The organism is Fibrobacter sp. UWH6, assembly GCF_900142465.1.
GTDB lineage: Bacteria > Fibrobacterota > Fibrobacteria > Fibrobacterales > Fibrobacteraceae > Fibrobacter.
Genome location: NZ_FRAX01000006.1, coordinates 1 through 115,343 on the forward strand (window position 1 = coordinate 1; position 115,343 = coordinate 115,343).

Genomic DNA, 115,343 nt, shown 5'->3' on the forward strand with positions numbered 1-115,343 from the left:
AGCTGGTCCATCATCTTGCGGAACAGGTCGCGGTCTTCAGCGATATCGATGGAATCGATGCTGGTACCGAGAATCTTCACGCCTTCGTCGCTGAGTGCGCGGGCGATGTTCAGCGGAGTCTGGCCACCGAACTGCACGATAACGCCAGCGGGCTGTTCCTTCTTGTAAATCTGGAGAACGTCTTCGAGGGTAACCGGTTCGAAGTACAGCTTGTCGCTGGTATCGTAGTCGGTAGAAACGGTTTCCGGGTTGCAGTTCACCATGATGGTTTCGTAACCCATTTCGCGGAGAGCCATTGCAGCGTGGCAGCAGCAATAGTCGAATTCGATACCCTGGCCGATTCTGTTCGGGCCACCGCCGAGGATCATGATCTTCTTCGGGTTGTTGGTGGCGGTAGATTCGTCCTTGCAGTTGTAGGTAGAATAGTAGTAGTACTGGTCCTTCACGCCGCTAACAGGCACTGCGCACCAGCCTTCAACCATGCCAAGTTCGATACGCTTTGCACGAACGTCCTTTTCACGGATGCCGAGGATCTTTGCGATGTACTTGTCGCCGAAGCCGTCCTTCTTGGCCTGGATCAGGAGTTCGTCAGAAGGCATGCGACCCGGAGTCTTGAGCATCTTTTCTTCAAGTTCAACCAGTTCGCGCATCTGCTGCACGAAGTAAGCCTTTTCGTAAGTAGCTGCGAAAACTTCTTCGTCGGTTGCACCCTTACGGATGGCTTCGTACATCTGGAAGTGACGTTCAGAGGAAGCGGTCTTCATCATGTCGAGAAGTTCTTCCTTGGTCTTCTTGTTAAAGTCCTTAGCAAAGCCAAGACCTGCACGGCCATTTTCCAGACCGCGGATTGCCTTCTGGAGGGTTTCCTTATAGGTCTTACCGATTGCCATGACTTCGCCCACAGCCTTCATCTGGGTGCCGAGGCAATCGTCAACGCCGCGGAACTTTTCGAATGCCCAGCGAGCAAACTTCAGCACCACATAGTCGCCACTCGGGGTGTACTTTTCGAGGGTGCCGTCGCGCCAGTAGTCCATCTGGTCCAGAGTCATGCCAGCAGCCAGCTTTGCAGAAACGAGAGCGATGGGGAAACCGGTTGCCTTGGAAGCAAGAGCGGAGGAGCGAGAGGTACGGGGGTTGATTTCGATGATCACCACGCGGCCAGTCTTCGGGTCGTGTGCGAACTGAACGTTGGTACCGCCGATCACGCCGATAGCTTCAACAATCTTGAAAGCGTCGGTCTTCAGCTTTTCTTCAAGCTTCTTGTCGATGGTGAGGAACGGGGCTGCGCAGAAGGAGTCGCCAGTATGAACGCCCACCGGGTCAATGTTTTCGATGAAGCAGATAGCGATCATCTGGTTCTTGGAGTCGCGAACCACTTCCACTTCCAGTTCTTCCCAGCCGAGAATGGATTCTTCGATGAGGCACTGGTGAGTCATGGAAAGTTCAAGACCGTTACCGCAAATGGTACGGAGTTCTTCGACGTTGTAGCAGAAGCCGCCACCTGCACCACCCATGGTGTATGCCGGACGAACTACAACAGGGTAGCCGATTTCAGCAACGATCTTTTCGGCTTCTTCAACAGAGTGGCAAATGCCGGAGCGCGGGGTGTCGATGCCCAGCTGCTGCATGGTAGCCTTGAAGATTTCACGGTCTTCGCCGCGTTCGATAGCGTCCAGGTTCACGCCGATCACCTTCACGCCGTACTTGTCCAGAATGCCGGCCTTGTTCAGGGCAGAAGACAGATTCAAGCCAGTCTGACCGCCGAGGTTCGGGAGCAATGCCTGGGGACGTTCCTTGGCAATGATCTGTTCCAAGCGTTCGAGATTCAGCGGTTCGATGTAAGTGGCGTCGGCCATGACCGGGTCGGTCATGATGGTTGCCGGGTTAGAGTTCACCAGCACGATCTTGTAACCCTGTTCGCGCAGAGCCTTACAGGCCTGGGTGCCAGAGTAGTCGAATTCGCAAGCCTGGCCAATGACGATAGGACCAGAGCCGATGATGAGAACCTTATCGATACCTTCGATCTTCATTTTTTATCTCCGTTTGATTTAACTAATAAATGCCGGATCCTTCGCTCCGCTCAGGATGACGCGGTGGGAGCCGATCAAGATGACACGGGGCGGGGATAAATAAAACGCCGAACTAACAAGTCCGGCACTAATAAAATCAACAGTCTTGGAAATAATGGAAATAGCAACGGCGGAACAATGAATGGCGGAAGCAGCACCGTGGGTGCCAGTTCGCTTCATCATCTTTACATTTTTTGCCATTTTAGCCAATCGTTTATTTCACAAGGGTTAAACTTGTATAAATATAGCTTTAATTACAAAAAATGAAAGGCCTTTTTGGAATATGGGGACATCAAAAAGGTACCGCAGACTTGGGGGGTAAACCTGCGGTATTTTTACGTTATTGGCGTAACTTATTGAATGTCAGTGTGTTACGTGCGTTCGTCCGCGGCCTTCAGCAAGTTCAGGAACAGCGGGGCCGGATGAATCAGGGAAGACTTCAGTTCAGGGTGGCACTGGCAAGCCATGAAGTAGGGGTGGTCTGTCAGTTCCATGATCTGCATGATGTCTTCGCCGGAAGCCTTTCCTGAGAAGATAAGCTTCTGCGGGTTTGCGCCAGTGGGGTCGCCCTGTTCAATCTGCTGAACATACTGCGGGTTCACTTCGTAGCGGTGGCGGAAACGTTCGCGGGCGACGTTGGAACCATAAATTTCTTGAGCCTTGCTGCCTTCCTTGATCAGGATGTCGTGACCGCCCAGACGCATGGTGGCTCCCATATCCTTGATATGTTCCTGGCCGGGCAGGTAGGCGATAACCGGATGTTCCACGTGGTAGGTGTCGCTTTCCATTTCCACGGTGCCGGCTCCCTTCATGCCGCAGACGTGGCGTGCAAATTCCACCACGGAAAGCTGCATGCCGTAGCAAATGCCCAGGAAGGGAATCTTGTTTTCGCGGACATATTGGATGACCATGATCTTGCCTTCGATACCGCGGCTGCCGAAGCCACCGGGAACGATAACGGCGTCGACGCCTTTCAATGCGGATTCTACGGAAACGGCACCTGTTTCAATCTTTTCTGTGTCCACCCAGCGGATGTCTGCGCGCAGGTCCAGGTGAGCGGAAGCGTGACGGATGGATTCCACCACAGAAGCGTAGGAATCTTCCAGAGCCATGTACTTACCGCAGATGGCGACCGTCAAAGTCTTGCGGGGCGTTACGGAATTGCGCTTCAGGGATTCCACCAGCTTGCTCCACTGATCCAGTTTGGGCGGGGCGTAAATGTTCAGGCGCTTGGCGAGAATTTCGGGAATGCCTTCGGCGTCATAAACCAGCGGACATTCGTAAACGTGCTGTACGTCCACACCAGAAATCACGTGGTCTGCAGGCAGGTTGCAGAACAGACCGATCTTTTCTTTCAGATGGGGCTTGATATATTCTTCGCAACGGCCGATAACGATTTCCGGATAGATACCCAGGCGGTTCAAGTCATGGACGGACATCTGGGTGGGCTTGGACTTCTGTTCGTTAACGCCAGAAGGAATAGGCACGTAAGTCAGGTGTACGAACATGGCGTTGGTGCGGCCCACGTCGTGGCTCAGCTGACGGGCGGCTTCGATGTAGAACTGATTTTCCAAGTCACCGACGGTACCGCCGATTTCAATCAAGAGAACGTCTGCCTTTTCCTGGTCGGCGATGCGGTAGAACTGTTCCTTGATCAGATCGGTAACGTGGGGGATGAACTGGACGGTATGTCCCAGGTAATCGCCGCGACGTTCCTTGTCGAGAATCATCTTGAAGATGCGGCCCATGGTGAGGCTCCAGTCCTTCTTGGCGGTCACGTTCAAAAAGCGTTCGTAGTGGCCGAAGTCCATATCGCACTCGCCACCGTCGTCCAACACGAAAACTTCGCCGTGTTCGGTGGGGTTCATGGTACCCGGGTCTGTATTCAGGTAGCCGTCACATTTTACGGGAACCACCTTCATTCTAGCAGAAAGCAGCGCCCCGATGGACGCTGCCGCTACCCCTTTGCCAAGTCCGGAGATGACACCCCCGGTCACGATAATGAATTTCGTCTTTCCGTTGTAATTGTACTGCAATGCCATAATAAAACCTTTTTCGTGTGCTGTTCTAGGCCCAGCATCACGTCCCTTGTGTTTACACTTTGTGTAATTTCAACGCCTATATACGCAATAAGTGTGCCAAGGAAGAGTAACTGCATATTTTGGGGTTTAAAGCAGGAATTGTAAAAGCTTGACTTTACAAAAAATGAAAAATTAAGTCTGTGTTTTACAGTTTTTGTATAATAATGACTGGTGGTATAATCCCCCGTTTGCAAGTCAAAACGGTCCTGTTTTGGAAAGCTGGTTTTCGAGGGTGTTGAGAATTGGTGTTGTGCTCGTACTGCGTGTATATGGCACTTGTTTATACGTCTGCTATACCTTAGTGAGCGGTAATTTTTCCGTAATGATTTTGTAATGCAAATTATTTTTGAAATCTTACGTTATATGTTTAATTTTTGATAAATTACCTTTCTGCGCTAGTTTGTATAAGCGCAGGAGATGTTAATGATGAACAATAAGATGATTACGGCTTTGGTCCTGGCAGGTGGTGTTGCCTCCTGGGCCCAGCTGCTTTACGAAAAACCTGTTGACGAAAAGGTTGATCGCGTTTCTTTGGAACGTCCTTCCCGCATGGGAGAGAGCGTGAAGAAATTCGTGGATACCCAGAAGGCTTCTAAAAAGGTTAAGAAGGTTTCTGTGAAATCTGACCTTTTGGGCCGCAGCCGCAATAGCACGCTCACTTATGAAGTCGACGTGGCTTCTCAGCAGAAAATGAAGGTTTTGGTCAACGATGTCATGGTTGAACATGCCAGCCTTGAAACTGAATCGGGTTCTTTTGATTACAGCGCCTCTGCCGATTCCAAGAACTACGAACTGAACGGCGTAAAAATGTCCGAATCGCAGTTCCAGAAAAAGGCTGACAACAGTCGCAAGAAACTTCGCAAGAACAGAAGGAAGTTTAAGGCCCCTCGTGTAGAGTACATGACTGCAAGTGAAATTGAACAGGAAATTTCTTCGAACGAGAACGTTTATGTTTCCGAATATAAAGGCGTGAAGTATGATGGTCTCGATTTTGGCGAAGACACCTATCTGGAAGACTTCTATATCCGCACTAAGTCTGGTATTGATACTTACGCCTGGAATAAGGGCTACTATGGCCAGGGTGTGGGTATTTACTATAGCGAAGGTGGTTGCGTTCCCGATAACTATGTAAACCACAATTACTTTACGCAGATGAATAACTGCCCCAACGGCGTTTCTAGCCATGCAATTGGTGTGGCCCGTGTTCTGCAGTCTTCTACCGGCGAATCTCACATTTATGGATCTGCTGAGGTTATTTATCCCGAGGATCCCGATAAGTATCCTGTACCTATTTATATCGGTTCCCAGTCTTGGGGCTATGTGTACGATTACCCCTATTATTGCTCCGCTGACGCCATCATGGATAACTACATCTATGAATATGGTGTAGCCCAGTTCGTTGCTGCAGGAAACGATTACCGCTATTCCTATGTGTCGACTCCTGCAAGATCTATGAATGCTGTGGCTGTTGGAGCCGTTTCTCCCATCGATTACAAGTACATGGTCTATTCTTCCTCTAGAAATGGATATGCCCATAATGATAAGCCTGAAGTGGCCAACTTTACCAACTTCTATTTCCGCAGGGATCTTCATTACAGTGACGAGAATGGATCTTACAATGGCCGATTCAATGGAACCAGTGCTGCAACCCCTTATACGGCAGGCATGGCTGCACTCCTGTTGTCTAAGTACCCGTCTTTGAAATGGCATCCTGAAATGCTGAAGGCGGTAATGTTGGTGGGAAGTACTCGTGATGTGGGCAATACGGACTATGATTATGATGGCATCGGAACATTCAAGGCTGGCATTCCCATGCTTGACAGGCTGACTACTTCTCCCTTGTTCAAGAATCGGTACTGGTATGGTGCGAACAACACCAATTTTGACAAAAATGGAAGAATCAGTTTTACTGAATCTAATATTCAGAAGGGCAAGCGTTACCGTGCCGCTATTTCATGGCTGTCTTCGGGTGAGTACGTGATGAATAATCAGAGACTCCCTCAGGATATTGACCTGGTGATCAGGCAGAATGGGACAATCATCGCTTCGTCTGCTTCGTCGTACAATCCCTTTGAGTTGGTTGATTTTGTTGCTCCCAACTCTGGCGAAATCGAGGTGGTCATTACCCGCTATAGAAACAGCTCTGCATCCGAAAACGTGAAGCTTGGCTTTAGCATTCTGCAGGTGGACTAAACCCCCTCCTAAAACCACCATCTGCTGATGCGAAAAATCCTCAGTCCGAAAGGGCTGAGGATTACTTTTTTTTGAAAGATTTCTGAGTTGTATGGACCCGAAAATGTTAGGGCTCGTCTGCGAATGGGTCGGGAATGTCGAAGTACTGATCGGTTTCCTTGCTTTCGACGCAGCGTACGGGTGTCCAGATTTCTCGATCCTGACTGATGATGCTTGCCTTGTCGGAATCGTTTTGCAGAAGGAGAACAGTTAACTCGTGGTTGTCTTCGTAATCGCTAGAAAGAATGACTCCCTTTATTCCCTGGTCGTAATAACGTGTGCGGAATTCCTTGGCGTCGTGGTCGTAATGGTAGGGGTCTGCCAAACCTGTGGCGAACATGGAAAATCCCAGGAGGTCTGTGGCGGGGGAGGCATTGTCGTCGGGTGTCCAGCTGGTTGTTGCCTTCAGGTTCATTCCGGCCTGATTTGCGCCGCCGGCGATTTCAATCAATTCGGCGAAGTCGTTCTTGTTGGGCAAACGCCAACCTTTGGGGCAGATGCCGCGAATGGCACCCTGGGCCTCGCAGTAGTTGTCGGTGCCGCATCTTCTTCCGTTGGAACTGAAGACGGCCGAAGAGTCCATGGCCGTGCCCAGAGAGTAGAAACGTCCGAATTTAGCGCAATTCTCTTCGTCATTGTTGGGACAGGAGTTGCCGTAATTGTCGTTGAAATTGTAATTCAGGTTCTGGGCCATCCAGTTGGTGGTCCCGATTTTAACCGTCTTGTACGTCTGATTATCGCGGGTATCGATCAAGACGCCTGTTTCAAAAGGCTGTTCGCTGGAAGAGCTGATGTCTTCGCTGGAAGAAGAAATTTCTTCGCTAGAAGATGAAATGTCTTCGCTGGAGGAAGATTCCGGTTCGTCAGAGGAACTGGAAGTTTCTTCGGAAGAACTGGAAACCTTTTCTGAAGAACTGGATTTTTCTTTAGAAGAACTGGAAGTGTCCTTGGAAGAGCTGGACGAGGGCTGATCTTTGCTTGTGGAGGACTGAATTTCGCTGGTGCTGGAGGCGGGATCGTCTTCCGGGCTGGTGGAATCGTTACCGCAGGCGCATAACGTGAGCGCGATTGCCGAAGCAACCAATTTGAAGATTTTCTTGTTCATTTTAACTCCTAATAAGTTCAAAATAAATATAACAAGAGTTTATATGTTGATTGCTTTTGGGGATGTTAAAAAAAGAAAACGCGAATCTTTCGATCCGCGCCTTCATTATGAGGTTCGATTTTTAATGGTGCGTGCAGTTTCGCTCGCGCTGTTCATTAGTAAATAAAGTGACATTGGGCCACCCACCTTCGACGGGTGGCCATGCTTTTTATCTTAATAGATAAAAAGCATTTCACGATACTTGGGCAGCGGCCACTGTTCATCGGAGATGATGCCTTCCAGCTTGTCCACAACCTTGCGGAGGGAGACCATAGCTTCCAGCTTCAGCTGATGCTTGCCGGCGATAGCCTTTTCCATGACGGCGATTTCTTCGACGAGAGCCTTGTAGCCTTCGGCCAGTTCCTTAGCGTAGGAATCGACGGAAACCAGACCCTGGTTGATTGCCATTTCGTTCACCTTCAGGGCTTCGGAGTAAGCCTTCACGACCTGCGGGAGGACGATGCTCTTGGCCATGTCGTAAGCGACCTTGGCTTCGATGTCGACGCGCTTGTGGTAGTCTTCCAGGTTGACTTCGTAGCGGGATTCAAGTTCCACCTTGTTGAACACGCCGTACTTCTTGAAGAGAGCAACGTTTTCCTTCTTGGTGAGAGCGGAAAGTGCTTCCATGGTGGTACGGATGTTGGGGAGACCGCGCTTTTCTGCTTCAGCAACCCATTCGTCGGTGTAGCCGTTACCGTTGAAGATAACGCGCTTGTGTTCCTTGATGATGGACTGCAGGAGCTTCTGGAGTTCCTTGTGGAAGTTGGCCTTGGAGACCTTTTCCATCTTGTCGGCGATCATGTCGAATGCTTCGGCAACGATGGTGTTCAGGATAACGTTGGGTTCAGAGCAGGACTGGCTAGAACCCGGTGCACGGAATTCGAACTTGTTGCCAGTGAATGCGAACGGGGAAGTACGGTTACGGTCGGTAGCGTCGCGGGGGAGCGGCGGCAGGATGTCGGAACCGAGCTTCATGGCACCGCCCTGCTTGCTGGACTTGGGTTCACCCTTTTCCAGCTGTTCGACGACGTCAGCAAGCTGGTCGCCGAGGTACATGGAGATGATTGCCGGAGGAGCTTCGTTAGCACCGAGACGATGGTCGTTGCCTGCGCCAGAAACGGACATTCTCAGCAAGTCGGCGTGGGTGTCAACTGCATAGACAACAGCGCAGAGGGTGGTGAGGAAGATTGCGTTCTGGTGAGGATCCTTACCCGGGTTCAAGAGGTTGGTCTTACCGTAGTTCACGGACCAGTTGTTGTGCTTACCGGAACCGTTGATGCCTGCAAACGGCTTTTCGTGGAGGAGGCAAACAAGGCCGTTGCGATCAGCGACGTTACGGAGCACTTCCATAATCTGCATGTTGTGGTCGCAAGCCAGGTTCACTTCTTCGAACATGGGTGCAAGTTCGAACTGGGCAGGAGCCACTTCGTTATGACGGGTCTTAGCCGGAATGCCAAGCTTCCACAGTTCGTCTTCAACTTCGTTCATGAAGTTCAAGATGCGAGCCGGGATAGAACCGAAGTAGTGGTCTTCCATCTGCTGGTGCTTAGCGGAAGCAGCACCGAAGAGGGTGCGGCCAGCCTGGTAAAGGTCCGGGCGCTGGAGGTAGAACTTCTTGTCTACCAGGAAGTATTCCTGTTCTGCACCGAGAGTAACGGTGACCTTCTGCTTTTCAACGCCGAAGAGACCCATGAGACGGTCGGCAGACTTCTGGAGGGCCTGGATAGAGCGGAGAAGCGGAGTCTTCTTATCGAGAGCTTCGCCAGTGTAAGAGCAGAATGCGGTAGGAATGCAAAGAGTTGCACCGTTACCGTGACGCTTGATGAAAGCGGGAGAAGTCGGATCCCAAGCGGTGTAGCCACGAGCTTCGAAAGTGGAACGGATGCCGCCGGAGGGGAAGGAGGATGCGTCCGGTTCACCAACGATCAGGTTCTTGCCGGAGAAAGCCATGATAGCCTTGTCGCCTTCCGGTTCCAGGAAGGAGTCGTGCTTTTCTGCGGTAGAGCCGGTGAGGGGCTGGAACCAGTGAGTAAAGTGAGTTGCGCCGCGGTCCATTGCCCACTTCTTCATGGCGTGAGCCACTTCGCCAGCGATGCTGGGGTCAAGTGCTACGCCATTTTCGATGGTAGCGAAAAGCTTCTTGCAAACATCCTTGGGGAGGTATGCCTTCATGGCTTCGGAGTTGAATACGTCCTCGCCGTAAAAGTCAACGTTTGCCGGGCTTGCAGCCATGATGCCTGCTGCCGGTGCTTCTGCAATTTCGGTAATTGCATTCATTCTATACTGGTTGCTCATAATGAACTCCTATTTGTTTTGTTTTCGGCGTCCATTATGCAAAAGCCGTGCCAACTTTTACGGATTTGGAAAAAGTGGCGGAAATAGCTTGTTTTTAGGATATATAAGATAGTACGGGTACTTTATGAACTAAGGAATCGTTTAGAGCTTTTGATTCGTGTCTTTACAGAAAATGAAATAAACTGTGCCGTGAAAGGGGGTGCTCTAGGTTCTCTGGTATGGGGCGGGACTTTCGACCCGCTCTTTTTCTTGTTGGTCGTTTTGCGTTTACTGCCGTTTTTGATCAAATTTAGAAGATTTTTACATTCTACGTAAAATTAAATCGTGTTTTTACAAAATGCGTAATCGCTTTTGGGGTGGAATTAAAGCGAAAAGGACTGCAAACCTTTTTATTTCATTAAAAAATTAAAGGTTTTTCCAAAAATGTAAAGATTTTCAATTTTTGTTCGTTTCTTGTGTGGGATTTAAAAATTTTGGCACGCATTTTGCAATAAAGCCGCGGAAAAAATAAAACACAAGGAATAATACAATGAAAGCTCAAGCTCTTTATAATCCGGCTAACGAACATGACGCCTGCGGCGTGGGTCTCGTAGCCAATATCAACAATGTGGCATCGCACCAGATTGTGCTTCAGGGCATTACTGTTCTGAAGCGTTTGATGCATCGTGGTGCGGCTGGTGGCGACCCGGAAACGGGTGATGGCGCTGGCCTTTTGCTTTCTATGCCCCACAAGTTCTTCAAGAAGATCTACAGCGACCTTCCTGAAAAGTACGGTGTGGCCATGGTTTTTGTAGACAACTCCGTTGCCGCTGATTCCTACGACGAAAAGATTAAGGAACTTGCTGCAGCCGAAGGTTGCCCTGTCCTCCATGTTCGTGAAGTTCCGGTAGACCCCAACGCTATTGGTCGTACCGCTCGCGAAACTCTTCCCCATATCCGTCAGTACATTTTCGATGCTTCCAAGCCGGAAAATGCTGAAATCAAGCTCTTTGTGCTGCGCCGTCAGATTGAAAAGGCCTGCGAAAGCCTGTACATCTGCTCCTGCTCCAGCAAGACTATCGTTTATAAGGGTCTTCTCCTTGCTATTCAGATCGAAGCCTTCTATAAGGATCTGAATGACGTTGATTTCGAAAGCCCCATCGCTCTCGTTCATCAGCGCTACTCCACCAATACTTTCCCCACCTGGCCTCTGGCTCATCCGTTCCGCTACCTGGCTCACAACGGTGAAATCAATACCCTCCGCGGTAACTTGAACAGCCTGAAGGCTCGTGAACCCCACCTGAAGAGCGAACGCATTGGCGACGATCTCCAGAAGTGCTTGCCGCTGATTGCCGGCGGCCAGAGTGACTCCGCTAGCCTCGATAACATGTTTGAATTGCTGGTGGCTGCAGGCCGTAGCCTCCCGCATGCCATCCTCATGATGATGCCGCAGGCTTGGGGTGCTAAGCATTATATGGGCCGCGACGTCCGTGGCTTCTTCGAATATGAATCCATGCTCATGGAACCGTGGGATGGTCCTGCTGCAGTCGCATTCTCTGACGGTGTAAACGCAGGTGCAATCCTGGACCGTAACGGTCTTCGTCCCGCACGTTATACCCTCTGCAAGGATGGCCTCTTCGTGATGGCTTCTGAAACTGGCGTTCTCGATATTAACGATGACGAAGTAGAAGAAAAGGGCCGTCTGAAACCCGGTGAAATTATCTACCTGGATATCGAAAACCATCGTATCTTGAAGAATGCCGAAATGAAGGCCTTTGTTGCTCGTAGCAAGCCCTACCGTCGTTGGGTTGCTGAAAACAAGATGAGCGTCCGTGGCCTCTTCAGCGAAATTAATCCGTCTGACGTACCTGATGATTTGCTGATCCAGCAGAAGCGTTTCGGCTACTCTGCCGAAGATCTGAGTGTCATTTTGCAGCCCATGGCCAAGAATGGTCAGGAACCTATCGGTTCTATGGGTAACGACGCTGCTCTGGCTGTCCTTTCCGATAAGCCCCAGCCCCTGTTCAACTACTTCAAGCAGCTCTTCGCTCAGGTCACCAATCCGCCTATCGACCCGATCCGTGAAGAACTGGTCATGAGTCTTACCACTTACATCGGTAACCATGGTAACATTCTGGAAGAAACTCCGGAACAGGCTCACCTCATTAAGATTCCTCGTCCCATTGTTACTGAAGACGAAATCAAGCACTTCGAAAACATTGGCGATAAGAGCTTCAAGGCCAAGGTGCTCAAGATGCAGTTCCCCATGGGTGGTAACGGCGAAGTTCTTGAAGCAGCCTTGCAGAACCTGGCTGGCGACGCTGTCCGCGCTGTTCAGGAAGGTTTCAACATTATCGTTCTTTCTGATAAGAACGTGGATTGGGGCTATGTTCCCATGCCGTCTCTCCTGGCAACCGCAGCTGTAAACCGTACCTTGGTTGAAGCAGGTGTCCGTCCGGAAATCGGTTTGATCGTCCAGTCCGGTGAAGTTCGCGAAGTCATGCATTTCGCTTTGCTCCTGGGTTACGGCGCAACCGTCATCAACCCGTATCTGGCATTCCAGAGCATCACCAACATGTGCCACACCGGCGAACTGGATGTGGGTCCTGTCACCGCCGCTGCCAACTACGTGAAGGCTGTGGACAAGGGTCTTCTGAAGATCATGTCCAAGATGGGTATCTCAACTCTCCGTAGCTACCGTAGCGCACAGATCTTCGAAGCTGTTGGTCTGAACCACGAAATTATCGAAAAATTCCTCCCGGGTACTGCAAGCCGCATCGAAGGTATCGGTCTTGCTGAAATCGCCCAGGAAGTGGAACAGCGCAACAACATTTCCCTGAAGGACGCTAGCCCGATCCTGAAGGAAGGTGGTCAGTACAAGTTCCGCAAGGATGGCGAAATGCACTTGTGGACCCCCCAGTCTCTGGGCGCATTCCGTCAGGCTGTTCAGCTGGGTGACTACTCCAAGTTCAAGACTTACTCCAAGCTCGTTGACGATCAGTCACAGCGCTTGGCAACTCTCCGCGGTCTCTTCAAGTTCAAGGAAACTACTCCCATCGATATCTCCGAAGTGGAATCCCGCGAATCCATCATCAAGCACTTTGTTGCTGGCGCAATGAGCCTTGGTTCCTTGAGCCCGGAAGCTCATGAAGCTATCGCTATTGCTATGAACCGTAACGGTGCCATGAGCAACTGCGGTGAAGGTGGTGAAGATCCGGATCGCGATACTCCGGCTCCCAACGGCGATATCCGTAGCAGCGCTATCCGTCAGATCGCTTCTGGTCGTTTCGGTGTGACCATCGATTACCTCCGCAAGGCAAAGGATTTGCAGATCAAGATGGCTCAGGGTGCAAAGCCCGGTGAAGGTGGCCAGCTGCCTGCTCACAAGGTGAACGAATTTGTGGCTCGCATCCGTCACTCCATCCCGAATGTGTCCCTCATTTCTCCTCCGCCGCATCACGATATTTACTCTATCGAAGACTTGGCTCAGTTGATCTATGACCTCCGTAACTCCAACCCCAAGGCTCGCGTTTCCGTGAAGTTGGTTTCTGAAGTGGGTGTGGGTACGGTTGCTGCAGGTGTTGCCAAGGCTCATGCTGACGTGGTCCTTATCTCCGGCCACGATGGCGGTACCGGTGCATCTCCGCTGACTTCTATCAAGCATGCCGGTCTTCCCTGGGAATTGGGTATTGCCGAAGCAGAACAGACTCTCGTTCTTAACGACCTCCGCGGCCGCGTGAAGCTCCAGGTGGATGGTCAGTTGAAGACTGGTCGTGACGTTGTGATCGCAGCCCTCCTCGGTGCAGAAGAATTCGGTTTCGCTACCAACCTGTTGGCAAGCCTTGGCTGTATTATGGACCGTAAGTGCCATACCAACCAGTGCCCCATGGGTCTCGCAACTCAGGATCCGGAACTCCGTAAGCACTTCAAGGGCAAGCCGGAATACGTTGAAAACTTCCTGTTCTTCATCGCTGACGAAGTTCGTGAAATTCTCGCAAGCCTTGGCCTCAAGAGCTTGGATGAAGCCTGCGGTCGTAACGATCTCCTTGACATGAATTCTGCAATCGAATTCTACAAGGCAAAGAAGCTGGACTTCAGCAAGATCTTCGCTTCTGTGGATGCCGGTAACGGTAAGGAACAGATCAAGAAGCATGACCCGAACTTCGTTCCTGAAGAACTGGTGAACTTCGACCGTCGCGAACTCCTGCCTTTCGTACAGGATACCCTGAAGACCGGCAAGCCGGTAGAAATTTCCGCCATGATCCACAACGTGGACCGTACCGTGGGTACTGAACTTTCTGGTGAAGTGGCTGAACACTTTGGTGCAAAGGGCCTGCCGGAAGATACCATCAAGGTTCACCTGCAGGGTGTGGCTGGCCAGAGCTTTGGCGCCTTCCTCGCACCGGGTGTAACCCTCGATATCGAAGGTGAAGTCAACGACTTTATGGGCAAGGGCCTTAGCGGTGGTAAGATCATCGTTCGCCCGTCCAAGAACGCAACCTTCAAGGCTGAAGACAACGTTATCGCCGGTAACGTGATCGGCTACGGTGGTACTAGCGGTAAGGTGTTCATCAATGGTCTTGCTGGCGAACGCTTTGGTATCCGTAACTCCGGTATGCTTCTCGTTACCGAAGGCGTGGGTGACCATGGTTGCGAATACATGACTGGTGGCCGCGTGGTTGTGCTGGGTCGTGTAGGCGTGAACTTCGCAGCAGGTATGACTGGTGGCTTCGCTTACGTCTATGACGAAACCGGTCACTTCGACTTGAGCTGCAACGTGGATTCCGTTGACTTGGAAAGCGTTCTCCCGGGTACCGAAAGCGAAACCGAATTGCTGGACATCATCCGTCAGCATGTGGAAGCTACCGGCTCTGAAAAGGGTAAGCGCATTCTCGAAGACTGGAACAACTCTCGTCCGAAGTTCGTGAAGGTCTTCCCGGTGGAATACCGCAACGCTCTGGCCAAGTTGTAGTTTAAAGCTTATAGGATAAAGTTTAAAGGTTGAAGGAGTTTCTTTAACCTTTAAACTTTCCGCTTTACGCTAAATAGAACTTTCCGCTTTACACTACTTTAACCTTTAACCTTTCCGCTTTACGCTAAATAAGGAACATTATATGGCATTAGTACAGAGAATCCAGGACGTGTACCGCCCCGTAGAAGAACGCGTTAAGGACTTGAAGGAAGTTGAACGCCTCTTCACAGAAGAAGAAATTAAGGCACAGGCAGGCCGCTGTGCTGATTGCGGCATCCCTTTCTGCCATGGTGCAGGCTGCCCTCTGGGTAACCTGATTCCCGAATTTAATACCGCCGTAGCTGCAGGCGACATCCGCAAGGGCTACGACATTATCAGCAAGACTGCTTTCTTCCCGGAATTCACGGGCCGTGTTTGCCCCGCCCTCTGCGAAGCTAGCTGCACCCGCCAATTGAACGATGACGCCGTCATGGTTCGCCAGGTGGAAAAGTTTATGATCGAAACCGCCTTCAAGGAAGGCTGGGTGGAACTGCCCGAAGCTGCTCCCAACGGCAAGACGGTGGCTGTGATCGGTTCTGGTCCTGCAGGCCTCTTTGCTGCAGAAAGCCTCCGCCGCAAGGGTTACGCAGTAACCGTCTACGAAAAGAAGCCCAAGGTTGGCGGCCTCCTCCGTTACGGCATTCCTAACTGGAAGCTGGAAAAGGAAGTCATCGACCGTCGCGTTTCCCTCATGGAAAAGGCTGGCATCAAGTTTGTCTGCAATTGCGAAATCGGCAAGGACATTTCTGCTGAATACATCCGCAAGAATTTCGATTACCTGTTCCTGGCTATCGGTACTCCCAACGCTCGCGATTTGAACATTCCTGGACGCGATGCAGAAGGTATCTACCTGGCTCTGGACTTCCTTCATGGTGAAGGTGAAAAGTATAATGCCAAGGGCAAGAAGGTCTTGATCATTGGCGGTGGCGACACCGGTAACGACTGCGTGGGCAAATCCCTCCGTGAAGGCTGCAAGAGCGTTCTCCAGGTGGAATTCATGCCCAAGCCTCCTGAAGAACGTTCCCCGTCTACTCCGTGGCCGGATTGGCCGTACATGCTGCGCACCAGCTATGCTCACCACGAAGGTGGCGAACGTCGCTGGAATGTGTCTTCCAAGCAGTTCATTGTGAAGGACGGCAAGGTGGCTGGCGTGGAAGCTGTGAAGGTTGAATGGGAAATGGCTCCCAACGGTCGTCCCATCAAGCCTAATGAAGTTCCCAATTCTACAGAAATCATTGACGCTGATTTGGTGGTTCTGGCTATGGGCTTTACCGGCGTTCCGGCTGAAGGTATTGTGAAGGACCTGGGCCTTGAATTGACTCCGCGTACTGCAATCATTCAGGATCCGTCCCGCAACATCTACGCTGTAGGTGACTGCGCTAACGGAGCTAGCCTGGTTGTAAGAGCCATGGCCGACGCAAAGGCAAAGGTCAAGAGCTTATAGGATAAAGGTTAAAGGATAAAGGGTAATGTCTTTACGCTTTAAACTTTCCGCTTTACGCTAAAAGAGTTCCTTGTGTAACAACACGGGTCGCTGGTGGGTAAAACTGCCGGCGGCCCATTTTTTATAGTCCGGCGTGGAATGTTTTTTTTGGGATTAAACGTTCCATTTTGATTAAAAAAAAGGGTCTAGAATATATCACTTAACACACTTTTAATAGTTTGATTTTTTGTTATCTGACTCACCCACCAAAAAGTTTGTATCTTATTTCCTGTAAAGATGAATATCGCTGAAAAAGCGAATCAAAGGATCCTCCTAACCCCCAAAAAAATCCAGTCTCCTTCGGGAGGCTGGATTTTGTTTTTTAGAAATCTTTTGGATGTCTGGCGTTTTATGCCTTGCCCAACTTCTTTTTCTGCTGGGTGCCGGCCACCTTAGAGGCGACGTAGCGGGGGAGGAGTTTTCCTGCTATGGTGGCAAGTTTCATGAAGAGGCTGGGAACGATGATGGTCTTCTTCTTGAACATCTGCTTGAGGGCGTAACTGGCGCAGAACTTGGGGGAGATTCCCGGCAGGGCGAACTGTACGTTGGCCACGTCGTTGAATTCCGTCTTTACGGGGCCCGGGCAGAGAACGCTGGCGGATACGTTAGACCTTGATTCCTGAAGTTCCATGGCGATGGCCTGGGTGAGGCTGACCACGTAGGCCTTGGTGGCGTAGTAGGTGGCCATGTAGGGGCCGGAAGGCATCAGGCCTGCGCTGGAGCCTACGTTCAAGAGGTGGCCGCCGTTCTTGGCCAGAATGCGGACCGCCAATTTCGAAAGCAGATGCAGCGCAATCACGTTCACGTTGATCATGCGCAGTTCCTTGTTCAGGTCTGTTTCGGCGAAGGCGCCGCAGTCGCCGAAGCCTGCGTTGTTGATGAACACGCCCACGTCGAACTTCTCCAGGAATTCTCCCAGGCGTTCGCATTCGCTTTGGCTGGAAAGGTCTGCAGTGAAAACTTCTGCGGGGGTACCTAATTCCTTGGCCAAGGCCTGCAGTCGATCTTCACGACGTGCAACCAGAATAAGGCCATAACCGCGGGCAGACAAATCCTTTGCGAATTCGGCGCCGATGCCCGAGCTGGCGCCTGTAATCACTGCGTATCTCATAAAAGAAAGTATAGATAATTTTAGATGGGGTATGTTTTCAATTTTTTCTTTACTTGATTTTTTTTTACATTAGCTGACGCGAAATGGTGTTATCTTTTTTTTGTTCGAAAAGGTTAGGAGTTTATATGAATCGTCTTGCTACATTAGGCTTTGGTCTTGCCTTGTGCGGAGTATTTTCTGCTTGCGGCAGTGATGGCGGTACCTCGTCCAGCGAAGATAATAATCCCGAATTTGAAAGCAGTTCCTCTGCTGGTGAAAACTTGAGTTCTTCGCAGAACCTGATTACGAGTTCCGCGACGGAAACTTTGTCCTCTGCGGAGGTTGTGAACTTGTCAAGTTCTGCGGTTGACGGATCCGGTAGCTCGGCGGAATCGGTAGGATCAAGTTCTTCTGTTTTCAATAAATCCAGCAGCTCCGTTTCTTCAGGATCAAACCCAGCGGGCGGTCTCAATTCTGACGGCACGTTTACGGATTCCCGCGACGGTCGTGTCTATAAGACGGTGAAGGTTGGTAACCAGGTCTGGATGGCCGAAAATTTGCAATATGAGATTGCGGATGGAAGCGCCTGCTATAACGATGACTCTGGTTATTGCGAAGTTTTTGGTCGCCTGTATTCCTGGGATGCCGCAACGGATGCTTGTCCTGAAGGCTGGACTCTGCCCAGTGAATTGGACTGGTATGCCCTGGTTGATGAAGTGGGTGATGCAGACTTAAGATTCTCCCAGGGATGGGCTGGGGGCATGCCTCCTAAAAATGATTATGACTTTGCTGTGTTGGCTGCTGGTTATGGATCTTATGGATTTTTCTCTTCCAATGGCAGCTCCGCTATTTTCTGGACTGCCACGGAAAATTGCACGGTGGGAGGGGCTTCCTGTGAAGAAAGTATTGGCTTCGTTTTTGGCTACGAGAGCCCGAAACCGTCGAGAAGTTCTTTGGAAAAGGAAATTGTTGTCTCGGTTCGTTGTATAATGGAATCTAGTGGGACTCAGGACAATTCTTCCTCTTCCGCTTCGCTTGTTGATCCCTCGACCGTTGTGAAGGGGTCCATGACGGATGCCCGTGACGGCAAGACTTACAAGACGGTGACTATCGGAACGCAGACCTGGATGGCTGAAAATCTGAACTATGCCTACAATCTTCCGACGGCGACTTTGGATTCTTCCAGCATCTGTTTCGAAAATAATCCGGAATCCTGCGCTCAGTTTGGTCGCCTGTATTTGTGGAGTGCCGCCATGGATTCTGCTGCTGTATTTGGAACGGCGGGCAAGCATTGCGGTTATGCCGAAGGCAACTGGGATCATGTCTGCGAAAGGCCTAATTTGAAAACCCGTGGTGTTTGTCCGGAAGGCTGGCATATTCCCAGCAAAGACGCGTGGAATACCTTGTTTAGTGCGGTGGGAGGTAGGCTTACTGCTGCTCCGAAGTTGAAGGCTACAGATGGTTGGGCAGAAAATGGAAACGGAACGGATGATTACGGTTTTTCTGCAGTGCCTACGGGCTTTTGGGAAGATCCTGATCGTTTTGGCGGTGCAGGCGAACGCACGGAATTCTGGGCCAGCACTGAAGATAATGGATATAACGCCTGGGAAGCACGATTTGGCTATTATTCTGGTGAGGTTGATTTCTGGCCTGGCAGTAAAAAGTATGGTGCATCTGTCCGTTGCATAAAAGACTGATTTTACCGAAAAAGTAAACTTTACAAATAATGTAAAATACAAAAGCTGTTTTTTCAAAATATGTAAACGCTTTCAAATCGTGAAATTGACGTCATCCTTATAAATTCCCTTTTTTAGCGAAAATTTCAACTTTTACTGAAAATGTAAAAATGGCATGCTTTTTGCTATTTGAGGGCGAAAATAAGGATTACAATTTATGTCAATGAAATTCTCCAAGTGGACCGGCCTCGGAAACGACTTCGTTCTGGTGGAACCGGGTGAAGCTTTTGATATGACTCCGGGTGCAGCCCTGGACCAGCGCGTGATTGAACTGTGCGACCGTCGTTTTGGCATTGGTGCCGATGGCGTGGTGGTGGTGACTCCGCTTTCTAGCTCCGAAGAATATGTGGTGGGCGAGAAGGATGTCCGTGCCGGCTACGACTGGAACAAGAAAGGCAATGGTGTAGATTTCGAAATGCGCATTTTTAATGCTGACGGTTCCGAAGCCGCCATGTGCGGAAACGCCACCCGTTGCGTTGCAAAGTTTATTGTGTCTCGTGGCCTGGGCAACGGGACCTCTTTTGTTCTGCACACCAAGAGCGGTCTGATCAAGCCGAGTATTTTGGGTTCCGCAGCAAGTGCCGCAGACCTAGAAAAAATGCAGGTTTGCGTAGACATGGGTGCTCCCCGTGATTTCCTGGGCACCATCAAGCTCTCTGCAGGCTCCTTTGATTTTACCGGTGAAACGGTCTCTATGGGCAATCCCCATACCGTGATTTTTGTAGACGATATCGAAAAGATCCAGCTTGAAAACTGGGGCGTTGTCCTGGAACACGATAAGCAGTTCCCGGACCGCTGCAACATTGAATTTGCTCAGGTGGTGGCTCCCGGCAAGATCCGTATGCGCGTGTGGGAACGCGGCTGTGGCGTGACCATGGCTTGCGGTACCGGCAGTTGCGCCACTCTGGTGGCTGCCCAGCGCACCGGTCGCGTTGGCCTGGAATCCGACGTGGTCCTGGATGGCGGAACCCTCCACATCAAGCACGAAGAAGGTGGCCCGGTTTTGATGACCGGCCCCGCGAAGGAATGCTTTAGAGGTGAGCTTTAGCTTGCCGCAATGCGTCAAAAAGGTGAAATTTAAACAAAGTAAACAGTGGTTAGTTGACAGTTCTTTTTTAGAGTGGCGAGCTGGTGCTCGCAAAAAAGATAAGGGCTTCGCCCGTTCACTAACCACTAACCACTAATCACTAACCACTTTTATTATGAACGAATCTATCATTAATCCATTTTACGATCGTCTTCCTGGCAGCTACCTTTTCTCTACTATCGCCAAGAAGATCAAGGAATACCAGGGCACCCACGCCAATGCCGACATTATCCGTCTGGGTATCGGCGACGTGACCACTCCCATTATCCCTGCCGCTATTGAAGCCATGCACAAGGCCGTAGACGAAATGGCATGCAAGAACACCTTCCGCGGTTACGGTCCGGAACAGGGTTATGACTTTTTGCGCGAAGCCATCATTCGCGGCGAATATACTCCCCGCGGTGTCGAAATGGATCCGGACGATGTGTTCGTCAGTGACGGTTCCAAGTGCGACGTGGCCAACATCCAGGAACTTTTTGCTGCCGACGTGAAGATCGCCATTCCCGATCCGGTTTATCCTGTTTACCTGGATTCCAACGTGATGGCTGGCCGTACCGGCTTTATGCAGGAAGATGGCCACTTCTCCGAAGTGACTTACCTGGCTTCTACCGCCGAAAACAACTTCCAGCCGGACCTTCCCAAGAACCCGGTGCAGCTGATTTACCTGTGCAGCCCCAACAACCCGACGGGCACCGTGCTTAGTCGCGAAACCCTCCAGAAGTTCGTGGATTACGCCAACGAAACCGGTGCCATCATCCTCTTCGATGGTGCTTACAACTGCTACATCCAGGATGAATCCCTGCCTCACTCCATTTATGAAATTCCGGGTGCCCGCACCTGCGCCATTGAATTCCGCAGCTTCAGTAAGACTGCTGGCTTTACCGGCGTCCGTTGCGCCTACACCATCGTTCCTCACGAACTGGGCAAGCTCCGCGCCATGTGGAATCGCCGCCAGTGCACCAAGTTTAACGGTGTGAACTACGTTGTGCAGCGCGCTGCCGAATCCATCTACAGCCCCGTAGGTTGGGAACAGACCAAGGCTGTGATCAAGGGCTACATGGATACCGCTTTCATGATCCGCTCTGAATTGACTGCTGCCGGCTACACCGTCTTTGGTGGCGAACATGCTCCCTACATCTGGTGGAAACTTGAAAACGGCGAAAAGTCCTTCGACTTCTTCGATCGCCTCCTTGGCACTTGCGAAGTGGTGGGTACTCCGGGTAGTGGCTTTGGCCCCTGCGGCGAAGGTTATTTCCGCTTGACCGCCTTCGGTGACCACGAACAGACCAAGGTTGCCCTGAAGCGTATTAAGGAAAAATTGTAAAAATTAGCACGGAATTTGCAAAATCCTATGTAGAATTTGTGAAAATTTTACATTTCATGCAAAATCGAATGTATTTTGTAAAGGATTCTTATAAGGATTGCTGACAGGCCCCGCAATTTTTATAAAAACAAGAGTGCCTGAAAAAGACCCGAACCTAGAGACTATTATGAAACAGCCCATCGGTCCAGAAATATCGGTCATTCAAAAGATTAGCGCCGCCATCATTCATGAACGTGATGCGGAAAAGTTGCTGAGCAACGTCCTTGCCATTCTAGATACGGAACTTGGCATGCTTCGAGGTACCTTCACCTTGCGTTTTGGCGATACCCTGAAGATTGAAGCCTCCCATGGCATGACTGAAGCTGAAAAGCAGCTGGGCCAGTACCACATTGGTGAGGGTATTACTGGACATGTGGCAGAAACTCGCCGTAGCCATGTCATTCCCGACCTGCGCAAGGATTCCAGGTTCCTGAACCGCACTGGCTCTCGTAATTACGATAGCCAGGTGGCCTTTATTTGCGTGCCCCTGATTCATGACGAGGAGCTGATTGGAACCCTTTCTGTGGACCGTCCGGTGGATGTGAACACGGACTTGGACCACGATGTGGCCTTGCTGGAAATTATCGCCAACATTACGGGTGATGCAGCCAACGAATGCCAGGAAGTCCATTCTGAACATGCCGCCTTGCTGGAAGAAAACCAGAAGCTCCGTGACATGTTGTCTGGCAATCCCACGGAACTGGTGGGTAACTGCCGCGAAATGCAGATTGTGTACGAACAGGTTCGCCAGGTGGCTCCTTCCGATGCTACCGTTTTGATTCGTGGTGGTAGCGGTACCGGTAAGGAAATGATCGCCCGCGCTATCGTGAACCTGTCTGCCCGTAAGGACAAGCCGTTCATTACCCTGAACTGTGCCGCCCTTCCCGAAAACCTTGTAGAAAGCGAACTCTTCGGTCACGAAAAGGGTGCCTTTACTGGCGCCGTGAACCGCCGTATCGGTCGTGCAGAAGCAGCCAATGGCGGCACTCTGTTCCTGGACGAAATTGGCGATCTCACCATGCAGACCCAGGTGAAGCTGCTCCGCTTCCTGCAGGAAAAGACTTTCAGCCGCGTGGGTAGTAACGAAGAGCTTCATTCCGATGTCCGCTTCCTGGCTGCAACTAGCCGCAACCTGGAAGAACTGATGGAAAAGAAGCTGTTCCGCGAAGACTTGTTCTACCGTCTGAACATTTTCCCGATTTCTATGCCGGATCTGGCCAAGCGCCAGAGCGATATCATCTTGCTGGCAGAACACTTCATCGAAAAGATGAACCTGCGCTACAACAAGAAGGTCGCTCGTTTGTCTACAACGGCCATCAACTTGCTCATGAGCTACCACTGGCCGGGTAACGTCCGTGAACTTGAAAACTGCATGGAGCGTGCTGTTCTCACTGCCGCTGACGATTGCATCCACAGCTACAACCTGCCGCCTTCGCTGCAGACCAGCCTTAGCACCGGCTCCATCATTTCTGCCGAAATGAAGAGCGCCCCGCTGGATGTGATGATGAATAACTACGAACGCGAATTGATTACCGAAGCCATCAAGCGCCACAACGGAAACATTTCTGCCGCTGGCCGCGAACTGGGCGTAAGCCCCCGCATGATGAACTACCGCATGAACAAGCTGGGGCTGAATTCTAAATAATCAGCTTGGCAAGTTCGCGGAACTAGATGTTATTTGAGTGAAGAAGGGTCTCCCTGCGGGGAGACCTTTTTTATATTTAAACTATGTTCGGATTTTATCGATTTGCTTCTGTCTGCCCCAACCTGAAGGTTGCGGACACTGCTTTTAATACTACTGAAATTATCCGTTGCGGTAAGCTTGCCCAGGCTGAGGGGGCTGCGGTAACGGTGTTCCCGGAACTTTGCATTACGGGTTATACTTGCAGTGACTTGTTCCACCAGGAACTGTTGCTGAAGAACGCTTATGCCAGCTTGCAGAAGATTGCAGAAGCATTTGCCGATACCGATATGATTGTGGCGGTGGGTTTGCCCTTGCGCATGTTTGGCCGCCTCTATAACTGTGCTGCCTTTGTTCAGCGCGGAAACCTGATTGCGGTGACTCCGAAAATTCATTTGCCCAACCAGCGTGAATTCTACGAAAAGCGCCACTTTAATAGCGGACGCGACTTGCTGAATTCTGCAGATCGTATTTCCTGGGATTTCCCCGGCTTTGGAGAAGTACCGGTAACCAACTTTATCCGCACGGGTTGTCTGGACGGTTCCGAGGTTTGCTTTGGCGTAGAACTCTGCGAAGACTTGTGGACTCCTATGCCTCCCAGCGGTGAACTGGCCTTGGCCGGTGCAAATGTAATCCTGAATCTTTCTGCCAGCGACGCCTTGGTGGGGAAGGGCGATTACCGCCGTAACCTGGTCATGAACCAGTCTGCCCGTTGCATGGCTGCCTATGTCTATTCTTCTGCCGGCGTTCAGGAATCGACCACCGACATGGTTTTCAGCGGTCACTTGATGATTGCCGAAAACGGTAGCATGCTGGCCGAAAGCAAGACCTATGGCCGCGACTCCGAAATCATTTATGCGGATGTTGATGTGCAGCGCCTGAATATGCAACGTTTGAGCGAAGGCTCCTTCCAGGACTTTGACGCAACGCCTTATTTCGCTACTGCGGCTGAGTTTGGACCGTTGCCGGAAATTGCCGTGGGTGAAAACGTGGACGCTCTCAAGTATCGCTATGTTTGTCCCACGCCTTTTGTTCCGGGTAACATCGAAACTCGTGATGCCAACTGCAAGGAAATCTTTAACATTCAGTGTGCGGGCTTGGCCAAGCGTATCGAGGCTTCCCGCTCCAAGCGTGTTGTTGTTGGCCTGAGCGGTGGCCTGGATTCCACCTTGGCTTTGCTGGTCATTGCCGAAACTTTCAAACTGTTGAAGCGCCCCGCCTCTGAAATCCTGGTACTGACCATGCCTGGCTTTGGTACGACCAACCGCACCAAGAACAATGCGGTGGAAATGGCAAACCTTTTGGGCGTTGAACTGCGCACCGTGTCCATCAAGGATGCCTGCATGCAGCACTTCAGCGACATCGGTCATGATCCTGCCGTGCTGAACGTGACTTACGAAAACGTCCAGGCCCGCGAACGAACCCAGATCCTTATGGATGTGGCCAACAAGGAAGGCGGTATCGTGGTTGGTACCGGCGACCTTTCTGAAATCGCTCTGGGTTGGAGCACCTATAACGCTGACCATATGTCCATGTACGCCGTGAACTGCGACATTCCCAAGACTTTGGTGCGTCATGTGGTGGCCTGGTATGCTGATCGCGCCCGCAATTTCTTTGCCGCAGATGTAGCCGCTGGCTCCGCCGACGAGACTGCTGCTTTCAAGTCCGCCGATGCGCTTTCCGCAGTGCTTCGCGACATTTTGGATACTCCCGTTTCTCCGGAACTTCTGCCTGCCGACGCCAACGGCCAGATTGCCCAGAAGACCGAATCCATCCTTGGCGCCTACGAAATTCACGATTTCTATCTGTACCATTTTGCAAAGTACGGTGCAGAACCTGCAAAGATGCTGTTCCTGGCAAAGCATGCCTTCGCCGGTCTTTATCCCGACGAAGAACTGGAACGCTGCCTTACTTTGTTTGTACGCCGCTTCTTTACCCAGCAGTTCAAGCGCAGCTGCATTCCCGACGGCCCCAAGGTGGGTACCATCTCCCTGTCGCCTCGTGCCGACTGGAGAATGCCCAGCGACGCAAGCTTTGCTGATTGGCTCACCAATTCCCTGAACGCAAGCTTTAGGGAATAACGGGAAACCTGCGCAAGTTGCAAGGAGGTGTTTTCAATGAACAAGAAATTTTTTGGAAAGAAAGTGGTAAAGTTTGGCTTTGTAGCCTTTGCTCTGGCTTTGGGCCTTGCCGCATGTGGTGATGGCGGCTCTTCAAACGGACCGGCTAATAACCATGAGGACACAAACATTTCTTCTGTTGAGTCTGAAGAAAATTTGCCCAGCTGTACAGAAAGCGGGGAAGGTTTCGTTAACTTTATTAATGGGACAAAGGAAGGTTTCATTTGCAAGGATCGTAAGTGGGTCCATTACGATATGATTGCGGACGTTGAAGAAAATCTGCCTGGCTGCACGGGGTCAAGAGAAGGCCTGTCAGCTTACCTTTATGAAGAAGACCGCGAGTTGAATTGCGTGGAAGGCTCCTGGGATGTTGTTGGCGAGGTCGCAAGTAGTTCTTCCACCAGTGTTCCTGGCACATCTTCCAGTGTCATTCCGGGCACTGACCCGGAATCTTCATCCGACGAAGCCGTTGATCTTTCTTACGCTACAAAATGCCCTGTGGGCCATACATGCACTTACGCACCTACCGAATACTTGAATCCGAAGGTCACCTATGGCGAACTTCTGGATGAGCGTGACTACCAGATGTACAAGACGGTAGAAATCTGCGACGATAAGAATGAAAATTGCCAGACCTGGATGGCCCAGAACCTGAACTATGCTTACACCGGAGTGGCTTTTGACAACGGCTATTATACCTCCGACTCCACCAGCTGGTGCTATGACGATGATCCAAGTTATTGCGCAGCCTATGGTCGCCTATATACCTGGGCAGCCGCGGTTGACTCTGTTGCTATTTACAAGAACTACGGTGAGGAATGTGGCTATGGCAAGTTTTGTACCCGTTTCAGTGCCTCTGCATTGGCTACGGCGCCTGTTCGTGGCGTTTGCCCCAGCGGCTGGCACCTGCCGAGCAATGCTGAATGGGGTGCTCTCTATACGAATGTGGGCGGGGCCAGCTATGCCGGTCAGAAGCTGAAGGCGAACACCAGCCTGTGGACCTCTTATAGTGGAGTGACTAATGATGATTCTTTTGGATTCTCGGTTCTCCCTGCCGGTGGCCGCAACTACTACGGTTATTTCTACGGTCAAGGCGACTGCGCCTACTTCTGGAGTTCTACTGATTACGAGTACAGCAGCAGCTATGCGTGGTACCAGAGCTTCCACTACATCGACGGCTACGCGTCCCAGGACTACTACGGCAACTACGGCAAGTACAACGCGTTCTCCGTCCGTTGCCTTAAGGACTCTTTCTAACCAAGGTGCCGTAGGCGCCTCAAAAAAAAGGCGGCGCGAGCCGTCCTCCCCCTAAAAAAAAGGAGCCACCAGGGCGTAAGCCCCAAGGCTCCTTTTTTGTTGCAAGACAAAGGAAACCAAATGGAAGAAAAACAAGCTGCACTCTACACAAATTCTAGAGTGCTAGAAAATGAAACAGGCAACACCAGCACCATACACATGTACCTTCGCAGGGCCCACTACCACGTCTTTGAACGGAGCGCAAGCCTGTTTCAAAAGCACATAGCCAAGTACAAGGTGGTGCTCACCGTTCCAAAGAATGTGGGCCGCGAAGTGGACCATGCAGGAGTTTAATAAGAGGGTAGCATTGAACTGACCCCCAAAAGGAAAAACAATGGCAAAAATCAACTACAACTCCGAGACCAGGGAACTGGAGAAACTCTTGAAGAAACTTGTTTGTTTTCGGCGTTAGGCAGAAGCTTAACGGAAATAAGAGATAGTGCATGAAAATGCAAAAAAAATCCCGGCGTTCACACTGAAACGTCGGGATTTTTTGTTTAAAGTGGATCTCGGGATTGTCGCGGAACTGGTCCGCGATGTTCCTAGTTACTTGAACAGGTCGTTGTCGCCGTCGTCCTCGCCTTCGGAATCCGAAGTGCCGTCATCGAAAGTGTCCGGCGGAGAAATGCGGCTGGCGCGCTTGACCTTCTTGGCGGTAAACTTGCTGCCCAGAGCCTTGTAGCCCTTGACTTCTGCAATTTCCGTCAGATCCAGTTCTTCCTTCTGGACTTCGCGGCCCACCTGATATTCCATCAGTTCGCGGGCGTCGTCGGTGGCGAAGAATTCGATCATCTGGGTGTCCTTATGATCGCTGACCAGGCTGAATTCCGTAGTCATGGGGCAGCCTTCAAGATTGAAGCGCTTGACCATGTAGTTGAAGTTTCCACCTTCGAAGTACAGCACCGTAAAGACCTGTGCAGGATCGTACTTGTGAATGTACTTGATGCCTGTACCCACGAGAATGGGATCTGCCATGTCGTGGACGCGGGCGGTTCCGTTTTCCTTGACGATAAGGACCTTGTCCTTTTCGCCGAATTCGCCGATACGGTCACCCTTCTTCTGGGTGCTGATGATACCGCTGGGGGCGTCAAAGTACAGCACGCGGGCGCCCAAGGTACTTACACCCTTGCGCAGGCGCTTGATGCTCTTGACCGGGTACTTGGTAACGATATTGCCCATGGCGCCACGGCCCTTCACTTCGATGGTGCTGAAATCCACTTCGAAGTTCAGCTTGGTACGGGGGCGGGGCTTCAGGGTGACTTCTACCACTTCGGCTTCGCCGTTCAGGTTGCTGGACATGTAGAGAATCTTGCTGCCCGGCTTACCCTTGCCCATGAAGTAGTCCTTGTCGCGGGTGACGCCACCCACGTTAAAGCGCTTGATGTAGTAAGCTCCGTCCTTGCCATCCAAATGGATGACGTTATAAATATGACGGTCATCATCCTTCTTGAACTTTTCGACTAGGATAATATCCTTACCTACGAAGTCCTTGTCGCTGACCTTGACCACCTTGAAGCTACCGTCGGCCTTGAATACGATCAGGTCGTCGTATTCAGAAACGTCGAAGAGGTATTCTTCCTTCTTCATACTGGTGCCCAGGAAGCCTTCCTTGCGGTTGACATACAGCTTCTGGTTGGCGATGGCCACATGTACAGCGTTCACCTTGCCGAATTCTGCAATCTGGGACTTACGTTCCTTGCCTTCGCCATACTTCTTGAGGATATTCTTGAAGTGGTTGATGGTGTAGTCGGTAATATGTTCCTGGTTGAACTTGTTTTCGGCAATCTTTGCATCCAGTTCTGCCAACAGTTCGTCGGCCTTCTTGCGGTCGAAACGGCTGATGCGGCGGATAGGAATTTCCGCAAGCTTCAGGATTTCTTCTTCGGTGACCTCGCGGCGGAGCATCTTCTTGACGTAGGGCTTCAGGCCTTCATCAATGAGCTGGACCATTTCTTCGCGGCTCTTGGCATTCTCGATAACCTGGTAGACCTTCTTTTCTATGAAGATCTTTTCGAGGCTGGTCATGTGCCACTTGTCTTCAAGGTGCTTCAGTTCGTTCTGAAGTTCCCACTGCAGCAGGTGAACCGTATGTTCGGTGTTCATACGCAGGATTTCGGACACGCCCAGGAATTTGGGGTGCTTGTCTACAATGACGCAAGTGCAGGGGGACAGGCTCTTTTCGCAGTCGGTAAAGGCGTAGAGGGCGTCCATGGCCACCTGGGGATCGGTACCGGCCTGCAGGTGGATCAGAATTTCCACATCGCGGCTGGTGTTGTCGTCCACATGCTTGATCTTGATCTTGCCCTTGTCGTTGGCCTTGACGATGCTGTCGATCAAACTTGAAGTTGTGGTGCCGTAGGGGATTTCGCGGATGGCCAAAGTCTTGTTGTCGACCTTTTCGATCTTGGCGCGCACACGCACGCGACCGCCACGCTGACCGTCGTTATATTCGCTAACATCGATAATGCCGCCGGTAAAGAAGTCGGGATAGAGTTCGAACTTCTTGCCCCTGAGGATGGCGATACTGCATTCGCAAAGTTCGCGGAAGTTGTGGGGGAGAATGGAGGTGCTGAGACCCACGGCAATGCCGTCGACGCCCTGAGCCAAAAGCAGGGGGAACTTGACAGGCAAGGTTACCGGTTCTTCGCTACGTCCGTCGTAGCTGGGCACCCATTCGGTGGTTTCGCCGTTAAAGACCACGTCTACGGCAAAAGGTGTCAGACGTCCTTCGATGTAACGGGGGGCTGCAGCGCGGTCGCCGGTCAGCGGGTTACCCCAGTTACCCTGGGTATCGATGAGCAGGCCCTTCTGGCCCAGGCCCACCAGGGCATCACCGATGGATGCGTCACCGTGGGGGTGGTAAGCCATGGTACGACCGACGATGGTTGCCACCTTCTGGTAACGGCCGTCGTGATTTTCGAACAGGGAGTGCAAGATACGACGTTGCACCGGCTTCAAGCCGTCTTCGTAATACGGAACGGCGCGGTCCAGAATTACATAGCTGGCGTAATCAAGGAACCAGCCGTCATACAGTTTTTCTAGGTGGTGTACATTGGACAGGCCCAGAGTAGTATCCTGGTGCTCACCCACCTTAACATCGTTAAAAGATTCTTTGGAAGTTTCTACTTCGTTTTCGTTATCGTTGTTCATGTCGCTCATAAGTCGTGTAGAAATAGAATAATGTCGTACGTTCAAAAATCAGTTTTGGGGCTTAATGTAGAAAAAATTTCTGACAGTAAAGTGACATTGCTACACCTACGGTGTTCCCCAGTTCCTGCTACAGCGACTGACATGTGTTGTGCAGCCATCTGTAACCCGACTCGATAATGTTCTGCAATGGTGTAGCCCAAATTAAGGGTGTATCCGACAGTTGACGCGGAAATCCACTCATCACTGGTTGTAGATCGGCCATTCAATTCCACTTCTGCGCTCATTATGGAACCGCCCACAAAAAAGTGAGAAAGGCTTTCGCTTTCGTTCGCCCAAATCATTAATTGTCCGCACACATCTATTTGACTGGATTTCAGATAAGTGCGACTTGCTAACGAACTGGTATTTGTCCCTTTTTCAACACGAACATTAAATGTGTCAATGGTGATTATAAAGGGTTCCCCAGGGTCGATGCTGTAAAGGATTTCATCTTTCAATCGGGCGTTCAGCGAACTTTCATAAACATCGTTTTTCGATCCCGAAAGAACGTAGTTCCAATTCGATTCTCCAACACCATACATATCAACGAGATCTGGCCTGATCAAACCGAAAGCTTCATACAAGGAGTCAAGACCTGCAAAGTAAGGCCTGGGGCGTAAACCGCTTCGTTGAAGCCGATTTCGCCGCACCCCAAAAAAAATAATGAAATTAGAACGATTTGCAAAAATGCAATCTTCATAACCTCAACACCTAACAATTATAGGACGGTAATATAGCATCTTTTTATGGTATTATAGTTCTTGAAGGCATTCAAATTTTATATATTCCGTTTAGTAATTGGAGGTTTTTTATGAAATTTTCCCGTGTGATTTCCCTGGCCGCTCTGTTTGCTGCATCTTTCGGCTTTGTCGCCTGTGATGATTCCTCTTCTGCTTCTAGCGACGAAAAGGCTGGCTACGACTGCTCCGTTAAAGGCGGCGTAAAGGTCGTCTACCCGGCCGGTGGCGAAAAGTTCAAGATGGGCGAAACCATTACCGTTATTTACGGCTCCGACATTCAGGGAACGGGTTTCCGTTTCGTGTACAAGGTCGACAAGGATGACCTGGGCGACGATATGTTCGAAGAATCCATGGGCCCGGAACATCCGGATGGCAAGACTTGCTACGAACAGAAGGTCGTTCTCGATAGCAATTATTCTGAACCTTCCGATGAAGCTATCATCCGCGTGATTCCTTACGAAAATACCAGTAAGGCCGGTAATTCCGGTACTTTCAAGGTTTCTAAGTAATCCTTGAGAATCCCGCACTTAAATCCTAAAGACAATTCGATCACCGTGGCCATTGTCGGCTGCGGTGGTTTTATTGGTAGTCACCTGCTTAAAGCTGTGCTGCAGCGTACCTGCTGGCGGGTGTTTGCCGTAGACCTTGAATCTTACAGGATCCAGCAGCACTTGGCTGACCCGCGGGTGGAATTCTACTGCGGCGATCTGGCGAACCCTTCCGTGGTGCAGCGCATTGCACAGTTCCCCGTGGTGGTGAACTTGGCTGCCATTTGCGTGCCTAGCCGTTATATGTCCGAGGCGGCAACCGTCATTCGCAGCAATTACGATCACCCGGCCCGCCTGGCCGATGCCTGCGCCAAGAGCGGCTCCTGGCTAATCCATTTTTCTACCTCCGAAATTTATGGAAAGACCGCGGCGGATTCCGGCCTGCTGGAAGAAGATTCTGCAGACCTTGTCTTTGGGTCGGTGGCTGCAAGTCGCTGGAGCTACGCTACCGCAAAACTTCTGGCGGAACGCTATATGGCAGGGCTTACGAACCTGCAATGGACCGTGGTGCGCCCCTTCAACTTTGTGGGCCCCTACATGGATTTTATGCCCGGCGTCGATGGGGAAGGAATCCCCCGAGTGCTGGCGAATTTTTCTACGGCCCTGGTGCGGGGCGAACCCATTAAGCTTGTGAATGGCGGACTTGCCCGACGGACCTTTACCTCGGTTCATGACGCCATTGATTTTATCTTCTGCCTCTTTGAAAATCCTGCGGCTGCAAAGGGCCAGGCCTTTAACGTTGGAAATCCTGACAACGAAATTTCCATTGCGGAACTGGCACGGATCATGACCGAAATCTATGCCGATGTAAAGCACATTCCCGTAGAAGAAATCCCTGGGGCACAGATTGTGGACGGCGTTGAATACTATGGCGTTGGCTACGAAGATTCCCTCCGCCGCATGCCCAGTGTCGAAAAGGCGGAACGGCTGGTAGGCTTTAAGGCTTCGACACCCTTGCGTGAAGTCTTGCGGGAATCGCTGACCTGGTTTGCGGAACATTACAGCACTTCGGATTGCCTTGAAAAGTTGGCGGAATAATGCCCGCGGAATTCAACACCTTTATTTTTGTGCCGGCCTACAATGTGGAAAAGACCTTGGCCGGTGTGCTGGATAAAATTCCCCAAAGCGTGTGGCGCAAATCCAAGATTCTTGTGATAGATGATGGATCGCAGGACGGGACCCGCAAACAGTTTGATAAATATGTAGAAGGTTTTCGGGAAGGTCCCGCTGAAAAATCGCAGGAAGGGACTGTTGAAAAATCTCGGAACGGTTCCGCCCCCCGCCTCGAATATTTTCGTTTTGAAAAGAACAGCGGCTATGGCGCTGTCGTCAAAAAGGGCTTAAGCGAAGGACTCTCCTCGGGCGCCAAGTTCATCGTCTGCCTTCACGGCGACGGACAGTACCCCGCTGATTTGCTGGACCAGTTTCTAGACCATCTGGAAAATTTCAGAACCGTAGATGGCCACGGTAACGAGTCTGCGCTCGCTCTATTGCAGGGCTCTCGCCACGCAGTGACCGGTGGCGCCAAGGCAGGGAACATGCCCCTGCACAAGAGAATTGGCGGAGCCTTCTTGACCGCCCTAGAAAATCTGGTGTTCCGTCAGAAGCTGACTGATCGCCACAGCGGATTCATTCTTTACTCCGCCGACTTCTTGCGCACCGTGGAACTATCTCGCCTGAGCCCCTCCTTTGACATCGACCTGGAGCTGATTTCCATTGCGGATGCCCGTGGCTTTGCCATAGGTGAACTTCCCATTCCCACTGTTTACGCCGAAGAAAAATCCAACCTGAACGTAGTGACCTACGGCCTTCGCTGTTTAAGACAAATTGCTAGAAGATTTTGCTTTACGTTAAAAGTGAAATAAAAATTCTATACCCATTGCGTTAATAAAAAATCTTTTTTTGCATTTTCCTCATACCTCATACCTCATAGCTCATACCTCATATCTCATACCTCATACCACATACCACATACCACATACCTCATAACTGGTATCTGATTCTCGCGCATGAATTCTCATTTATTTTTCCCCTGGTTAGCGCTTTTCTCTCTGACTTACATATATTTAAAGTATGATTAAGTCTTTGATTTCTGCTTTAAATGGGGTGTTGCTGGGGAAGTCCGATACGGTGGAACTTCTAGTGATGGCATTGCTGGCCGATGGCCATGTGCTGATTGAAGATGTGCCGGGTACGGGTAAGACGACTTTGAGTAAGGCCCTGGCGGCGGCTGTGGGGGCGGAATTTTCCCGAATCCAGTTTACGCCGGACTTGTTGCCTGCCGATGTGACGGGTGGCGCGGTTTATAATGCCAAGACCGGTGAATTCGATATTAAGAAGGGTCCGGTTTTTACCCAGGTTTTGCTGGCCGACGAAATTAACCGTGCGTCGCCACGAACTCAGTCTTCGCTTTTGGAAGCCATGGAAGAACGTCAGGTTTCGCTGGAAGGTGAACGCCACAAGTTGCCGGAATTATTCATGGTTCTGGCCACCGAAAATCCGGTGGAATTCCACGGGGTGTTCCCTTTGCCCGAGGCTCAGATGGATCGTTTTATGGTTCGCATTTCTGTAGGTTACCCCACCGAAGAAACGGAGCTTGATATTCTGCGCAGCCATCGTGAAGGTCGGCCTGTAGACAAGGTGGTGGCGGTGACTTCGCCGGTGGATATTCTCGAAGCCCGCAAACAGGTTTTCAAGATTCATATTGATGAGGCGTTGGAACGTTATATCGTTTCTCTTGTGCAGGCGACTCGTAGTGACGGGGGCGTACGTCTGGCGGCAAGTCCTCGCGCTGGTTTGAACTTGGTCCGAATGGCTCAGGCCTGTGCCTTTGTGGCTGGTCGCGATTTCGTGAATCCCGATGATATTCAGCGGGTGTTCTTCCCGGTCATGGAACATCGCGTGTTTGCCAAGGACAGCGCCAATCCAGAAGCCAGCAAGAACATCCTGCAAAGCATCCTGAAAAAAGTTAAAGTACCGAAGTGAGGTTAGTAATGAGTGATGAACTGCGAGTGATGAGCAGTGAGCTAAAAGTAAGGCGCCTTTGGCGCGACTATAAAAAACTCATAGCTCACAACTGAAAACTCACCGCTGGTAAGGGCGCTCTTGGCCCAACAATGATAACTCATAACTCATATTTGGTTTCTGATATCTTGATTTGCTAGATCCTTCGACTTCGTCGCTTTGCGACTACGCTCAGGATGACACTCTCCCCTTCCTACCACCTACCACCTACCGTCTACTTCCTACTTCCTACTCCCATGTCTTTCTTCTCCTGGTTTGTTCGTAGTGTTCCTCGTGCGCCTCGGCGGGCGGGTGTTCTGATGCACGCGTTCTACCTGTGGCAGGAATATTTTACTCCGGCGGGGAAGGCGGCTGCCGCATTGATGCCCTTGTCTATGGCGGTGGGCATGGTCCCTGGATTCTGGGCGGCCTGGGTGTTTTGCGGTCTGGATTTCTTGCTGTTCCTGGGAATGATTCTTTCCCTGTTCTGTTCCAGCAAGCTGAATTACGTTTCTATGGAAAATGTGGTGGTGACTCCCGCTTACGAGGGGGAGGTGGCTACCATCTGGGCCGATGTGGGCGTTGGGGGCGAAGATGCCATAAATGCCATCGGTCGTAAGCGTTCTTCTAATCTGCTGTTGCGATTGTTTGGTCGCGGAGGCGGATCTGCTGATCGTCTGGATTCGGTGCAGTTGGCATCTTACCGTATGGACCCGAGCTTGACTTGGCTTGAATCCGAGATGGTTCAGATTAATGCCGCTGACGGTTTTAAGAAACTGGAATGCAAAATTCAGACGAAGAACCGCGGCGCTTTTCCGCTGAATAAGATTGCGGCCAACGTTCCCGAAATCATGGGACTTTTGCAGTGGCCTTTTGAATATCGCGGTTCTGCGGAATTGCTGGTTTATCCGAATCCTATAAAGGTGGGTGAATTCCCGTTCTTAACCTCGGGGGCTAGCGGCATGGTGTTTGCCCCGCTGTTGATGCCTAGCCTAAATCGCGGAATGAATTTTGTGGGCGTCCGCGAGTACCGGGAAGGAGATGCTCTTCGAGACTTGCACCACAAGGCTTTTGCCCGCTACGGCAAGCCCTTTACCAAGGAATTTGAAACGGAACGCGGGGCCGGTGCCATTCTGGTTCTGGATACGGCAGCTCCCTCCTTTGGAGAACGTCAGCATCTGGAATTTGCCATCCGCTTGACGGCGGGAATTGGCCTGTGGCTTCTGGAACGGAACATCCTTGGGCGATTCTTTATTGACGATGAAGAAATTCCGCTGGCTGGTAGTGGTGCCGCCCAAGGGGAACGTCGCAAGAACTTGATGGACGCGCTGGCCCGAATTCCTGCGGCGAACTTGATTTCGGCGAGAAAGCCAGGACCTTGGTCTCCTGCGGCACGGCCCATGGATCCGGTGCTTCGGGTAGGACTGTACGCCAAGGAAGAACCTCTGGTCCACAAGCATATTGTGGTGGGCCGTGATCCATCTTCGGATAAGTGCCTGTTCGTGGAGCCCGCTTCCATAAAGTCGGGGGTGTCGCTGTGAAAAAAGAAATAGTAGACATCCGTTATGTAGCCAAATGCCTGTTCTTGATGACAGCCTCCTTTAACTTGGGGCATACTTTCGAGGCGACTTGGCTGGGCCTGCTTTTTGCGATTTACTTTGCCGTGACGGGATTCTTGAACGCCACCAGCCGCAAGGAATTTTCCAAGCGCCCCAAGTACAACAAGATTCCTGCCTATGGGGCCATTGTGCCGCTGGCCTTGTATTGGGTGGTGACTCCCGGTGTGGAGAACGGTGTGAACCCCATGATGATTTTCTTGCCGGGATTGTATTTGCTGTTCTTGGCGGCGTTGCAGGAACGCAGTCGCGGTAATGGCGGCTTTGAAGCTTTCGTGGCTTTTGACGGTGTGGCGGCCTTGCTGTTTGGCATGTTCATGGTGCCTAAGGGTTGGGCTGTTGCTGGTATTGTAGGGTTGCTGCTTTGCCTGTTTGCCTACAGCCGACGGGGAACGGCCTGGTACAAGTATCTTTTGTTTGTGCTGCTGGTGGTTGCCTTGGGCGGAATCGCTTTTGGCGGGTGGCGTTATTGGCGGGCGCATCGCTACGAAAAAGGGGCGCGGTGGGCCGAGGATTATTACCAGCGTGAACGGGTCATGGGCTTTGACCAGGTGGCGGCACTGGGAAGTTTTGGCAGCAATTACAACGGCAAGTATAATAGTCAGGTGGTGCTCCGCGTGTGGGATTCGTTGCCTTCCAATTATCTGAAGGCGGCCAGTTACGAAAAGTACGTGGCGGGAATCTGGAAACTTCCTACGGAACAAGTAAAGACTTTGACGCCGGCCTATTACCAGGTGGACTACGCGGTGATGGAAGTGATGGATTCTGTTACTTCGATGGGGGAGACTCCGGCAGGTTCCGCTAACCATGGAGTACGACAGGTTTGGGTACAGTCCTCCGTAAAGAATTTTGGTTTTGTATTTGCTCCCTATGGTGCGGTGGGCTATGCCGCAAAGGACGTGGATTCATTACAGTATTTTGCCGGGGGCATGGTCCGCGGGCTAGATCAGAACGGCAAACGTTCGGACTGGTACTACTTCGTTTGCGATGCTCAGGAGAATGGCGATGCTCAAGGCGTTGGTGGCTCCCAGAGAAATTGCGTCATCCCGGATTCCCTGCTGGCGTACAGCGAAGGGGACCTGCATGTTGGTGCCCGCTATGAAGCGCTTATGGATTCCGTAGTGGCCGAGATGGGACTGGTCCGTAGCGACAGCATTTCCGGTGAAAATTCCGATGCAGAAAATCTTCAGCGTGTTCTGGCTTATTTCAAGAATCATTTTACTTATTCTTTGCAGATTCCGGGACTGGAACGTTGGCGCAGTGGCGGGAATGTGACCCGGGATCCTCTGTCTGTTTTCTGGCATGCCAAGCAGGGCTTCTGTGAATACTACGCTACCTTGGCGGCTCTCGCTTTGCGCCGCGTTGGAATTCCTGCCCGCTATGCTACCGGCTTTGCTCACCCCGAAGTGGTGGAGGGCCGCCCCTATGCGGTGTTCCGTCGTAAGCATGCCCATTCCTGGGTCGAAGTTTTTGTGGATGGTCATTGGGCTATTTTTGACCCCACGCCTCCTATGTTTTCTCCCTTGGGCACCGAGCCTAGCTGGTTCAGCGTAAAGTGGGAAGGAATCCGCGGTCGCGCCGCCCGCATCATGCATTTCTTAAAGGAAGGTGAATGGAGACGTTCCGTAGACAGCTGGCAGAACTACACCCAGAGCTTTATAGATAGCGGAATCCCTTACCTGCTTCTCGTTTTGTTGTCTGCGTTCCTTGTTGCGATCAAAACCCGTGGAGCCCTTAGGGCTCGTCAAAAGCGAATCGTGTCTACGTCGGCCAAGGCGATTCTCTGGGCAAAAAAGTTGGATGCAGCCGAAAAGGAACTGGCTCGTGCAGGCTTCCACCGAGAACCTGGTGAAACGGTGGGCGACTTTTTGAGGCGTGTAGAAGGGCACGAACCTGCCGATGCTGTGGAAATATTGCGGGAATACGAAAGGAATCGCTGGTGTTCGTAGACCCTTTCCTAAAATTTACTTGTCATTTTGGCCCTTTTTGTTAGATTAGAGTCTATGAAAAAACAATTCCTGATTTTGCCTGTCCTGTGCTCATCCCTGTTCTGGGCTTGTGGCGACAGTAGTTCTGCAACAGAACCTTCTAACGATCCTAATCCTCCTGCATCAGAAATCCTTTCTTCCGATTCCGGCATGTCTCCTGAACCGGGTGCGCAGTCTTCGGCCTCTGCCGATCCGTCTGATCCGACTGTTGACCCCACAGTGGATCCGTCTAATCCTACTTTGGATCCGTCTCAGCCTGAATCTTCTAGCGGTGTTGAAGGTCCGACGGAGAATCCCAATGCGGACCCCTATGCTGTTGGAACCGATATCGATGAACCCTCTTATGTACCCGAGGGCTGCGAAGTCAAACCTCTTGACAATGGCATGGGTAACGGCGTCTATTGCCTGGATTCTCTTGGAACGCCCCCTTTTAAGGGAACGATCTTTGCTGATCCCGATGCCGACGTGGCATACGATCCGGCCAATCCGGACCTGACGACTTTCACTAGTGTAGAAAAGGTGTTCAAGGCCCTGCAGCCCGATGAAAAGGTGGTCTTTGTTCTGCGCCATGCCGAACGTAATTCCAGTTCTGGAAAAACTTCTCACCTGACGGAATTCGGTATTTTCTCTGCTCAGTCCGTGGGCCAGAAAATCGCAAGCGAAGATCCGGCCTACTACGCTCATTCTGAATATGTCCGTACCCGCGAAACGTTGGAGAATATCGCCAAGGGTCGTGGTGAAACTGGATTCAACCACGATGCTTATGGCGTGTTGAATGGTGGCTGGTTCATCAAGAATGACTCCGCTTTCAATGCTTATGCAGCCTTGTCTACCGATGGAAACTATGTGGCTACAACGGACTGGGCTTTCAATGGCGGTTATGAAGATGCCTTCTATGACCTGGACTCTCGTGCCAAGCAGTTCATTGATGAATTCCTGGTGGGCGTGATTTCCAAGAAGGCTCGTGTAAGCGTGGTGAATACCCACGACATGTTCCTGGCTCCTTTGACAATTTATGCCTCTGGCCGTCAGATTGACCTTAGATACTACGAAAATCGCAGCTGGATTACTTACCTGGCCGGTATTGCCGTGGTGATCGGTGCCGATGGTTCTGTAAAGGTTCTTCCTGTGAAGGGTCTGGATTCTGGAAAGACGACTTAGTTCTGTTAATCTAGAACGTTAGACTATAAAAAAAGAAACCCGGACTTAAAAAGTCTGGGTTTCTTTTTGCTGAAGATTAAATTGAATTCTGCAAATCTTCATTCCGATTTTTTCGGAATCTCACGACATGAGAAATCCATATCTCATATCGTGAATCTGATATCTAATCTTACAGCTTCATATCGCTCAAGCGGGTGTGTTCCACCTGGTCGAATTCGTCCTGGATTTCCTTGGAGGGGGCCTTGGTCAAAAGGCTTACCACGATGATGGTAACCATGCTGAATACGAAGCCCGGAACCAGTTCGTAAATCTGGAAGATTTCACCGCTGAGGCCGGAGAGGTAGAACTTCCAGACGAAGGTGGTGATGCCACCAACCAGCATACCGGCAACGGCTGCGGGCAGGGTGGTGCGCTTCCAGAAGAGGGCCAACAGAACCAGCGGACCGAAGGTTGCACCGAAGCCACCCCAGGCGAAGCTGACCAGACTCATGACCACGTCAAGGAAGCTCTTGCCTTCCTTAGCGGCACCAGCGGAAGGTGCGCCCTGGAGTGCCACGAGAACAGCGATAATAGCGATAACGGCAACCACAACGCGGCTCACCCACATCAGTTCCTTGTTGGAGGCGTTCTTGCGGAAGATGTGCTTGTACATGTCGTTACTGAAAGCGGAAGCAGAAACCAGGAGCTGGGAGTCTGCGGTACTCATGATAGCGGCGAGAATGGCGGCCATGAGGATAGAGGCGATAGCCGGATGGCAGAGGGCCTGGCAGAGGACCATGAAGATTCTTTCAGGGTCCTGGACAGTGAGACCGTTAGCGCTTACATAATAGCGGCCAAGGAGACCGATCATGATCACAGCACCGAGGCAGATGATGACCCAAGTCATGGCGATGCGGCGAGAATGCTTGATTTCTTCAGCGTTCTTGATGGACATGAAACGGACCAGGATGTGGGGCATACCGAAGTAGCCGAGACCCCAGGCCAGGCTGGAAATCAGGGAGATGAAACCGATGGCCTTGCCGGTAGAGGCGTTGGTGAAGAGGCTCATGAGGTAGGGATTCTGTACGTTCACTGCATCCATGGTTGCAGCGAAGCCGCCACCGGAAACGCAGATGATGGTGGGAATCACCAGCACGGCAATGAGCATCATGGAAGCCTGGATGAAGTCGGTCCAGCAAACAGCGAAGAAGCCGCCCATGAAGGTGTAGCTAACAACCACGACGGCACCGATGATCAGGCCGGTGGTGTAGTCAAGACCGAAGATGGTGCCGAAGAGCTTTGCGGAAGCCACGAAGCCGGAAACGGTGTAGAACAGGAAGAATGCCAGGATGAAGAAGGATGCGATCACGCGGATGATGCCCTTCTTGTCGCGGAAACGGTTAGAGAGGAAGTCGGGGAGGGTAATGGAGTCGCCGCAGAAGTGAGAGTACTTGCGGAGACGGCGGCCAACGATCTTCCAGTTGAAATAGGTACCGATCACGAGACCGATGCCGATCCATGCTTCGGAGAAACCGCTGAGGTAGATGGCGCCGGGGAGACCCATGAGCATCCAGCCACTCATATCGGAAGCCTGGGCGGACATAGCCACCACCCACTTGTTCATGCCACGATCGCCCAGGTAGTAGGCGTTGAGGCTATTTGCCTTGCGAGAGAAGTAGGCACCGATGCCTAGCATCATCAACAAGTAAAGAATAAAGACGACTACGGTCATTTGTTCCTCTTCTATGTTGCGGCGAAAAAACATTCGCCTGAGTTAAATCATCGGTGGGGCAAGATAGAAATTTTTATATATGGCTCTGTGAACCCAGACTGCGAAACCCCATCTCATTTCCCCTTTAAGGTCATTGCCAGAATCCGGAGTGACTTTCCCGATAAGTTCGGCATTCCCCGCCAGAGTGGATTGCTAAAGGGGTTGCGTTCCTCCATTCGCTTTGAACCTGAGTTTCGAGTGGCCGACGCCTTGCGCGGTCTCGAGGGTTTTAGCCACCTGTGGGTCCTCTGGATTTTTTCAGAAAATGTAAGGGTGGGCGAGAACGGCGAAAATCGCTGGAGCCCTACGGTGCGCCCGCCCCGCCTCGGAGGCAACAAGCGTCTGGGAGTTTTTGCCACCCGCAGCAGTTTCCGCCCCAATCCCGTGGCCATGAGCTGCGTAAAAATCGAGGAAATCCGCCTGAACGTGGTTGACGGGGATTATTGCGGCCCCGAAATTATCGTTAGCGGCGCCGACATGATGGATGGAACTCCCATTGTAGACATCAAGCCCTATTTGCCTTATGCCGATTCCGTGCCCGATGCACTGGGCGGCTTTGCGGAACCCCTCCGCGAAAAAAGCCTGAAGGTGGAATTCTCCGTGGACCTTGGGGCGTTTCCGGCAGAAAAATTGGATACCCTCCGCGAAATTCTGGCTGAGGATCCCCGCCCGGCTTACCAGAAGGATGCCGACCGAGTTTACGGCTTTAAGTTTGCTGGCTTTGAAGTCAAATTTAAAGTCCAGGACGAAGTGCTTTCGGTCCTGGACTTGATTAAGATTTAGTATAGAGTCGGGTTTAGACTATCTAACATTGATAATGGAACTGCGGTCGGTTCCGTTTGCCCTGATATTGATCACGTAGCGGCCTGAGGGGAGGTTCTGGCTGCATGCCTTGGTAGCTTCGAAGTAGGTGGTGTTCTTACCTAAGGTTAGAACTTCCTTGCCCAACATGGAATAAACCTTGACGCTTGCCTGGTAATTCTTTTCGGCGTGGGTGAGGCTAGGGCTCCCCATATTAGAATCGCCCAGCAAGTTGACCTGGAAGTTTGTGCTTGGGGCTGCTTCACTGAGCGACATCAGTGAAGTAGCCAAAACTGCTGCTGTCAGATATCTCTTCATTCTACTATAACTCCACTCGTCTGCTGTTGTTAAGTCGCAGACCTCTCCAAACACGGGCCAAAAATAGCTATTCCTGACCTGTCTGTACATATAAATGGGGGATTTCTGTTGTTCTTTTTTACAACATTATGCTTTTTTGCGTAAAAAAGCCATTGTCTTTTGGTAAAATAAAATCAATAAAAAAAAATGTTCGCCACTTTTTCTTATATTCAACCACAAATAACAGAGGTTTTATATGAAAAAGTTTTCTTTGATCGCCCTGGCTGGCGTTTGCTCCCTGGGTCTCCTGTCTGCCTGTAGCGATGATAGCACTCCGGATCCGACCCGTGCAGAACTTTGCGCTAACGGCATTTCCGATGACTGCCTGAATGGTGCATGGAACGCCAATGGTATGGCCAACAAGGCTTCTGGTGAAATGCATTCCATGTTCAATTACACCGCAGCTCCGGGCACGCTGACTTTCGACAAGAATACTCATGAATTCCAGTTTGACGCTCCTGCCCTGGCAGCAGACATTGCTACCGCAGACTGCAATCCTGTTTTCGGCGAATGGTCTGTAGCCGCTGGCGTCTTGCACATGAGGTCTTTTACCAACACCATGTGCATGGGACCCAAGACTGTTGAATTGGCCGCCACTGTCGCTCTTGACGAAACCGGTACCCTCGTGACCTTGAATCTGGGTCAGCTGTACTTTATGTACAATTTGACCGATGAAATGGCTATCAAGAACTCCTACACTGAATCTTTCAGTGCTCTCGCCAAGTAATTTTCCCAAAAAATTGCATAAGAAAGGCCCCCGGTTCTAAAAACCGAGGGCTTTCTTTTCTTGCTCCTTAAAGCTTACTTGACCAGGATGGCCTTGGAAAGCAGATTGTTTCCGTTGGCGTTGGTCAATCGGGCGATGTACTTACCCATGGGAATTCTGTTCAGGCTGACGTTTGCATTGCCGCCAACTTGCTGAGAAAGGACAATCTTTCCGTTTGCGGAATACAGCTTGAGAACGGCTCCCTCGGGGGCTGCGATCTGGAGGCTGCGTCCTTGCTGGTTCATGCTGGCGGAACGTCCGATGTTGATGATTCTGGGGTTGTTCATGACAATGTTGGTTCCTTCCGGTGCGCCAACAATCAGGCCACGGCCAACGGTACTCATATACACCACGCCGTAGTTGTTCATGTCGCCCTGGACGAACTTGCCGTTACCCGGACCACCGAACTGATGCATGTCATCGTTGATGCGTTCGAAAGTCTTGCACTTGTCGGTACTGCGGTAGAGGCCGACGGTGGAGTACTTGTATTCCTTGCCGCCCCACTGGCCTTCGCCTACATATTCCCTGGTGCCGCCCCAGATGTAGATGGTTTCGTAGTCGGCGCCTTCTTTTGCCTTACCGATACCTACTGCAACGGCGGTACCTACGATGTCGCAATCATTCCAGGTCTTGCCACCGTCTTCGGTATAGCTGAGACCGTTATGAGTGTAACCGTCTTTCTGCCAGATCTGATTCTGGTCGCGAGCCACCCAGATGTGGCCTTCTCTGCCGGGAACGGTACGGATGGGGTTACCATCGCCAGAGAAGTTTTCGTTGGTCTTGAGAGATGTTACCTGCTTGAAGGTTTCGCCGGCGTCATTGGAAACGATCACTTCTCCGTTATCGCCGATGACGTAGAATACCTTCGGGTTCACGGGGTCAGAAGCCATACGGCCGTTGCCGCTACCGGTCTTTACTTCTTTCCATGTCTTGCCGTTGTCAACGGAGCGATAGAAGCTGGATCCGTTTTCCGGCTTGTGCATGATGACCTTGCCGTCTGCGGAGAGAGTCAGGTGGCCCTTACGCATGTTCTCCATGGTGCTTGTGGTGTCCATGGGCATCTCGTCCCAGGTTTTGCCCAAGTCGTCGGAACGGTACATCTTCTTGTAGCTCTTGGAATCGTACTGGCCGTAGACCGTTACGATACCGGTACGCATCAAGGTGCCGGTGAGGGCTGCGTAGCCGATGCTTTCGGTAGAACCTACGATGGGGAAGTGGCGCTTGACGGGTGCGTTAATGTCGGTGTATACTCCACCATCATAGTCGCCGATGGCCGTAACCAGGGGACCGCCCGGAATGCTGACAATATCCAGGGGAACGGTTTCTTCTACGCCCTTGGATTCAAACTTCCAGACAGGAACCTTGGCGGTGATGTCGTCGGTAGTGAAAATACCGTTACCGCTGGTGACCCAGACCTTCTTGTTGTTGAACGGGTCAAATTCCAGGGAGCCTGCCCAGTGGATGGCATTACCCGGAATCCAGTCGGTACCGTTGGCGTCGATATTGGGTACGTCGCCGTAATGCTGACCATGGACCCAGTTCTTGCCGCCGTCTGTGGTAACGTAAATGCGGTCGCCGTAGTTATCCTTTTCGTCCTTGGTTACGTGACGGCCGGTGTACTTGCCCAGGGTAGAAACTACAATGTGATTCTTGTCCTTGGGGTCGATGGCGATGCCGCCGTAGGAACTTTCGTTCTTCTTGTGCTGAACGGTGCCGCCTTCGTCTTCTTCATCATCATACGGGGTGATGTCGGTCCAGGTGCCGGACTTGAGATTCAGCTTCATCACGGCGCCGCCGCTAATGTTATGGGGGCCGGGGCCATCGGCGTAGGTGATGTACATATCGCCATCTACGATCTTGGCGCGGTGGGGCATGTACTTGGAGGGGCCGCCTTCGATAGTCTTCCAGGTCTTACCGCCATCCTTAGAAACTTGCAGATTGTCCTTGGTGTCGGAAATACCGATGTAAATGGTGGCGGTGCTGCCGTCGGCTAGCTTGCCCTGGGATTCGTCGAACATGACGAAGGCGACACCATTTACGCCGCTCAGGCTGTTTCCCGAGGCGCTAGAAATAGCCACCTTGTAGAGGCTGCTCCAGGTTTTACCATAGTCTTCACTTTTGTAAACGCCTGCAGTACGGCTACCGCAAAGAATAATGTTGGGCATGTTGGGGTCTACGGCCAGCTTTTCGCCAGTTTGGCGGCCCATGCCGTTACCGTGGGCGAGAATACCTTCGCCTTCCTTGTTGCCTACATAAGTGGTGTCCCAGGTGGTACCGTAGTCTTCGGAGCGGAGTACTGCAGTGCGTCCCCAGCTAAAATAGCCGGTACCTGCCAAAACGTAAATGCGCTTGGGATCGGTGGGGTCCAGGGCGAAAGATTCGGTGCCGTAAAGACCCTTGTCTTCTTCGCTGAACTGGTCCATAAGAGGAATCCAGTAGGACTTGGTTGCATCCCAGCGGTAGATGCCGCCCACGTCGGTACGGGCGTAAATCAAATCTTTCTGATAGGGGCTGGGGAGGATGGCGCTCATGAATCCGCCACCATCGAAACGGACGTTACCCCAGTCGTAAGCTTCAGCGTTGGACTGTGTTACACCGGTGGCAACAATGGCTGCCATAATGCCAATCGCCTTGATTTTTCCAAACATATATTCTCCAGATTTCACCAGCGGCACCCTAAATTGTATGAAGTGCCAAATTACCATTATATAAAATATTTCCAAATAGCGAAAAAGGACGCCTTTGGGGCGCCCTTGTTGTTAAAAACGTTTATTTAATCACAACAGCTTGGAATATGCCTATGGGGAACTATTCCTGGGGGTTGTTGTAGTTACAGGCGTTCCTTCGTTTCAGTTCATTGTTCAGGGGAACGTAAATCACGCTGAAGATAATGTAGCCGCTAAGCAGTACCAGCCAATGGTTTAGGCCCAGGCGGGTCTCGATAAAGTGCATCTCCAGGAACATAAAGGGGCCTGCAATCAGGAACAGGGGCAGCTGACGGCACTGGTCACCCAATGAAAAACGGCTTTCGTAGCTGACGATGGAGTTCATCATGGGGAAGCTGGTGCAGAATCCGCCCATGAGTCGCTTGATGAACATGAGGCCACTGACCACGCCGGCAATGGCGGGGGCCTTGATGTAGATGGGCAGGGGTGTCTTGTAGCGGACACCGGCCTTGTATTTTTGCTTCTGGAACATGATGAGGCCAACGATAAAGTCGAAGGCACAGACCCCTACGAAAAAGGCTTCGTTGTCGGGGATGCGGGGCATAAGGAAGGTGCCCATGGCCACGAAACAGGCAAGGCCTATAATGATGGACAGCACGATAGGCACTTTAGCCTTGTAATGGAGGATGCGGACGATGTTCGCATACAGCATGCACATGAATCCGGAAATGGCGTTTGCGGCCCCGATGGGGAGGCCCACGGCGATGTAGGCGAAACCGAAGGGGATGGGAATGGTGGCCGTAACCGCCTTCAGCTGCGGGTCCTTCAGGTAAGCACTCAAGGTTCCAAGCGCAGTCACCATGGCTACCAGCAGGTAGTCGTAGAAGGAAAAGTGAAAATTCAAGGACTCAAACATTTGCGGCCAAAGATAGCAATTGAAAATGAGGTTCGCTACGCTAGAGGTTTCAGGTCGGTTGCTTCGCAACCTAGAGGGGGGGATAGTGAACAGTGGGGACTGTCTCTCTGAACATCCGCAAACTGTCATTCTGAACTTGTTTCAGAATCCCGTGAACGCACAAGATCCTGAGATTCCTCAGGGTGACGTCAGGTCCCTTTGGCGCGATTATCTAGCTCATTGCTCAAGGCTCATAGCTCATCGCTGAAAGGAGCCGTAGGCGACCACCTCATACCTCGTCGCGGGAGATTTTTCGGTAGTTGGTCTTTACTTTTTTCACGTAATTAAAGGTCTCGTACTGCATGGTTATCAGGCGTAAAAATTCAAAATACCTGAATGCCTTGTACAGTTCCGCCTGCCTGTATCCGCCATTGTAGTGGGCCAACATCAGGTTTATATCGCCCTTGTACTCGCTGCGGAGCATCGACAGGAACTTTACGCCAATCTGGATATTGTCTTTCGGGTTCAACAAACTGTACTTGGAAAGCTTCAACTTTTGAGCGACATTTTTCCCGGTGGTTGGCATGATCTGCATAAGACCCAAAGCCCCGACGCGACTTTTGGCGTTGACCTTGAACCTGCTTTCCTGAGCGATAATGGCTGCCACCAACTTGTAATCCATATCATACTGTTTTGAGTAGGTCAGGATGTATCCGGCAAAACGATCCACGTCGGCAACGCTCAAATTTCGGTTCACCGAAACGATGAACTTCTTTAGCTTTTCAGGGGAATCTTTCTTGTTGAAGAAGGTGAGAACTTCCTTACTGTTTGCGATTTCGTCAAGATAATCTTCCACCGCAGGGAGTACGCCCCCGCACAAGAATACAATCGCAAAAATGACCAGTAAAACCTTCTTCAAAATTTATCTAAACCCTTCGCCAACAATGATAGAAAAATCAGTTGTCTTAATTATGAATTACGAAATATGAATTACGAGTTTTTAAAATCAGTCGCAAACACCCCTTTTGGCCCCTTTTTTCCCTCTTTTCTCTCGTTTCCCGTCTTTCGTCTCTCTTTTTTTTACCTATATTATCCCTCAACGTCATTTCGCCTTGGTATTCCCGTCCAGTTATATTCCACTGGGAGTTCAAGTAGAATACTCGGGTGCAAACGTGTAAATAAGTAAAACAAACAAACCAAAAGGAACAGGTAGTAAAATGGCTACTATTACTAAAGAAAAGGCTGCAGAAATCACCGCTAAGTTTGGCGCAAACGAAAAGGACACCGGTAACGTCCGCGTTCAGATCGCTCTCCTGACTGAAAAGATCAAGAACCTCACCGAACACGCCAAGCAGCACAAGAAGGACCACCACTCTCTGCGCGGTCTGTCTATGATGGTTGCAAAGCGCAAGACTCTCCTCAAGTACTACGGCGAAAAGGACATTGTCGCTCAGCGTGCTCTTATCAAGGAATTGGGTCTCCGCGGCTAATTTCTGTGGACTGGAGATAATCTATGTCTATTGATGCTTACAAAGAAAAGTACGGCAAGATGCTGGACCCGAAGGAAGTGTCTGTAACACTTCCCGATGGTCGTGTCATCTCTTTCGAAACCGGCCGTATTGCCAAGCAGGCTCGTGGCGCTGCTGTTGCCAAGATGGGCGACGCATTCGTTCTGTCCACTGTCTGCTACGGCGAAGAAAAGGAAGGTGACTTCTTCCCCCTGACGGTTGAATACCGCGAAAAGGCCTACGCTGCTGGTCGCCTCCCGGGTGGCTATTCCAAGCGTGAAGCTGGTCGTCCGTCTGACGAAGAAACCCTCTCTGCTCGTATTATCGACCGACCGATCCGCCCCATGTTCCCGGAAAACTTCACTCGTGAAGTCCAGGTCATCGTGCAGGTCATGTCTGCCGACAAGAAGTTCGCTCCCGACGTTCTCGGCGTGAGCGCTGCTTCTCTCTCCATTGGTCTCTCTGACCTCCCGTTCGAACAGCAGGTTGCTGCAGTTCGCGTGGCCGTCGTTGACGGTCAGAACGTTGTGATGCCCACTTATGATCAGATTGCATGCGCCGATCTGGACATGGTGGTCGCCGGTACCGAAGACTCCGTCTGCATGGTGGAAGGTGGCGCTTATGAAGTGTCCGAAGACACCATGATCAACGCTATCCTCGCCGGTCACGAAGTCATCAAGCAGCTTTGCATTGCTCAGCAGAAGCTTGTTGACCAGTGCGGTAAGATGCCGAAGATGATCCTCGCTCCGAAGGATCTTGGCGAAGCTCACGAAAAGCTGCTCACCACCGTTAAGGAAGTTGTGAATGACGAACTCCAGAAGGACGTTCATTCCAACATGGTCAAGACCGACTTCTATCCTGCTATGGCAGACCTCTGCAAGCGTATGACTGAAGATCCGCGTATCCTCGCTATCATTGGCGAAGGCGACGCTCAGGACGCAGCTCTCCTTGCTGATGCCAAGGCAATCTTCGGCGATCTGGAACGCACCGCAATGCGCGAAATGATCCTGAACGAACACGTCCGCTTGGACGGCCGTACCACTACCGAAATCCGCCCCATCGAAATCGATATGGGCGTTCTCCCCAGCGCTCATGGCTCTGCCATCTTCCAGCGCGGTGAAACTCAAGGTTTCGTTGTATGTACTCTCGGCACCAAGGCTGACGAACAACGTTATGAAAGCCTTCAGGGTGAAGGCGCAAAGAGCTACATGCTGCATTACAACTTCCCGCCGTACAGCGTGGGTGAATGCAAGCGTCTCGGCACCAGCCGCCGCGAAATCGGTCACGGCCACCTCGCCGAACGTTCTCTGGCTGCAGTTCTTCCGCTGCCCGAAGACTTCCCGTACACCATCCGCGTGGTTTCCGAAATTCAGGAATCCAACGGTTCTTCTTCCATGGCTTCCGTTTGCGGTGGCTGCCTCTCCTTGATGGACGCTGGCGTTCCTATCAAGGCTCCGGTTGCTGGTATCGCAATGGGCCTCATCTCCGAAAAGGGTTCCGTGAAGGAAGGCGGCAAGATTGAAATCTTGTCCGACATTACCGGCACTGAAGACCACCTCGGCGATATGGACTTCAAGGTGACTGGTACCGCTGAAGGTATCACTGCCTTCCAGATGGATATCAAGATCCGTGGTATCACTCCGGAACTGATGCGTCAGGCATTGGAACAGGCCAAGCAGGGCCGTCTCCACATTCTCGGCCGCATGGCTGAACTTGGCCTCGCCGCACCTCGTCCGAAGGTTTCCGAAAAGGCTCCGACCATGATCAAGATGAAGGTGCCCACCAACAAGATCCGTGACGTTATCGGCTCTGGTGGCTCCGTCATTAAGGGCATGCAGGCTCAGACTGGCTGCACCATCAACATCGACGACAACGGTAACGTTGACATCGCTGCTCCGACTGGTAAGGCTGCTGCAGTTTGCCGCCGCATGATCGAAGAACTCACTGCAGAACCGGAACCGGGCCGCAAGTACAAGGGCAAGGTTAAGACGATCCAGCCGTTCGGCGCATTCGTCGAAATCCTCCCGGGTCGCGATGGCCTCGTGCACATCTCTGAACTTGCTGACCACCGCGTCGACAAGGTTGAAGATGTCGTTCACGTCGGTGACGAAGTTGAAGTTCTCTGCCTCGGTGTTGACCCGAAGGGTAAGGTGAAGCTTTCCATGAAGGCTCTGCTCCCCCCGAAGGCTGAAACCCCGGCCGCTGAAGCTGCTCCCGCAGCCGAAGCCGCTCCTGAAGCACCCGCTAGCGCTGCTGCAGAAGCGACCGCAACCGAAGCCTAATCGAAGTACTTCGACAGAGTTCCTAGAACTTTAAAAAGCCTGGCTGCGAAAGCAGTCGGGCTTTTTTTGGTTAGCGGTAATTGTTTGCTAAATCACATATTGCAAGTTTTTTGTATGCGTTTGGGGCCCCTTTGGGGGTCTTTGTTTGCGATTAGTTCTAAAGTTGATTATCTTTAAGAGAGACCGCCTGGCCAATTGTAGGGTTTTTGTGTATGATTATTACGTGTTTGTTGGTTTTGTGTATTATTGCCGCCTTGAATGTGGTGGCGATTTGGCATCTGAATCCAAAGTTTAGTGGCAATTATTCGTTCATTAGCTTTTTGGTATTGGTGTCCTGCATGGGGCACTTGATGCTTGGCTTGTCTACCAACGTGGATGAAGCCATTGTGGCCAACAAGTTCAACTATGCGGGTTCCGTATTTCTGCCCCTGTTCATGTTCTATGCCGTCGCCGATGTCTGCCGGGTTAAAATCCACAAGTTCGTGCGCACGATCCTGAATGCCTATACGATGTTAATATTCGGCCTGTCGTGTACGGTAGGTTTCAGCGATATTTATTACACCTCCATTGAGTATGTCCAGACATTCGAAGGGGTGGGTAACTATGTGGCGACTTATGGCTTTGGCCATGATTTGTTCAACCTGATGATTTTTGGGTTCCTGATCGCCAACGTAAGCATTCTTATCTATGCCTTTGCCAAGAAGAAGAACGTTTCCTTTAAGTGCCTTGTGGCCATGTCCCTTATCGATATTGCTACGATTTTGGCGTTCTTCTCTTCGCGCCTTTGGGAAATCGATACCTTGATCATGCCTGCGGTCTATGTGTTTGACCAGCTGGCGCTGATATACATTTGCTTCCGTGTAAAGAGTTATGACATCGGGCATAGCGTTCTATCTGTTCTTGAAAAAAACAATACGGATGGGTATATTCTGGTGTCTTCGTCATACCGTTTTTTGGGATGCAACGAGATTGCCTACGAGATCATTCCTGCCTTAAAAAATTGCCGCGTAGACCACTTGCTGCCTTCGGGTTCTGCTGCCATCGATTTCCTGAGATTGTGGGTGAGGGAAGTGCGGGACGGGGATTATCTGGATACCAAGGAATACCTGTCTAGCGTTCGTCATTATCGCTGTTATGTTCGCAAGGTCAACGTGTTCCGTGATCGTTATGTGAACCTGTTCAAGATTGTGGACGATACGGATTTGCACAACTATGTGCAGATGCTTGGCGACAGCAATACCCGATTGAAGACTGTGGTGAAGAGTAACGCCAACCAGTTGAAGTCTATCCAGGAACAGATGATTGTGGGCATGGCCAACATGGTTGAAAGCCGTGATAGCAATACGGGCGGTCATATCAAGCGTACCAGCAAGGTGGTGTCTATCCTTGTTGATGAACTGCGTAAGGATCGACAGCGCAAGTATGAAGATACCTTCTACGACGCTCTGGTCAGTGCCGCACCTATGCACGACTTGGGCAAGATTGCCATTAACGATGAGATTCTGAGAAAACCTGGAAAGTTCACTCCCGAGGAATTCGAGGAGATGAAAACTCACCCTGAAAAGGGTGCTGCCATTGTCGAGAATCTCCTTTCTCAGATCGAGGTTCCTGCTTTCGTGAACATCGCCAGGAACGTGGCCTGTTTCCATCACGAACGTTATGACGGAAGGGGCTACCCCAGGGGCCTGAGTGGCGAGAATATCCCGTTTGAAGCCCGTGTGATGGCTGTGGCCGATGTATACGACGCCCTGGTCAGTAAGCGTTGCTATAAGGAAAAATTCTCTTTCGAGGATGCCTTTGATATTATCGCCAAGGGCATGGGTTCCCAGTTCGATCCGTCGCTGTGGAAGTGCTTCTATAACTGTCGTGAAAAGCTGGAAGAGTACTACAAATCTTCTACATAAGTAATTTGGAATGTGCCGATAATTGCGGATTTTCCTAAATGGCGCTTTAACAAGCGCATTTAGTGCGTCTCGGTTATGTCAAAAGCGAAAACGCTTTTGCCGCGACGCTCGACTTTTCCTAAATTGCTTATATATGACAAAGTTTTCTGAATTTCCGTATGTTGCTGACCGCTTTAACGCAGTCCGTAGAGAAACTGTACAGGTTCGTGTTGGTGATGCATTGATTGGGGGCGGTGCCCCCATTTTAGTTCAGTCCATGACTACCACCAAGCCCAAGGACGTTGAAAAGACTGTCCAGGAAACCTTGGATCTTGCCAAGGTTGGCTGTGGCCTGGTTCGTATTACCGCTCCCACTCTGGCCGATGCCCAGGGGCTGGAAGAAGTCATGAAGCGCATTCGTGCCGCTGGTTGCAAGGTGCCGGTTTCTGCCGACATCCACTTCCAGCCCAAGGCTGCTTTCGAAGCTCTCAAGTGGGTTGAAAAGGTCCGTATCAATCCGGGTAATTTCGTTGATACCGGCATCCTGACTTTGGAAAATCAGACTGACGCCATGTTCGAAGAAGGCAAGGAGAAGGTGGCTGAACAGTTCACTCCCTTCGTCCAGGAAGCAAAGCGTCTGGGCCGCGTGATCCGCATTGGCGTGAACCACGGTTCCCTTTCTGCCCGTATGATTTACCGCTATGGCGACACCGTGGAAGGCATGGTGGAATCTGTCATGGAATACCTGGCTGTTTGCGAAGCCGAACATTTTGACCAGGTGGTCCTGAGCCTGAAGTCCAGCAATCCTCGCGTGGCTATTTCTGCCTACCGTATGCTGGCTGCCCGTATCAAGCAGGAAAACTACAAGCCGTACCCCTTCCATGTGGGCGTTACCGAAGCTGGCGCCGGTGCCGATGGCCGCATGAAGTCTGCCGCAGGTATTGGTGCCCTCTTGATGGACGGTCTTGCCGATACCATCCGCGTCTCCCTGACAGAAGATCCTGTGGCCGAAGTCCCCGTTGCCCAGGAACTGATCAAGGCTTGCGCCTTGCCCGCAGTTCCGGTAAGCTACGATGTGCCTATTCTCGAAAAGGATCCGTACCACTACGCTCGTCGCGAAACCAAGCCCGTTGTTCTTAACGGTGTGGAAATCGGTGGCGCTCAGCCGGTCAAGGTCGGTGTTCGTTCCGATGCTGCCAGCCTGACTTCTGAAGGTCGCGGTCCTGAATTTGCCGTGGCCAGCCTGGCCGACAAGCCTGTTGTGGCTTTTGACGATCCCATGGATATTGCTGGCTTTGCCGCCAATCCTATTTCTGTTCCGGAAGGTTCCGTGTTCTGCTATACTGGCGATAACATGGTTTCTGGTGTTCGCGCCCTGGTTTCTGCAATGGAAGCCGCTGGCCGCAAGGATCCCATCTTGCTCTATGCCAACATCGGTAGCTCCGAGAAGGATATGCTCCGTGCTTCTGCCGACATCGGTAGCCTGGTCACTGACGGTATCGGTGACGCTGTTGTTATCGAAGGTTTCAAGAGCCCCAAGGAATCTGTGGAACTGGCTTTCGATATTTTGCAGGCTGCCTACTGCCGTCGCAGCAAGACCAACTTTATTAGCTGCCCCAGCTGTGGCCGTACTTTGTACAACATCCAGGAAGTGATGGGTAAGATAAAGGCCCGCTTTGGTCATCTGAAGGATTTGTCTATCGGCATTATGGGCTGTATCGTGAATGGCCCGGGTGAAATGGCTGATGCTGACTTCGGTTACGTGGGTGGCGGTCCTGGCCGTATCACCCTGTTCGAAGGAAAGACCGCAGTCAAGAAGAACATTCCCGAAGAAGATGCCATCGAAGAATTGGTAGCTCTCATCAAGGAACGCGGTCGCTGGGTAGAACCATAGGTATGGGCGGTGAGGTCGTCTTTCTTCGAAAGACTTTGAGGACGGGCCTACTGCCCTTGAGCAAAATAAAGGCGGCAAATCCGCGAAACTCAAGCCTCAGAGCGCGAAGCGCGACCTCGCACCTCAAAGCACCATAGGTGCGACCTCGAGAATTTTTAACATAAACTACAAGGAATAAATCATGGCAACTATTAAGACTATGAACAACATCTCCAAGAAGGGCCTCAGCCTGTTTGGAGCTTACTATCAGGTTTCTGATACCGTCGAAAATCCGGACGCTATCCTCGTCCGTTCTGCTCAGGTTGATACTGATCAGTTTGACGGCCTCCTGGCTGTGGCTCGTGCCGGTGCTGGTGTTAACAACATCACTATCGACAAGGCTTCCGCTAAGGGTGTCTGCGTGTTCAATACTCCGGGTGCAAATGCAAACGCTGTTGCTGAACTCGTGATGACCGTTCTCGGTATGGCTGTTCGTAATGTTGCACAGGCTGCAAACTGGGTCAAGGCTCTGGACATCAATGATCCGGATATGGCCAAGACTGTTGAAAGCGGCAAGAAGAAGTTCGCTGGTTCTGAACTGGCTGGCAAGACCCTCGGTGTTATCGGCCTCGGCAAGATCGGCGTTCTCGTTGCTAACTATGCTCGTTGGAAGAACATGCGCGTGATCGCATACGAACCGTATCCCAATGCACTGAACATGCACGAACTTTCCAACAAGGTTGAAATTGCCGATCTCGACACCGTGATCGCAAATTCTGACTTCCTTACCGTTCACGTTCCGTTCATCAAGGGCGTTACCGAAAACCTCCTGAACCGCAAGAACCTGGCTAACTTCAAGGGTACTCATATCCTGAACTTCGCCCGTAACGGTCTGGTTGAAATGGACCCCATTTACGAAATGCTGGACAACGGTACTCTCCAGGGTTACCTCAGCGACTTCCCCGATGCAAAGCAGATTCAGCACGACAAGATCCAGTGCTTCCCGCACCTGGGCGCTTCTACCGAAGAAGCTGAAGAAAACTGCGCAGTCATGGCTGTTGAAGAACTGAAGGACTACATCGAATTCGGTTGCGTCCGTAACTCCGTTAACTTCCCGGCTCTCATGGACAAGCCCCACATGGGCATCAAGACCCGCGTTGTGGTGATTAACGAAGACGTTCCCAACATGATCGCTGAAATCACCAAGGTTGTGGGTGCAGAAGGCATCAACATTGCCTCCTTCTCCAACAAGAGCAACGGCAAGATCGGTTACAACCTGATCGACATCGAAAGCTCCATTGATGATTCCATCAAGGACAAGCTGGCTCAGCTGCCCAAGGTCATCAAGGTTCGCGTGATCCATTTCTAATAGGCAAAGAGGTCGGTCGGCTTCGCCTTCCTTTGAGGTATGAGGTCGACCTTGCAAAAAAGGCCAGGTGAAAACCTGGCTTTTTTTAGTTATGAGATATGAGTTGTGATTATGAGATATCTAGTTCAAAGGAGCCGAAGGCTCCGCCCTCGTACCTGTCGCCTGAAGCCTGTCGCCTCATACCTCTACTTAAACTGTATGGTTGCCTTTTTGTCGGTGACCTTTATAGAAACCTTTGCTCCCAGGTATAGCGGCCAGTTGGCGGTGTCGTGGCCAGAGCTGATGCCGTAAACGATGGGGATCTCAAGATCTCCAAAATACTTTTGGATGATTTCTTCGATGGAAAGAATAGAGTTGGTGGCGTTCAGGTCGAGAATCCTTGTTGAAGCCTTTCATCATGGGTCCTTGGATAGTTTCGAAACCAAGGTTGTTCAATGCAATGTGGAAGGCGGTAATGTCGCTATAGCCCACGAACCATTTGGGGTGCTTTTCAAGCTTTGAGTAGTTGAGCTTGTTCAGAAGCTGGCTGCTGCCGTAGCCCCCGCGTGCAAAGAAAATGGCCTTGACGCTCTTGTTGTCAATAAGGGCTTGCATGGCGTCTGCGCGTTCGTCCAGAGTTCCCGAGTAGCGTCCTTCCTCTGCGCTTGAATACAGGTTGCTGGCCTCGATTACCGTTAAGCCCCAGCTCTTAAGTGTTGTACTCGTTTGTGATGTACTCGTTGGTAACGTATTCGTTATTTGTAATATTTAGATATGAGTTATGAGCTTTGAGCTTTGAGTTAAAGTTAGGCGCCTTTCACTGTTCACTATTCATTGTTCACTAATCCAGTTAGAAGTCCCACGTCAAACGTCCAATAACTCATATCTAGTATCTAGATCCTGCTCCTTCGAACCTAAGAATTGTAAGGCAATAAATTGCTAATAATTCTATATCGACTACGGCCTTACATGCCTTCGCTCAGGATGATACCTCAAGCCTCGCGCCTCGAGTCTTTCCGCTCGCAGCACACAGCTCGCTGCTCATCGCTCTCCGCTACTTGTACATTTCTTCGATTTGTTCGCTGTACATTTCTTCGGCGGCTTTGCGACGGATCTTGAGGGTGGGAGTCAGCAAGCCTGATTCAACGGTGAGGCTGTCTCCAATGAGGGTCCACTTGCGGATTTGTTCCCAATGGTTCAGCTTCTTGTTGATGCGGGTGATGTGACGTTCCAGAGCCTCGTTGATGTGCTTGGATTCCAGAGCGCGGTTGATATCGAATTCGTCCTTGGTGCGGTTCAGGAAGCGGCGTGCGTTGATGGGGTTCAGGAAGATAAGCACAGAAGCGAACTTACGGTCGTTGGCGATGACAAGGGCCTGTTCCACCAGCGGGTGGCGGCTGATTTCAAGCTCGATGGGGTTGGGGCTTACATACTTGCCGGTGCTGGTCTTCAGCAGTTCCTTGATGCGACCGATCAAGAACAGGTAGCCGTCTTCGTCGAAGGATCCCTGGTCTCCTGTCTTGAGGTAACCGTCTTCGGTAAAGATTTCCTTGTTTACTTCGGGCATGTTGTGGTAGCCCTTGAAAACGCTGTCGCCCTTGGCCAGGACTTCGCTGTTCTCGCCGATCTTTACGTCCAGATAGGCAAGGGGGATGCCCACGCTACCGGGGCGGATGCACTTGGGAGTGTTCACCGTGAGCACGGGGGCGCATTCGGTAAGGCCGTAACCTTCGCAGATGTTGATGCCAACGTTCAGCAGGAATCGGCAGATGGACTTGTTCAGGGCGCCGCCACCGCAGACGATCAGGCGGAACTTGCCGCCGATGGCTTCGCGCATTTTCTTGTAGACCAGTTTGTCGTAAATGCGGCGGGCGATGCTGGGGCGCTTGGTGGGGTCCTCAATCTTTGCAATCTTTACGGCGCGGTTAATCAGCCAACGCTTGAAACCGTGGCACTTTTCGCCGGCGGCCGTCATGCTTTCGTAGACGCGTTCCAGAATGCGGGGGACCACCATCATGACGGTGGGCTTGACTTCCTTCATCAGGAGGGCGGTGTTCTTGGGGGTGTCGGCGAAGAATACCTTTGTGGCGTTCAGGATAAAGAAATAGGTGGTCATGCGTTCCAGCACATGGGCCACGGGCAGCACTACGAGACCTACGTCGTTGTGGTTCAGGGCGACAACATCGCGCCTGATGGTCTGAATCTGCGCCAGCATGTTGCGGTGGCTCAGTTCGGCACCCTTGGGACGTCCGGTGGAACCGCTGGTGTAGATGATGCTGAACAGGTCGTCGGGGTTGATGGATTCCAGCTGACTTTGGATCCAGGCGGAGGATTCGGGCTTCTTGGCCAGTTCCTGGCCTTCGCGGATCAGGTCGTGCCAGTAGACGCCGTTGTCGGGGCAGTCGGATGCCGGATCGATGCAGATGACCACGCTAAAGCGGGGAAGGACGTCCTTGATGGCCTGGTCCAGTTCGTTTACGTTGTTCAGCAGCAGAATCTGGACGTCGGAGTCATCACACTGGAAGTTGAAATTGTCCGAGGAAATGTTGGGAAACAGGGGGACCACCTGGGCGTGATTCAGCTGGGATGCGATGTCCGTCATGATCCATTCCGGGCAGCTGTTGGCTACGATGCCGATACTCTGGTGTTCCTTGATTCCGCGGTTCTTGAACGCAAGGGCCAAGGAGCGGGTATCTCTGGCGAGTTGCTGCCTAGAGAAATAAATCCACTGTTCGTGTTTTCTGTGGTACCAGCCGGGGAAATCCTCTCTGTCGCAGGTAGCGAAGAACATGTGGGCGAGGGACTGGTGCAGCAGCGGTTCCATGGGAACTCCTTGGTTCAAATATGATTGATGCAAAAATAGATTTATGCAGACCTTGAAAAAGAAAGGGCTGGGTAGAAAGGTACAAAATATGATGCTTTTAAATGATTTTGAGAACGTTCTTATATTGAAAATCTTTATTTTTGTTTAAAAATCAGAATTTTTATATTGCTTTTCTAAAAAATAAACATTATATTTGAGAAAGAAAATGAGAACAACGGGATGGTGCCCGTTCTCAAGGTTTAAAAAAGGGATGTTTATGGATTGCAAATTTCTTTCTCTCTCTGCCGCAGTGCTGGGCCTTGCCGCTTCCGCCTCGGCGCTGACTGTCAATACCGCTGCCGGTTGGCTGGAATCCGCCTATGCGGAATGGCAGCCTGTTTCCGGTGCCTCCAGCTACAATGTCTATGTGGACGGAACCAAGATCGATGATCCGCTGATTCGTAGCTACGGTTCCTATATGCGTGCTGACGTGGTCGGCCTGAAGGCAGGCTCACACACCTTGAAGATTGTTCCCGTGGTGAATGGTGCCGAAGGGGCTGCCGAATCCAAGACGGTTTCTGTGAAGGCTCATGACCGCACCGGTTTTGCCTTTAGCAATGGCCGCGTTCCTGGGGCCTACAATACCGACGGTACTCTCAAGAGCGGTGCCGTGGTGGTGTATGTTTCCGAAAATTCCAAGAACAAGGTGACCGCCGACGTGGTGACCAATTCCAAGGGCACGAAGACCACTTGCAAGAGCTTCCAGGGCATTCTGAACTGCATGAAGAAGGGTTACGAAACTCGTCCTTTCGACTTCCGCTTTATCGGTAACGTGACGGACTCCGATTCCCTGGTGGCAGGCGACATGCTCATTGATTTGGGCTCTTCCGAAGATTCCTATGTGACCATTGAAGGTATTGGCGAAGATGCTACCGCAAACGGTTGGGGTATCCGCATCAAGAACGCCCAGAACGTAGAAGTCCGCAATATGGGCGTCATGAACGTGAACAGTTCCGAAGGCGACAACATCGGTCTTCAGCAGAACGACCAGTACATCTGGATCCACAACAACGATATGTTCTACGGCGATGCCGGTTCCGATGCGGACCAGGTGAAGGGCGATGGAGCCCTGGACTGCAAGAAGTCTACTTACGTCACCTTCAGCTACAACCACTTCTGGGATAACGGCAAGTCCAACTTGCTGGGCCTTTCCGAAGGGACTACCGACGGCTACTACATTACCTATCACCATAACTGGTACGACCATTCCGATAGCCGTCATCCTCGCGTGCGTTATTACAGCGCTCACGTCTACAACAACTACTACGATGGCAATGCCAAGTACGGTGCGGGCTCTACCTTGGGTTCCTCTGTGTTCATGGAAGGTAACTACTTCCGTAACTGCAAGTTCCCCATGCTCACTTCTATGCAGGGTTCCGACCTTTATGCCGGTACTACCACCAGCACCACCGTTAACGCTACCTTCAGCAAGGAAGCGGGCGGAACCATCAAGGCCTACAATAACAAGTTTGCAGAAGGCGGTACCTTCATCGCTTACGGCGCAACCACCTACCGCCTGAAGGGCGTTGACGGAACTGCCGTTGGCTCCATCAATACCAAGACCGACTTCGACGCCTACGTGGTGAGCAAGCGCGACGAACAGGTTCCTGCCACTGTTGTTTCTAAGTCTGGTGGCAACAAGTACAACAACTTCGACGTGAATACCTCGGTCATGTACAAGTATACAGCCGATGAACCGGATGACGCCAAGGCTAACGTGATGACCTATGCAGGCCGTATCAATGGCGGTGATTTCAAGTGGACCTTTACCGCCGAAGACGATGCCCTCTATGCTGTGAACCAGGCTCTGAAAAATAAGCTGGTGGCCTATACCGGTAGCGTCAAGTCTATCCAGGGTGATGGCGCGGTTGTCGTGACTCCGGCCGTTCCCAACTCCTCTTCGGGAACCGCATCCAGCCCCTCTTCCAGTGCTTCTGTTGAACCTTCCTCCAGTGCGACTGTGGCCAGTTCCAGCAGTGTCTCTGGTGGCGTTGTTCCTAACAGCTCCTCTGCCACCGTCGAAGCGCCTGCAGACGATCCCGTTGATGAAAGTTCCGACTTGAAGTCTATTTCTGCAGACCTGGTGCATAACTTTACCGAAGAAGGAGCCAGCAGCGACTACTTCGAATTCCTCGGAAACCTTTCTACCAGCAAGGGAACCGTGTCTTACAACGGTGCCGAATTGACCCGCTGCCTCAAGATTGAATCGGCTACATCTGTTGAATTCGTGCTGGCCAAGTCTGCTGAAGTGACTCTGGTTTTCAACGGTGATTTCGCTAAGGTGATCAAGATCGATGGTGAAAAGTATACTGCCACCGCAGGCGTTGTAAAAGTCAAGCTGGCTGCCGGTAAGCATTCCATTACCAAGGGCGATTCCGCTAACCTCTTCCTGATCTCTGTTAAGATTGATGCCTCCGCCGATGAGCCGGGCTCCTCCAGCAGCGACGATCCGGCTTCCTCCAGCGAACCTGCCGAAGACGGTCCCGCCTCTTCCGGCTCCAAGGACGAACCTTCTAAGGATGAACCTTCCGAAGGTGAAGAAACTGGATTCTCTGCCACGGTTGCTGCCAACGGAAACCCCTTGATGTATAACGTCTCGGAATGCCGTCTGGATGTGTTCGCTAGCGAAATCCGCCGACTGGATGTGGTCCGTATGGATGGCCGTAAGGTGCGCCTGAACGGAATGCCCGGCGGGGTCAGCTATGACCTGAGTCATCTGCAGCCTGGCATATACCTGGTGCGCCTGGTGGCCGACGGTAAGACGTTCCAACGCAAAATCGTCAAACAGTAAAATCGCGATGCCGTAAAATTTACGCTGCGACAAGTAGCCTAGGGATCGGACGACGCGTAGGGTACGTGAATCCGGTCCCGGGAAAGCGTTCTGCACAGTATGGGGTGCGGTACGCTTTTTTCTTGGCGGCCTAGGATTGGACTGGGCATAAAAAAGAGGCTCCGCCTTTGTGCGGAACCTCTAAAATTTTTGGGGGAACTGCGGGTAGGTCCCGCAAACCTTTTGATTAACCGACGAGAGCCTTATGGATCTGGACTGCAGCGTCACGGCCAGTCTTCATGGCCATCACCACGGTGAGGGGTCCGTGCTTGGCGTCGCCACCGACGAATACTCCGTCAACAGAAGTTTCGCAAGAATCTTCGGCGCGGACGATGTAGGTGCCGTTGCGATTGGTGTCGAGACCCGGAGTGGTGTCCTTGATTTCGCTGGAAACTCTGCTGCCGATTGCCAGGACCACGGTATCGCAGTCGATGGTTTCGCTCTGGCCTTCGATCTTCACCGGACGGGGACGGCCAGCTTCATCAGGTTCGCCCAGCTGGAACAGGTCCAACTTAGCCTGCTTGACGTGACCGTTTTCGTCGGCGATAAATTCGGCGGGGTTGTGCAGTTCCATAACCACCACGCCTTCGTTCAGGATTTCGCGGAGTTCTGCCTTGCAGGCGGGCATTTCGTTAAGAGTACGACGGTAGACCACGCGGACGTCTTCGGCGCCCAGACGGAATGCCATGCGGGCTGCGTCCATAGCCACGTTGCCACCACCAACGACGATAACACGCTTGCCGGATTCAATTTCAACGCCGCGGTTGCCCTTTTTCAGGTATTCTTCGGCGGTGTAGACGCCCTTCAGGTCTTCGCCGGGAACGCCGGTCTTGAGAGCCTGGGCGGCGCCGTTACCGATGAAGATGGCGTCAAAGTCCTTCTTCAGCTGTTCGATGGTGATATCCTTACCGATGGTAACGCCGGTCTTGATTTCGATGCCCATCTTGGGGAGAATGCTGTATTCGTAGTCAACGATGTCCTTGGGCAGACGGAACTGAGGAATGCCGTAACGGAGCACGCCACCCAGCAAGTCGTAGGCTTCAAAAATGGTGACATCGTGGCCCAGGGTACGGAGGTCTACTGCTGCAGAGAAACCTGCAGGACCGGAACCGATAACGGCAACCTTCTTGCCAGTGGAGGGGGCCATGGCAGGAACCTTCTTGCCGCCCATGTGTTCGCGTTCGTAGTCCATGCAGAAACGTTCGGTTTCGCCCATATGGATACCCTTGTTCATATCCTTCAGGGTACGACCCATGGCGCAGCTGGACTGGCACTGCTTTTCGTGGGGGCAGACGCGGCTGCAGATGGAGGGCAGCAGGGAAGTGGCGCGGATCATTTCCACAGCGCCTTCGATGTTACCACCGGCCAGCAACTTCAGGTACTGGGGGATAGGCATGCTGATGGGGCAGGCTGCGGTGCAGAACGGCTTCTTACAGTCCATGCAACGGCTAGCTTCGAGACGAGCCTGTGCCAGAGACATGGTTTTGGTGCTTTCGTCCATGGTTGTGCGGTATTCGCGATGGGGAAGTTCTGCACCACGCTGGGGCGGAATGGCCATCTTGTCTTTCAGAGTCACCGTGGGGAGCGCGTTGATGCGATCCAATTCTGCCTGAGCGGCTTTATCCATTGCGGAAGAGTCCTGCATAATCACCTTCGGGTTTGATGCCTGTTTTCAAATTTTTCGCGGGCAAATATAAAAAATATACGATGCCTATAAAGGTTTTGTCAGTATCGTTATTCCAGATTTCGCTGCAGAACCTCGATCTTGGCCTTGCTCCATTCTTCGAAGTCGTCGGCTGCGATGTGGTCCTTTGCCTCTTGCATCAGGTGCAGATAGAAATGCAGGTTGTGGATGCTGGCCAGGGTAAAGCCCAAAGATTCGCCGGCGTGGTGCAGGTGGCGCAGGTAGGCGCGGCTGAAGTTGCGGCAGCAGTAGCAGTCGCAGTTTGGGTCCACCGGCTTGTCGTATTCTTCGGCGTGGCGGGCTGCCTTGTAACGCAAGACGCCTTCGCTGGTGAACAGCATTCCGTTACGGGCGTTACGGGTTGGCATGACGCAGTCGCACATGTCTACGCCGCGGCCGATCAATTCCAGCAGGTTCCAGGGGGTTCCTACGCCCATCACGTAGCGGGCATGGTCCTTAGGCAGGTAGTCGGTGCAGAAATCAGCAATTTCGTACATGGTTTCGGTGGGCTCGCCTACAGAGAGGCCGCCCATGGCAAATCCGTCGGGTTCCAGTTCCGCGATGCGCTCTATTGCCTGCTTACGCAGGTGTTTATGCATGCCGCCCTGCACAATTCCGAAGAACTTCTGCTCGTAACCGTGGATTTCCGGGTTGGCCTTGAGCCAATCCATGGCCTCTTTGGTCCATTTCAGCGTGAAATTCAGACTGTGCTGAGCTTCTTTTTCGGTGCTGGGGTAGGGCGTGCACTCGTCGAAGGCCATAATGATGTCGGCGCCGATCTCGCGCTGGGCCTTCATGACGGTTTCCGGGCTGAAAAAGTGCTTGGAACCGTCCAGAATGCTTCTGAACTCCACCCCTTCGGGCTTAATCTTGCGTAAATCCTTCAGACTCCATACCTGAAATCCACCGCTGTCGGTCAAAACCGGGCGATCCCAGCTCATGAACTTGTGAATGCCGCCGGCAGCGGCGATTTTCGGCGTTGTGGGACGCAGGTAGAGGTGGTAGGTGTTGGCCAGGATAATTTCGGCCTTCAGATCCTTCAGCTGTTGGGGCGTTACCGACTTTACGGTAGCTTCGGTGCCCACGGGCATAAAAATCGGCGTATGGATGTCGCCGTGGTCCGTGTGGAGCACTCCCAGACGTGCCTTGGACTTCTTGGAAGTCTTTATGAGTTCAAAACGGTTCATGTCTTACGATTCTTTAACTTTTTTTGTAAAGATAGCTTTTTTTTCCCGATTTCCCATAGTATGGGCGAAGCCGCGTTTCCTATAGCGCTTGTAAATATTTTGCCGTTGTCAATTTGTCCATGACAAGGTGGATTCGAATGTTCATATTCCATTATTATAGAGTATTTTCCTATAAGAATAATTCCAATGGGTGGGATATTCGTGTATGGAGTAAGTTATGAAGATGAATAAGCTCGCGACAGCGGCCCTTCTCTCTCGCAAGTTTGTGGCTGCCGCCGTTTTTGGCCTGGCCGCATCCGCAATGGCGGAAAATCCTATTTCCAGTTATCATTATCTGGCAGACCCTTCTGCCGCTTCTGATGGTGATACCTTCTACATTCTGACCGATACGGACGATATGTGCGTCAGCACTGACCCGTTCCAGTACAATATTATCGGTCTGTATGCTTTCAGTTCCAAGGATATGGTGAACTGGACCGACCATGGCATGGTTTTCCAGTCAAAGCGTGAATTTGGTTCTTATCCCGGCAATACCTGGGCTTCCGGCATTGCCGTCCGTAATGGCAGACCCTTTATTGTGTATCCCGACGGCGCAAGTGGCGTGGGTATGATTACCGCTCCTAGCATTGATGGTCCCTATACAGACCCCATTATGGATGCTTATGGCAAACCTCGAATTGCCGGTGGCTCCAATAGCTTCCTCGGCAACTGCGATGACATCGACCACTGCTTTGACCCGGGTATCTTCATTGAAGAAGATGGTACCGGCTATGTGATTTTTGGTGGTGGATCGGCCAGCTCTGTGAAGCGTCCCATCGGTAATAACTTCGATATTATCAAGTTTACCGAAAGTAACGGCAAGGTGACTTTGGACAGGAACTCTCTGACTCGAGTCCAGGCAGAAAAGTCCTTTGAAGCTCCTTACATCCATAAGCATGGTGACTGGTACTATATCAGCTTCAACAATAGCGGTCAGGAAATCGGTTACGGTATGTCCAAGAATCCCCTTGGTCCTTACTCCTACAAGGGTATCGTTATCGAAGCCGTGTGGAAGATTAACGACTGTGAAACTCATAGTTGCGATGGCGGTAACAACCACCAGGGTTTTGCTGAATTCAAGGGCAAGACTTATGCTGTTTATCATGATCGTCGCCTTGTTCGCGCTAAGGAACATCCTGCTTCCCTGGGTGTTGCCGATCCGGAACCGGGTAACCATCGTAGTGTAAGTATCGATGAAATTACCTACGCGGCTGATGGCTCCATGAACAAGCTTGTGTTCACCAAGGAAGGTCCTAAGCAGGTAGGCAAGTTCGATCCGTACAACACCTACAAGGCTCTCACCAGTTCCAAGCAGCGCAATGTCCGTAGCCGTACCGACTGGACCAAGGGCCAGGCTGTTAAGCATGTGCTGACTCCCCTTGCCACCAAGGAATCCTGGATTCGCGTGACTGGCGTGGACTTCGGCAAGGGTGCCCAGAATCTTCGCATCAAGGCTGCTAACGTGGGTAACGACAACAAGGTTGAAATCCATACTGGTTCTGTCACCGGTACTTTGGCAGGTTCCTGCGATTTGGCAAAGACTAGCGGCTGGAATGACTATGCCGATAATGATTGCGAAATGAAGGGTCTTACCGGAGAAGTTGATCAGGTGTTCTTCGTATTCAAGGGTGCAAAGGACTCTACCATGGGTATTCTTGAATGGGAATTCCAGGGAACCAAGCGCGAACCGGAACCCCAGACCGCTCATAATGAGACCCAGACTCCCTGGACTGTTCCTGGAATTGTACAGGCCGAAGACTTCGATGATCCGGGCTACGGCGCAGGCAATGATTCCTACTATGAAGATGATGCCGATAACCACTCTTGTACCGACGCAGGCAAGGAAGCTGAATGCTCCAAGTATCGCGATGGCACTGGTGTTGACATCTACAAGAAGAGTGAAACGAAGACTGTGGTTGGCTATATCAGAAAGGGCGAATGGCTGGAATACTCTGTGAATGCTGCTGAAGCTGGCGATTACACCATGTACATTGCCGCAGCTTCTAACGGCGGTGCAAGTTTCGGTGTGTCTGTCAATGGTACTGAAGCCGGCGAAGTTGAAGTTCCTGCAGCAACTTCTTCTAGCGATGACGAACAGAACTTCGATGATTACAACAAGATTTCCACTAATGTGGCCTTGAAGGCCGGTGTGAATATCATTCGCATTACTGCAACCGCAGACTGGTTTGACCTTGATTACTTCAACCTGGTGAAGGGCAAGAATGCCGACGATGACAATCCTCTTGGCGAAACAACCGCTATGAAGAAAATCAACTTCGTTGCAACTTCTGGCATGAACTACGATGTGTTCGATGTTCAGGGCAACAAGGTCGGCCTGGTTAACCTGGCTGGAAAGAGTGCCGCCAAGGCTCTTAACGCTGCCGGCTATGCCAAGGGCGTATACCTGCTGAAGCAGGTGGACGGTGCCAAGAAAATGATGGTGAATACCGTTAAATAATTGATGGAAAAATCAAACGGATGAGCCTCCCGAATCTCTTCGGGAGGCTTTTCTGTTTTGTGCGCGTTTTGTTGATGTTTGACTGATTATAAAACGCGCGTTTGGGATGTGTGCGGAAGTTTGGGGGCGCGGGACGGAACCGGACGTTTTGAATATGTACAGGATGTTTTGGGGGCGTGGGATGTTTTAGGAGTGCGTGGAATCAGCGTCGGTGTTCTAAAAACGCGGAATCAGCGTCGGTGTTGAAAAAAAGCGGAATCTGTGTCGGCTAAATAAAAAAATAACCCGCTTTTTCAAGCGAGTTATTTACTGCGGTCGGACAGACTTGAACTGTCATGGGATCGCTCCCACTAGCACCTCAAGCTAGCGTGTCTACCAATTCCACCACGACCGCGAGGTCCTTTTAATGGAACGGCTCAAAGATAATAACAAATTGCGTTTTTGTAAATGTTTGAACGGAAATTTTTTTGAAAAAAATGAAGAAGTTTTTGGGGGTGAAAGCGGGCGTGAAAACGTCTGACTATAAAAAAATAACCCGCTTTTTTCAAGCGAGTTATTTACTGCGGTCGGACAGACTTGAACTGTCATGGGATCGCTCCCACTAGCACCTCAAGCTAGCGTGTCTACCAATTCCACCACGACCGCGAGGTCCTTTAACGGAACGGCTCAAAGTTAGTTATTTCGTTTAATCTTGTAAAGGGTTTTAACCGCTTTTTCTCAAAAAAATTAAACTTCAGAAACTAGCTTGTCAAAAACCTGGCCGCGAACTTTATAGTTCTTGAACAGACCGAAGCTTGCGCAGGCGGGGCTCATGATAACGGTACCGCCTTCACCGATATTCAGGCTGTCTGCGAAAGCTTCTTCAAGAGTGGGGAAGATGGCCGTCTTGATGCCTGCTTCATCTACACCAGCCTTCTTCAGATCGTCAAGCATGCGTTCTGCAGTGGCGCCTATGAGGGCCACGCGCTTCAGGTTGGGGCGTTCCTTCACCAGGATGTTGCTAAGTTCCGTAAAGTCGGCGTTCTTTTCGGAACCGCCCAGAATCAGCGCGAAGGGGCGCTTCATGCTGCCTGTGGCTGCGATGGTGGCGTCGGGGCGGGTGGCGTAGCTATCGTTGTAGAATTCAATGCCCTTCTTTTCGCCTTTAAATTCCATGCGGAAGGGGAGGGTTTCGTAAGACTTCAAGGCTTCGAAAGCGTCGGCTACCTTGATGCCCAGGGCGGTGCAGGCGAGGGTTGCTGCCGCCATATTTTCCAGCTGATAGATGCCGCGGACCTTGCAATCGCCCAGGAACAGCTTGTCGCTGCCGATGGTCAGCGTAGAGCCTTCGATAACGGCGTTTCCGTCATTGCTTCCGTTTTCGCCGTCGCCGAAGCTAACAGCCAGCTTATTGCGGGCGGGGCTTTCGCTTGCGATCTTTGCGGTAGGTTTTGCATCCTTCAGGTAGACGCAAGTGCCGCTATTCTTCTGCCAGCGAACCAGATTTGCCTTGGCGTCGCGGTATTCCTCGACAGTCTTGTGCCAGTCCAGATGTTCCGTAGACACGCGCAGAACCACGCCTACGTCCGGCGACTTCGAAAGCGTCATCAGCTGGAAGCTGGAAAGTTCCAGAATGCTGATTCGGTCTGCGGAATCGTCTTCCAGCAGGTCCAGCGCCGGCACGCCGAAGTTACCGCCGATGATGTTTGCCTTGCCGCACTTGTCGAGAATGTGACTGATCATGCTGACGGTGCTGCCCTTGCCCAAGGTGCCGGTAACTCCCACCACCTTGCTGGACTTGGTCTGTTCCAGGAACAGCTGAATCTGACTAGTCATCATGCCACCGTTCATCTGGAACTTGAACAGTTCCTGACTCATGGGGTATACGCCTGCAGAACGCACTACGGTCACGCAATCCTTGAGGCCGTCCATGTAGCTTTCGCCGCTGCAAACCTTCACGTTTACGCCTGCAGGAACTTCCGGCAAGTTCACCGGATTCTTGTCCATCACGACAATGTCCTTGACGCCTTCACGGAACAGATAACGCAAGGTGCTCTGGCCTTCAACGCCAAAGCCGAGAATGCCTACAGGAGAAACCAAATTGTTGTTCATGTTAAACCTTTATCTTCAAATGTCATCCCGGCCAATGTTATCCTCGACCAGTCATTCTGGAGGACAGCAGGTCCGATAGAATCAAGGATCTAGACGGGATTTCCTTTTTAACGGGGTAAAATTTAGCAACCGTCAGTTCTTTTGTTCAGCGGATTGGCTGCGTTGTTCTGGCTAATTACTGCACTTGTAGGTGCTTTGGTCCTTGCAGAATTCTTCAACGTTAGTCATTGCTTTTTTTGAATATTTCTGGATGCAAGTCTTGTAGGCGTCTTCGTCGATGCAGTTGTTTTGTCGGTCGATATCGTAGTCTAGGCAGAAATCTCTGTCTTCTAGGCACTCACGCTCCGAATCTAATGAGCAACCGCAAATGAAGATAGCTGTCGCGAAAAAAAACTTGATCATGAATCGTCCTCCCTCGATAACCGTAGGGCTAAAATAAAAAAATCCGCCCCCAAAGGACGGACTTCTTGCTGCGGTCGGACAGACTTGAACTGTCATGGGATCGTTTTTTTTGCATTTAGTGATTTGCTAGCTCTTCGGCTTCTTCAAAGTCTTCGCAGAAAGGTTCTTCGGCGTCTTGGAATTTGCTTAGCCAAATATAGTTTGTTTTGGGGCTAGAAAAGATTGTGTTGATGCGGGCTGATTGTTCTGCTGGCTTTAACTCTAATTTTATTTCGTGAATTTTTGCGTTTAATTTATTGTTCTGGCTTAGTTAAGTGAAAGATAAATTTTGCGAATATGTTTTTTGCAAAACTTATTTGTACTTTTGTAACGTTGTTTAACATCTATTATGCTCTAGGAACGTCCCATGTTTTATAGTCTCGTTTGTAAATCCATTTTGTTAATTACGCTGGCGGCTTCGCTTTCTTTCGCTGAGGGGTGTGTTTCTGAAAATGATTCTTCCGAAACGGACCCCATCTTTGCCAATTTCTGTTTTTACAAGGATACCAGCGTCTTTGTTGGTAAGGACAGTGGATTTGTGTTGACGGCCTACGAGATGATTGATGACATTTCTTTTACCATCGATGCTCGAAATAGAGTGACGAAAACGTATTTTGATGTAAGTCTGGTTGGTGTGAGTTCGGATAAGGCTAAGATAAACCCGTTTAGGGGAATGTCGGGGGGGACGTGTTTAGGGGCCCGCTGCAGACACTCTTTAGCTGTTTCGCCTTATGATTTGATTGATTTTTATTTTAGTGCAGCGGATTCTCTTTATGTTAAATCTCTCGCTGGATTGGTTCATCCGCTGAAATGGAAATACGAGCTGGATTTTGGAAGACAGAAACAGTCCGTTTCTGGAGAAAACTATATCTATGTATCAGGTTTTTGTAATCAAATGCAGTTGGAGAAAATTCGAAAACGAGGGATGCAGCCTTCTTTGAATAAGTGATTTTTTTGAAAAAAGAAAAAGGCTCAGTTTTTGAACTGAGTCTTTTTTACTGCGGTCGGACAGACTTGAACTGTCATGGGATCGCTCCCACTAGCACCTCAAGCTAGCGTGTCTACCAATTCCACCACGACCGCGAACCTTGCGCTGCAGCGTCGCAGACGAATCTGCAAGCTTACGCGCAAAAGCTGTTTACCAGGTAATTATTCTGCGGCGGGAGCCGGAACTTCAGCTGCGGGAGCTGCTGCCGGTGCACCGAAGTCAGCGGGGAGAGCCGGGATTGCCGGAGCCTGCTGGGCTGCATTTTCGCGAGTAGCCTTCTGCATGGCGGATTCTTCGACAGCCTGATCCTGCTTGGCAGTGATGAGGCCGAGGGCGAAAACGACGATGAAGAAGATAACTGCAATGGCACGGGTCAACTTCTGGATGAAGGTCGCAGCACCTGCGGTAGAGAAGGCAGACTGAGAAGTCATGCCGCCGAGACCTGCGAGGCCGCCCATCTTGTCGTTCTGAACCAGAACGAGGAGCATGAGGAACAAGCAGAGGAACACGTGGAGGACGATAAGAATCCAGAAGAGAGTTGCCATAATAGTTATTTACCTTGGTTTTAAATTGTTGTGCTAAAAGCTTTAATTACTTAGCTTCTGCAGCAGCGATGATTTCCATGAAGGTGTTAGCCTTGAGGCCTGCACCACCAATGAGACCGCCGTCGATATCCTTCTGAGCCAGGAGGCCTGCAGCGTTGGCGCCCTTCATAGAGCCACCGTACTGGATGCGCATGCCTTCAGCAACTTCAGCACCGTAGACTTCGGCAACGACGGAACGAACGTATGCCTGGGTGTCCTGAGCCTGTTCGTCGGTAGCGGTAACGCCAGTACCGATTGCCCAAACCGGTTCGTATGCGAGAACGCACTTAGCAGCGTCTGCAGCGGAAACGCCTTCGAAAGCGCCCTTAACCTGAGTGGAGAGAACGGCTTCCAGCTTGCCGCCGTTACGTTCGTCGAGAGTTTCGCCAATGCAGATGATGGGCTTCAGACCGGCTTCGAGAGTCTTCTTAACCTTCAGGTTAACAGTTTCTTCGGTTTCGTGGAAGTACTGACGCTGTTCGGAGTGACCGATGATGATGTATTCTGCGCCGATTTCCTTAACCATGTCAACGGAAACCTTACCGGTGTATGCGCCCTGGTCCTTCCAGTGGATGTCCTGGATAGCGAGCTTCACGTTGGTGCCCTTAACGACGTCTGCAACCTTAGCAGCGGCGAGGTAGGTCGGAGCGATGACCACTTCGGTCTTCTTCACGTCCTTGACGGCTTCAACGATGTCCTTAGCGAGCTGAACGGATTCGCTAACGGTCTTGTTCATCTTCCAGTTACCAGCAATGATATACTGACGCATAATTAACTCCTTGAGAGGTTTAAAATTTAACGCGGGTAAATTTAGTAAAAAAGGACTGCCTGTGGTAGACCGAATAAAAAAATAGCCTCAAGTTGTGGGCTTGAGGCTGAAAAATACCGATTAGTAGTTGCTAGAATGCTTGGAAACCGGTGCCGGAGAGCCACCATAACGGTCGCCTTCGATCTTGTCCAGGATCCATTCGCCTTCGTAACCCTTCAGACGGGCCTGGTCGGGGTGCTTCCAGATAAGGCGGGTAATCAGCTTACCTTCGCGGGTGTAGTATTCCCAAACGCTGCTGGAAGAAGTTTCCTTTTCGTGGTCGGGAGGGCCCCACAGGAGGTTGACCATGTCGTTGGTCATGCCTTCTTCGATATAGCCCTGCTTGAACACGTCCTTCAGGCGCTTGTCGATACCCATACTTTCCTTAATGGCAAAGTATTCACGTTCATATTCCTTGCGACCTTCGCCACGTTCGATAAGAATGGGGGAAGAGTAACGGCTGGCGCAGGCCCAGAACATCAGGGCGCTAACACCGAGCAGGCAAATATGAGAGAGCTTCATAATTTCTCCTCTAATTTTATCTATAAAGTCAGCTTTTTAATCGTCTGATTTTATCATTTCGTTTTGTTGACCACAAAATAAGAACTTTATTAGGCAAAAGATGAAAATATTTTTAATTTTACACTGAAATGAACGGTTTTGGAAAGAAATTTGGCGCTGTAGCCACTCTGTGTGCTCTGTTTGCGGTTGCAAACCCCGTTGATGCCTATGCTGATGGCTATAACGAGAGCTCTCAGACAGCCTTTCGATATGGTCCCAACCTGGCTTATGGCTTGAGTGGCAATACTCCCTTTGTTTTGGGGCAGTGGTTGCCTCAGCTGTTCGGGACGCTCCATTATACTTGGCTGGAGCCTCTGGACATGTTGTCCTACGGCGAACGACTGGGACGTAATCCCAGCTACCTTCGCATGGATGGCGGGCTGGAATTGACTCCCTTCTATGGAGGTTACTCCGCAGGTCTTGGACTGCGCCCTTTCAAGATCAATCCGTCCTTTGAACTGAATTTCAATTATGAAAGCTACCTGTACTTCAAGTCTAACCTGGAAATGGTGACTTCTGATGTGACAGGCAGTGGAAGGATTGCGGAAACATGGAACGCCGATTACGTTCTCGATAACGTGGGCGGCGAAGATGCTGAATTTGACTATGCCCAGTTGTTTGACTTCTGTCTAACGATGAACTATGAATTCCGTGGTGGTTCCGATTTAGGATTCACCTTGCATTACATTCTTTCGGATGTAAGCACGGATTTCGATGGCAAGAGTTACGATTACAAGCGTAACATTCCTGTGTTCAGTCGTGACTTCCTGATTGTTGTAGAAACGTTCGGGCGTATTCCCCTGGACGAAAATTTTGCATTGCTGTTTGAAAATAACTTCTACAGAACAGGTTACCTGCGCAGCCACAATACCGTAGAAAAAGAGGCTTTGAGCTATGTCAAGTCTATGGCTGGCGTTCATTTTTCATGGAATGAGGGACTCCAGAACCTGACCTTGGAAGTGGGTGGCTGGAACCGCATCAGGAAATCCTTCTACGATGGATCACTCGCGCAACAGTTCTTGATTCAGCTTGAGTATCAGGGGTATTTTTCTTTCCCCTTTCATTGGAATTTTGCGGAATAGCTCAGGCTGCTGAGGCTGTGCTTTCTTGGCGACGTTCTTCTTGAGCGGGTCGGATTGCAGTGCCTGGATAGGATAGGCGGAACGGATCCAGATTTCTCCGTTGTACTGTTCGCTTTCTAGTTTGACCAGAGTGGGCAGTGTGGATCCCGAATAATTTCTCCACTGACGGATGGTGAATGTTCTGGTTTCCTTGCGGGCTCCTCGCATGGTTACACTCTGCGGAGTGGGGAGCGTGTCTGCAGTAAGACTCCACCAAGTCATAGACAGGGCGGTAGAAAAAACGTTCGACTTCTGTTCTGTGGGATTCTTGCACAGGAACTGCCCGTTGGCCAGCAATTCCATATCGTCTAACTTTAGCGGAGTGTCGCCAATAGTTTCTTTTAGATGGTGGGTGCCCAGCTGGCGCTTTATCTTGGCGTCGGGAAATTCCATATAGCGGTAACTTCCTGCAGTAATGAAGTTGAACTGCGGACGGTTAGATGCATTGACAAAAAACGTGTCTAGACTTTCGGGGTGGTGACGCCATTCCACATCAATGCTTTCGCGGGAATTCTTTACGTTAATAAAATGGCCTTCGATGTTTACGACCATGGGCGCTTCTAGAATAAAGTGTGGGCAGGATGTCTGGGCTGACGCTGCTGTCAGTGCCATCGATATTGCCAAAGTCCACAAGCGCTTATTCATAAACCGTAAGATAGTTAAAATTCAAAAAAATTGGACGTTGCTTCCTCTAAAAAAGTAAACTCCGGCCCATCCCAATGGCTAAAGGATCGGTCGGAGTTTTGCTTTAGGAAGAAATTTTTGAAAGTCTACGAATTAGGCTTCGTCGGTGATTTCCAGAGTTTCGTCGTCTGCGGCCAGAGCGTCACCGTCGTTCAGCTTGAAGAGTTCTACATCCTTCATGCTTTCGCGGATCTTCTGTTCGATCTCGTTGCAGAGTTCTGCGTTGTCCTTCAGGAACAGGCGGGTGTTTTCGCGACCCTGGCCAATACGTTCGTTATTGTAGCTGAACCAGGAACCGCTCTTCTGGATGATATCCAGTTCGGTAGCCAGATCCAGGATGGAGGCTTCGCGAGAAATGCCGCAACCGTAGAGAATGTCGAATTCGCACTGGGTGAAGGGTGCTGCAACCTTGTTCTTTACAACCTTCACGCGGGTACGGTTACCGATGACATCTTCGCCGTCCTTGATGGCTGCGATGCGGCGGATGTCGATACGCTGGGTGGCGTAGAACTTAAGGGCGTTACCGCCGGTGGTGGTTTCGGGGTTGCCGAACATGACGCCAATCTTCATACGCAGCTGGTTGATGAACAGCATGCAGGTGTTAGACTTGGAGAGAATGCCGGTAAGCTTACGCAGGGCCTGGCTCATGAGGCGGGCCTGCAGACCCACGTGATTGTCGCCCATTTCGCCGTTGATTTCAGCCTGGGGCACGAGGGCTGCCACAGAGTCAATAACGATGATGTCGATGGCACCGGAACGGACCAGGGTTTCTGCGATGTCGAGAGCCTGTTCACCGGTGTCGGGCTGGGAAACCAGGAGGGATTCGATATCGACACCCAGCTTGCGGGCATAAACAGCGTCGAAGGCATGTTCTGCGTCGATGAAGGCTGCCACACCGCCAAGCTTCTGAGCTTCAGCAATGGCGTGGAGGGTGAGGGTAGTCTTACCAGAGGATTCAGGTCCGTAGATTTCGATGATACGGCCACGGGGGAAACCGCCTACGCCCAGAGCCATGTCCAGCTGGATACAGCCGGTGGGGATAACGGGGATATCTTCGTTGGGCTGATCGCCCAGAGCCATGATAGAACCCTTTCCATAATTCTTTTCAATCTGTGCGATGGCAGCTTCTACTGCCTTTGCCTTATCTGCGGAAAGGTTGCCGAGAGTGTTGATACCGTTTGTGTTCGTCTTCTTAGCCATAATTGACTCCGTTTTGTTTTTTTTCGTTAAAAAATATAACAACTAGTGTTCACTTGTGCAAGTGCTTTTTTGAACTATTTTTTCTAGAAGTACCTGCAATGTTCTATACACGCTTTTTTCGCGGACTTGATTGCGGTTTCCCGAAAAAATTTCGCAAAAAGCTTCATTTTGCAAACTATTGGCGACACCAATCCACACTGTACCAACAGGTTTGCCTGGTTCAGCGCCGCCCGGGCCTGCGATTCCCGATGTGGAAACCGCCCATTCGCAACCAAACTTCCTGCGGGCTCCTTCAGCCATGGCCTTGACGGTTTCTGCAGAAACGGCACCAACGGTGTTGAGGATTTCTGCGGGAACGTCCAGGAGGTTTTCCTTGACTTCGTTCTGGTAGGCGACAATGCCTCCTGCCAGGACTGCGGAACTGCCCGGAATGTCGACCAGGGTGCTTGCGATAAGCCCGCCGGTGCAGGATTCTGCGGTGGCCATCATCTGGCCTTTTGCTTGCAGAGCTTCCTTGACGGCGATTGCCAACTGCTCGAGATTCATTTCGTTTGCGTTGTTCACTTTGTTGTTCCTTTTACGTGTTCAAATATACAAAACGGTTGTGTCATAAAATGTCAATTACGACATTCCCCCAAAAAAATACAAAATAACGTTTTGCGCGACTTTGACGTTCATAGGCGTTGACGTAAATAAAACCTTGTATAGACTTTTATATATTTGCGCTCAATGTTAATGAGTTGGTTCAAGCCTATCCGGAGTCGCTCCCTGCGGGCCGGAGTCCTGGCCCTGCTGCTGTTGGTGGCCGGGGTCTTTGCCGCTGAATCTCCTCAAGACAGTGTCAATCCCATGCAAAAGGGCGTTACCGGAATTAGGGCCATCGATACCCTCAAGGTAAATGAATGGGATATTCCTACCGAGCGGAATTCTCTTCCCTTGACCATGCTCTTAAGTATCCTGCCGGGTGGTGGTCATTATTACACGGAACATTACGTTCGTGGTGGATTCATTACCGCAATCGAACTTGCTCTTTTTTACGAAGTTGTCTACAATAAGGACTTCCAGTATCGACGAGTCCTGGAACAGGCGGAACCTTTTAGAGATTCCGTCTCCTTCTATACCCGAAAGATCATGGGTTTGCAGTCTAGGGACAGCCTTGAATATTATCAAAAAAAACGTACGGACAACATCAATCGTCTGAGAGCCTACAGCGACAAGAAAATGGAACAGGAAGACCTGCGCAAGGCTGAAACGGCCTGGCTCTATGGTCTGCAGTTGTATAGTATGTTCGACGCCTTTGGTATCTGGTATAAGAACAATTATCGAAGCAATGAATTGAGGAGTATGAAGTCTGCCGCCTTGTGGGCCATTATCCCCGGTTTTGGACAAATGTATAATGGGGAGTTTGGCAAGGCCGGCTTACTATATATGGGACTGATGGGAGCAAGCGTCAGCGTCTGGACTTCGCAGAACATGGTAGAATATTACCTCGACCGCAAGCATATGCAGGCTGGAGAAAGCACGACTAGTGAAGACTACGAACGTGTGGTAGAGCGTGTGACCTATTACCGCAAGAACCGTAACCAGTATATCTGGGCTTCGGCGCTCCTGTATCTGTATTCTATTGGCGATGCGGTGGTGGACGCCCTGTTGAGCGACTTTGACAACCCGCTGCACCTGGCTCTGTTGCCGAATTTCAACGGCGGCGCCCAGGCTCTGTTTACCTTTGATTTTTAAACGGAAAAAAGCTGGCGTTTGCCAGCTTTTGCTTTAACCGATTTTCAGCGGAACCATCTGGATTCCGTCATGAATCTTTGTGTAGGTTCCTCGATAGTGGCCTTCGGCGTTACGCTTGAATTCAAAGCGGGTGACCATGGCGTAACTGAATGCACCTTCTACGAACTGGTCGTCGGGGAGTCCGCAGGCGAAGTGCTGCAATGCGGCGATTACACCTGCGTGGCTGATCCACAGAAATTCTCCATCGTCGTCGAGGCTGTCTAGCAGGCGGCCGGCGCGCTTGTCGATGTCATAGAAACATTCGCCGTTGTTGAACCTGTAACCTCGGAGGTCGTTGGCCCATCCCAGCATTTGTTCGCGAGGAACCTGATCCATCTTCTGACCTTCCCAGTCACCGAAGTTGATCTCGATGATTTCGTCTCGCTTCTCGACTTCGAGGCCGGTCACCTTGGCGGCCTTTTCGGCTAGGCGGGTGCAGCGGAGCAACGGGCTTGAAAACAAACGGGTGGGCTTGGCTCCAGCGGCCACCAGGGCCTTCAGGGCGCCCTCGCTTTCTTCTTCGAAAGTAGGGGAAACGTCAAAGTCCAGTCTGCCGTAACAGACATCTTTGGGATTGTAAGGCTTGGTATGGCGGATGGTCCAGAGAATCATGAGAGTAAACAGTGAATAGTGAACAGTGAATAGTGAATAGTTAAGAGTGAATAGTGGTGAGTTAAAACCGGGCGCCTCCGGCGCGATTATTTGGCACAAAGGAGCCGCAGGCTCCGCCCTCATACCTCGTTCCTCTTTCTCAAAAATAAAAAAACTGCCGTTTTCCAGCAGTTTTAAAAAAAATCCTAGGCTACCTGAGCACATAAAAATCCGCAAGTCCGTTGCTGCTTTCGCCCTGGCGAGTTGCCCGCAAATAGTCATTGCGCAGGGCCTAGGAGCCTCAAATATAGAACAATTTTGACATTTTTCAAGAGATTAGGCCGTTTCTATGGATTATTTGACATAAGAAACCGCTTTTAGGTTTCGTTTTGTTAACGTTGTAAATTTTATTTTATTATTTTATGGGATAGGGTATAGGGTTGAATTTGCGGAGGTTTATTATGTTTTTGTATGATTTTAGAAAGATTTGGCTAGTTTTGCTAGTTCTGGGTTGCTGTAGCGCATCTTTTGCAGAGGGACTCCCTCTGGAAGTGCTCCCTTTTAAGTTTACAAAAATTGCCGGGGATTCTGCGTCTCAGACCAATGCATGGAATGACCTCATGAAGTATAAACTTTGGGGTACCGGTCTGTACGAAGGTGATGGCATTGTCGGTAACGGAAAAAATGCCGGCGATGGTATTGTCTTTGATGGTGGAAAAATCCATATTACGGATTCTTCTGGCTATGTTGGTAGTGCCACTGGCGACTTCGTCATGGTAAATGATGTGCATTCTATTGGCGGCCCCCTGGTTTTTGGAGGCTCCTTTAAGGGTGGAACCGGACTGGATTCCATCTTGATCGGACCTTCTCATTTTAGGGGTACTTTTGAGGCTTCCTTTAATGGCCGAAATAACGAATTCTTTGCAGGCATGTATTGTGTAGAAAAAGGCTTTGTCGTAAACAATAATTGTGACGGCGAATATTATTGCGCAACGCAGGGCCTTCGTGATACAAAGGCTACTATTGGGTGTGATGGAGCTATCCCCATTGATGAGGATCTTGATGTTCCTGTTGTTGATTACTCTTTCTTTGACGGTATGGATGCTGATCATTATCTGAAAATTGATACGGTCATTCATGCTTCTTCCACGACTCCCAACGCCTATATTGATGTGCCCCCCGGTGATATTGACGATATGTATAATATCCGTGTTGCGGGTATCAGACTGGAAAATGACAAGCCCTTGTATGTTCGCATGCAGAAGAGCGGTCGTTTGACTCGCGTCTTTTTGGATGGTGGACTTGAAATCACCAACCATAGTAATATTCGCGTAATCCAGGCTTCCGATGATAGTGAATGGGATAGGGAATCTAGAACGTGGACCACATCTGATGAAAATTTGGTTAGCAATAAGGATTATGCCGGCAACCTTTTGTTTTACACTCCCGAAGAGATTAACTGGACTGCTGGCGAAAAGCATCTTCAGGGTACATTCATTTCTGGCAAGACCATTACCATTGCGCAGCAGGCCCGTTTCGCTGGCCAGCTGATTGCCAAGGCTATTTATGTACAGTTTGACTTCAAGGCCGAAGACTTCCGCTATGTGCGCTTCAACCCGTCTGTAATTGACCCGACCTTGTTTGCTACGGTTGAATTCCCCGAAAGCGAAAGAGATACGGTTATTCCCTTGAAGCTGAACAAGAAGACACAGGTGAAGGTGACATTTGATTATTGCTTCAGTGTGTCTTCTGAAACTCCGGTTGATGGAAAGATCAGTGGCGCTCTGGCAGATGCTTCTGACTTTGTGGGGCTTACTCCTATTTGCGGAGATTCTTTGGCTTCCGCAGAAATTGACGTTGATTCTGACACTCTCGATTTGAAAAATCAGATCAAGATTCACGCAAAGCTGGATCAGTTTGTCGAAGCGTATGGCACGAACAATAAAGAAAAATTCCAGTTGAAGATTTCGAATCTTGTCGGTGCCGTTTTGAAGAATGCTTCTGGTGAATACGTTCGCGAAGGTGCCTTTGATATGTACATCATCGATCAGGATGTTGTCCCTGTGACTAGGGACACGGTTATTGACGCTGTTGAAGATTCTGTATTCACCTTTGCGGCTGATATGTTCCCCTATGAATCGCCCCTTGATCGAGAAATGGGTGGTGTCGTTATCGAAGCTGTCCCTGCAAAGGGCTCGTTGACCTATTTTGGAAAAACGTTGACTAAGAGTGATGTGGGTAGGAAGATCCCGGCTGATTCCCTTGGTCAGTTGAAGTATGTGCCCGTGGCTGATAAATATGGTGATTCGCTGTCGAATTATGAATACACGACTCTGAAATTTGCAGTCTATGATTCTCAGAATTCCGTAAGCTCCAGTGATAAAAAGGAAGGCTCCAAGACACTAACCGTTGTTGTCACTCCGGTGAACGATGCTCCGATTACTGGCCCTGCCACTTTCACTATTTCTGGCCATGTGATTAATGGTGGCGATAAGGCAATCCTTGACGGATCCATTTCTGTGAAGGATGTCGATGACGATACATTTACCTACGCCTTTGATCCTGATGATCCGAACTTCGCCGTTGTGGATTCCCTCTTTGTTATCGATGAAAATACTGGCAAGATCCATGTGAAGGATGGCATTGAACTGAATGAAAACGTCTCTAAGTCCAAGTACGAAATCAACGTGATTGTAAGCGACAAGAGTGCCTCTACCGGTAAGGACGAAGATATTCTTACTGCAAGTTCCAAGGTGACCATCGAAATCGACTTCAATAACAATCCGCCGACTATCATGACGGATACGGTCCACGTGGTTGAAAATTCCAAGTCCGGAACTTCTGCAGATTCTTCGCTGAAGTCTATCGATAAGGATGCTGGCGATACCGTAAAGACTTATACCTTGGTTGGAACTTCTAATTGGTTTGAAGTTTCTAAGTCTGGCGTAATCACCGTAAAGGAAGGTGCCAAGATTGATTACGAAAAGTCTAAGAATGAGACTCTTACCATTCAGGTTTGCGATGAATACAATGGCTGCTCCGAAAAGAACGTGGTGGTTGCCATCGTGGACGTGCCCAATTCCAAGGTGAAGATTGTTGAAGGTAAAAATGAACAGGGCGAGTGGCCGAACCCCACGACCATTTATACCAACGTTCCGAACATCGAGTTGAGCTGCACCTTCGATAACAGTCCTTCAGCCGAGAAATGCAAGGAAGCTAACTTGAAGGATGGTTGCCAATACGTTACAGTTGAGTATGACAATCCGGATCTGGATGGTGCAGCCCGCGATTCCGTCAAGGTATGCTATAGCTCTGCCGCTCCGATTGTGACTGTTGGCGCCGGAGACAACGAAGTTGTGGCCGACAACATTTATACCATCGTTGAAAGTTTGGATGAAGATGATGCCAACACTTATGTGAATGCAACTAAGAACAAGATTCATGTAACGGTATCTGATCCTGTTTCCAATGTGAAGAAAGACTACTACATAGAGATTGACCTGGATACTACGGGAATTCCCAGTTCCACTCTTTCTACTATGGGAACGGTGGAAAAGGCCAATATCCTTCTTGACGAAACGAAGGTGACCGAACGTACTCCTGTGAATGGCGATGTGGTGGTTCTCTCTTACAAGGAATCTTTTGCGGGTCGCGATTCTGTAACGGTTTCTTACGAGGTGGACAAGAACGGCGACATTATTAAGGTGCCGGTCATGAATTCGAAGGGCAAGTACGACTCTGTTGAAGTTTATACGGTTTCTTACGAAACAGTCGTGAACGGCAGAACCGTAACCATTTCCTATAAGGCTGACGCAGCTACCGGAGCGGTTTTGCTGGTGGACGCCAATGGTAACCTGATGACGGAAAGTGCCGCTTCGAAGAAGGACATTGATGCAGTCCCGTATACTGTATCTTATGACTATGTGGATGCCAACGGCAACTCCGTCAATATTGCCTACGGTGTCAATCGTAAGGGCGAACTGGTTCGTAGCGATGTTGGCGATATCGGCTATTCCGTTTCTTACACCTATGTCAACGTTTATGGCAATGGGGCTACCCAGTCCGTGTTCATTGTGCTAGACCGCGTTGGTCCCAAGGTTGAAATTACCTATCCTCAGACAGGTGATCTCGTCCGCGCAAACTTTGTAGAAGTAACCTGGAAGGTGAACGGCGTGGTGCAGGATACCCTGGTTCTCCAGAGTCTGGAAAAGGGTACCAATCCGATTATCCGTTTCTATAAGGATAAGGCCGGCAACATGGGTGCTGATACCGTCTGGGTTGTGATGAAGGACGCCAAGGATGTCGAGATTTCTGTTGAACAGCCTGTGGCTGTCGTGACCAAGGAAAAGGTCGAAGAATACTATGCCTCTAATCCTCCCAAACCTGGTGAAACCTTTGCTGTTAGTCTTCGCAATCCCTCTACCGGCAAGGAAGCGGAAACCCTGATCGGTGGCAGCTTCAAGAACGAAAATGGCAGCGGCAAGGTTCCCTACGAAGGCGTTGAAGAAGGAACTCACCTTGGTCCTACATTGGTCATGGACGTGAAGGTTCCTGTGGTTAGTGGCGTTGGTGGCCTGGCTACCTTGGATGACTTGGTCGGTTCTGATGGCCTTGTGGCCATTGAAGGTGTGAGTGCCGCAAACAGTGTAAAGCTGACGGTTAGTGATTACGTTAATCAGTACTGCGAAGACGGATTTGATTACGTCAATGCTTCCAACGCTAACCTGTACGACATCAAGATGGATGTGAAGATCTGGGTGTACACGACCTTGGGCAACTTTGTGGATTACTATCGATTCACTCAGGAATTGAACGATCCTTCCTTTGCCAACGAGGCTGGCTTGCTTCAGATGTTCTTTGAACTGAAACCGGACAAGGATGGCTATGTGCGTGCTGAATCCGGCAAGCTGTTTGCTACGGGTGCCTATGTCTACAAGGTTGATGTTGGCATGAAGTCTGTTCTGAAGTGTACCTTGCCGCCGGTGAACGATCTTACTGCCAAGAAGAAGGGCGATATCATCAAGACTAGCGACGATATGCTGAAGTCCTTCGGCTACAAGCGTCCTGGCAACAAGAAGTAATATTTGATATGGCTATGTTCTTTCAAAGTGTAGATGTAATATAACTATCTAAAAACTTTATCTTAGATACTTGGTCTAACCTAATTTTTGTTGGGTTAGACCATTTTTTTTATTTAAAAGTATGCGGAAACAAAAATAAACGCCGCTTTGGAGCGGCGTTTATTAGCAGTAAAGCCCTAATAATTAAAGGGTGTCCTGGAACTTATGGAACTTTTCGAGGAGCTCTGCGTAAGTCTTGGTGGCTTCCAGCTGGGGGAACTGAGCGACGATGGAATCCGGTGCGCAGAAGAAGCAACCCTTGTCTGCCTGCTTCAGCATGCCGGTGTCGTTAAAGGAGTCGCCGCTGGCGAATACCTTGAAGTTCAGGTCTTGCAGGGACTTGACCACCTTGGTCTTCTGGTCGTTCAGGCGCAGGTGGTAACCCTTGATCATGTCATTTTCTACAACAAGGTTGTGGCAGAAAATGCTGGGCATGCCCAGGTTCTTCATGATGGGGTAGGCGAATTCCTGGAAGGTGTCGCTGAGGATGATCACCTGGGCTTCGTCGCGGAGTGTGTCCATGAAATCGCGGGCGCCTTCCAGCAGGCCCAGGTTGGCGATTACATTCTGGATGTCGCTGAGCTTGATGCCTTCGCGTTCCAAAATCTTGATACGGCCCTTCATCAGAACGTCGTAGTCGGGAATGTCGCGGGTGGTCAGGCGCAGGTCGGCGATGCCGGTCTTTTCTGCAACGGCAATCCAGATTTCCGGAGCGAGAACGCCTTCAAGGTCCAGGGTGACGACACATTGTTTGGTAAACATATTAATCCTTCGGATTGACGTTAATTCTTTTTACGGCTGGCGATGATTTCGCGCAGGTCGTTCAGGGTGATCTTATACTTGTTGCGGCAGAAGTCGCAGGTGACGTCCAGGTCTTCGCCGTCTTTTTCCAGATCTTCCAGGTCATTGAGGGGGAGGGTCGCTACGGTACCCACCATGCGTTCCTGGCTGCAGGGGCAGTAGGCCTTGGGTTCAATTTCCTTGACGATGTCGATTTCGTAGGGGCCGCGGAGCTGGTCCAGCAGTTCATCCAGGTCAAAGCCTTCGGCCTTGGTCATGTCCTTGAAGGTGGGCAGGTTCTGGATGATCACTTCAATCAGGTTGATGTCCTTGTCTTCAAGATCCGGAAAGGCTTCGATGTAGAAACCGGCGGCGTAGTCCAGTTTGCTGGGGTCTTCTTTATTGAAATTGGCTTCGATACCCACAGCGGAACGTACCTGTTCGGACTGCAAGAGGTAGCTGGCCAGATTCTGACCCATAGAAACGGAGGGGGCCTCGATAATGCTTTCGTGAACGCGCTTGCCCTGTTCGTTCAGCTTGACCACCTTGACGGTCTGGGGAACGAGTGCGGGTTCGTTGCCGCCGATGGCCTGCAGTTCGCTCTGCGGAATCATGGCGCGGATCAAACCCTGGGGAGTGGAGTCTGACTGGATGCAGGTGATTTCGCCACCAAAGCTGGTGGTGAAACTTACGGTGCCGGGGAACTTGAGGCCTGCGCTCAAAAAGAGGCTGGCGATGGAGTTCTCGGCCATGAGCTTGAGGGCGTAACCCTTGGCGTCATGCTGCTTGCCGATGGTGTTCATGGTCTTGGTCAGGTCAACCACAATCAGGCGGAAGGGAGTCTTCTTGCCTGTGGCGCGGATAATGCGATCTTGAAAATTCATAGGGCCAAATTTAGTAAAAAAGCCCCAAGGTTTCACCTTGGAGCTGTCGCAAACTGAGCCGTTTCAAAGGCCTGCGCTTCGGTGGAGCGCGCCCCGAAGTTTTAGCGGGCTACCACCTGCTTGCGGATCTTTTCGGAGGTTTCGCGGTTGGCTGCCTGGGCCAGGCATTCAAAGGCGAATTCTTCGGCGGTACCGGCGCCGCGGCTGGTAATGATGTTGCCATCGACGACTACGCGGTCGGTAAGGAACTGCTTGCAGTCCAGTTCCACTTCGCAGCCCGGGAAGCAAGTACACTTGCGGGTCTTGAGGAGACCTGCCTTGGAAAGAACCAGCGGGGCGGCGCAGATGGCGAAAATCCACTTGCCTTTGGAATCAAAGTCGCGCAGGACGTCGGCAACGGCTGGGTCAGCCTTCAGGTTCTGAACGCCGGGGCCGCCACCGGGGAGGCAGACTGCATCGAAGTCGGCGAGGCTAGCTGCGGCTCCTGCCATCACGTCTTTCAAGAGAACGTTTGCCTTGATGGCCAGACCATGGGCGCCTACAACTTCCAGGCTATCGCTGATGGAAGCCAAAGTCACATTCAGACCGCCACGCTGCCAGTAGTCAAAAGGAGTAACGAATTCGGTTTCTTCAAAACCGTTAGCCATCAAGAAAAGAACGTTCATAAATACCTCGTTGTTTGCGGGTTCCATCTAGAGGGGGCCGAAGACCATGCGTTTCTTAGGTTTGTAGGAGTGGAATCCAATTTTTTCACAATATAACAAGAAATGAATCTAATCGGAGTGAAAGTGGTGTCTTTTCGGCAAAATGGGTTACTAAATATGTTTGAAGATGTGTTTTAGTAACCCCTTTTTTGAATAAATTAAACAAAAAGTGCTGGTGAAAGGAGCTTTTCCTGTGTGAGGCTCTTATTGTGGGTTACTAAAATTGATGTGTAAAGGACTTTAGTAACCTTTTAAAGAGAAAATGTTGTAGATAAACTAAATATTGGGTTACCAAAACGTTGAAAATGGTTTGTTTAGTAACCCCTTTTGTAAAAATACGCTCAAAGATGGGGGGCGGTTGTGTTTTCCGGTGACACGCGGAGGGGCGCTCAGGATGACACGCGAGTTACCCCACGCTGTGTTCCAGCTTCAATGTCAGAAGCTGGCGGGCTTCGGTGGCGAATTCGCCGGGGAGTTCCTTGAACACGTCCTTACAGAAACCGCCTACCATGGCCTGAATGGCGTCTTCGCGCTTGATGCCGCGACTCTCGAAATAGAACAGCTGGTCTTCGCTGATGCGGCTGGTGGTGGCTTCGTGTTCCGTCTGTGCGGTGGGGTTTGCCACCGTGATATACGGGAACGTATGGGCGGCGCTCTTGTCACCAACCAGCATGCTGTCGCACTGGGTGTAGTTGCGGGCGCCTGCGGCTCCCTTACGGATAGAAACCTCGCCGCGGTAGGCGTTGCTGGAGCAGTCGGCGCTGATACCCTTAGAAATAATGGTGCTCCTGGTGTTCTTACCGATGTGGATCATCTTGGTGCCGGTATCGGCCTGCATGTGTCCGTTGGTAAGGGCAACGCTGTAGAATTCGCCTACGGAGTTGTCGCCAACCAGAACGCAGCTGGGGTACTTCCAGGTGATGGCGGAGCCGGTTTCTACCTGGGTCCAGCTGATGCGGCTGTTCTTGCCGGCGCACTTGCCGCGCTTGGTCACGAAGTTATAGACGCCACCAGCACCAGTTTCGCGATCGCCGGCGTACCAGTTCTGCACGGTGCTGTACTTAATCTTGGCGTTTTCGTTGGCTACCAGTTCTACGATAGCGGAATGGAGCTGCTTGCTAGAGAATTCAGGAGCGGTGCAGCCTTCCAGGTAGCTGACTTCGGCATTGTCGTCGGCGATAATCAGGGTGCGTTCGAACTGGCCTGCTTCCTTGTTGTTGATGCGGAAGTAGGTGGACAGGTCCATGGGGCACTTGACGCCTGCGGGAATGTAGACGAAACTTCCGTCGCCAAAGACGGCGCTGTTCAGGGCGGCAAAGTAGTTGTCGCCTGCGGGGACCACGCTACCCAGGTACTGTTCAATCAGTTCCGGATATTCCTTGATGGCGTCGGAAATACTGCAGAAGATAATGCCCATTTCCATGAGCTTCTTCTTGTGGCTTGTATAAATGCTGACGGAGTCGAACACGGCGTCCACGGCTACGTTGGCCAGGCGCTTCTGTTCGTCCAGGGGAATTCCCAGCTTTTCGAAGGTGGCCAGAAGTTCCGGGTCCACGTCTTCGATCTTTTCGTGGGATTTCTTGTTCTTGGGAGCGGAATAATAGACGATGTCCTGCAAATCTACAGGTTCAAAATTCAGTTCGCCCCACTTGGGCTGCTCCATGGTCAAGAGCTTTTCGTAGGCCTTCAGGCGGAAGTCCAGCATGAACTGAGGTTCGCCACGGAGAGCGCTGGCACGGCGGATGACATCTTCGTTAAGACCCTTTTCAAAAGCCTCGTTCTCGATATCAGTCACAAAACCATACTTGTAATTTTCGCTCATGATCAACCTACGTTCTTTATAAAATTAGCGGCTCAAATATACAAAAATTAAAAAAGTGGAAAATCTTGAAAAAGATCATCTTACTATATTGGAACATTATGATGAAGAAATTTTTATTGCCCATTTCTATAGCCGCCATGCTCTTTAGTGCATGTGGTAGTGATAGTTCCAATGATTCTGGTGTGGCCGTCAATCCGCCTGCCGATGATCCGCAGACTCCTCCCATAGAAACCCCGGTTAATCCGGCCAGCTCTGCCACGGTTGGTGATGATCCCAACTCGCAGCCCATTGAATCTTCTGCCTCGCTGGAAATTTCTTCTGCATCCGAGATGCCTCTGGATACTTCCTTTGTGCCCGAGGGCGATACCTCTTCTATCAGCGGCATTACCGGTAACGATATGCCCTTCGAAATCCTGACTGAAGAAATCGAAAAGGACCGTCAGTATGTCGCTGCTTCGGCCATTACCGATTACGAAACGGTTCAGTCTGTTTATGAAAGCCTGGAAGAGGGCGACAAGGTTGCCTTTGTCATTCGTCATGGACGTCGCGAAAGTGGTGTCGGTGTTGAATCCAAGCTGACCGAGGCCGGTATCGAACAGTCTCAGCGCCTGGGCGGTTTTTTGGCCAGTTCCGAAGCTTTCTCTTATGGTCATACCGATTTCGTGCGTACTCGCAGTACCGCAATCAACATTGCCTACGGTCGTGGTGAAGATACGACCAGCTTCCAGTCTGTCATTACCAATCGCCTGGTGGCCAGCACCTACATCAAGGACATGGAACTTTTTGAACAGTACAAGAAGGATTCTACCGCCAGTATTAATGAAGGTGAAGTATACTCCCAGTGGGCCTTCGATGGTTTGCTGACCTCTGCCTTCTATGACCTGGAAGCCCGTGCCGTTCAGACGATTGTGCAGGGAATCATTCCCAACATGTCTGAAACCAACCGTGTGAATATCTTTATTAGCCACGATATGTTCCTGATGCCCTTGATGATTTACGTCTCTGACCGTAAGATTGATCGTTTGCGCTACCATGTTTCCAAAAAGGGTGTGTACTACCTAGATGGCGTGGCCGTAGTTATCAAGGCTAACGGAGAACGTCGCTACCACGTTGTGAACGGCATTGAATTTGGAACCTAAGAAATCTGCGGGTTATTGAAAATGAATCAAAGAGAAAATTTTAAATCTCGTCTTGGCTTTATTTTGATTGCGGCGGGTTGCGCCATTGGTATCGGTAATGTTTGGCGTTTCCCCTTCATTACGGGCCAGTACGGTGGTGCCGCATTCATCCTGATCTACTTGTTCTTCCTGGTGATCTTGGGCTTGCCCGCCCTCATTGCCGAATTTGCTGTCGGTCGTGCCAGTAAGCGCGGTATCGGCCGATCTTTCGAAGAACTGGAACCTGCCGGTTCCAAGTGGCATATTGCCAAGTATCCCATGATCGTCGGTGACTACCTGCTGATGATGTTCTACACCACGGTGAGCGGCTGGATGATGTACTACTTCTACCACATGGCGGTGGAAGGGGATATTCATGGCCTGTCTCCTGAACAGGTGGGTGAACGATTCGGCACCATGTTGGGGAATCCCAGCGTGCAGGTGGGCTGGATGGCTATTGCTACCATTCTCGGTCTGGGAATCGTTTCTCTGGGCTTGCAGAAGGGCGTGGAACGTGTAACCAAGAGCATGATGTCTATGCTTTTCGTGATCATGATTATTCTTGCCATCCGCGCTGTGACCTTGCCCGGTGCTGAAGAAGGCCTCAAGTTCTACTTGCTCCCGGACTTTGCCCGTCTGCAGCAGCAGGGCGTTACCGAAGTAATCTTTGCCGCCATGGGACAGGCTTTCTTTACCTTGAGTATCGGTATCGGTTCCATGTCCATCTTCGGAAGCTACATCGGCAAGAAGCATACCCTAGCCAAGGAAGCGGTGAATATCTGCGTCCTGGATACGGTGGTGGCCTTGCTTGCCGGTTTGATCATTATTCCCAGCTGCTTCGCTTTCAATGTGGAACCGGGTGCTGGTCCTGGCCTTGTGTTCGTGACTCTGCCCAACATCTTTAGCCAGATGCCTGCGGGTCGCTGGTGCGGTGTGGCCTTCTTCCTGTTCATGAGCTTTGCCGCCCTGAGTACCTTGGTGGCCGTGTTCGAAAACATCATCTCTTTCTGGATGGACCTGAAGGGTTACGACCGCAAGAAGGTGGTGAAGTGGAACATTCTGGCGATTATCGTTCTTTCCTTGCCTTGTGCTTTGGGCTTTAACGTGCTTTCTGGCTTTCAGCCCTTTGGTGCTGGCAGCGGCGTTCTCGACCTGGAAGACTTTATCGTTTCTAACACCTTGCTGCCTCTCGGTAGCTTGTTCTTCGTGGTGTTCTGCAACTTCCGTTACGGCTGGGGCCAGAAGAATTTCTACGATGAAGTCAATACCGGTAGTGGTATGAAACTTCCCGTAAACGGGATTGTCCGTTTTTACATCAAGTGGATTCTGCCCTTGATCGTGCTGGTCATTTTCATTATGGGTTACATCCAGAAGTTCGCTCCGGATTTCTACAACCAGATTCTTGGTAAGTAGTTTTGCAGGCTGTTAAAGTCTAACTGATAAATGATCGACAAATAAGTCCGGCGGGTAAAACCGTCGGTCTTTTTTTTGTATATAAAATTGTCAGAAATTGACGCGAATGTAAACCTATATTTGTACACGTAAAAAAGAAAAAAGGATTAACTATGCACAATATTCTGAACATCCAGCGCAACAACACTCTCTTCGGTCTTCTTCTGGCAGCAGCTCCCGCTGTTTTCTGTGCAATGCTGGTGGGGGCCGGCAGTGTCGTGGCTGCAGCCGCTGTTACCGTAGCTTACCTGAGCGTTCTTGTGGGCGAACGGATCGATTAAGGTTTGCTATTTCTGCTTGATGACTTCAACAGTCAACTTGTTAAAGCCCAGCTTTCCGCCTTCGCGGATTTCTAGGGCGGCACGGAAGGTGGTGACGTCCTTCTTGAACGGTTCTAGCACCGGCGAGAACTTGTTCTTCAGCAGATATTCCACTTCTTCGTCAGAGAATTTGCGCTGGTAGAACACTTGCGGAATGCCGTAACCGCATTGCATGCACTGGTAGCCGCCATCTACCTTGCGTAGGAAACCTCCGCAACCGGGGCAGGGGTATTCGCGACGGAGGAACTCAAATTCTACGCGGCCTACGGGGCTCATTTTCAGGAAGGCGTCAAAGTTTTCGCCCTTCTTGTTCTTGAATCCGCTGATCAGTTCCGTTTTTTCGCCGTTGAGCAAGGCCTTGATGTCGGCGGCACGGAGTTTCTTGCCGGCGACTGTTTTGAACAGTGTGAACTTGCAGTCACAGGGATTGCCTTGTTCATCGCGGTCGGAACCTTTACCTGTGCAGAAAATGGCGTTCTTGTTTTCTTCTAGGGTGTGTTTGCAGATGGGGCACTTAAACTTGGTTTCGGTACCGTGGAAGTGTCCGTCATTTTCGAAGGCGAAGGTGGCCTTGTGATCGCTATCCCAGACCACCTTGGCGCTAAAGGCCTGGCCCTTCTTAGTGATAAAGTCGGTGATGACGTCGGTGGTGCCGTTGTTGAACAGCTCCGCCATTTCTTCGTCGCTCATGACGTGGCCGGCGATAGTCTTATAGAAAACGAAATCGCAAGGCTCTTCGCAAATGAGACGGTTGCCTAAACTTTTTAGTTTCTTTTGGCACTTGGGGCAGGTATAGTCTGTGGGGGCTGCGTCCTGGGGTTCGTCGCTAAATTCAAATCCGATGTTGCCGTCTTCGCCAAGAACCAGGTTGGCGCTGAAGGTGGTTCCCTTCTTGCTCTTGAAGCCGCTGAGCAAGTCAGATTTGCCGGTGGCCAGAAGCTTGCCCATTTCGGCGTGGCTAAGGGTGCGGCCTGCAATGGTGTGGCCTGCCTTGAAACCGCATTCGCCATTCTTGCAGACGTATCCCCAGGGGGCGATTTCCATGGGCTGGCTGCACTTGGGGCAGGGGAGAGCTTCTGTTACGGTTTCTCGTTCAAACTGGCTGCCGTATTTTTCGTGAAGCTGAACAAAAAGTTCCTTCACATATTCCACGATGCCGTCGCGGAATTCCTTGGGATCCAGGTTGCCCTTTTCTACTTGGGAAAGCTTGTATTCCCATTCGCCGGTCATTTCGGGGGACTTGACTTTTTCGTCCATGAGGGCGATGACTTCGCGGCCGCGGGCGGTACTGACCAGATTGTTTTTCTGGGCTTCGATGAATCCGCGCTTTTTCAAGGTCTCGATGATGCCTGCCTGAGTGGCTGGAGTTCCAAGACCGCGGTCCTTCATGGCTTCGGCCAGTTCTTCGTTGTCGATCTGCTTGCCTGCAGTCTTCATGGCGGCAAGGAGGGTGGCTTCGGTATAATACTTGGGCTTGGACTTCTTTTTCTTCTGAAGTTCCAGGGCGTCGAAGGGGGCCTTGTCGCCCTGCTTCCAGTCGGGGAAGGATTCCACGATATTGGTAATGTCGTCAGAATTGCCGCTGTCGTCGCCGGATTTTCCGTCGGCTGCGGCGGAGTCGGCGCCTGCGTCGCCCTTCTTCTTGGATTTGGCCTTCTTCTCTTCTTTGACCAATGCGCGGAAACCTAAGTCCTCGTTTTTCTTAAGCTTAAGGCGGAAGGTTTCTGCGTCACTGCCCGCAGGGGCGGTCAGTGTCACTTCCATTTCATTCCAAACATAGGGTTTCAGCCATGCCTGGACAAAACGTTCCTTGGCCAGATTGTAGATGTTCTCTTCCATTTCAGGGAGACCGTTGGGCAGTTCCCCTGTAGGAATGATGGCAAAGTGGTCCGTGACCTTGCTGGAATTGATGAAGACGAAATTTTCCGATTCCGGACGCATGATCCCTTGCTGCTGGGGCGTTGCCAGGCGTTGTGCCAGGGCGTAAGCTTCCTGCTTCATGGTGTCGGGCAGGTAGGCGGAGTCGGTACGGGGATAGGTAAGCAACTTCTTTTCGTAAAGATTCTGGGCGCAATCCAGCACTTGCTGGGCGCTGTACTTAAAACGCTTGTTGCCTTCTTTCTGCAGTTCCGTCAGGTCGAAAGGTTTTTGGGGGAACTGCTTTTTCTGCTGGACGTCAATGCCTGCGATGACCGCATCTTCGGGCGGGGCGCATTTGTCCACTACGGCCTGGGCCGGTTCCTCTTTTTCAAAGACCGCCACTTTCAGGGCAGGGCCTTCTGCGCTGTCCTTGCCAGAATCCTTGGCGTCGCGGTCGGGGCGCAGCAACTGTGCCTGGAATCCTTTCCAGGTTCCCACTACGCTGTAGTAATACAGTTCCTTGAACTGTTCCACCAGGGCGTCACGTTCTACAATCAAGTTTAAAGTGGGTGTCTGCACGCGGCCCACAGAAATCATCTTGCCGCGGCCAGCCGTAAGCGTATAGGCTCGAGTGGCGTTAAGGCCTACCATCCAGTCGGCGCGCTGACGCAGGCGAGCGGCATAACTCAAGTTTAATCGCTGGGTGGCATCTTCCAGATTTTTCCAGGCCTTGTCCAGATCCTTGGCCACATAGCTGTTCACCCAAAGACGCTTGATCTGCTTTTGCTTAAAGGCGGGGGTAAAATCAAGGACCAGGTCAAAAATCAGATTACCTTCGCGGCCGGCATCGGCGCCGTTCACGAGGACATCCGCCTTACTCATCATTTCTCGCACAACAGTTAGCTGTTTTCTTGTGCTTTCAATCTCCATAAGGCGGAACTTTTCGGGGAGCAAAGGCAAGTTGCCCAACTTCCAGCCCCCTTCGAAACCGGGGTAGGCATCAAGGGGGGCCAGGGTAATCAAGTGACCCACACACCAGGTAATGCAATGGTTCTGCCCAATCAGGCAACCATCTCCCTGTGTGAATTTTTCGCCCTCCAGGCGTTCCAGCATAGGTTTGTAATGTTGGTTTGCAACGGAAGGTTTTTCGGCCACTAATAGAATCATGGGGGCAAAGATAATAAAGTTCGAACTTTTTTATTACAGGATGGGGTCCAAGTTCTGCAAAGCCTTGGCGGCGGCTCCCTGGGCGAATTTCTGTTCCAAATCCGTGAACTTCTCGTTCCAGAATTTTGTTTTTTCGCAGGAGAGGCGCGCTCCCCGTTCATAAATCCACAGGTAACAATCCTCGTCGACGACTTCGTAATCGGATCCGCCGTTGAACACATTGGCTACACCGTAAACTTCGTGGTCCTTGCTCAGGATGACCTTGCAACCCAGAAGCATGGAGAGATTTTGACAAGCCTGTTCCAGGGCGGCATTGTCCAGGTCCTCGCTCTTCATCGAGAATCGGGAAACGTTCCGCTCGTCGATTTTCAAACCCAGGGATTCGAAGTCCTGTTCGACCCAACTCATCTTGTTGATAAACTTGCGAAGCGAAGAAATGTCCTGAACCTGGTCCGGTTCCGGAAAAATTCGCCCTCTGACAGTATACTCGTGTTCCATAAAAAGAAAAGTAGAAAAAACGCAGCGCGATTATAAAACTAGTATCTCCCCGCTTTGTCGCCTTTTACGAAGAAATCCACCTACGTTTCCAAAGCCCGAATACGAGCAGAATGGTCTGCGATATCCGCCTGCTGTTTTATCCATGGGGGCGAGGATCGCATTTCCCGTAGTGCGAAATAAATTCGCGGGCGATTGTCGGGCGATATACAAAAAAGTCGGTGTTTCCGACGGAAAGAATATATGAAATTCAAGAGTCATGTCTGACATCTATGTTTAAGGAAGATATGACCGTTAACAGTGCGTTCTTGTCGGTGAGCATACCATGGAACTGGAAAAGCCGGCCATGTCTGGTATCTATGTCCTTCGTGTCTCGGCAGGAAATTCAAGTCGGAACATGCTGATTAAATTCTAGCAGTCTGGTCTTGTTGAACAGCTACTAAAAAATAAGGAGTTTCCCTTGCCGTGGGGGAAACTTCTTTGTATATTCATCAGCATGAAAATGATCCTAGACCTACAACTTCTACTTTGCACCGCTCTGTGTAATACCGAGGCGAGGTTTTAGGGTATTGAATCAATAAGACTTTTTTTATTGAAATTGAACACTAAAAAGGCTTGCTTCCTCGGGAAAGCGGGCCTTTGTTTTTTGGTCAGAGGGATAAAAAAAGCTATCTTTGAGATTGAAAATTAAATGACTTTGCGTTCCCGGTGAAAATCGAAGGAAGCGGCAAGGAGATGAAAAATGAAGTGCATGATGGATTGTGCCGATCAGGCAAGAAAACCGTTTTTTTACGACGTCACTCTGCGTGACGGTAACCAGGCTCTGCCCAAGCCCTGGAATAACGCCCAGAAGAAGGACGTTTACCTCCAGTTGTTGAAGCTGGGTGTGCAGGGGGCCGAAGTGGGTTTCCCGGCTTCTAGCGAAATGGATTTTGAATCTTGTAAGGAACTGGCCCAGCTCACCGCAAAGATGGCTGAAGAAGGTGATGAAGTCGCCCAGAAGATCGTGGTGGCTGGTCTTGCCCGTTGCGTCCCCAGCGACATTCAGCGCTGCTGGGAAGCGGTCCAGTATGCTCCCAATCCTCGTATCCACACCTTCTTGGCAACTAGCCCCCTCTCCATGGAACATGTGCTGCACATGACTCCGGAACAGGTGAAGGCCAAGGCCGTGGAATGCGTGAAGTTGGCAAAGTCTCTGGTGGGTGACCGCGGTACCGTGGAATTCAGCTGCGAACATTTCGGTGACTGCCTGGAAAACATGGACTTTGTCATTGAAGTTTTGAAGGCCGTGGTGGAAGCGGGGGCAACTACCTTGAACTTGCCCAACACCGTGGAACGTTATCGCCCCATGCTGTACATCTCCCAGATCAAGCAGGTGTACGATGCTCTGCCCAAGAACGTGACTATTTCTGTTCACTGCCATAACGACCTGGGCATGGCAACTGCCGCTACCCTGGAAAGTTTCTTCGTGGGTGCAACCCAGATGGAAGTGGCCTTGAACGGTCTGGGTGAACGTTGCGGCAATACCAACTTCTACGAAGTGGCTGTGGGCCTGCACAACTCCGGTGTAGACACTGGCCTGCATCTGGAAAGAATTTACGAAACCGCCATCCTGATTTCTCAGTGGTCCGGTATCAACATCTACAATCGTGCTCCGTTGATCGGTGCCGAAGCTATCGTCCATCGTAGCGGTATCCACCAGGATGGCGCCAGCAAGACCAAGGACATGAAGAAGGGTGCATACCGCCCCATCGACTACTCCATCATCGGCCGTAACCAGAACGATTCCCTCAGCTTCACCAGCCAGAGTGGTCGTACCGCCGTGTACGAAATCATCACCAAGTTCGGTTACAAGATGAGTCTGGCCGAAGCCGCCGAACTGCAGCCCATCTTGAAGGCTTGCAGCGAAAAGGAAGGCGAGCTGAGCGCCGAACGGGTTCTGGATGTTTTCCGCGAACAGCGCGTTAACGTGAACGGCCGTTTGGTGTTCAACAACATCGAAGTTGTTCCCGATGAAAACCGTTTCGTGTTCCACTTCAAGAAGGACAAGGAGCCCATAATCAAGTCCATCACTGCCGAAGGTCCCATTGAAGCTGGCCTTATGCTCATGCGTGAAATCGGCATGCCGGTGGAACTGGTGAAGTATCGCCAGGTGGTGGTTCCTGAAAAGGATTCCATGTGGGCTGGTCGCGGTCTCAGCCGTATTGTGCTGAAGGCCAATGGCAAGGAAGTGGAAGGCCGCGGTGTTTCTAGCGATACTCTGAAGGCTAACATGCGCGCCCTGTTCGGCGGTGTGAACCTGCTGTACAGGTAGGCTGTAAGTGTCATTCCGAGCGTAGCCACGAAGTGGCGAAGTCGAGGAATCTAGAGTAGAGGAATTATGGATTTAACTGGTAGACTGACACGTCCGTTCAAGAAACGCTACGCCATGTACGCCGACAAGGTCGGTGGTTTTGTGGTGCCGATAAAGGATGCCGTGGCAGGTCTGCTGGGCCACTTTCCCGATGTAAAGGCTTTTGCCGGTTCCGAGGATCTGGCTGATTCCGATGAGGCTTCTGCCGGTGCCGAGGGTGCCGCAAATGGTGCCGCTCCGGCAGGGAAGGTGGGCCTGCTGGATCGCATTAAGAACTTCAAGAAATCCCTGAAGGAAATGAGCGACTTCCAGAAGCTGATCCTTTTGACCATCGCCGTTGTTCTGCCTGCCGGAATTTTGGTGGCCACGATTCTAGTGGGCCTGATCAAGAAGCACAAGAAATAGTTTTGACGTCGTATGCAGCGCTGGAAACATACCATTGCCTACGAAATTTATCCCAGCAGTTTCCAGGACTCCAACGGAGATGGAATCGGGGACCTGAACGGCATTACCAGCCGGCTGGATTATCTGAAGTCTTTGAACGTGGGGGCGATCTGGCTTACGCCGGTGTATGCGTCTCCCATGGTGGATAACGGCTACGACGTTTCCAATTTTTACGAAATCAATCCCCTGTATGGAACCATGGCCGACATGGACAACTTGATTGCCCAGGCCCATAAGCGTGGCATCAAGATTGTGATGGACCTGGTGTTCAACCACATGTCCGATCAGTGTGAATGGTTCAAGGAATCCAAGTCCAGCCGCCACAATCCCAAGAGCGATTGGTTCATCTGGAAAGATGGCGTTGCTGGCGAACCGGGAACGCGACCGGCTCCTCCCAACAACTGGCGCGGTATCTTTGGCGGCTCCGTGTGGGAATGGAATGAAGAACGTCAGCAGTACTACATGCACACCTTCGCCACCCAGCAGCCCGACCTGAACTGGGAAAATCCCGACGTGCGCCAGGCCCTTTTCGACATTGCCAACTTCTGGATTAAAAAGGGCGTGGGCGGTTTTAGAATTGACGCCATTCCCTACATCAAGAAACCGAACGGCTTTGAAAGCGGAACCCCTGATGCAAGCGATGGCCTGGTCAGCGTTCACACCATGACCGTAAATACCCCGGGTGTCCTGGATTTCTTGCAGGAGTTCAAGAAGAACGTGACTCAGGGCAAGGACGTGTTCACCGTGGCCGAGGCAAACGGCGTGGGACCCGACGACTTGAAATATTGGGTAGGGGAGAACGGCGCCTTCGATATGCTCTTCGAGTTTGGCCACCTGCACGATGTTGAAATCTGGTGCAAGCCGTCGCCCTACGGCATCATGGATTTTAAGAAGGCTCTGCTGGCAAGCCAGGAGGCCACTGCGAAGAACGGCTGGTATCCTGCCTTTTTCGAAAATCACGACAAGCCCCGCTGCGTGAACAATTACTTTAGCGAACGGGTGGCTGCCGATCCCAAGCTGCGCGTGTTGGCGGCTAAGGCCATGGCTACGCTGCTCTTGACCTTGCGAGGGACTCCCTTCCTTTACGAGGGTCAGGAAATCGGCATGACCAACGTGCAGTGGAACGACCTGGAAAAGTACGACGAAATCAATACCAAGGCCCAGTACAAGATGGCCCTGCAGGAAGGCTTTTCCCACGAGCAGGCCATGGCCTTCGTAAACCGTTTTAGTCGCGACAATTCCCGCACGCCCATGCAGTGGAACGCCGACGCCAACGCCGGATTCACCACGGGCAAACCCTGGCTCTCCGTGAACGACAACTATGTCGAAATCAACGTGGCGGCCCAGGAATCGGACCCAAACTCCGTGCTGAATTTTTACCGTCGACTGATCGCCTTGCGCTCTTCCAATACCGATCTGGACGGGGGCCCCTTTACGGCGCTGCTCCCCGAACACGAACAAATGATGGCCTATAGGCGAGGTGACGGCACTGTGGTGCTGGTTAACCTTGGCGAGACGGAAGTTGAATATGATGGACGCCTGGTAGAGAACCGCAAACTATTAATAGGCAATTACGAAGGTCCGTTTGAATCGTCGGGCGTAACAAGAGTTTTAAGACCGCTAGAAGCTGTAATCTATGGGATGTAATAAATGAACCGTTTGAATGTTAGACTTTCTGAAAGGCTTCCCAATGATTTGACTCCCAGCCCCTTTTTCGAAGAGTTGGAAAAAGCGAAAAAGGAAAGCGCTCCGTTTATCGACATGACCGTCAGTTCGCCGGTTCGCGTGGGACTGCCTGTGGAATTGGACTCCGCGGTAGACGAAGCCCGCAAACAGTTCGGCCATTGGTCTCCCGATGCCTCGGGCTGGCGTGAGGCCCGAGACGCCGTTGCCGCTTACTATCGTGAAAGAGGTGGTCGCTTTACTGCAAACCAGGTCATCATTACCGCAAGTACCAGCGAAGCTTACTCTGTACTCTTTAAGACATTCTGCAATCCAGGCGATGCCATCTTGACGCCGATGCCCGGCTATCCGCTGCTGGATACGCTGGCCCAGTTGGAACATCTGGAATGCGCTCCCTATTTTTTGAAACTGATCCGCGAGAAGAAAACTGGGCTAAAGACCGTTCGCTCTTTACGTCAGGAACTTTCCGCGCATCATGCTGAGCGAAGCCCGCAGACTCCCGCCGAGTGTCATGCAGAACAGAACGTCGCTCCTTCGCATCATGCTGAGCAAAGCCCGCGGGGCGGAGTCGATGCATCTTGCCTTCCTGAATCTTCCGCTCCCCAGTTCCGCTTCGTGCTGGATACAGACAGCCTGCTGGCCGCTCCCGAAAACGCCCGCATCCTTCTGCTGGTTTCGCCCCATAATCCCACAGGCCATATTGTGGGCCTCGCCGAGTGGAATGAAATTGTTCGCTTCTGCGAAGAGAACAACTTGATTCTCGTGGTAGATGAAGTCTTCGGCGATTATGGCTTCAGCGACGAAGTCAAACGCAGTTGGCTGTATTTGCGCGGCGGAAACCGCAATGGTCTTGGTGACGGAAACATTAACGCCGACTTCTTTGACTGCGGTGGAAACGACATTGTCTTTGCTCCTGTAAACGGACCCAAGTGTCCCATTTTCTGGCTCAATGGTTTGAGCAAGGCTGTTGGCGCTCCGCAATTAAAATTCGGCTGGATGGCCTTCTATGCCCCCCGTGAAAATTTCGAAGAAATCCGTGCCGCCCTTGAATTCGTTGAAGACGCTTACTTGAGCGCTTCTTCTTGCGCCCAGTCTCTGGCGGCACCGCTGTTGGCTCGCTCCGCCGATTACGAAGCACAAGTTCGTGAGCGTCTGCAAAACAATTGGGAAACCCTTCGTGCCGCATTCCCCGGCAAGTATTGTCCCAAGGTTCTTGGGGGCTGGTATGCCGTGTTGCATCTGGGCGACGATGACGAGGAATTGACTCTTCGCCTACTTCGCGAAAAACGTGTGCTGGTACAGCCGGGATTCTTCTTCGATTTCGAAGATGACGGCTGGGTTGTAATTAGCTTGTTGCAAGAGCCTGCGTTGTTCGCCGAAGCGGTCGAACGCATGGTTGAGCTTTAAGAGAATCGTTCGTAAAGAGCGTCGCGTTCCACCGGTTCCAAACCTTCGTTCAAAATCAGCTGACGCATACGTTCCGGACTCATGCCCACGGGAACCTTGGCTCCTGCGGCGTGGGTAATCTTTTCTTCGATGATAGTTCCATCCAAATCGCTGGCACCGGAGTGCAATGCCTTCATGGCGGTCTCGATTCCCATCTGGATCCAGTAAGCCTTGATGTGGGGGAAGTTATCCAGGAACAGTCGTGCCACCGCCACCGTACGCAGAATATCTTCCTGACTGGTCATGTTGGGAACGATGCTGTGAAGGGCGTTGTGTTCCGGATGGTACACCAGAGGAATAAATGCGAAAAAGCCGGGGGCTTCATCTTGCAGGTCGCGGAGCATCTTCATGTGAGCGATGCGATGTTCCGGAGTTTCGATATGGCCGAACAGCATGGTGGCGTTGGTAGGAATGCCAATCTTGTGTGCCGCACGGTGTACATCCAACCATTCTTCGCCAGTTTCCTTACCCGGGCAAATCTGGTCGCGAACACTCTGCACCAAAATTTCGGCACCGCCGCCGGGCAGTGCATCAAGACCTGCGCCCTTCAACGTTTCCATGATCTGCAGGGGAGTCTGCCCAGACAGTTTGGCGAAGTGGGCGATTTCTACTGCGGTAAAAGCCTTCAGGTTGACCTTGGGAAATTCTACGCGAAGCTTGCGCAACATTTCGATGTAATAATCGAATGGGTGATCCGGATGGAGGCCGCCAACAATGTGCAGCTCTCTTGCACCGCCTTCAATGGCGAAAGCCGCCTTGTCGCGAATGGTGTCGTAATCCCAGTCGTAGGCGGTAACGCTATCTTTCTTGATCTTGCTGAAGGCACAGAACTTACAATGCAGAATGCATACGTTGGTGTAGTTGATCTGGCGGTTGTTCACCCAATAAACTGATTTGCCGTGGCGACGTTCCTTCTCTACATTTGCCCTGGCGCAAAGTTCTTCCAGGGGGGCGTTCAAAAATAAATCAAGAGCTTCGGATTCTGTTAGACGCGACATATAAGATTCTTCGGTAGATATTTCAGTACCATTTTTTCAAGCTGGTCGGCATGGATCGGCTTTGACAGGTAGTCTACAAAACCCTCACTCAGGTATTGTTCCCGTGCGCCTTCCAGTGCGTTGGCTGTCAACATGACAACAGGCGTATTAGGATTCATGTTGTCTAGAGACCGCATCAGACGGAAGGTTTCGACACCGTCCATCTTGGGCATCATGTGATCCAGGAAAATCAGGTCGTACTGTTTTTCGCGAACCATCTTCAAACATTCTTCGCCGCTGACGGCCGTATCGATTTGCATCTGGGTCTTCTTGAGAAGTCCCGAGAAAACCTTCAGGTTCATAGATACGTCGTCGACGACCAGGATGTGGGCGTTGGGGGCGTGGAACTCTTCGTGGTAAGTAGGTTCCTCTTCCTGAACAGAAACATTTATGTCGCCTACCGGCGTTGCAGAAACAATCTTTTGGGGAAGGCTAACCTTGAATGTGGATCCGCGTCCTGCAATGCTTTCGACTTGAATGGTTCCGTTCATCAGTTCGACCAACTGCTTGGTGATGGCCAGACCCAGACCGGTTCCTTCGATATTGCGGTGAAGCCTTTCATCAATTCGGCTAAAAGAATCAAACAGGTACTTCAGATTGTTTTCGGAAATGCCTACGCCAGTATCCTGGACTTCGATAATCAAGTTGATCCAGTCTTTTTCGCCAATGGTCGTATAAACGCGAAGCGTAACGGAACCGCTCTTGGTGTATTTGATGGCGTTGGTCAGCAGGTTGCTGCAAATCTGGCGGATACGGGGTTCGTCGCCTAGCAGGACCGAGGGCGCAGCCTGTTCAACATCTGTTCGCAGTTCCAGTCCCTTGCTTTCTGCTCGGTTAGCAATCAGGTTGAAGGAATCCTTAACCAAAATTCCCAGGTTGTATTCTGTGGGAATGATGTTCAGTTTACCCGATTCGATCTTTGAAAAATCAAGAATGTCGTTAATAAGGGAAAGCAAGGCCTTGCTAGATGTCTTGATATTCTTTGCGTATTCCAGGGAATCAGGTTCCTGGGATTCTCTCAGGATCAGTTCGTCGTTTCCCAGAATGGCGTTAATGGGGGTGCGAATCTCGTGGCTCATGTTTGCGAGAAAATCGCTCTTTGCCTTGCTGGCCGCTTCTGCCTTTTCCTTGTATTGGATGTTCTGGCGGAGCAGGTGGTTCATGTATTTCTTGTTCAAGTTGATATTTCGCTTGAGCAAGATGGCTATGGCGACTTCAGCTGTGTAAATGAAGGGGAGGCGGACGCGTACAGATTCCTGGTACTGGTAGCAGTATTCAAAGACTGGAGTGAAAAAGGCTATGGCTAGGATGGCTCCGATGAACAGAGGGAAGCCTACCGCTAACTTTGTGTGGAAACAGTAAAGGGCGATGACAGGGACTAGCACCACCCACATGACACCGAAACCTTCGTGACCGCCATTGATGATGTAGGTGATAATCAGGACGGTCAGCATCAGCATCGTGACGGGGGTTGCAACTTTTAGGGAGTCGAAACGGATGATGGTGAAGTAGCTGAAGAACATGATGAACGCGATACCACCATTGATGGCGGCGATCAGGGGCTCTTTTTGCATGATGTTCACCGCGATGAACATGGTGCAGATTATGGCGAAAACCAATGTCACAATCCTCATTGCGGGAATGTACAGGATTTTATCGTCGTTAATCAGTCTTGAAAAATTGTCGTCTTTTTCCTTCATCGGTGGGCAATTTAGAAAAATATGGATGTTTTTTAGAATACTATCAATTGGGTGTGAGGTTAATAACGTTGTTTTGGAAACAATGCTAACTAGGAGAAATGCAAAAAAGAAAAGAGATCTAAACTAGATCTCTTTTCTTTAGTAGCGGGGGCAGGACTTGAACGCTGCGACCTCCGGGTTATGAGCCCGACGAGCTACCAACTGCTCTACCCCGCGTCGATGTTGAGACCATATATAGAAAAAGCCTTGAACATTGTCAAGGCTTCTTGTGCATTTTTTTTGTCCGTCGGACGTACCGACTAGATCTGTATACTGATTAGACGAACTTCTTAAGGATATGCTTGCTAGAAACGAAGTAGTCTACGCCACTGAGTACAGTCACTGTGGTAATGACGCCCATGACAATCTGCGGGAAGTTTTCCCAGATGCTATCAAAGCCGGGAATCATCATGCGCACGGGGTCAATAGCGCCTAGGAGAATGGCTACAATGCCTGCGCCCTGGAGGGCTGTCTTCCATTTACCGCTGCGACGGGCCGGCATAATCAGACCTTCGCTTGCCGCCAGAGTGCGTAAGGTTTCAACGCTGGATTCGCGGAAGTAAATAATCGCGACCATCCAGACGGGTGCGTAACCTGTTGCGATAAAGCACATGAAAATGGTCATGTTGGAAATCTTATCGCTGAAGGGGTCCAGATATTTTCCGAGGGTGCTGACTTCACCCATTTTGCGGGCGAGATGTCCATCCAGAAAATCGGTCAGCATAAAGCCAAGAACCATCACTAAGGACAAAGTCTTAAAGACCAGGCTGTTGTTGCTGTAGTTCAGGTCGTTGTCGTAGAAGAATACCCACAGGAAGAAAGGCGTCAGAACAATGCGGCTCATGGTGAGCTGGCTAGCAATAGAAAGAGGCTTGCGGTGTGCGGGGTCGCGGTAGTACCAGTAAGCGTAAGCTGCTGTTGCTGCAAGAACCAGCAGGATGCTGGTGACCATGGCAATCTGCTGATAGTCTTCCAGGTTCAGCAGGTAGACACCCATAGTTACTGTAATAGAAATGTTTGAAAGCTTGCTCCAGCGGCGCTTACGGGGAAGTGTCTTTCCTTCGCGAAGAACTCCAAGAGAAAACAGAGTGTGCGCAATGGTTCTTGCCAGTAGAACTACGCAACCTACTGCCAGCAGCTTTTCCGCCTGGTCATTCTGCATCAAGTCGCGAATGAAAATGCTGGTCAGAACGGTAAAGGAGAGCATCCCGTCGATAAAGTTCAGCCACAACCTGTAATAGGGCTTTTCGATTTCCTGGGATCTGAGCTGGTAAAGATTGACCCAACCCATGATCAAGGCGATGCCGACAAATGCACAGGCCGTCTTGGCCATGCCAAGCCAGATGAAGGCGATGACCGCTAAAAAGACAACAGCGCGCATAGCGCTCCAGATACGAGTGCGTAGTCTTACTTCAGATTTTTTCTCTTCAGTTAAGATAGTTTCTTCAGTCATTTTTTTGTTCTCTACAAATTCCGTATAAAATCTACAAGTTTTCGTCCAACAATTGTTTTGCGTGTTCGCGAACTGTATCGGAATCACCCCCTAACATGCGGGATATCTCGGCGATACGCCCATCTCGGTCTAGTTCGACCACAGAAGTGAAGGTTCTGCCGTCAATTTCCTTCTTGCTGACGGCCAGCTGGTTCTCTGCGCGGCTGGCGACCTGGTGCAAGTGGGTGATGGTCAAAATCTGGTGGTGCTTGCCCAACTTGCGGAGTGCGTCTCCGATGCTGTTTCCCACTTCGCCGCTGATACCGGAGTCCACCTCGTCAAAAATCAGCAGGGGCACGCGGTCCAGTTCCGCCATAACGCTCTTGATGGCCAGAAGCATACGGGAAAGTTCACCGCCAGAAACGGCCTTCTGCAGGCTCTTGAATCCTTCGCCGGGGTTGGGGGCCAGCAGGAATTCAATGCGGTCGGCGCCGTTGGGCGTGAGGGCCTGTTCCTCGATGGAGGTCTTGAATTCAGCCTTGGGCATGCCCAAACTATGGAGAATTTCGCTGACGGCGCTGTCGTAACGTTCGGCGGCGTTCTTGCGGGCTTCGGTCAAAAGGCTTGCGATGCGGTTCAGTTCCGCCTGTTCCTTGTTTGCCTGGCGTTCCAGTTCCTCAAGGTCGGCGTCCAGATTTTCAAGACTATCCAGTTCGGTGCGACGCTGCTCGGTCAGTTCTATAAGGCCTGCCACGTCGGTGCGGTACTTGCGCTTCAATTTCTGGATCTGGGCGATGCGGGCATTGGCGCGATCGATGTCTGCCGCACTTACCGCTGCAGACGGCGACAGTCTCATCAAGTCCTTGCAGATACTTTCAAAGGGGTCCGCCACTTCAACCAGGGCGTTCAAATCTTCGTCGTAGTCGGGAACCTTGGCGGCCAGGGTGCGCATCTTGGCCTGCAGCAACTGCACCTGGTCTAACAGTCCGTTTTCACCGCCGAGAATTCCCTGGACTTCATCCAGGTAACGGCGTTCCGCTTCCACCTTGGAGGCGCTGTTTACCTTTTCTTCAAGAGCTTCTTCTTCGCCTTCTTTCAGGTTGGCCTTAGAAAGTTCCTCGAACTGGAACTTTAAAAAGTCCTTCTGGGCCGCAAGATTCTTGGCCTTTTCTTCGGTTTCTACAATCTTGGACTTGATACCGTTCCATGCAGACCAGTGGCCTGCATATTCTGTCAGCAGGTTTCCGTTGCCGGCGTAGTCGTCCAGCATCTTGGCGTGGGTGCGGGTGTCGCGGAGCAGCAGCTGTTCGCTCTGGCCGTGCATCTGGATCAGTTCTTCGCCCAGCTTCTGCAGGTCAGACAAGTTGACCACGGAACCGTTTACGCGGGCTCGGCCCTTGCCGTTTTCCAGGACTTCGCGGCGGATGATCAGTTCGTCATTTCCGTCGTCCAGTTCCAGTTCCTTGAGAACGTTCCTTACGTCATCTTCGCCAGAAATGTCGAAGGTGGCTTCCACAACGGCCTTGTCGGCGCCAGTACGAACAAAGCTCCCTTGAGCCTTGTCTCCGCAAACCACGCGAAGTGATTTCAGGAGAACGGACTTACCAGCACCGGTTTCGCCGGTGATTGCAGTGAATCCCTGACGGAAGGGAACTTCCGCTTCCGAGATCAGGGTGAAACCATTAATAGAAAGCTGCTTTAACATACCGCAAACAAACTAGAAAAAATAGCATGTCAAAAGATGACAAGGACCGGTTGCTTTTTTACTTCTCGAACTCGATGATGGAGCGGTAAATGGGGCGGCCTTCCTTGCGGTACTTCTTTTCGAAGCCGGTCATGATACCTTCGGTAGGCTCAGCTTCGTTGCGGACCAGCACCTTGCAGCCGGGGAAGTTGTCGAACACTTCAAGAGCCACTTCGTTGTATTCCTTGTGGTCGGTGCCCCAGTAGAAAATACGCTTGCCGGGCTTCATCACGCGGGCCACCTGTTCCAGGAAGTCGGGGCGGAGCAGGCGGTTCTTGTGGTGGCGTTCCTTGGGCCACGGATCCGGGAAGTACATGTGGAAGGCGTCTACGGTATTGTCCTTGACGCAATCGCGGAGGAAATAGAATACGTCGCCGCGGAGCATGCTGGCGTTGTTCAGAACGCCTGCCTTGTCCATCTTGCGCTGGGCGAATGCGGCCCAGGTGTAATCCCATTCGCTACCCATAATGAAATAGTCTGGGTGCTTGGCGGCATAGTCCGAAATAAAGCTGCCCTTGCCGGAACCGATTTCCACTTCGATGTGGTCGTTGTGGGTGGGGAACATGTCCTTCCAGTCAAAGTCCAGCTTGTGGGGGAGTCCGTCGGGGGTTGCAATGGGCTTGCGGTCACCGTTGGTGCGGAATACATAGTGCCAAAGGGCCTTGGCGTTTTCGTCTTCCTTCAGGTCGCGGAAAAATTCCGGAATGACCACTTCCTTTTCTGCGGCTGCGGCGGCGCCTTCAACCACTTCTTCAACTTCGTTTTTTGCTTCTTCGTTCATAATTTCTTTTTCCATTTTTATTCGGTTTGCACGCCTTATAGCAGAACCACAATTTTATCCTTGAATTCTTCGGGAATAGCCTTGGCTATTACATCGCGGATGTACTTGTCGGAGTACTTCATGGAGAAATGGCTCAGGATGATCTTTTCGCACTTGACACTGTCGCCCATTTCCTTGAGGGCGTGTACAATGTGGTTGATGTGGCTGTGTCCTTTCTTTACACTCATGGCCTCATCTTCTGGCGAAAGGAATGTGCATTCCGTAATCAAAATCTTGGACTGGAAAACGCGGTAGTTGTCCAGCAGGCTTTCTCCCAGGCAGTCTCCCATGAAGCTGACCAGGGGCTCGTAAACTTCGCGGGTGATTTCCACCTTGTTTTCGCGGAGGGCGATCAGCTCGGCAGGGGTTTTCTGCAGGAATTCTTCCTTCAACTTTTTTTTGTAATGGTATACGGTGCCGCCCATAGCCGGTATGGAATGCTTTACTTCAAAGGCTTCCAGGGCCAGGTCCTTACGGTACTCCAGGAACTGCAATTCGTTTGGGGCCACGGGGACAATGGTGGGCAGACGGAACTTGTTTTCGGCGACCCCTTCGAACAGGGCTTCGGCACGGATCCAGTCCTTGGCCCGTTCCGCGATGTTTTCGGGAATGTAATAGACGCTATCCCGTTCTACACCCATCATCTTGCGCAGGCTGTGATGACGCATCAGGCAGCGAGCATGGTCGCCATGGGCGTGAGTCAGAAATACATGATTGATGGAGGTGGCCGACAGGGGGCATTCGCCCAAATCAACGCAGAAATCCAGTTCGGGCATCTGCAAGTAGGTGGCCAGCCCCGAAATAGAGAAACCCGACACAGAAGTGGTCGGTATTTCTACATGAACTTGCTTCAGGGCATTATGGATGTATTTATTTTCTGCAGCCATTAAAAACCAGTCAATTTTTATGGCGCAAATTTAGAAAAACCAATTTATTTGGTCTTTGCATTCTCTTCGATCAGACGATCAAAGTCGGCACAGCTCAGAGCTTCGATATGGTTACCCATGGCGACGCTACGAGTACGGGCGTTACCCTTCTTTTCGGGAATTCGGAAGCAGAAATTATAGATGTTACCCTGGTCGGTGGGGATGCCCATCTTGAAGACGCGGATACGTTCTGCACCCTTGTTGTAAATTTCGTGATAATCGTAAGTGTTCTTGATCTTCTGCAGGCGCTTTTCCTGGCTGAATTCCATTTCGTCGACGATAGGGCCGTCCAGATAGAGGGGGAGGGAGTTCTGGAAACGGAGCTCCAGCATGTTGCCGCTCTTGACGATGGAAGTTTCCTGAGGCTTGATCAGGTAGCGCTGCTGAGGAATGTTCTTATAGGCGCGGCTCTTGACCGTTCTTACACCGCACATTTCGCGCATATCGGGTTGTTCCACAAAGTCGATGTCTCGGCAGATGGGGGGCAGGTTTGTGGGAACTTCAAGATTCTCTCCGCTGGAAGAACCGGCGCAGCCAGTCAAAAGGGAGATTGCAGACGAAAATACGATGCCAGATAAGAACAGAACTTTAGATTTCATGGTTTTAAATATACGTTTATTATTTGGATATGCGTTTTTTTTATTAAGATAATTAAAAAAGATTTAACATTTTTATAAGCGCGTTTTGTAAACTTAATTTAACGGAGTTGCTTTTTTTTGTGTTTTTGGGCATGAACCTCCCTAAGTGAAAAAACGAACACTTTTTTTGACATTGAATGACAGGCTAAAAAAGCTATCTTTGGCGCCGAAAATAAAGATTAGGTGTCGAATGAACATATACAGTTGGAACGTCAATGGCTTGAGATCTGCTGCCAAGAAAGGCTTTGCCGATTGGTTTAGCTCTACAAAGCCGGATGTCCTCTGCCTGCAGGAAGTGCGCGCAGAAGAAGATCAGATTGACGAAGCTATTGCACATCCCGAGGGCTATTTTGCCTACTGGAACGCCTGTAAGCGCAAGAAAGGCTACAGCGGGGTGGGTGTCTTGTCTCAGATTGAACCTGATCGCGTGAATTACGGCTTCGATATCGAAGAATTTGACGACGAAGGCCGTGTTTTGCAGTTGGTCTTCCCGGACTGGGTGCTGAACTGCATCTATTTCCCCAATGGTGGCTCCGGCGACGACCGCCTCGACTACAAGCTCCGCTTCTACGATGCCTTCCTTGAAAACAGCAAGCGCTGGTTGGACGATGGCAAGCATGTGGTGACCGTTGGCGACTACAATACCTGCCACAAGGAAATCGATATTGCACGTCCCAAGGAAAACGCCGATGTCAGCGGCTTCCTGCCCATTGAACGCGCCTGGATGGATAAGTATGTGGAAAACGGCTTTGTGGATAGCTTCCGCAAGCTGCACCCCGAAACCAAGGACGTCTATTCCTGGTGGAGCAACCGTTTTGGCGCCCGTGCCCGTAACGTGGGCTGGCGTATTGACTATGCCTTTGTAGATGCCGCCCTGGTTCCTAACATTGTCAGCGCCGAAATCCACACCGACGTAAAGGGTTCAGACCATTGCCCCATCAGCATCGAGCTGGAACCGCCCTTTGCCCCTCTTCCGATCAAGAAGAACGAAGGCTAGTTTTATCTTCGTTTGATGTATTCCCAGGCCTGATCGTAGAATTCTACGGCTTCGCCCACATCTTTCAGGAACACCAGTCGGGAAATGTCGCCCCTGGTGGGGTTGACTACATTGTTTTTCTTGAAAACGCTGTCGATGATGTTCAATGAGGACTTGTTGGGGGTGGCGTAATTGATGTATTTGGCCAATTTAGCCCCGGTCTTGGTGTCGAGAATGTAATTCATGAAGGCATAGGCTCCCTCAGGGTTCGGGGCCTTGCTGCTCAGGAGCATGGCGTCTACCCACATGAAGGAACCCTCGATTGGAATGGCGAACTGTAAGGTCGGATCTTCTGTCATGGCGGCCATGGCTTCTCCGTTAAAGACCACTGCGGCCCAGTTTAGCCGAGAAAGGACCTTGTTTTTACCGCTGACAGAGCCGTCAAACCCTAGGAAGTTCTTCGATTTGGTAATGCCCTTGATGTACTCTGCGGCTGCTTTGATCTGTTCGGGATCGGTGGAGTTTGCGTCATACCCCTTGGCCATAAGGGCCATGCTGAGCATGGAACGGCTTTCGTCAAGGAGGCTAAAGGACCCTTTGTTCCTTTTTTCATCCAAAAGTGTGTTGTAGCTGACCTTAGAAGGGCTTAGGGTTGTGTCGCGGTAAAGGATTCCCGTTGTACCCCACAGGTAAGGCACGGAATATTCGTCGGTGGTGTCATAAGGCGGGTTGAGGAACTGTTCTGCAATATTTCTTCGGTTGAACACCTGGTTCGTATCAATTTTTCCGATGAATCCCAGGCGGATCAGCTGCGGAATTACCACGTCGCTGGCGATGATGACGTCATATTGACTGTTGCCGGAGGTCTGTATCTTGCTGATCATCTCTTCCTGGGCTTCGTAAAGTTCCAGGTGGAGTTTGTAGCCGGTCTTCATCTGGAAGTCTGTCAGCATGGACGGGTCAAAGTATTCGCTGTAAATCATTACAGTTACTTTGTTTGGGTCTTGGTTCTTGTTCTGATCGCCTCTGCAGCCAGCCATGAAAACGGCCAGGAAGACGAAAGAAAACGTGATTAGAAAAAACTTTTTCATTTACAAGAGAAAAATAACAAGGAAATCGTAATGAAAAAAACACTTTTTGTGTAAAAAATGATGCCTTAGGTCACTGAATACCCGTTTTTTGACGATTTTAGCCCACTTTTGGGGGTGTTGTGTAGATATTCCTGTTGAAAAAAGATTGTAAAACTTTTATATTGACCTATTGTAACTAAAAAAGTTACGGACTAAGTTGTTCGTGGTTGGATTATCTTGGTCGGCATTGGTTTGGTTTTCATCTTAAAGGAGATGAACTAATGTGGTTTGGAAAGAATAAGTTTGCAAAATTTGCCATGGCTCTTGCTATGGCAGTCTCTGCTGTCAGTCTGACTTGGGCTGAAGAAAGCGTAGATATTCGAGATACGCTGTATCCCCTGTACTTCAAGAATGTTACCGAAGATCCGAAAGGGATGCGTGCTGAACAGCAACTTGAATGGAACTACTTGATGAAGTTCAAGATGTTCGGTGCCGAGGGCATTGAATTTGGAAACAGGGAAATCAAGATTCCTGATTCCGTTGGCTGGTTTGGTACTGCAACGGGTGACTTCAAATTGGGACAGAATGGTGATAGTAAGGTGGGTGGTCCCATCATGATTGGCGGTGACGTCATATTTGCCCAAGGTCCTGATACCATCTTGACTGGCCCCATGCGAGTCAATGGGAAAGTTCGTGTTTTGCAGGCGAATAACTTCAAGGATAAGGAGAACTACATGGTGGGTGTCCATTGTGTAGGGGGGGGTTATGCTCCTGAGTATGCCAAGTTTGTTGGCGCGGGGCTTCTGCGGGATATGGACTCCTGCCCGGATTCCATTCCCGAAGTAAAAACGGATTTGAAAGCCCCTTCGTTTTTTTACGATGCTAAAATGATCGAGGCCGCCGATGGTGGAATGCGTCCGGCTCTGAATGTGAATGGTGCTGAATGTGCGAGTGGGTTGAAAGATGGTAATAACTTCTGCATTCACTACATCGATGTACCTTATGATGAGTATCGCGATAACCCTTATGATATCTATATCAAAAGTATTTCGATTTCCAACGGTGGTAAGATCGTTTTTAGAATGCAGCCGAAGGGCCGACTGACCCGCGTGTTTTTCCAGGATGGTTTGGATTTGAACCCTAGTTCCAAGATTCAGATTATGTACATGGACGAAGACGCTAAGTTTGACAAGGGCGTCTGGTCTGGAAATGGCTCCATTGTCGAGAATAAGAAATACAGCGGTGAGTTGTTGTTCTTTACTCAGAATGACATCATATTTAAAACATTTAATGCAGGTACTGATACATTACAGGGAACCTTTATCTCTGAAAGAACAATCAATGTGGCTCAGCATATGATTCTTGCTGGTCAGCTCCTTGCAAATAAGATTACCGTTGATACGGACTTTGATGGTACCGGCTTCCGTTATGTGCCTTACAACTCTCCCGAAGTCGACATTGAATTTAACAAGGCTGGAGAAGAGCTGTATCTCCTGGCAGAAGGTCATGATGTTGATACCGTTAAGATTCTGCTGGATAAAAAGGCGGAAACAAAGATCTCTCTAGAATATTGCTTTGCCTTTGGCGGTTCCGAAGCTGGCGTAAACTACGCTGTCGAAGACGATATTGACCTGGAAAAGGATCCGACATTCCCCATATGCGGAAAGTCTACGAAGCCGGTTTCTTTTGTTGTTGGTGAAAAGTATTTGGCTACCCCGATCTTGGTTTATATCAAGGATGATAAAGAAATTGAAGAAACTGAACGCATCACTTTCCGCGTCGTAAACTTGTCTGGCGCAAAACTGAAAAAGAATGGTGGCTCTAGTGGTGATTTCCCGCTAGAAATTGAAGATAACGATAAACAGTTAATCAGTATCGATGGTCTTGAAATCAACGTGATCGAAGATGAAAAGTTCATCTTTAGTCGTGATATTTTCCCCATATTTGAAATGGGCGGCGACCCCTGGGCAGGGGATTTCGGTATCTATGTCGTAACTCCCCCGAAGAAAGATAGCCTGAAGACAATGGTTAACTGGGGCGATGATAAGGGTTTGGAAGAAGCTGTTGACTATAATCGTAAGATTGGTGGTAAATATGTTGGCGTTCCCTCTGGAATTTTGGATGGTTCAATGGGTTGGAATCTGGTTTATAATCCGCCCGAGGATGCTTTTGGTGAAAAGTATGATTTCTTGAAGTTTAGGGTTTTGCGTGATGGACTTTTGTCTGATGATACCTATACTCTGTACATCAACATCATTCCTGTAAACGATCCTCCGGATGCTCACGACACTACCTATAATTTCCTCGAAATGGTAGACACTAAGAATGGTGCTGTTCCCGCCAAGGAAACTATTCGTGTCGAAGACAAGGATGATGTTGCTTTCACTTATTCCTTCAGTACAACGTATGAAGACAAATACACCGAAGCAGTTCATGATCGAATTCTTGAACTTTATGAACTGGATCCTACGACCGGTGTCCTTTCTGCCAAGAAGGGTGCTGTTCTTAACTATGAATCTTCTGACAGTGTGTTGGTTGCAAGAATTGTGGTTAGCGATGGTAATGGTCAGACCGATGACGATGACAATATCCTAAGAGATGTCATTACTGCAACAATCCGAATTAACGATGATAATGACAAGCCTGTTGTTGTTCAGGGCCAGGTTTTCGTTGTTGATGAAAATGCGGGCAAGATTCCTAGTGTTAGCAGGGAAGCTGTTGCTGTGGATTCTGTGGTTCGTAAGGCTAACAACCAGGATCCGAAGAAGGTGCTGGCTGATGATGAAGACCTTAATAAGAATCCTCCTAAGGGTTGGGGTTACCTGACCTACTCTATCAAGGATGCTTCCGGTAATTTTGAAATCAATTCCAAGACCGGTGTGATTTCTGTTAAGACCGGCGCAGACATTGACTTTGAAGATGATTCCAAGAATTCCTTTAGCGTTACCGTCTACGTTGTTGATGGCGGTGGACTGAAGGATTCTGCCGAAGTGATTATCAATGTGACCGACGGTAATGATATCCCAGAATTTGTGAATGTCGAGGACCTCTATGATACCGATGAACATGTGGCTAAAGAAACCGTTCTTGGCTTGATTGAAATCAAGGATCCGGACGCTAGCGATGCTGAACCGTCTGACTTCAATGTTTCCTTGAAGGACAACAATCTGGCTTGCGGCGCCTCTTGCGCAGAACTCTTGTTCAGTACTAGCGTTATTAAGGATGAAGGCAAACTTTATGTTCAGCTCTTTGTTTTGGATAGCTCCCTGGTAAATTATGAAGATCTTCCCAATGATGTCTTCGATGTGACTCTCACTCTGAGCGACAATGACACCTCCGTTTCCGCAGTGACCAAAATTCAGGTCAATGACATCAATGAACGTCCCTTTGCAAGTAACTTCCTTGATTCCATCGTGGAAAAGTCTCCCAACGGTACTAAGGTGGGTTCCTTGGTGGCAGGTGATCCTGATACAAAGAACAAGTCTTTCAGCACTTTGACTTACACCATTGTTGAATCTGGAATCCCCTTTGAAATGAGTGGTAAGGACATCTTGGTCAAGGATAGCACTGCCTTGAACTATGAAGATGTTACGGACCATCAGTATGTATTCCACGTAACGGTTAGCGATGGTAAACTTGACTCCACCGTCTCCGTGACTGTCAATCTGATCGACAAGAATGAGAAACCGGACATTATAACAAAGTGTGATGAAAGTGATCCTGAATGCAATTCTTGCGATGCTACAATCAAGGATTGCGATAAGCCCACCACACCTCCGGATTCCACCTGTAAGGAAAATTGCGGTTATAAGGATCCTGCTTCCGATAAGATTTTCGTGAATGTGGCTGAAAATTCCAAGACCGGTATGGTCCTGTTCGAATACTTGATCGTTGACGAAGATGCCGGTGATATCGAAAAGGATATCGTATCCTTCGAGAATACCAATGGCTCAGGCGCCGATAGCCTCTTCAAGATTGAAAAGGTGAAGGATGGCGATACCTATAAGTTGGTCGTCACCGTGAAGGATGGCTCTAAGCTGGACTACGAAAAGGTTAAGGCAACTCATGAACTTGATCTGGTTGTGTCCGACCCGACTATCTTGACTCTTAGGGATACTGTTAAACGTACCATCAATGTTATCGACGTGAACGAAGCTCCTTCTGCGGAAGATTTCAAGGATTCTATTCCTGAAAATTCCCCCAAGGGCACTAAGGTTGGTACTTTGGTGGCCAGCGATCCCGATACAAAGAACACTGTCTTCGGTACTTTGACATACACCATTGTTGAATCCGGTGTTCCTTTCGAAATGAAGGGCAAGGACATCTTGGTCAAGGATAGCACTGCTCTGGACTATGAAACCGTTCCGGATCATAAGTTCGTCTTCCATGTGAAGGTGAGCGATATCGAATACGATACGACTGTTACTGTAACAATTTCACTGATTGACAAGAATGAAAAACCGGAAATCATTACAAAGTGTGATGAAAGTGATCCTGAGTGCAATTCCTGCGATGCTACGATCAAGGATTGCGATAAGCCCACCACACCTCCGGATTCCACCTGTACTGAAGATTGTGGCTATAAGGATCCCAAGTCCGATAAGATTATCGTGAACGTGGCTGAAAATTCCAAGACTGGTATGGTCCTGTTTGAATATGTCATCAAGGACCAGGATGCCGGCGACATCGAAAAGGATTCCGTATACTTCGTCAATGTCCAAAACAAGAAGACTGGCGCCGATTCTCTCTTCAAGGTTGAAAAGGTGAAGGTGGGCGATACCTATAAGTTGGTCGTCTCTGTCAAGGATGGCTCGAAACTGGACTACGAAAAGGTTGAGCCGGTTCATGAACTTGTTCTTACCGTATCTGATCCCAAGAAGTCCGACTTGAAGGATACCGTGATTCGTACCATCAACGTTATTGACGTGAACGAAGCTCCGGTTGCAGAAGACTTCAGCGAATCCATTTACGAAAATAGGCCTAAGGGTGCCAAGGTTGGTTCCTTGGTCGCTAGCGATCCTGATACGAAGAATACCGTATTTGGTACCTTGACTTATACCATTGTTGAATCTGGCGTACCTTTCGAAATGAAGGGCAAGGATATTTTGGTGAAGGATAGTGCCGCTCTGAATTATGAAACTGTACCTGATCATAAGTTCGTCTTCCATGTGAAGGTAAGCGATATTGAGTACGACACCACTGTTACCGTAACTATTACCTTGAAGGATTTGAACGAAGGTCCTAAGATTGTGACCGAGTGCGATCCTAGCGATCCCAAGTGCAAGGATCCGGGAACTTGCGATGCTGTGTTCAATGACTGCAGCAAGCCCACTACACCTCCGGATTCCAGCTGCACCGAAAATTGCGGTTATAAGAATCCTGTAAATGATAAGGTTGTTGTAAACGTTCGTGAAAATTCCAAGACCGGTCTTGTGGTCCTTGAATACATTATCGTGGATGAAGATGAAGGCAAGAATGGCATTGATGCCGATTCTGTATATTTCACCAACACCAACAAATCCGGTGCCGATTCTCTCTTCAAGATTGAAAAGGTGAAGGATGGCGATGTGTATAAGTTGGTGGTGACTGTCAAGGATAGTTCTAAACTTGATTATGAAAGCACCGAACATCTCCATGAGCTGACTCTTGTTGTTGTTGCTAAGAATGATCCGACCTTGGTTGATACGGTTATTCGTACCATCAACATTGTTGACGTAAATGAACCTCCCTTTATTAAGGACGGTAACTTCAAAATCAAGGAAAATCTGCCGAAGGGTACAACCGTAGGCCAGGTTGTATTTGGTGATGATAAGGACCTGAAGGGAGTCTCTAACCCGGCCTTCGTGAATAACGTGGTCACTGTCATCGGTGGTGATTCCGATAAGTTCAGTGTTAGCCAGGGTGGCATGATTTCCACCAAGACTGTCCTTGACTACGAAAATGACAAGCATGACTACATTCTGGTTGTTGAAGTCACTGACCGAAATGATCCTACGCTCTCTGCCGTGGATACTATTCGAATCGAGTTGATCGATGTTGAGGAACAATCCAATGTGGAAATCACAAAGGTGGTCACAAAGGATTCCACCTACAAGAATCCCGACACCGTCTATACCAATCAGTCTAATATCACGGCTCACTGGAGAGGTGGATATACTCTGCCGGATCAGAAGACTACCTGGACCGTTAATAACGACACTTCTACTACCTTGGTACCTGGCCGTAACGTGATCCGCATTGAATATAAGGATCCCACAGCCAACACCTCCGTCGTGGATTCTGTTGTGATTTACTATAGCAACACTCTGCCTACGGTGACCATCAGTG

Annotated in this window: 80 protein-coding genes, 4 tRNA genes and 1 other RNA gene (1 of these 85 running past the window's edge); 39 read left to right on the forward strand and 46 right to left on the reverse strand. The window is 50.6% G+C overall.

All coding sequences use genetic code 11. The annotated features are described in order from the left end of the window. From carB to pyrG, 3 genes are all read right to left on the reverse strand, one after another. On the reverse strand, positions 1-2,030 hold a 2,030-nt coding region (gene carB / locus BUB73_RS06940; RefSeq protein ID WP_073284677.1), incomplete at its 3' end, for a carbamoyl-phosphate synthase large subunit. Positions 2,031-2,048: 18 nt separating this feature from the next. After that, complete coding sequence (locus BUB73_RS06945) at positions 2,049-2,270, reverse strand: hypothetical protein (protein WP_073284680.1); 222 nt, start codon at positions 2,268-2,270, stop codon at positions 2,049-2,051. Positions 2,271-2,440: 170 nt separating this feature from the next. After that, the gene (gene pyrG / locus BUB73_RS06950) at positions 2,441-4,111 is read right to left on the reverse strand and encodes a glutamine hydrolyzing CTP synthase (protein WP_073156558.1); all 1,671 of its coding nucleotides are present in this window, start codon (positions 4,109-4,111) and stop codon (positions 2,441-2,443) included. A 462-nt stretch (positions 4,112-4,573) separates the two neighbouring features. Here pyrG and BUB73_RS06955 point away from each other — a divergent pair, with 462 nt between their 5' ends. Then, positions 4,574-6,343, forward strand: a complete 1,770-nt coding sequence (locus tag BUB73_RS06955; protein WP_073284683.1) for a S8 family serine peptidase — start codon at positions 4,574-4,576, stop codon at positions 6,341-6,343. Positions 6,344-6,449: 106 nt separating this feature from the next. Here the strand turns inward: BUB73_RS06955 and BUB73_RS06960 are convergent, their stop codons facing one another. Beyond that, complete coding sequence (locus tag BUB73_RS06960; RefSeq protein WP_073156564.1) at positions 6,450-7,487, reverse strand: FISUMP domain-containing protein; 1,038 nt, start codon at positions 7,485-7,487, stop codon at positions 6,450-6,452. Positions 7,488-7,700: 213 nt separating this feature from the next. Beyond that, a complete protein-coding gene (locus BUB73_RS06965; RefSeq protein WP_073284818.1) occupies positions 7,701-9,758 on the reverse strand; it encodes a glutamine synthetase III family protein in 2,058 nt (685 codons plus the stop codon). 592 nt (positions 9,759-10,350) lie between these two features. Here BUB73_RS06965 and gltB point away from each other — a divergent pair. Both gltB and BUB73_RS06975 read left to right on the forward strand, forming a co-directional pair. Continuing rightward, positions 10,351-14,772, forward strand: a complete 4,422-nt coding sequence (gene gltB / locus BUB73_RS06970; RefSeq protein WP_073233820.1) for a glutamate synthase large subunit — start codon at positions 10,351-10,353, stop codon at positions 14,770-14,772. A gap of 142 nt (positions 14,773-14,914) precedes the next feature. After that, positions 14,915-16,255, forward strand: coding sequence for a glutamate synthase subunit beta (locus tag BUB73_RS06975; protein ID WP_073156569.1), 1,341 nt, complete (start codon positions 14,915-14,917; stop codon positions 16,253-16,255). A 388-nt stretch (positions 16,256-16,643) separates the two neighbouring features. On the opposite strand, the gene BUB73_RS06980 is transcribed toward BUB73_RS06975, so the two are convergent. After that, positions 16,644-17,405 carry an SDR family NAD(P)-dependent oxidoreductase gene (locus tag BUB73_RS06980; protein ID WP_073233817.1) on the reverse strand — a complete coding sequence of 254 codons (762 nt, stop codon included), beginning with the start codon at positions 17,403-17,405 and terminating at the stop codon, positions 16,644-16,646. 125 nt (positions 17,406-17,530) lie between these two features. On the opposite strand from BUB73_RS06980, the gene BUB73_RS06985 reads away from it, so the two are divergent. The 7 genes from BUB73_RS06985 to BUB73_RS07015 all read left to right on the forward strand — a co-directional run bounded on the left by BUB73_RS06985 (position 17,531) and on the right by BUB73_RS07015 (position 26,961). Beyond that, complete coding sequence (locus BUB73_RS06985) at positions 17,531-19,081, forward strand: fibrobacter succinogenes major paralogous domain-containing protein (RefSeq protein ID WP_073284686.1); 1,551 nt, start codon at positions 17,531-17,533, stop codon at positions 19,079-19,081. 196 nt (positions 19,082-19,277) lie between these two features. After that, entirely contained in the window at positions 19,278-20,168 is an 891-nt protein-coding gene (gene dapF, locus BUB73_RS06990; protein WP_073284689.1) for a diaminopimelate epimerase, read from the forward strand. A 154-nt stretch (positions 20,169-20,322) separates the two neighbouring features. After that, positions 20,323-21,531, forward strand: coding sequence for an LL-diaminopimelate aminotransferase (locus BUB73_RS06995; protein ID WP_073233800.1), 1,209 nt, complete (start codon positions 20,323-20,325; stop codon positions 21,529-21,531). A 166-nt stretch (positions 21,532-21,697) separates the two neighbouring features. Then, a complete protein-coding gene (locus tag BUB73_RS07000; RefSeq protein WP_073233798.1) occupies positions 21,698-23,215 on the forward strand; it encodes a sigma-54 interaction domain-containing protein in 1,518 nt (505 codons plus the stop codon). A gap of 83 nt (positions 23,216-23,298) precedes the next feature. Beyond that, on the forward strand, positions 23,299-25,332 hold the full coding sequence (locus BUB73_RS07005) for an NAD(+) synthase (protein ID WP_073284691.1): 2,034 nt from the start codon (positions 23,299-23,301) through the stop codon (positions 25,330-25,332). A 36-nt stretch (positions 25,333-25,368) separates the two neighbouring features. After that, positions 25,369-26,628 carry a fibrobacter succinogenes major paralogous domain-containing protein gene (locus BUB73_RS07010; protein WP_073284694.1) on the forward strand — a complete coding sequence of 420 codons (1,260 nt, stop codon included), beginning with the start codon at positions 25,369-25,371 and terminating at the stop codon, positions 26,626-26,628. A gap of 120 nt (positions 26,629-26,748) precedes the next feature. Continuing rightward, on the forward strand, positions 26,749-26,961 hold the full coding sequence (locus BUB73_RS07015) for a hypothetical protein (RefSeq protein WP_073284697.1): 213 nt from the start codon (positions 26,749-26,751) through the stop codon (positions 26,959-26,961). 252 nt (positions 26,962-27,213) lie between these two features. Here the strand turns inward: BUB73_RS07015 and BUB73_RS07020 are convergent, their stop codons facing one another. Together BUB73_RS07020 and BUB73_RS07025 are read right to left on the reverse strand one after the other, a co-directional pair. Further along, complete coding sequence (locus BUB73_RS07020) at positions 27,214-29,826, reverse strand: DNA gyrase/topoisomerase IV subunit A (protein WP_073233789.1); 2,613 nt, start codon at positions 29,824-29,826, stop codon at positions 27,214-27,216. A gap of 32 nt (positions 29,827-29,858) precedes the next feature. Further along, positions 29,859-30,440 (reverse strand): hypothetical protein, encoded by a 582-nt coding sequence (locus BUB73_RS07025; RefSeq protein WP_139258169.1) that lies wholly within the window; start codon positions 30,438-30,440, stop codon positions 29,859-29,861. A gap of 227 nt (positions 30,441-30,667) precedes the next feature. On the opposite strand from BUB73_RS07025, the gene BUB73_RS07030 reads away from it, so the two are divergent. The 7 genes from BUB73_RS07030 (at position 30,668) to BUB73_RS07060 (ending at position 38,912) form a co-directional block, all read left to right on the forward strand. Continuing rightward, positions 30,668-31,105, forward strand: a complete 438-nt coding sequence (locus tag BUB73_RS07030) for a hypothetical protein (protein WP_073156600.1) — start codon at positions 30,668-30,670, stop codon at positions 31,103-31,105. A 3-nt stretch (positions 31,106-31,108) separates the two neighbouring features. Next, entirely contained in the window at positions 31,109-32,182 is a 1,074-nt protein-coding gene (locus BUB73_RS07035) for an NAD-dependent epimerase/dehydratase family protein (protein WP_254795013.1), read from the forward strand. Then, on the forward strand, positions 32,182-33,009 hold the full coding sequence (locus BUB73_RS07040; protein ID WP_073284700.1) for a glycosyltransferase family 2 protein: 828 nt from the start codon (positions 32,182-32,184) through the stop codon (positions 33,007-33,009). Before BUB73_RS07035 ends, BUB73_RS07040 begins: the two co-directional genes overlap by 1 nt. Positions 33,010-33,217: 208 nt before the next feature. After that, positions 33,218-34,129, forward strand: a complete 912-nt coding sequence (locus BUB73_RS07045; RefSeq protein ID WP_073233780.1) for an AAA family ATPase — start codon at positions 33,218-33,220, stop codon at positions 34,127-34,129. 338 nt (positions 34,130-34,467) lie between these two features. Further along, a complete protein-coding gene (locus tag BUB73_RS07050) occupies positions 34,468-35,688 on the forward strand; it encodes a DUF58 domain-containing protein (protein WP_073284702.1) in 1,221 nt (406 codons plus the stop codon). After that, positions 35,685-37,712, forward strand: coding sequence for a DUF4129 domain-containing transglutaminase family protein (locus BUB73_RS07055; RefSeq protein WP_073284705.1), 2,028 nt, complete (start codon positions 35,685-35,687; stop codon positions 37,710-37,712). Before BUB73_RS07050 ends, BUB73_RS07055 begins: the two co-directional genes overlap by 4 nt. Before the next feature lie 54 nt (positions 37,713-37,766). Then, a complete protein-coding gene (locus tag BUB73_RS07060) occupies positions 37,767-38,912 on the forward strand; it encodes a phosphoglycerate mutase family protein (RefSeq protein ID WP_073284708.1) in 1,146 nt (381 codons plus the stop codon). Positions 38,913-39,081: 169 nt separating this feature from the next. Here the strand turns inward: BUB73_RS07060 and putP are convergent, their stop codons facing one another. Further along, on the reverse strand, positions 39,082-40,623 hold the full coding sequence (gene putP, locus BUB73_RS07065; RefSeq protein WP_073156614.1) for a sodium/proline symporter PutP: 1,542 nt from the start codon (positions 40,621-40,623) through the stop codon (positions 39,082-39,084). 87 nt (positions 40,624-40,710) lie between these two features. On the opposite strand from putP, the gene tsaA reads away from it, so the two are divergent. Continuing rightward, positions 40,711-41,445: a tRNA (N6-threonylcarbamoyladenosine(37)-N6)-methyltransferase TrmO gene (tsaA, locus tag BUB73_RS07070; RefSeq protein WP_073284710.1), complete on the forward strand. Its 735-nt coding sequence runs from the start codon at positions 40,711-40,713 to the stop codon at positions 41,443-41,445. A gap of 18 nt (positions 41,446-41,463) precedes the next feature. On the opposite strand, the gene BUB73_RS07075 is transcribed toward tsaA, so the two are convergent. After that, complete coding sequence (locus BUB73_RS07075) at positions 41,464-41,781, reverse strand: T9SS type A sorting domain-containing protein (protein WP_158236587.1); 318 nt, start codon at positions 41,779-41,781, stop codon at positions 41,464-41,466. A 235-nt stretch (positions 41,782-42,016) separates the two neighbouring features. Between BUB73_RS07075 and BUB73_RS07080 the strand changes: the two genes are divergently transcribed. Then, the gene (locus BUB73_RS07080) at positions 42,017-42,547 is read left to right on the forward strand and encodes a hypothetical protein (RefSeq protein WP_073284713.1); all 531 of its coding nucleotides are present in this window, start codon (positions 42,017-42,019) and stop codon (positions 42,545-42,547) included. Positions 42,548-42,621: 74 nt separating this feature from the next. On the opposite strand, the gene BUB73_RS07085 is transcribed toward BUB73_RS07080, so the two are convergent. The 3 genes from BUB73_RS07085 to BUB73_RS07095 all read right to left on the reverse strand — a co-directional run bounded on the left by BUB73_RS07085 (position 42,622) and on the right by BUB73_RS07095 (position 47,066). Further along, positions 42,622-45,234: a VPS10 domain-containing protein gene (locus BUB73_RS07085; RefSeq protein WP_073233770.1), complete on the reverse strand. Its 2,613-nt coding sequence runs from the start codon at positions 45,232-45,234 to the stop codon at positions 42,622-42,624. A 160-nt stretch (positions 45,235-45,394) separates the two neighbouring features. After that, positions 45,395-46,156: a hypothetical protein gene (locus BUB73_RS07090; RefSeq protein ID WP_254794857.1), complete on the reverse strand. Its 762-nt coding sequence runs from the start codon at positions 46,154-46,156 to the stop codon at positions 45,395-45,397. 280 nt (positions 46,157-46,436) lie between these two features. Continuing rightward, entirely contained in the window at positions 46,437-47,066 is a 630-nt protein-coding gene (locus tag BUB73_RS07095; protein WP_073156630.1) for a lytic transglycosylase domain-containing protein, read from the reverse strand. A 298-nt stretch (positions 47,067-47,364) separates the two neighbouring features. Here BUB73_RS07095 and rpsO point away from each other — a divergent pair, with 298 nt between their 5' ends. The 5 genes from rpsO (at position 47,365) to BUB73_RS07120 (ending at position 55,062) form a co-directional block, all read left to right on the forward strand. Continuing rightward, positions 47,365-47,637, forward strand: coding sequence for a 30S ribosomal protein S15 (gene rpsO, locus BUB73_RS07100; protein WP_073156633.1), 273 nt, complete (start codon positions 47,365-47,367; stop codon positions 47,635-47,637). Between the two features lie 62 nt (positions 47,638-47,699). Next, positions 47,700-49,937, forward strand: coding sequence for a polyribonucleotide nucleotidyltransferase (gene pnp, locus BUB73_RS07105; protein ID WP_371328336.1), 2,238 nt, complete (start codon positions 47,700-47,702; stop codon positions 49,935-49,937). A 212-nt stretch (positions 49,938-50,149) separates the two neighbouring features. Continuing rightward, positions 50,150-51,841: an HD domain-containing phosphohydrolase gene (locus BUB73_RS07110; protein WP_073156639.1), complete on the forward strand. Its 1,692-nt coding sequence runs from the start codon at positions 50,150-50,152 to the stop codon at positions 51,839-51,841. A gap of 133 nt (positions 51,842-51,974) precedes the next feature. After that, positions 51,975-53,714 carry a (E)-4-hydroxy-3-methylbut-2-enyl-diphosphate synthase gene (gene ispG, locus BUB73_RS07115; protein WP_073284716.1) on the forward strand — a complete coding sequence of 580 codons (1,740 nt, stop codon included), beginning with the start codon at positions 51,975-51,977 and terminating at the stop codon, positions 53,712-53,714. A gap of 181 nt (positions 53,715-53,895) precedes the next feature. After that, the gene (locus BUB73_RS07120; RefSeq protein WP_073156644.1) at positions 53,896-55,062 is read left to right on the forward strand and encodes a phosphoglycerate dehydrogenase; all 1,167 of its coding nucleotides are present in this window, start codon (positions 53,896-53,898) and stop codon (positions 55,060-55,062) included. 185 nt (positions 55,063-55,247) lie between these two features. Here BUB73_RS07120 and BUB73_RS17975 read toward each other — a convergent pair whose 3' ends face one another. The 3 genes from BUB73_RS17975 to BUB73_RS07135 form a co-directional block, all read right to left on the reverse strand. Then, positions 55,248-55,439 (reverse strand): hypothetical protein, encoded by a 192-nt coding sequence (locus BUB73_RS17975; protein WP_139259149.1) that lies wholly within the window; start codon positions 55,437-55,439, stop codon positions 55,248-55,250. After that, complete coding sequence (locus BUB73_RS07130; protein ID WP_083539689.1) at positions 55,366-55,809, reverse strand: LD-carboxypeptidase; 444 nt, start codon at positions 55,807-55,809, stop codon at positions 55,366-55,368. The genes BUB73_RS17975 and BUB73_RS07130 overlap by 74 nt, the downstream gene beginning before the upstream one ends. Positions 55,810-56,095: 286 nt before the next feature. Further along, positions 56,096-57,865 carry an AMP-dependent synthetase/ligase gene (locus BUB73_RS07135; protein ID WP_073233764.1) on the reverse strand — a complete coding sequence of 590 codons (1,770 nt, stop codon included), beginning with the start codon at positions 57,863-57,865 and terminating at the stop codon, positions 56,096-56,098. 256 nt (positions 57,866-58,121) lie between these two features. On the opposite strand from BUB73_RS07135, the gene BUB73_RS07140 reads away from it, so the two are divergent. After that, positions 58,122-60,695: a pectate lyase family protein gene (locus BUB73_RS07140; protein ID WP_139259144.1), complete on the forward strand. Its 2,574-nt coding sequence runs from the start codon at positions 58,122-58,124 to the stop codon at positions 60,693-60,695. Between the two features lie 226 nt (positions 60,696-60,921). Here BUB73_RS07140 and BUB73_RS07145 read toward each other — a convergent pair whose 3' ends face one another. Then, complete coding sequence (locus BUB73_RS07145) at positions 60,922-62,361, reverse strand: NAD(P)-dependent oxidoreductase (protein WP_254794858.1); 1,440 nt, start codon at positions 62,359-62,361, stop codon at positions 60,922-60,924. Positions 62,362-62,468: 107 nt separating this feature from the next. Next, positions 62,469-63,605 carry a tRNA guanosine(34) transglycosylase Tgt gene (gene tgt / locus BUB73_RS07150; protein WP_073156654.1) on the reverse strand — a complete coding sequence of 379 codons (1,137 nt, stop codon included), beginning with the start codon at positions 63,603-63,605 and terminating at the stop codon, positions 62,469-62,471. A gap of 217 nt (positions 63,606-63,822) precedes the next feature. Between tgt and BUB73_RS07155 the strand changes: the two genes are divergently transcribed. Next, a complete protein-coding gene (locus BUB73_RS07155) occupies positions 63,823-66,102 on the forward strand; it encodes a family 43 glycosylhydrolase (protein WP_088658708.1) in 2,280 nt (759 codons plus the stop codon). Between the two features lie 310 nt (positions 66,103-66,412). On the opposite strand, the gene BUB73_RS07160 is transcribed toward BUB73_RS07155, so the two are convergent. The 4 genes from BUB73_RS07160 to BUB73_RS07175 form a co-directional block, all read right to left on the reverse strand. Further along, positions 66,413-66,496 (reverse strand) — tRNA-Leu (locus BUB73_RS07160). 167 nt (positions 66,497-66,663) lie between these two features. Then, positions 66,664-66,747, reverse strand: a tRNA-Leu gene (locus tag BUB73_RS07165). 81 nt (positions 66,748-66,828) lie between these two features. After that, a complete protein-coding gene (murD, locus tag BUB73_RS07170) occupies positions 66,829-68,193 on the reverse strand; it encodes a UDP-N-acetylmuramoyl-L-alanine--D-glutamate ligase (RefSeq protein ID WP_073284725.1) in 1,365 nt (454 codons plus the stop codon). A gap of 171 nt (positions 68,194-68,364) precedes the next feature. Further along, positions 68,365-68,595 (reverse strand): hypothetical protein, encoded by a 231-nt coding sequence (locus BUB73_RS07175; protein ID WP_073233760.1) that lies wholly within the window; start codon positions 68,593-68,595, stop codon positions 68,365-68,367. A gap of 406 nt (positions 68,596-69,001) precedes the next feature. Here BUB73_RS07175 and BUB73_RS07180 point away from each other — a divergent pair, with 406 nt between their 5' ends. Next, positions 69,002-69,583 (forward strand): hypothetical protein, encoded by a 582-nt coding sequence (locus tag BUB73_RS07180; RefSeq protein ID WP_073156662.1) that lies wholly within the window; start codon positions 69,002-69,004, stop codon positions 69,581-69,583. A 50-nt stretch (positions 69,584-69,633) separates the two neighbouring features. On the opposite strand, the gene BUB73_RS07185 is transcribed toward BUB73_RS07180, so the two are convergent. From BUB73_RS07185 to BUB73_RS07200, 4 genes are all read right to left on the reverse strand, one after another. After that, positions 69,634-69,717: transfer RNA gene (locus BUB73_RS07185), tRNA-Leu, on the reverse strand. A 66-nt stretch (positions 69,718-69,783) separates the two neighbouring features. Continuing rightward, entirely contained in the window at positions 69,784-70,167 is a 384-nt protein-coding gene (gene secG, locus BUB73_RS07190; RefSeq protein WP_083538013.1) for a preprotein translocase subunit SecG, read from the reverse strand. A 46-nt stretch (positions 70,168-70,213) separates the two neighbouring features. Continuing rightward, the gene (gene tpiA, locus BUB73_RS07195) at positions 70,214-70,975 is read right to left on the reverse strand and encodes a triose-phosphate isomerase (RefSeq protein ID WP_073284728.1); all 762 of its coding nucleotides are present in this window, start codon (positions 70,973-70,975) and stop codon (positions 70,214-70,216) included. A 120-nt stretch (positions 70,976-71,095) separates the two neighbouring features. Further along, on the reverse strand, positions 71,096-71,536 hold the full coding sequence (locus tag BUB73_RS07200; RefSeq protein WP_073156667.1) for a hypothetical protein: 441 nt from the start codon (positions 71,534-71,536) through the stop codon (positions 71,096-71,098). A 128-nt stretch (positions 71,537-71,664) separates the two neighbouring features. Between BUB73_RS07200 and BUB73_RS07205 the strand changes: the two genes are divergently transcribed. Further along, positions 71,665-72,657, forward strand: a complete 993-nt coding sequence (locus BUB73_RS07205) for a hypothetical protein (protein WP_073284731.1) — start codon at positions 71,665-71,667, stop codon at positions 72,655-72,657. Here BUB73_RS07205 and BUB73_RS07210 read toward each other — a convergent pair. From BUB73_RS07210 to BUB73_RS07220, 3 genes are all read right to left on the reverse strand, one after another. Then, positions 72,577-73,341 carry a hypothetical protein gene (locus tag BUB73_RS07210; RefSeq protein ID WP_139258174.1) on the reverse strand — a complete coding sequence of 255 codons (765 nt, stop codon included), beginning with the start codon at positions 73,339-73,341 and terminating at the stop codon, positions 72,577-72,579. The two genes, BUB73_RS07205 and BUB73_RS07210, sit on opposite strands and share 81 nt — an antisense overlap. A gap of 132 nt (positions 73,342-73,473) precedes the next feature. Continuing rightward, complete coding sequence (recA, locus tag BUB73_RS07215; RefSeq protein ID WP_073156676.1) at positions 73,474-74,580, reverse strand: recombinase RecA; 1,107 nt, start codon at positions 74,578-74,580, stop codon at positions 73,474-73,476. Between the two features lie 42 nt (positions 74,581-74,622). After that, complete coding sequence (locus BUB73_RS07220; protein ID WP_199505699.1) at positions 74,623-75,144, reverse strand: CinA family protein; 522 nt, start codon at positions 75,142-75,144, stop codon at positions 74,623-74,625. A gap of 171 nt (positions 75,145-75,315) precedes the next feature. On the opposite strand from BUB73_RS07220, the gene BUB73_RS07225 reads away from it, so the two are divergent. Next, the gene (locus tag BUB73_RS07225) at positions 75,316-76,317 is read left to right on the forward strand and encodes a DUF5683 domain-containing protein (RefSeq protein ID WP_139258176.1); all 1,002 of its coding nucleotides are present in this window, start codon (positions 75,316-75,318) and stop codon (positions 76,315-76,317) included. A 33-nt stretch (positions 76,318-76,350) separates the two neighbouring features. On the opposite strand, the gene BUB73_RS07230 is transcribed toward BUB73_RS07225, so the two are convergent. Beyond that, the gene (locus BUB73_RS07230; RefSeq protein WP_073156681.1) at positions 76,351-76,968 is read right to left on the reverse strand and encodes a histidine phosphatase family protein; all 618 of its coding nucleotides are present in this window, start codon (positions 76,966-76,968) and stop codon (positions 76,351-76,353) included. Between the two features lie 180 nt (positions 76,969-77,148). Beyond that, positions 77,149-77,245, reverse strand: an RNA gene (gene ffs / locus BUB73_RS07235) — signal recognition particle sRNA small type. A 163-nt stretch (positions 77,246-77,408) separates the two neighbouring features. Here ffs and BUB73_RS07240 point away from each other — a divergent pair. Continuing rightward, positions 77,409-82,028 (forward strand): cadherin repeat domain-containing protein, encoded by a 4,620-nt coding sequence (locus BUB73_RS07240; protein ID WP_073284733.1) that lies wholly within the window; start codon positions 77,409-77,411, stop codon positions 82,026-82,028. Between the two features lie 183 nt (positions 82,029-82,211). Here BUB73_RS07240 and thrH read toward each other — a convergent pair whose 3' ends face one another. From thrH to sufB, 4 genes are all read right to left on the reverse strand, one after another. Continuing rightward, entirely contained in the window at positions 82,212-82,829 is a 618-nt protein-coding gene (gene thrH, locus BUB73_RS07245) for a bifunctional phosphoserine phosphatase/homoserine phosphotransferase ThrH (protein ID WP_073159879.1), read from the reverse strand. 20 nt (positions 82,830-82,849) lie between these two features. Continuing rightward, positions 82,850-83,731: an Hsp33 family molecular chaperone HslO gene (locus BUB73_RS07250; RefSeq protein ID WP_073159882.1), complete on the reverse strand. Its 882-nt coding sequence runs from the start codon at positions 83,729-83,731 to the stop codon at positions 82,850-82,852. Positions 83,732-83,832: 101 nt separating this feature from the next. Then, positions 83,833-84,396 (reverse strand): DJ-1 family glyoxalase III, encoded by a 564-nt coding sequence (locus BUB73_RS07255; RefSeq protein ID WP_073236826.1) that lies wholly within the window; start codon positions 84,394-84,396, stop codon positions 83,833-83,835. Between the two features lie 445 nt (positions 84,397-84,841). Beyond that, a complete protein-coding gene (sufB, locus tag BUB73_RS07260) occupies positions 84,842-86,257 on the reverse strand; it encodes a Fe-S cluster assembly protein SufB (protein ID WP_073160045.1) in 1,416 nt (471 codons plus the stop codon). Positions 86,258-86,355: 98 nt separating this feature from the next. On the opposite strand from sufB, the gene BUB73_RS07265 reads away from it, so the two are divergent. The 3 genes from BUB73_RS07265 (at position 86,356) to BUB73_RS17225 (ending at position 89,147) form a co-directional block, all read left to right on the forward strand. Then, positions 86,356-87,396, forward strand: coding sequence for a histidine phosphatase family protein (locus BUB73_RS07265; RefSeq protein WP_139258384.1), 1,041 nt, complete (start codon positions 86,356-86,358; stop codon positions 87,394-87,396). Positions 87,397-87,417: 21 nt separating this feature from the next. Next, complete coding sequence (locus BUB73_RS07270) at positions 87,418-88,827, forward strand: sodium-dependent transporter (RefSeq protein WP_073159886.1); 1,410 nt, start codon at positions 87,418-87,420, stop codon at positions 88,825-88,827. Between the two features lie 152 nt (positions 88,828-88,979). Next, positions 88,980-89,147, forward strand: a complete 168-nt coding sequence (locus BUB73_RS17225) for a hypothetical protein (protein WP_158535448.1) — start codon at positions 88,980-88,982, stop codon at positions 89,145-89,147. A gap of 6 nt (positions 89,148-89,153) precedes the next feature. Here the strand turns inward: BUB73_RS17225 and BUB73_RS07275 are convergent, their stop codons facing one another. Beyond that, complete coding sequence (locus tag BUB73_RS07275) at positions 89,154-92,213, reverse strand: type IA DNA topoisomerase (protein ID WP_073284736.1); 3,060 nt, start codon at positions 92,211-92,213, stop codon at positions 89,154-89,156. A 33-nt stretch (positions 92,214-92,246) separates the two neighbouring features. Then, positions 92,247-92,711: a hypothetical protein gene (locus tag BUB73_RS07280; protein WP_073236804.1), complete on the reverse strand. Its 465-nt coding sequence runs from the start codon at positions 92,709-92,711 to the stop codon at positions 92,247-92,249. Between the two features lie 739 nt (positions 92,712-93,450). Between BUB73_RS07280 and leuA2 the strand changes: the two genes are divergently transcribed. The 4 genes from leuA2 to BUB73_RS07300 all read left to right on the forward strand — a co-directional run bounded on the left by leuA2 (position 93,451) and on the right by BUB73_RS07300 (position 98,595). Then, positions 93,451-95,022 carry a 2-isopropylmalate synthase LeuA2 gene (gene leuA2, locus BUB73_RS07285; RefSeq protein ID WP_249269331.1) on the forward strand — a complete coding sequence of 524 codons (1,572 nt, stop codon included), beginning with the start codon at positions 93,451-93,453 and terminating at the stop codon, positions 95,020-95,022. Between the two features lie 66 nt (positions 95,023-95,088). Continuing rightward, positions 95,089-95,466 (forward strand): hypothetical protein, encoded by a 378-nt coding sequence (locus BUB73_RS07290; protein WP_073159892.1) that lies wholly within the window; start codon positions 95,089-95,091, stop codon positions 95,464-95,466. Between the two features lie 12 nt (positions 95,467-95,478). Next, entirely contained in the window at positions 95,479-97,152 is a 1,674-nt protein-coding gene (locus tag BUB73_RS07295; protein WP_073284738.1) for an alpha-glucosidase, read from the forward strand. A 3-nt stretch (positions 97,153-97,155) separates the two neighbouring features. Further along, complete coding sequence (locus tag BUB73_RS07300; protein ID WP_073284741.1) at positions 97,156-98,595, forward strand: pyridoxal phosphate-dependent aminotransferase; 1,440 nt, start codon at positions 97,156-97,158, stop codon at positions 98,593-98,595. On the opposite strand, the gene BUB73_RS07305 is transcribed toward BUB73_RS07300, so the two are convergent. From BUB73_RS07305 to BUB73_RS07340, 8 genes are all read right to left on the reverse strand, one after another. Further along, the gene (locus BUB73_RS07305; RefSeq protein ID WP_073284744.1) at positions 98,592-99,632 is read right to left on the reverse strand and encodes a radical SAM protein; all 1,041 of its coding nucleotides are present in this window, start codon (positions 99,630-99,632) and stop codon (positions 98,592-98,594) included. The genes BUB73_RS07300 and BUB73_RS07305 overlap by 4 nt on opposite strands. Continuing rightward, positions 99,620-101,371 carry an ATP-binding protein gene (locus BUB73_RS07310; protein WP_073159898.1) on the reverse strand — a complete coding sequence of 584 codons (1,752 nt, stop codon included), beginning with the start codon at positions 101,369-101,371 and terminating at the stop codon, positions 99,620-99,622. Before BUB73_RS07310 ends, BUB73_RS07305 begins: the two co-directional genes overlap by 13 nt. A 142-nt stretch (positions 101,372-101,513) precedes the next feature. Continuing rightward, positions 101,514-101,587: transfer RNA gene (locus tag BUB73_RS07315), tRNA-Met, on the reverse strand. A gap of 100 nt (positions 101,588-101,687) precedes the next feature. Continuing rightward, complete coding sequence (gene pgsA / locus BUB73_RS07320) at positions 101,688-102,863, reverse strand: CDP-diacylglycerol--glycerol-3-phosphate 3-phosphatidyltransferase (protein WP_073159900.1); 1,176 nt, start codon at positions 102,861-102,863, stop codon at positions 101,688-101,690. A gap of 31 nt (positions 102,864-102,894) precedes the next feature. Then, positions 102,895-104,547 (reverse strand): DNA repair protein RecN, encoded by a 1,653-nt coding sequence (gene recN, locus BUB73_RS07325; protein WP_073284747.1) that lies wholly within the window; start codon positions 104,545-104,547, stop codon positions 102,895-102,897. A gap of 58 nt (positions 104,548-104,605) precedes the next feature. After that, positions 104,606-105,382: a tRNA (guanosine(46)-N7)-methyltransferase TrmB gene (gene trmB, locus BUB73_RS07330; protein ID WP_249506174.1), complete on the reverse strand. Its 777-nt coding sequence runs from the start codon at positions 105,380-105,382 to the stop codon at positions 104,606-104,608. A gap of 20 nt (positions 105,383-105,402) precedes the next feature. Further along, positions 105,403-106,293, reverse strand: a complete 891-nt coding sequence (locus BUB73_RS07335; RefSeq protein ID WP_073284750.1) for an MBL fold metallo-hydrolase — start codon at positions 106,291-106,293, stop codon at positions 105,403-105,405. A 44-nt stretch (positions 106,294-106,337) separates the two neighbouring features. Next, positions 106,338-106,931, reverse strand: a complete 594-nt coding sequence (locus BUB73_RS07340; protein WP_073159906.1) for a hypothetical protein — start codon at positions 106,929-106,931, stop codon at positions 106,338-106,340. Between the two features lie 229 nt (positions 106,932-107,160). Here BUB73_RS07340 and BUB73_RS07345 point away from each other — a divergent pair, with 229 nt between their 5' ends. Then, positions 107,161-107,967: an exodeoxyribonuclease III gene (locus BUB73_RS07345; RefSeq protein ID WP_073284753.1), complete on the forward strand. Its 807-nt coding sequence runs from the start codon at positions 107,161-107,163 to the stop codon at positions 107,965-107,967. Between the two features lie 2 nt (positions 107,968-107,969). Here BUB73_RS07345 and BUB73_RS07350 read toward each other — a convergent pair whose 3' ends face one another. Further along, complete coding sequence (locus tag BUB73_RS07350; protein ID WP_254795014.1) at positions 107,970-108,986, reverse strand: polyamine ABC transporter substrate-binding protein; 1,017 nt, start codon at positions 108,984-108,986, stop codon at positions 107,970-107,972. A 311-nt stretch (positions 108,987-109,297) separates the two neighbouring features. Between BUB73_RS07350 and BUB73_RS07355 the strand changes: the two genes are divergently transcribed. After that, positions 109,298-115,343 carry the 5' portion of a cadherin repeat domain-containing protein gene (locus tag BUB73_RS07355; protein WP_073284759.1) on the forward strand. It continues 1,850 nt past the right edge of the window, so the window shows 6,046 of its 7,896 coding nt (coding positions 1-6,046); the start codon lies at positions 109,298-109,300; the stop codon falls past the right edge of the window.

What these genes read in the sequence shown, in the direction of transcription:
- BUB73_RS06945 (WP_073284680.1), bottom strand. Translation starts at nt 2,270, where the DNA reads ATGGCAAAAAATGTAAAGATGATGAAGCGAACTGGCACCCACGGTGCT.
- pyrG (WP_073156558.1), bottom strand. Translation starts at nt 4,111, where the DNA reads ATGGCATTGCAGTACAATTACAACGGAAAGACGAAATTCATTATCGTG.
- BUB73_RS06955 (WP_073284683.1), top strand. Translation starts at nt 4,574, where the DNA reads ATGATGAACAATAAGATGATTACGGCTTTGGTCCTGGCAGGTGGTGTT.
- BUB73_RS06960 (WP_073156564.1), bottom strand. Translation starts at nt 7,487, where the DNA reads ATGAACAAGAAAATCTTCAAATTGGTTGCTTCGGCAATCGCGCTCACG.
- BUB73_RS06965 (WP_073284818.1), bottom strand. Translation starts at nt 9,758, where the DNA reads ATGGCTGCAAGCCCGGCAAACGTTGACTTTTACGGCGAGGACGTATTC.
- gltB (WP_073233820.1), top strand. Translation starts at nt 10,351, where the DNA reads ATGAAAGCTCAAGCTCTTTATAATCCGGCTAACGAACATGACGCCTGC.
- BUB73_RS06975 (WP_073156569.1), top strand. Translation starts at nt 14,915, where the DNA reads ATGGCATTAGTACAGAGAATCCAGGACGTGTACCGCCCCGTAGAAGAA.
- BUB73_RS06980 (WP_073233817.1), bottom strand. Translation starts at nt 17,405, where the DNA reads ATGAGATACGCAGTGATTACAGGCGCCAGCTCGGGCATCGGCGCCGAA.
- BUB73_RS06985 (WP_073284686.1), top strand. Translation starts at nt 17,531, where the DNA reads ATGAATCGTCTTGCTACATTAGGCTTTGGTCTTGCCTTGTGCGGAGTA.
- dapF (WP_073284689.1), top strand. Translation starts at nt 19,278, where the DNA reads ATGTCAATGAAATTCTCCAAGTGGACCGGCCTCGGAAACGACTTCGTT.
- BUB73_RS06995 (WP_073233800.1), top strand. Translation starts at nt 20,323, where the DNA reads ATGAACGAATCTATCATTAATCCATTTTACGATCGTCTTCCTGGCAGC.
- BUB73_RS07000 (WP_073233798.1), top strand. Translation starts at nt 21,698, where the DNA reads ATGAAACAGCCCATCGGTCCAGAAATATCGGTCATTCAAAAGATTAGC.
- BUB73_RS07005 (WP_073284691.1), top strand. Translation starts at nt 23,299, where the DNA reads ATGTTCGGATTTTATCGATTTGCTTCTGTCTGCCCCAACCTGAAGGTT.
- BUB73_RS07010 (WP_073284694.1), top strand. Translation starts at nt 25,369, where the DNA reads ATGAACAAGAAATTTTTTGGAAAGAAAGTGGTAAAGTTTGGCTTTGTA.
- BUB73_RS07015 (WP_073284697.1), top strand. Translation starts at nt 26,749, where the DNA reads ATGGAAGAAAAACAAGCTGCACTCTACACAAATTCTAGAGTGCTAGAA.
- BUB73_RS07020 (WP_073233789.1), bottom strand. Translation starts at nt 29,826, where the DNA reads ATGAGCGACATGAACAACGATAACGAAAACGAAGTAGAAACTTCCAAA.
- BUB73_RS07030 (WP_073156600.1), top strand. Translation starts at nt 30,668, where the DNA reads ATGAAATTTTCCCGTGTGATTTCCCTGGCCGCTCTGTTTGCTGCATCT.
- BUB73_RS07040 (WP_073284700.1), top strand. Translation starts at nt 32,182, where the DNA reads ATGCCCGCGGAATTCAACACCTTTATTTTTGTGCCGGCCTACAATGTG.
- BUB73_RS07045 (WP_073233780.1), top strand. Translation starts at nt 33,218, where the DNA reads ATGATTAAGTCTTTGATTTCTGCTTTAAATGGGGTGTTGCTGGGGAAG.
- BUB73_RS07050 (WP_073284702.1), top strand. Translation starts at nt 34,468, where the DNA reads ATGCACGCGTTCTACCTGTGGCAGGAATATTTTACTCCGGCGGGGAAG.
- BUB73_RS07060 (WP_073284708.1), top strand. Translation starts at nt 37,767, where the DNA reads ATGAAAAAACAATTCCTGATTTTGCCTGTCCTGTGCTCATCCCTGTTC.
- putP (WP_073156614.1), bottom strand. Translation starts at nt 40,623, where the DNA reads ATGACCGTAGTCGTCTTTATTCTTTACTTGTTGATGATGCTAGGCATC.
- BUB73_RS07075 (WP_158236587.1), bottom strand. Translation starts at nt 41,781, where the DNA reads ATGAAGAGATATCTGACAGCAGCAGTTTTGGCTACTTCACTGATGTCG.
- BUB73_RS07080 (WP_073284713.1), top strand. Translation starts at nt 42,017, where the DNA reads ATGAAAAAGTTTTCTTTGATCGCCCTGGCTGGCGTTTGCTCCCTGGGT.
- BUB73_RS07085 (WP_073233770.1), bottom strand. Translation starts at nt 45,234, where the DNA reads ATGTTTGGAAAAATCAAGGCGATTGGCATTATGGCAGCCATTGTTGCC.
- rpsO (WP_073156633.1), top strand. Translation starts at nt 47,365, where the DNA reads ATGGCTACTATTACTAAAGAAAAGGCTGCAGAAATCACCGCTAAGTTT.
- BUB73_RS07110 (WP_073156639.1), top strand. Translation starts at nt 50,150, where the DNA reads ATGATTATTACGTGTTTGTTGGTTTTGTGTATTATTGCCGCCTTGAAT.
- ispG (WP_073284716.1), top strand. Translation starts at nt 51,975, where the DNA reads ATGACAAAGTTTTCTGAATTTCCGTATGTTGCTGACCGCTTTAACGCA.
- BUB73_RS07120 (WP_073156644.1), top strand. Translation starts at nt 53,896, where the DNA reads ATGGCAACTATTAAGACTATGAACAACATCTCCAAGAAGGGCCTCAGC.
- BUB73_RS07135 (WP_073233764.1), bottom strand. Translation starts at nt 57,865, where the DNA reads ATGGAACCGCTGCTGCACCAGTCCCTCGCCCACATGTTCTTCGCTACC.
- BUB73_RS07140 (WP_139259144.1), top strand. Translation starts at nt 58,122, where the DNA reads ATGGATTGCAAATTTCTTTCTCTCTCTGCCGCAGTGCTGGGCCTTGCC.
- BUB73_RS07145 (WP_254794858.1), bottom strand. Translation starts at nt 62,361, where the DNA reads ATGGATAAAGCCGCTCAGGCAGAATTGGATCGCATCAACGCGCTCCCC.
- tgt (WP_073156654.1), bottom strand. Translation starts at nt 63,605, where the DNA reads ATGAACCGTTTTGAACTCATAAAGACTTCCAAGAAGTCCAAGGCACGT.
- BUB73_RS07155 (WP_088658708.1), top strand. Translation starts at nt 63,823, where the DNA reads ATGAAGATGAATAAGCTCGCGACAGCGGCCCTTCTCTCTCGCAAGTTT.
- murD (WP_073284725.1), bottom strand. Translation starts at nt 68,193, where the DNA reads ATGAACAACAATTTGGTTTCTCCTGTAGGCATTCTCGGCTTTGGCGTT.
- BUB73_RS07175 (WP_073233760.1), bottom strand. Translation starts at nt 68,595, where the DNA reads ATGATCAAGTTTTTTTTCGCGACAGCTATCTTCATTTGCGGTTGCTCA.
- BUB73_RS07180 (WP_073156662.1), top strand. Translation starts at nt 69,002, where the DNA reads ATGTTTTATAGTCTCGTTTGTAAATCCATTTTGTTAATTACGCTGGCG.
- secG (WP_083538013.1), bottom strand. Translation starts at nt 70,167, where the DNA reads ATGGCAACTCTCTTCTGGATTCTTATCGTCCTCCACGTGTTCCTCTGC.
- tpiA (WP_073284728.1), bottom strand. Translation starts at nt 70,975, where the DNA reads ATGCGTCAGTATATCATTGCTGGTAACTGGAAGATGAACAAGACCGTT.
- BUB73_RS07200 (WP_073156667.1), bottom strand. Translation starts at nt 71,536, where the DNA reads ATGAAGCTCTCTCATATTTGCCTGCTCGGTGTTAGCGCCCTGATGTTC.
- BUB73_RS07205 (WP_073284731.1), top strand. Translation starts at nt 71,665, where the DNA reads ATGAACGGTTTTGGAAAGAAATTTGGCGCTGTAGCCACTCTGTGTGCT.
- BUB73_RS07210 (WP_139258174.1), bottom strand. Translation starts at nt 73,341, where the DNA reads ATGAATAAGCGCTTGTGGACTTTGGCAATATCGATGGCACTGACAGCA.
- recA (WP_073156676.1), bottom strand. Translation starts at nt 74,580, where the DNA reads ATGGCTAAGAAGACGAACACAAACGGTATCAACACTCTCGGCAACCTT.
- BUB73_RS07225 (WP_139258176.1), top strand. Translation starts at nt 75,316, where the DNA reads ATGAGTTGGTTCAAGCCTATCCGGAGTCGCTCCCTGCGGGCCGGAGTC.
- BUB73_RS07230 (WP_073156681.1), bottom strand. Translation starts at nt 76,968, where the DNA reads ATGATTCTCTGGACCATCCGCCATACCAAGCCTTACAATCCCAAAGAT.
- BUB73_RS07240 (WP_073284733.1), top strand. Translation starts at nt 77,409, where the DNA reads ATGTTTTTGTATGATTTTAGAAAGATTTGGCTAGTTTTGCTAGTTCTG.
- thrH (WP_073159879.1), bottom strand. Translation starts at nt 82,829, where the DNA reads ATGTTTACCAAACAATGTGTCGTCACCCTGGACCTTGAAGGCGTTCTC.
- BUB73_RS07250 (WP_073159882.1), bottom strand. Translation starts at nt 83,731, where the DNA reads ATGAATTTTCAAGATCGCATTATCCGCGCCACAGGCAAGAAGACTCCC.
- BUB73_RS07255 (WP_073236826.1), bottom strand. Translation starts at nt 84,396, where the DNA reads ATGAACGTTCTTTTCTTGATGGCTAACGGTTTTGAAGAAACCGAATTC.
- sufB (WP_073160045.1), bottom strand. Translation starts at nt 86,257, where the DNA reads ATGAGCGAAAATTACAAGTATGGTTTTGTGACTGATATCGAGAACGAG.
- BUB73_RS07265 (WP_139258384.1), top strand. Translation starts at nt 86,356, where the DNA reads ATGATGAAGAAATTTTTATTGCCCATTTCTATAGCCGCCATGCTCTTT.
- BUB73_RS07270 (WP_073159886.1), top strand. Translation starts at nt 87,418, where the DNA reads ATGAATCAAAGAGAAAATTTTAAATCTCGTCTTGGCTTTATTTTGATT.
- BUB73_RS17225 (WP_158535448.1), top strand. Translation starts at nt 88,980, where the DNA reads ATGCACAATATTCTGAACATCCAGCGCAACAACACTCTCTTCGGTCTT.
- BUB73_RS07275 (WP_073284736.1), bottom strand. Translation starts at nt 92,213, where the DNA reads ATGATTCTATTAGTGGCCGAAAAACCTTCCGTTGCAAACCAACATTAC.
- BUB73_RS07280 (WP_073236804.1), bottom strand. Translation starts at nt 92,711, where the DNA reads ATGGAACACGAGTATACTGTCAGAGGGCGAATTTTTCCGGAACCGGAC.
- leuA2 (WP_249269331.1), top strand. Translation starts at nt 93,451, where the DNA reads ATGAAGTGCATGATGGATTGTGCCGATCAGGCAAGAAAACCGTTTTTT.
- BUB73_RS07290 (WP_073159892.1), top strand. Translation starts at nt 95,089, where the DNA reads ATGGATTTAACTGGTAGACTGACACGTCCGTTCAAGAAACGCTACGCC.
- BUB73_RS07295 (WP_073284738.1), top strand. Translation starts at nt 95,479, where the DNA reads ATGCAGCGCTGGAAACATACCATTGCCTACGAAATTTATCCCAGCAGT.
- BUB73_RS07300 (WP_073284741.1), top strand. Translation starts at nt 97,156, where the DNA reads ATGAACCGTTTGAATGTTAGACTTTCTGAAAGGCTTCCCAATGATTTG.
- BUB73_RS07305 (WP_073284744.1), bottom strand. Translation starts at nt 99,632, where the DNA reads ATGTCGCGTCTAACAGAATCCGAAGCTCTTGATTTATTTTTGAACGCC.
- BUB73_RS07310 (WP_073159898.1), bottom strand. Translation starts at nt 101,371, where the DNA reads ATGAAGGAAAAAGACGACAATTTTTCAAGACTGATTAACGACGATAAA.
- pgsA (WP_073159900.1), bottom strand. Translation starts at nt 102,863, where the DNA reads ATGACTGAAGAAACTATCTTAACTGAAGAGAAAAAATCTGAAGTAAGA.
- recN (WP_073284747.1), bottom strand. Translation starts at nt 104,547, where the DNA reads ATGTTAAAGCAGCTTTCTATTAATGGTTTCACCCTGATCTCGGAAGCG.
- trmB (WP_249506174.1), bottom strand. Translation starts at nt 105,382, where the DNA reads ATGGAAAAAGAAATTATGAACGAAGAAGCAAAAAACGAAGTTGAAGAA.
- BUB73_RS07335 (WP_073284750.1), bottom strand. Translation starts at nt 106,293, where the DNA reads ATGGCTGCAGAAAATAAATACATCCATAATGCCCTGAAGCAAGTTCAT.
- BUB73_RS07340 (WP_073159906.1), bottom strand. Translation starts at nt 106,931, where the DNA reads ATGAAATCTAAAGTTCTGTTCTTATCTGGCATCGTATTTTCGTCTGCA.
- BUB73_RS07345 (WP_073284753.1), top strand. Translation starts at nt 107,161, where the DNA reads ATGAACATATACAGTTGGAACGTCAATGGCTTGAGATCTGCTGCCAAG.
- BUB73_RS07350 (WP_254795014.1), bottom strand. Translation starts at nt 108,986, where the DNA reads ATGGCTGGCTGCAGAGGCGATCAGAACAAGAACCAAGACCCAAACAAA.